We start from the raw sequence: 115,343 nt of genomic DNA on the forward strand, positions 1-115,343 counted from the left end.
TTCAACATGGCATACAGCGAAAAAGTTATCGATCATTACGAGAATCCACGTAACGTGGGCTCCTTCGACAACAGTGATGACAGCGTGGGCAGCGGCATGGTGGGTGCACCGGCCTGTGGCGACGTGATGAAGTTGCAGATTAAAGTCAACAATGAAGGTATCATTGAAGACGCGCGCTTCAAGACCTACGGTTGCGGTTCCGCAATCGCCTCCAGCTCCCTGGTCACCGAGTGGGTGAAGGGTAAATCTCTGGACGAAGCGCAGGCGATCAAAAATACCGATATCGCTGATGAACTTGAACTGCCGCCGGTGAAAATTCACTGCTCTATCCTGGCGGAAGATGCGATTAAAGCCGCAATTGCGGATTACAAAAGCAAACGTGAAGCAAAATAATTAGTTGAGGTTGTTATGTCGATTACCCTTAGCGACAGCGCTGCCGCGCGAGTAAGCTCTTTCCTGGCAAACCGTGGCAAAGGCTTTGGCCTGCGACTGGGTGTACGCACCTCCGGCTGTTCCGGTATGGCGTATGTACTGGAATTTGTTGACGAACCTGCGGCGGAAGATACCGTGTTCGAAGACAAAGGCGTGAAGGTGGTGGTCGATGGTAAAAGCCTGCAGTTCCTGAACGGCACTCAGCTGGACTTTGTAAAAGAAGGCCTCAACGAAGGGTTTAAGTTTACTAACCCGAACGTTAAAGACGAGTGCGGCTGCGGCGAAAGCTTCCACGTTTAATTGCGTATCACCTGCTAACCCCACCGCAGCCAGGCTGTGTGTGGGGTTTGTTTTAATCAGCTAACCCTGAGATTGTTATGGATTACTTCACCCTCTTTGGATTACCAGCCGGGTATGAAATTGATACTCAGGCGCTGGCAGCCCGTTTCCAGGATCTGCAACGTCAGTACCATCCGGATAAGTTCGCCAGCGGCACCCAGGCGGAACAGCTGGCGGCGGTGCAGCACTCTGCGACCATCAATCAGGCGTGGCAAACCCTGCGCAACCCGCTGAGCCGGGCAGAATATCTGCTTTCGCGCCACGGGTTTGATCTCTCCAGTGAGCAACACACCGTCCGCGACACCGCCTTCCTGATGGAACAGCTGGAGCTGCGTGAAGAGCTGGATGAGATCGAACAGGCCAAAGACGAAGCCCGTCTTGAGCGCTTTATTCAGCGCGTTAAAGGGATGTTCGATACCCGCCATCAGCAGATGGTTGACCAATTGAATAACGAGACGTGGGATGTAGCGGCGGACAGCGTTCGCAAGCTGCGTTTTCTCGATAAACTGCGAAGCAGTGCTGAACAACTCGAAGAAAAGCTGCTCGATTTTTAATTTCGGAAGCAATTATGGCCTTATTACAAATTAGTGAGCCGGGCTTAAGTGCCGCACCGCACCAGCGTCGTCTGGCGGTGGGCATCGACTTAGGCACCACCAACTCGCTGGTGGCGACCGTGCGCAGCGGCCAGGCTGAGACGCTGGCGGATGCGCAGGGTCAACACCTGCTGCCGTCTGTGGTCCACTATCAGCCCCAGGGCCACAGCGTGGGCTACGACGCCCGCGCCAACGCGGCCCAGGATCCGGCCAACACCATCAGCTCGGTAAAACGCATGATGGGCCGTTCGCTGGCCGACATCCAGAATCGTTACCCGCATCTGCCGTATCAGCTGCAGGCCAGTGAAAACGGTCTGCCAATGATCGCCACTGCCGCGGGGTTACTGAACCCGATCCGCGTCTCTGCCGATATCCTGAAGGCGCTGGCCGCCCGCGCAACCGCGACGCTGGAAGGCGAACTCGATGGCGTGGTGATCACCGTTCCGGCCTATTTCGATGACGCCCAGCGTCAGGGCACTAAAGACGCCGCGCGTCTGGCGGGCCTGCACGTGCTGCGTCTGCTCAACGAGCCGACCGCTGCCGCCATTGCCTACGGCCTCGACTCCGGTCAGGAAGGGGTGATTGCGGTCTTCGATCTCGGCGGCGGCACCTTTGATATCTCGATCCTGCGCTTAAGCCGCGGGGTGTTTGAAGTGCTGGCGACCGGCGGGGATTCCGCGCTGGGCGGCGATGACTTCGACCATCTGCTGGCGGATCACATCCGCGAGCAGGCGGGCCTCAGCGATCGTAGCGATGCCCGCGTTCAGCGTGAACTGCTGGATGCGGCCATCGACGCCAAAATTGCCCTGAGTGATGCGCAATCTGTCACCGTGAATGTGGCGGGCTGGCAGGGTGACATCACCCGCGACCAGTTCAACGATCTGATCGCACCGCTGGTTAAGCGTACCCTGCTGGCCTGCCGTCGCGCATTGAAAGATGCCGGCGTTGAGGCCAGCGAGGTGCTGGAAGTGGTCATGGTTGGCGGCTCTACCCGCGTGCCGCTGGTGCGCGAGCGCGTGGGCGAGTTCTTTGGCCGCACGCCGCTAACCGCTATCGACCCGGACAAAGTGGTTGCCGTGGGCGCCGCGATCCAGGCCGATGTTCTGGTTGGTAACAAGCCGGACAGCGAAATGCTGCTGCTGGACGTCATCCCGCTGTCCCTCGGTTTAGAGACCATGGGTGGCCTGGTTGAGAAGGTGATCCCGCGTAACACCACCATTCCGGTGGCGCGCGCGCAGGAGTTCACCACCTTCAAAGACGGCCAGACCGCGATGTCGATCCACGTCCTGCAGGGCGAGCGCGAGCTGGTGCAGGACTGCCGCTCGCTGGCGCGTTTCGCGCTGCGCGGCATCCCGGCGCTGCCTGCGGGCGGGGCGCATATTCGCGTCACCTTCCAGGTGGATGCTGACGGCCTGCTGAGCGTCACGGCGATGGAAAAATCGACCGGTGTCGAATCCTCCATTCAGGTGAAACCGTCCTACGGTCTGACCGATAATGAGATCGCCACCATGATTCAGGACTCAATGAGTTTTGCTGAGCAGGATGTGAAGGCGCGTATGCTGGCTGAACAGAAAGTCGAAGCCGCACGCGTGCTGGAAAGCCTGAACAGCGCACTCACTGCTGATGCCGCGCTGCTAAGCGCCGCTGAACGTCAGGCCATTGACGACGCCGTCGCGCAACTGAGCGCGGTAGCGGAAGGCAATGACGCTGACGCCATAGAACAAGCCATTAAAAACGTTGATAAACAAACCCAGGAGTTCGCCGCTCGCCGTATGGATCAGTCTGTCCGTACCGCGCTGAAAGGTCACTCCGTGGACGAGGTTTAATATGCCAAAGATTGTTATTTTGCCTCATGCGGACCTCTGTCCGGATGGCGCAGTTCTGGAAGCGAAGACCGGTGAGACCATTCTCGATGTTGCCCTGCGTGCAGGTATCGAAGTGGAACACGCCTGTGAAAAATCCTGTGCCTGTACCACCTGCCACTGCGTCGTGCGTGAAGGTTTTGACTCTCTCGCCGAGAGCACCGAAGACGAAGACGACATGCTGGATAAAGCATGGGGTCTGGAGCCCGACAGCCGCTTAAGCTGCCAGGCGCTGGTGACCGATGAAGATCTGGTCGTGGAGTTCCCACGCTACACCATCAACCACGCACGCGAGCATTGATATGGGACTGAAGTGGACAGACAGCCGTGAAATCGGCGAAGCGCTCTACGACGCCAACCCGGATCTCGATCCGAAGACCGTACGTTTCACCGATATGCATCAGTGGATCTGCGATCTGGAGGATTTCGACGACGATCCAAACGCATCCAACGAAAAAATTCTGGAGGCGATTCTGTTAGTCTGGTTAGATGAAGCAGAATAAATAACATAACGGGCTGCCTTCTGGCGGCCCGTTTGCTAGTTGCTAATAAGGAAAAATAAAATGACCGAAGCGATGAAGATTACGCTCTCGAACCAGCCTGCTGACGCGCGCTGGGGCGAGAAAGCCACCTGGAGCATTAACCACGACGGCATTACCCTGCACCTGAACGGCAGCGACGATTTAGGCCTGATCCAGCGCGCCGCGCGCAAAATTGACGGCCTCGGCATTAAACATGTGTCTCTGGAAGGCGAAGGCTGGGACACCGACCGCAGCTGGGCCTTCTGGGCAGGTTACAAAGGGCCGAAAGGCACCCGCAAGATTGAGTGGGCGAACCTGGATGAAGCGGGTCAGAAAGAGCTGGAAAGCCGCCTGAAGATTATCGACTGGGTGCGCGACACCATCAACGCTCCGGCGGAAGAGTTAGGGCCAGAGCAGCTGGCGCAGCGCGCGGTGGATCTGCTGTGCGGCGTGGCGGGCGAGAAGATGTCCTATCGCATTACCAAAGGCGAAGATCTGCGCGAGCAGAATTACATGGGCATCCACACCGTCGGCCGCGGCTCCGAGCGTCCTCCGGTCCTGCTGGCGCTGGATTACAACCCAACCGGCGATAAAGCCGCCCCGGTATTCGCCTGCCTGGTCGGGAAGGGCATTACCTTCGACACCGGCGGCTACAGCCTGAAGCAGAGCGCGTTCATGGACTCCATGAAGTCCGACATGGGCGGTGCGGCCACCATTACCGGCGCACTGGCCTTTGCCATCACCCGCGGCCTGAACAAGCGCGTGAAGCTGTACCTGTGCTGCGCGGACAACATGGTGAGCGGTAACGCCTTCAAGCTGGGCGACATCATTCGCTACCGCAACGGCAAGAACGTCGAAGTGATGAACACCGACGCTGAAGGCCGTCTGGTACTGGCCGATGGCCTGATCGACGCCTCTGCCCAGAAGCCAGAGCTGATCATCGACATGGCGACCCTGACCGGGGCGGCGAAAACCGCGCTGGGCAACGACTACCACGCGCTGTTCAGCTTCGACGACAAGCTGGCCGCCCGCCTGCTGGCAAGCGCTGCTGCCGAGAACGAGCCGTTCTGGCGTCTGCCGCTGGCCGAGTTCCACCGCAGCCAGCTGCCGTCTAACTTTGCCGAGCTGAACAACACCGCAAGTGCGGCGTACCCGGCGGGCGCAAGCACCGCAGCAGGCTTCCTGTCTCACTTTGTTGAGAACTACCACGAGGGCTGGCTGCACGTCGACTGCTCCGCAACCTACCGTAAAGCGGCGGTTGAGCAGTGGTCCGCGGGCGCGACCGGTCTGGGCGTGCGTACTATTGCGAACCTGTTGACCGCAGAGTAATTGACTTGCCCGGCGGCGCTACGCTTGCCGGGCCTACGGGTTTTGTAGGCCGGGTAAGCGCAGCGCCACCCGGCATTTTTGAAGTAGTGAGTCTATGCCAGAAACCAAAAACGAATTAGAAACCCTGCTGGAGAAAGCGGCCACCGAGCCCGCCCACCGTCCGGCATTTTTCCGCACCCTGCTGGAGTCCACCGTCTGGGTGCCCGGCACCGCTGCGGAAGGTGAGCAGGTTGTTGAGGACAGTGCGCTGGATCTGCTGCACTGGGAAAAGGATGACGGTACCTCGGTGATCCCGTTCTTCTCCTCGCTGGAAGCCTTACAGGAAGCGGTGGAAGATGAGCAGGCGTTCGTGGTGATGCCGGTGCGCACCCTGTTTGAGATGACGCTGGGCGAAACCCTGTTTCTGAACGCCAAACTGCCGACCGGAAAAGAGTTCACCCCGCGCGAAATCAGCCATCTGATTGGCGAGGAGGGGAACCCGCTCAGCACCCAGGAGGTGCTGGAGGGCGGTGAGTCGCTGCTGCTGTCGGAAGTGGCTGAGCCACCGGCGCAGATGATCGACTCCCTGACCACGCTTTTCCAGACCATCAAACCGGTGAAACGGGCGTTTCTCTGCTCGATCAAAGAGCAGGCTGACGAACAGCCGGTACTGCTGATTGGCATTGAGGCGGATGGTGAGATCGACGACATCATTCAGGCCGCGGGCAGCGTGGCGACCGACACCCTGCCGGGTGACGAGCCGATTGATATCTGCCGGGTTGTGAAAGGTGAGAAGGGCATCAGCCACTTTATCACCGAACACATCACGCCGTTCTATGAGCGTCGCTGGGGTGGCTTCCTGCGCGATTTCAAAAATAACCGTATTATCTGAGCCCTTGCGGGGTGAGCATTCACCCCGTTGCTTCCAGCAGCAGCAAATCCATCAGCAGCACCAGATTCGACTCAAACGACGTCACCCCTGCGGCCTCGGCAGCGAAATGCACCGCTTCGTCGTACAGGGCAAAATGCAGATCCGCCATCCCTGCCAGGCTATTCGCCGACGCCCGGGTAAAGGCCACCACCGTCATTCCCACATTTTGCGCGATCCGCGCCTTATCCAGCACCTGCTCCGTTTCCCCGCTGCGCGAGACCGCGATGAACACCTGATAGCGCGAGGCGTTGCTGAGAAAGATGTTGCGGCTGTCCCCGGGGCCGGAGATAAAGGCCGTCTTGCCCAGCACCTGTAGCTTCTTGGTGAGGTACTCGGCGAACAGATAGGAGAAGCCCGCGCCGTAGAGGAAGAAGCTCTCCTTGTCGCGCAGCAGTTCGGCAAACCGGCGGCGTTTCTCCGCCGTGGCCCACTGAAAAGTCTGCTGATAATTGGCAATAAACTGATTAAACAGCGCGGGTAATTCATCGGGCTGCCGGGTTTCGGCGGCGATATGCGGGGTATCGCTCAACAGCTGCTTGCAGTGCCAGATGAACTCGCTAAAGCCGCTGAACCCCAGCTTGCGGCACAGGCGCATAATGGTGGCGGTAGAGACAAAGGTCGCCTGCGCCAGCTCCCGCACCCGAATGTGGCCCACCAGCAGCGGATGCTCGGTGAGGTGGGCCAGCACGCGATACTCTGCGCGGGTCAGAGACTCCCCGCGCGTTAATAGCGTCGCCAGACGGTTATCCATTATGGGGTCGGTTCAACCGGCAGATCGTCCCGGGCACCCCATTCACTCCACGCCCCGTCGTACAGCGTGACGTCGGTTTTGCCGAGGGTCGCCAGCGCCAGAATGACGACGCAGGCGGTAACGCCGGAGCCGCAGCTGGCGACGATGGGCTGATGCAGATCCACCCCCTGACGAGAGAAAATCTCCCGCAGCTCATCGGTGGTTTTCAGTTCCCCCTCAAACACCAGATCGCCCCAGGGCACGTTACGCGCGCCGGGAATATGGCCGCGCTTAAGACCCGGGCGCGGCTCGTCGGCTTCGGCGTTAAAGCGCGGGGCAGGGCGGGCATCGACAATCTGCGCCGTCTGCTCGTGGCTTATCAGCAGCACGTCGGTGATGCGCTTGACCGCTCCGGCATCAAAGGTGGCGTCGAAATCGCCGTCCGGCAGGGAGACATCGCCCTGCTGGAGCGGCAATTCAGCCCGCTGCCATCCGGCAAGACCGCCTGCCAGAATCGACACCTTCTCCACGCCAAAGGTTTTCAACATCCACCACGCCCGCGGGGCGGAGAAGAGGTTCCCTTCATCGTAAATCACCAGATGCTTGTCACTGCTGATGCCCAGCTCGCGCATCGCCACGGCAAAGGCTTCCGGGCGCGGCATCATGTGCGGCAGGGGAGAGTTGTGATCGGAGAGGGCTTCGATATCAAAAAATACCGCCCCCGGCAGATGCCCGGCGCGGTATTCCGCGGGAACGTCACGATGCTCCTGGCCTGGCGGCGCCATGCGCGCATCGAGGATCTGGACTTCAGGGTCTTCACTGTGCTCAATCAGCCACTCGGCTGCGACAAAATATGAGGTGGACATGGGTGCCTCCATTAATGAATCCATTGATGGATTGTCGGTGTTTTTTCTGACACCGACAAGCGGACCACGTTCAACTCGCGAGCAAGCCCCTGTTATTTACTTCCATTCCACGTTGGGCCCATGGGGACTCTGGGGATAGGAACTTTGACTGGCATTCTTGAGGCGGCTCCCTGTAAGACTGTTTGTGTCGTTGCAGTTATCGCCCCTGCGGCCATACCAGGAAATCCCATAGGTAGACCCCACATCATGCCCCATCCAGCCCCTATCATAATTTGCCGAATTAATTGAGAATTTTGGTCTGTGAGCGGATCGCCTGCTCCACCAACTGACTTCAGTTCCTTTGAATTCAAATCTCTCATTTTAGTTTCCTGTATATAAAGTAAATAGTGAGGATTATCGCAATTGATATTGCAGTCGAAAGGAAGCAATAAAGAACAAAGTTGTCAAAGAAGTAGTACTCCATTCCAAGCCAGTAATTAACAAAAGGGTATGTAAAGCTAATTATCAGGCACGTAATGAGTACTGTTGCGATGTCATGCTTGGCTGTCCTTGCTCTTTTTCTAAAAAAAAAGGAGATGGCACAAGACATTAATGAATAAAAAATTGGCATATAAGAAAATTCATAAAAAGACATTGCAACATCTCCGGCAATATTGTTCATGCTTCCTGCTAACCATTTAATGTAATGGCAATTGATAATAAATAACATTTGCATTCAAATGTCTAGAGGCTGTGGATGGTTTTTTGATGCAAGAAGTTGATTGTTTAGGGCTAAATATTGAGATGGGTGGCTAATTAATTGATGTTTCAGGATGATTTTGATGCATAGATCCATTTCTGGACAGGTTAGGCAATCTTTTATTAAACAACTGACATTGAGGAGGTTTTTGAATCTATAAATATGATAAATATAAATATCATCTCAGTAAGTTGAATATATATAAATTCCATATGGAATTCATGCAATGATTAGCTATTTCTATTCCTAGGGGCATGAAAAAATTCTAAAGAGAAGAGCGCGCTTTAGGAACACCGCATATATTTTGTTAATATATGCGGTGTTCATTGTTAATGTAGAACGCTCTTTTAATTCACAAAAGAGCAATACTAATTCCGTTGCTTTATCTTATTTACAAACCGCTTCCCCATCCTTCCACGCCTGTTGCAGGGCAGGCCAGTATTCCCGGTTAGCCTCAATCATCTCATCCAGAATCGCCTTCGCGTGTTCCATGGTGGGCACGGTGCGGTTCAGGGTGAATGCCTGCAACGCTTTCTCGTAGCTGCCTTCAATGGTGGCCTCTACCAGCAGCTGCTCGGACGCCAGTTGCTGTTGCAGCAGGGTCTGGTGGAACAGCGGGACCTGACCGATGCGGATCGGCTCCGGGCCTTCGCTTGTGATATACGCCGGAACCTCGACCATCGCGTCGTATGGCAGGTTGACGATAGCGCCCCGGTTTTCCACCATCACCAGATGGCGCTGGCGCAGGTTAAACGCCAGCGAGCGGGCTACGTCCACGATAAACTCGCCGTGCACCCCCACGTGGAACGCATCCGGCAGGATCCCGGTCTGTTTATACTCTTCGGCAGCGGCAAACAGCTTTTTCTCGCGACCGTTCATCACTTCGTTGGCGCGGGTATAGTCCGGGTTCTGATGCGCCACGATCTGGTTCGGCATCAGGTAGTACTGCAGATACGGGTTCGGCAGATACTCCGGGAAGTTATCCATGATCGGCTTGATGTTGCGCCAGGTTTTTACCCACGACGGATCCGAGTGCTGCGGGTCGGTTTTGGCCGCATCTTCGGTCAGCAGACCAAATTTCGCGACATGGCGGCGCAGCTCCGGCAATTTATCCTCGCCGTCTACCAGCACGCGGGTAAACCAGCCGAAGTGGTTCAGACCGAAGTAGTCCACCTCCAGCTTGTGGCGATCCACGCCCAGAATGGCCCCCATATTACGCATCGCTGCCACCGGCATATCGCAAATGTTCAGCACCCGGGCGTCCGGACGCAGGCGGCGCACACCCTCGGCGACAATGGACGCCGGGTTGGAGTAGTTAACGATCCACGCCTTCTCGTGGGCGTAGCGATCGACTATGTCGATCAGCTCCACCATCGGCAGGATAGTGCGCAGGCCGTACGCCAGCCCGCCCGGACCGCAGGTCTCCTGGCCGACCACCCCGTGACGCAGGGGGATCTTCTCATCCTGCTCGCGCATTTTGTACTGGCCGACGCGCATCTGGGCGAAGACGAAATGGGCCCCGCTGAAGGCCACTTCCGGGTCGCTGGTGACGGTAAATTTAATGCTCTGGCTGTGATCGCGAATTACCTTCTCCACCACCGGGGCGATGGTATTCTGCCGCGCGGCATCAATATCGTAGAGACGAATTTCCGCCAGCGGGAATTTGTCCAGCTGCACCATCAGGCTTTTCACAATCCCGGGCGTATAGGTGCTGCCGCCACCGGCGATAGAGAGAATAAATGGGGGGGTAATCATGTTTTATCTCCTTCAGAGAACCGTCTCGACCGCTTCTCGCATTTTTTTGACATGCAGCCCGTAGACCACCTGAACGTTGTTACCTTGCTTGATAACGCCTTTCGCGCCCGTCGCCTTGAGCCGTGGCTCGTCGATGATGGCCACGTCTTTCACCGTGACGCGCAGGCGGGTGTAGCAGTTATCCACCACCTCGATGTTTTCACGTCCGCCGAGACCGACGACAATCGCCTCGCCCAGACCATCATTACTGCCTTTCGCCTGGTACTCCTGCTTGCTGTACAGGCGGGTCTCCTGATCCTCCTCTTCGCGCCCTGGGGTCTTCATGCGGAAATGCAGGATCAGGAAGCGGAAGATGACGAAGTAGAGGGCGAACATGATCACCCCGACCAGGATATACATCGGCCAGTTGGATTTTTCGGTGCCCAGCGGCAGGTTATAAAGAATGAAATCGATAATGCCGTTGGCCCCGATGGCGTGAACCCCCAGCAGATAAAAGAGCATCATGCCGATCCCGGTCAGCACCGCGTGCACCACAAACAGCAGCGGGGCGACGAACAGGAAGGAGAACTCAATGGGCTCGGTGACACCCACCAGCAGGGAGGTCAGCGCCGCCGGGATCAGAATCGCTTTCGCCGCGGCTTTACGCTCCGGTTTCGCGGTGACATACATCGCCAGCGCGGCGGCAGGCAGGCCAAACATCTTGCTGATGCCGCGGGCATCCCATACCGCGGTGCTGCTGAGCTGCTTCACCTCCGGGCAGGCCATCTCGGCAAAGTAGATATTGCGCGCGCCGTGGTAGGTTGCGCCGCAGACCTCCTGGGTACCGCCCAGCTCGGTATAGAGGAACGGGGTGTAGACCAGATGGTGCAGGCCGGTCGGCACCAGGATGCGCTCAAGGAAGCCGTAAATCGCCACCCCAAACGCCCCGGAACCTTTAATGGCTAAGGCCATGGTGCTGATCCCGTGCTGGGCAAACGGCCACAGCTCGCTCATCACCACCCCGAGCAGCATCGACACCGGCAGCATAATGATGGCGACGAAGCAGTGCCCCGAGTAGATCGCCATCGCGCCGTTAAACTGCACTCCGGAGTATTTGTTATACAGGTAGCCCGACAGCGCCCCGGTGAGGATCCCGGCAAACACACCCATCTCCAGCACCTGCACGCCCAGCACCATGCTTTGCCCGGCGGCTTTCATCTGATCCGCCGGGGCCAGCGCCCCCTGCAGATTCAGGGTCACGTTCATGGCGTTGATAAACACCACGAAGGTCACCAGGCCAATCAGCGCCGCGTACCCTTTGTCACGCGTCGCCAGACCAATGGGGATCCCCACGGCAAACACCAGTGCCAGGTTTACCAGCACCGAGACGGCAGATTTTGAAATCAGCTGGCCGATGCTCTGGATCAGCGGATTCCCGAGGAAGGGCAGGTAACCGGCAAGGGCACCGTTACCCAACACATTACCAAAGGCGATGAAAAGACCGACAATAGGCAGGATAAGTACCGGTCCGTACAGTGATTTACCGAAATTTTGTAGGGCGTTCACGGCTCGTTTCATGTCGTTCTCTCTTATTGAACCGCGCACTCAGGGTGCGTCATAGCATTAAAATTAGCAGGGTAAGCGGAAACTTATCCAGCTATCTTATTGTTTTAAAAACAAATGACGTTAAAGGTTACATGTAACCTTTAACGCTGTGATCGCGCCAGCAACGGAATCTGTATCGACGCAAAAAACTTTGCGAGACGTTGTCCAGAATTGGATTCAGTGCTTTTGTATTAATGAAACTTGCGGATAATACTTAACCCGACGACGACCAACAGGCCCGCAAGGCCAGGGATAAAGGATGAAACCGTTTCGCCTTGCCGCGCTGTCATTAGCGCTGCTTACCACCATCACGCTTGTCGGCTGTGATGACAGTGACGACAAGACCTCTTCAGCGGCACCCGCTACAGCCACCGCTTCCACCGCTACGCCAGCGCCTGCCCCTGCGTCGGCAAAGCCGGACAGCGCCACGCTGGAGAAACTGGCGGCGCAAAGCCAGGGCAAAACGCTGACCCTGCTGGATGCCTCTGAGATCCAGCTGGACGGTGCCGCCGCCCTGGTGCTGACCTTCTCGGTGCCGCTCGATCCGTCGCAGGATTTCGCCCGCGCGGTACACGTGGTCGATAAAAAAAGCGGCAAGGTCGATGGTGCCTGGGAACTGGCGCCGAACCTGAAAGAGCTACGCCTGCGCCATCTGGAGCCGAACCGCAACCTGGTGGTCACCGTCGAGGGCAATCTGCTGGCGCTGAATAAAAGCACCTTTGGCAGCGACGTCGAAAAAACAATCACCACCCGCGACATCGAACCGAGCGTGGGCTTCGCCAGCCGCGGCTCGCTGCTGCCGGGTAAGGTGGTGGAAGGGCTGCCGGTGATGGCCCTGAACGTCAATAACGTCGATGTGAATTTCTACCGGGTTAAACCCGAGTCCCTGGCCGCCTTTGTCAGCCAGTGGGAGTACCGCAACTCGCTCACCAACTGGGAGTCCGACAATCTGCTGAAGATGGCGGATCTGGTCTACACCGGCCGTTTCGACCTTAACCCGGCGCGCAATACGCGTGAAAAACTGCTCCTGCCGCTGGCGGATATCAAGCCGCTCCAGCAGGCGGGTGTTTACATCGCCGTGATGAATCAGGCCGGGCATTACAACTACAGCAACGCCGCTACCCTGTTTACCCTCAGCGATATTGGTCTCTCTGCGCACCGCTACCATAACCGGCTGGATATCTTTACCCAGAGCCTGGAGAACGGCGCGGCGCAATCGGCGATCGACGTGCAGCTGCTCAACGATAAAGGGCAGACCCTGGCGCAGGCTACCAGCGATGCCGACGGCCATGCGACCTTGCAGACCGACAAAGAGGCCGCGCTGCTCCTCGCCCGCAAGGACGGGCAGACCACGCTGCTCGATCTCACCCTCCCGGCGCTGGATCTGGCGGAGTTTGCCATCTCCGGCGCGCCTGGCTTCACTAAACAGTTCTTTATGTTTGGCCCACGGGATCTCTACCGCCCGGGCGAAACGGTGATCCTCAACGGCCTGCTGCGCGACAGCGACGGCAAACCACTCCCCGATCAGCCGGTGAAGCTGGAGGTGCTGCGGCCGGACGGACAGGTGGCGCGCACTGTGGTCAGCCAGCCTGCTAACGGGCTTTACCGTTTCGACTATCAGCTTGATAGCGGGGCGCAAACCGGGATGTGGCATGTCCGCGCCAGCACCGGTGATAACCAGCAGCGGATGTGGGATTTCCACGTCGAAGACTTTATGCCGGAGCGCATGGCGCTCAATATCGCCGGGCAAAAAGCCCCGATTTCGCCGCAGGATCCTGTCGCCTTCGATGTCACAGGCTATTACCTCTACGGCGCGCCCGCCAACGGCAACAGCCTGCAGGGCCAGCTCTTCTTACGCCCATTGCGGGAAGCCGTGGCTGCACTGCCGGGCTTCCAGTTCGGGGATATTGCCGAAGAGAACCTGAGCCGCAGTCTCGATGAGGTACAGTTGACCCTTGATGAGCAGGGGCGCGGACAGGTGAGCAGCGACAGCCAGTGGAAAGAGACCCACTCTCCGCTGCAGGTGGTTTTGCAGGCCAGCCTGCTGGAGTCCGGTGGCCGACCGGTCACCCGACGGGCGGAACAGGCCGTCTGGCCAGCGGCGACCCTGCCGGGCATCCGTCCGCAGTTCGCAAGCAAAGCGGTCTATGACTACCGCACCGACACCACCGTCAACCAGCCGATTGTCGAGGAGAACAGCCAGGCCGGGTTCGATATCGTTTATGCCGATGCCAGTGGGGCGAAAAAAGCGGTTTCGGGCTTGCAGGTTCGCCTGATCCGCGAGCGCCGCGACTACTCGTGGAACTGGTCGGAGAGCGAGGGCTGGCAGTCGCAGTTCGATCAAAAAGATCTGATCGAGGGGGAACAGGCGCTGGATCTGGCTGCCGACGAGACCGGGAAAGTGAGCTTCCCGGTGGAGTGGGGCTCCTATCGTCTGGAGGTGAAAGCCCCGGATGAGGCGATCAGCAGCGTGCGCTTCTGGGCAGGCTACAGTTGGCAGGACAACAGTGACGGCACCGGGGCGGCACGTCCGGACCGGGTGACGATGAAGCTGGATAAACCGGCCTATCAGCCCGGAGATACCATCAAGCTGCACATCGCTGCCCCGGCGGCAGGGAAGGGCTATGCGATGATCGAATCCAGCGAAGGGCCGCTGTGGTGGAAGGAGATCGACGTCCCGGCCGAGGGGCTGGATATGACCATCCCGGTGGATAAAGCCTGGAAACGCCACGATCTCTATCTCTCCACGCTGGTGGTGCGCCCTGGCGATAAATCAAAATCGGCCACGCCTAAACGGGCGGTGGGCTTGCTGCATCTGCCGATGGGCGATGAAAGCCGTCGCCTGAGCATTGCGCTGGATAACCCGCAAAAAATGCGACCAAACCAGAACCTGGCAGTCAAAGTGAAGGCCAGCGTGAAAGAGGGGGCGACCCCGCAGAAAATCAACGTGCTGGTCTCGGCGGTGGACAGTGGCGTACTCAACATTACCGATTACGTGACCCCCGATCCATGGCAGGCGTTCTTCGGACAGAAGCGCTATGGCGCAGATATCTACGACATCTATGGCCAGGTGATTGAAGGTCAGGGGCGTCTGGCATCGCTGCGCTTTGGCGGCGATGGGGATGAGCTCAAGCGTGGCGGCAAACCGCCGGTCAACCATGTCACCATCATCGCCCAGCAGGCGCAGCCGGTAGAGCTGGATGCCAACGGCGAGGGCACCGTTTCATTGCCGATTGGCGACTTTAACGGCGAGCTGCGTCTGATGGCTCAGGCCTGGACCGATGACGATTTCGGCAGCAGCGAGAGCAAAGTCATCGTGGCTGCGCCGGTGATTGCCGAGCTGAACACCCCGCGCTTCCTGGCCAGCGGCGATAACGCCCGGCTGACGCTGGATCTGACCAACCTGACCGATAAACCGCAGACTCTGAACGTGGCCCTGACCGCAGGTGGCAATCTGGCGCTGGAGGGGGCTCAGCCCCAGCCGGTGCAGCTTGCGGCCGGTGAACGCTCGACGCTGTTTATTCCGGTGCGGGCGCTGGACGGTTACGGTGAGGGCGAAATCGCCGCCCAGGTGAGCGGCCTGACCCTCCCCGGTGAAACCTTTGCACCACAGCAGAAGAGCTGGAAAATCGGCGTGCGTCCGGCATTCCCGGCGCAGACGGTAAATACCGGTACGATGCTCAAGCCGGGTGAAAGCTGGCACGCGCCGGAACAGCACCTCGCTAATTTCTCTCCGCTGACGTTACAGGGGCAGCTGCTGCTCAGCGGTAAGCCGCCGCTGAACCTGGCCCGCTATATTCGTGAGCTACAGGCCTATCCGTATGGCTGTCTGGAGCAGACCACCAGCGGCCTGTTCCCGTCGCTCTATACCAGTGCCGCTCAGTTGAAAGCGCTGGGCATTAAGGGCGACAGCGACGAGAAGCGCCGGGCGGCCATTGATGTCGGCATCTCCCGCCTGCTGCAGATGCAGCGTAACGACGGCGGCTTTGCCCTGTGGGATAAAGAGGGTCCGGAGGAGTACTGGCTTACCGCCTACGTTACCGATTTCCTGGTGCGCGCGGGCGAGCAGGGTTACAGCGTTCCGGCGGATGCCGTTAACAATGCCAACAACCGCCTGCTGCGCTATCTGCAGGATCCCGGCATGATGGCGGTGCGCTACAGCGAGGATACGCAGGCCAGCAAATTTGCAATCCAGGCCTATGCCGCGCTGGTGCTGGCGCGTCAGCAGAAAGCGCCTCTCGGGGCACTGCGCGAAATCTGGGAGCGTCGCGCCCAGGCAAAATCGGGCCTGCCGCTGATGCAGCTGGGGCTGGCGCTGAAGCTGATGGGTGATGCACCGCGCAGCCAGCAGGCGCTGGATCTGGCCATCAAAACGCCGCGCAGCGACACGCAGAGCTGGATGGCCGATTACGGGAGCCCGCTGCGTGATAACGCGATGATGCTCAGCCTGCTGGAAGAGTACAACCTGCTGCCGGATGCGCAGAATACGCTGCTGAACGTTCTGTCCCAGCAGGCCTTTAGCCAGCGCTGGCTCTCTACCCAGGAGAGCAATGCCCTGTTCCTGGCGGGTCGCTCCCTGCAAAACCTCTCTGGGGCGTGGCAGGCCACCACGTCGTTGGCGGAAGGCAACCTTAAGGGTGACAAACCGCAGGTGCAGAACCTCAACGCCGACCAGCTGGCTGCCCTGCAGGTCACCAATACCGGCACGGCGCTGCTGTGGGTACGTCTGGACAGCAGCGGCTATCCGCAATACGCGCCGCAGCCCGCTTCCAACGTGCTGAAAATCGAACGTCAGATTCTGGCAACCGATGGCAGCAGCAAATCCCTCTCTTCCCTGAAGAGCGGCGAGCTGGTGCTGGTCTGGCTGAATGTGACCGCCAGCCAGAGCGTGCCGGATGCCCTGGTGGTGGATCTGCTCCCTGCCGGGCTGGAGCTGGAAAACCAGAACCTCGCCAGCAGCAGTGCCAGCCTGCAGGAGAGTGGCAGCGAGGTGCAAAACCTGCTCAGCCAGATGCAGCAGGCCGATATCCAGCATATGGAGTTCCGCGACGATCGCTTTGTCGCCGCTGTGCCGGTCAACGAAGGCCAGCCGGTGACGCTGGTCTATCTGGCCCGCGCCGTCACTCCGGGAACTTATGCGGTACCGGTGCCGCTGGTGGAATCGATGTACGTGCCCCAGTGGCGGGCAACAGGTGCGGCCAGTGGCCCACTGATTGTCGTTCCGTAACGTGCAGGTTCGGAAAGGACTACGCTCCCGCTGGCTATGGCTGGTGGGGGCGATACTTCTGCTGTGGGGCGGCATCATTGCCGCTGACCGTCTGTGGCCGCTGCCGTTACACGAGGTCAACCCCGCCCGGGTGGTAGTGGATGAGAAGGGAACTCCACTGTGGCGATTTGCCGATCGCGATGGGATCTGGCGCTATCCGGTCACCATTGAAGAAGTTTCGCCGCGCTATCTCGAGGCCCTGATCCAGTATGAAGATCGCTGGTTCTGGGAGCATCCTGGCGTGAACCCGTTCTCGGTGCTGCGCGCCGCCTGGCAGGATCTCACTGCCGGGAAGGTGGTGTCTGGGGGAAGTACGCTGACCATGCAGGTAGCACGCCTGCTGGATCCCCACTCCCGTACCCTGGGCGGCAAAGTGCGTCAGCTCTGGCGCGCGCTCCAGCTGGAGTGGCACCTCTCCAAACGTGACATCCTGACACTCTATCTTAACCGCGCCCCCTTTGGCGGCACGCTGCAGGGGGTGGGGGCTGCCAGTTGGGCCTACCTCGGAAAAGCCCCTGCGCAGCTAAGCTACTCCGAAGCGGCACTCCTTGCCGTCCTGCCGCAGGCCCCGAGCCGTTTACGCCCGGATCGCTGGCCGGAACGTGCCGAGGCGGCGCGTAACAAAGTCCTCAAACGCATGGCCTCTCAGGGCGTCTGGCCCGCACGTCAGGTGAGCGAGTCGCAGGAGGAGCCGGTATGGCTGGCCCCCCGGCAGATGCCGCAGCTGGCAGCGCTGTTCTCACGCATGATGCTCAGTAAAAGCCGTGACACCAAAGTGGTGACGACCCTCGATGCCACGCTGCAGCGCCAGCTGGAGGAGCTGGCGCTGAACTGGAAATCCCGGCTGCCGCCACGCAGTTCGCTGGCGATGATCGTCGTCGATCACCGCGACATGAAGGTGCGCGGCTGGGTCGGTTCGGTGGACATTAATGACGACAGCCGGTTCAGCCATGTGGATATGATCTCGGCGATCCGATCCCCGGGATCGGTGCTTAAGCCCTTCGTTTACGGCCTGGCGATGGACGACGGACTGATCCATCCGGCTTCGCTGCTGCAGGATGTCCCGCGTCGCACCGGCGATTACCGTCCGGGGAATTTTGACAGCGGTTTCCATGGCCCGATCAGCATGAGCGAGGCGCTGGTGCGCTCCCTGAACCTGCCTGCCGTGCAGGTGCTGGAAGCCTACGGCCCGAAAAAGTTTGCCGGGATGCTGCGCAACGCCGGATTACCGCTGCTGCTGCCCGCAGGCGCGCAGCCGAACCTCTCCCTGATCCTCGGCGGTGCCGGGGCGCGGCTGGAAGATATTGCCGCGGCGTACAGCGCCTTCGCCCGTCAGGGGCGGGCGGGGAGACTCCGTCTGCAACCGGGCGACCCGCTGGTTGAACGCCCTCTGCTGTCGCCTGGCGCGGCGTGGATCATCCGCCGCATTCTGGCTAACGAGGCGCAGCCGCTGCCGGACAGCGCCCTTGCTCAGGTAGTGCCCCTGGCAGTAAAAACCGGCACCAGCTATGGCTACCGCGATGCCTGGGCGATAGGGCTGAATGCGCGCTACGTGATTGGCATCTGGACCGGCAGACCGGACGGCACGCCGGTGGCCGGGCAATTTGGTTTTGCCAGCGCGGTTCCGGTGTTAAATCAGGTCAACAACCTGCTGCAGTCGCGTTCCGCCCTGGATGAGGCGCGCTTGCCGCGCGACCCGCGACCCGCTTCCGTAAGCCGCGGCGTGATCTGCTGGCCGGGCGGGCAGTTCCTGCCGGAAGGTGACAGCAACTGTCGCCGTCGCCTGGCGACCTGGCTGCTTGAGGGAAGCCAGCCTCCAACGCTATTGCTGCCGGAGCAGGAGGGCATCCGCGGGATTCGTTTCCCGGTCTGGCTGGATAGCAGCGGCAAACGCGTGGCGGCGGACTGCCCGCAGGCCCGGGAACACAGCGTCGACGTCTGGCCGCTGCCGCTGGAGCCCTGGCTGCCGCAGGCGGAACGGCGGGCGGCGCGTATCCCGCCTGCATCAACAACCTGTCCGCCGCTCGGGCAGGCCTTCCCGGCACCGCTGATCCTCTCCGGTATTCGTCAGGGGGCGGTGATTAAGCGTCTGCCGGGGGAGGGGCGCGTGTCATTGCCGTTGCAGGCCAGCGGAAGCGACGGGGCCCGCTGGTGGTTCCTTAACGGTGAACTGCTGAACGTGCAGGGGCGAACTTATACGTTGCACCTTGAAAGCGCAGGGGAGTATCAACTGCTGGTGATGGACGAGGCAGGGCAGGTGGCAACCGTAGATTTTACGTTGCAATAGAAAAAGCAGGTTTTCGCCAGGATCTGTTGTTAAAACTCGTCTTATTTTAAAAAAATGTTACATGCATCCATAGGCAATGGCGTTAATGCTCATTATAATCCGCGCCATATCTTTCGCATGAATGCAAAACAACAGAACAAATCACAGAGGTAATCATGGCTATTGAACGTACTTTTTCCATCATCAAACCAAACGCGGTGGCAAAAAACGTTATTGGCAGCATCTTTGCTCGCTTTGAAGCGGCAGGGTTTAAAATTGTTGGCACCAAAATGCTGCATCTGACCGTTGAGCAGGCTCGCGGTTTCTATGCTGAGCACGAAGGTCGCCCATTCTTCGACGGCCTGGTTGAGTTCATGACCTCTGGCCCAATCGTGGTTTCCGTACTGGAAGGCGAAAATGCCGTTCAGCGTCACCGCGATCTGCTGGGTGCAACCAACCCGGATAACGCGCTGGCCGGTACTCTGCGCGCTGACTACGCTGACAGCTTCACCGAGAACGGTACCCACGGTTCCGACTCTGTAGAATCTGCTGCACGCGAAATCGCTTTCTTCTTCGCAGAAGGCGAAGTGTGTCCACGTACCCGTTAATTTAACGGTTTCGTTTACACATTATTTTCGTAAATGCCGCGTGCAGACGTGGCATCCCTGCGCCAGACTTTGTACAATGCAACGCCCCGGATGAGCAGACAGCTTGCCGGGGCGTTTCTTTTTAACCCTCCACGGGCCATAACGTGTAACAACGAGGCCGGAATATATTATGTCTGAACTAGTTAATACCTCCGAAGTCGCCATTGCTGCGGTTCCAAATAAAAATGGAAAAATCAACCTGCTGGACCTGAATCGTCAGCAGATGCGCGAGTTCTTCAAAGAGATGGGCGAGAAGCCGTTTCGTGCCGACCAGGTAATGAAATGGATGTATCACTATTGCAGCGACAACTTTGATGACATGACGGACATCAACAAAGTCCTGCGCAATAAACTCAAAGAAGTGGCCGAAATCCGCGCGCCGGAAGTGGTGGAAGAGCAGCGTTCAGCTGACGGCACCATCAAATGGGCGATTGCCGTTGGCGATCAGCGCGTTGAAACGGTCTATATCCCGGAAGATGACCGCGCCACGCTGTGCGTCTCTTCCCAGGTCGGTTGTGCGCTGGAGTGTAAGTTCTGCTCCACGGCGCAGCAGGGCTTTAACCGTAACCTGCGCGTGTCGGAAATTATCGGCCAGGTCTGGCGTGCGGCGAAGATCGTCGGCGCGGCAAAAGTGACCGGCACCCGTCCCATCACCAACGTGGTGATGATGGGGATGGGCGAACCGCTGCTGAACCTGACCAACGTGGTTCCGGCCATGGAAATCATGCTCGATGACTTCGGTTTTGGTCTTTCCAAACGTCGCGTGACGCTCTCCACCTCAGGTGTTGTGCCTGCGCTGGATAAGCTCGGCGATATGATTGACGTTGCGCTGGCAATTTCGCTGCACGCACCGAACGATGCCATCCGCGATGAGATCGTGCCAATCAACAAGAAGTACAATATCGAGACCTTCCTGAACTCGGTTAAGGGCTACATTTCGAAGTCCAATGCCAACCAGGGACGCGTCACCATTGAGTACGTCATGCTGGATCACGTCAACGACGGTACCGAGCATGCGCACGAACTGGCGGCCCTGCTGAAAGATACGCCGTGCAAGATCAACCTGATCCCCTGGAACCCGTTCCCGGGCGCGCCGTATGGCCGTAGCTCAAACAGCCGTATCGACCGTTTCTCCAAGGTTCTGATGGAGTACGGCTTCACCACTATCGTACGTAAAACCCGTGGTGATGATATCGATGCCGCCTGTGGTCAGCTGGCCGGTGATGTTATCGATCGCACCAAGCGTACGCTGCGTAAACGTATGCAGGGCGAGGCTATCGATATCAAGGCCGTGTAATTATTATGCAGCCAGGGCGCATTATCTGCGCCTTGGCTGCGTAAGATGCGAATAAACAGTCATTGCACCAGCGTATGGGTAATAATTACGGTGCGTTTTATATGACTTTAAGGCAGTATGTAACGACGCAACAACAGTTTAGCCTCACCGGCAAGCCGCTTCTGTCAACGAAAACCTGACAGTATTGTGCTGTCTTACTAAGGTTAACTGACCAGAAGTTTCGCGGTGCGGGTGGCATTGTGACTCACCGGCACCAGAATCCTCATTTTTCACGTACCAGTAGTTGTAGCGAATGAATACTGAAGCCACTCACGACCAAAATGCAGCACTTTCCACCGGCGTTCGTCTGCGCAACGCCCGTGAACAACTCGGACTAAGCCAGCAAGCCGTTGCGGAACGCTTATGCCTGAAGGTTTCCACGGTCCGCGATATTGAAGAAGATAAGGCTCCTGCCGAACTCGCTTCAACGTTTCTGCGTGGTTATATCCGCTCCTATGCGAAACTGGTGCATATCCCTGAAGACGAACTGCTGCCGATGATGGAAAAACAGGCACCGGTGAGAGCGGCGAAAGTCGCGCCGATGCAGAGTTTTTCGCTGGGCAAACGTCGTAAAAAACGTGATGGCTGGCTGATGAGCTTTACCTGGCTGGTCCTGTTTGTGGTTATCGGCCTGACGGGCGCCTGGTGGTGGCAAAACCACAAAGCGCAGCAGGAAGAGATCACCACCATGGCCGATCAGTCCTCCGCCGAGCTGAATGGCTCTGCGGGCGATGGCGCCCAGAGCATCCCACTGAATACCGACGCCTCCGCAACCGCCAGCGAAACGCAGGCACCCGCGACCGGCACCACGGATACAGCCACGGCGCAGACTGCTGCGCCAGCGGCTAATCAAACTGCCCAGGCTCCGGCTGACAACGCCGTCGTTTCGCCTTCCCAGGCGAACGTCGAGACGGCACCGGCTGCCACCGCGGACAACGCGGTTCAGCCTCTGCCATCCGACCCGGCTGGCGTTGCGGCGGCACCGGCCGACCCAAACGCGCTGGTCATGAACTTCAACGCCGACTGCTGGCTTGAAGTGACCGACGCCACCGGCAAAAAGCTGTTCAGCGGACTGCAGCGTAAGGACGGCACGTTAAATCTGGCAGGCCAGGCACCTTATAAACTTAAGATTGGTGCTCCGGCAGCGGTCCAGATCCAGTTCCAGGGTAAACCTGTCGATCTGAGCCGTTTTATCAGAACTAACCAGGTTGCGCGTCTGACCCTCAATGCCGAACAATCAGCAGCACAGTAAGTAACAGACAGGCAACGCGGGAGATTTTCCATGCATAACCAGGCTCCTATTCCACGTAGAAAATCGAAACGTATTTACGTCGGGAATGTGCCAATTGGCGATGGTGCTCCCATCGCCGTTCAGTCGATGACCAACACCCGTACCACCGATGTGGCGGCGACGGTCAATCAGATCAAAGCGTTAGAACGTGTAGGCGCAGACATTGTTCGCGTTTCCGTGCCGACAATGGATGCGGCAGAAGCGTTCAAACTCATCAAACAGCAGGTCTCCGTTCCGCTGGTTGCCGATATTCACTTCGATTACCGTATCGCGCTGAAAGTCGCGGAGTACGGCGTCGATTGCCTGCGTATCAACCCTGGCAACATTGGCAGCGAAGAGCGTATCCGTGCGGTCGTAGATTGCGCCCGTGACAAGAACATCCCCATCCGTATCGGCGTCAACGCCGGTTCGCTGGAAAAAGATCTGCAGGAAAAGTACGGCGAACCGACCCCACAGGCGCTGCTCGAATCGGCAATGCGTCATGTGGATCACCTCGATCGTCTGAACTTCGATCAGTTCAAAGTCAGCGTGAAAGCGTCGGACGTTTTCCTTGCCGTTGAATCCTATCGTCTGCTGGCGAAACAGATCGATCAGCCGCTGCACCTCGGGATCACCGAAGCCGGCGGCGCGCGTAGCGGGGCGGTGAAATCAGCGATTGGTCTTGGTCTGCTGCTGAACGAAGGCATCGGCGACACCCTGCGTGTCTCGCTGGCCGCCGATCCGGTGGAAGAGATCAAAGTCGGTTTCGATATCCTGAAGTCGCTGCGTATTCGTTCCCGGGGCATCAACTTTATCGCCTGTCCGACCTGTTCGCGTCAGGAGTTTGATGTTATCGGTACGGTGAATGCGCTCGAGCAGCGCCTGGAAGATATCATCACCCCGATGGACGTTTCGATTATCGGCTGCGTGGTAAACGGTCCGGGTGAGGCGCTGGTATCAACCCTGGGCGTCACCGGTGGTAACAAGAAAAGTGGTCTCTATGAAGATGGCGTCCGCAGAGATCGTCTGGATAATAACGACATGATCGATCAGCTTGAAGCCCGCATTCGCGCCAAAGCCACCATGCTGGATGAAGCGCAGCGCATCAGCGTGCACCAGGTCGAAAAATAACGTGATGGGAAGCGGTTCGCTTCCTGTGTATGATTGAACCCTTCGGTTATGAACCCCAGGGTTCATTTTTGTCTATAGAAAGAGAACAAACGTGGCAAAGAACATTCAAGCCATTCGCGGCATGAACGATTATCTGCCTGCCGAGACCGCCATCTGGCAGCGCATTGAAGGCACCCTCAAGCAGGTGCTCGGCAGCTACGGTTACAGCGAAATCCGTTTGCCGATTGTAGAGCAGACCCCGTTATTCAAACGCGCCATCGGTGAAGTTACCGACGTGGTTGAAAAAGAGATGTACACCTTTGAGGATCGTAACGGCGACAGCCTGACCTTACGTCCGGAAGGTACGGCGGGATGTGTACGCGCCGGCATCGAGCATGGTCTCCTGTACAATCAGGAGCAGCGCCTGTGGTATATCGGCCCAATGTTCCGTCACGAACGCCCACAGAAAGGCCGTTACCGCCAGTTTAACCAGCTGGGTGTCGAAGCCTTTGGTCTGCAGGGCCCGGATATCGACGCCGAGCTGATTATGCTCACCGCCCGCTGGTGGCGTGCGCTGGGTATCGCTGATCACGTGTCCCTGGAGCTGAACTCCATCGGTTCTCTTGACGCGCGGGCAAACTACCGCGATGCGCTGGTGGCCTTCCTCGAGCAGCATAAAGAGAAGCTGGACGAAGACTGCAAGCGTCGTATGTACAGCAACCCGCTGCGCGTGCTGGATTCCAAGAACCCGGACGTGCAGGCCCTGCTGAACGATGCGCCTGCCCTGGGCGATTATCTGGACGACGATTCCCGCGAGCACTTTGCCGGTCTGTGCAAACTGCTGGAAGCGGCGGGTATTGCTTACACCGTCAACCAGCGCCTGGTACGTGGTCTGGACTACTACAACCGCACCGTGTTTGAGTGGGTGACCACCAGCCTCGGTTCCCAGGGAACGGTCTGTGCGGGCGGTCGTTATGACGGTCTGGTAGAGCAGTTAGGCGGTCGTCCTGCCCCTGCGGTCGGTTTCGCCATGGGCCTTGAGCGACTTGTTTTGTTAGTTCAGGCAGTTAATCCGGAATTTAAAGCCGATCCTGTTGTCGATATATACCTGGTGGCCTCAGGCGCGGAAACGCAGTCTGCGGCAATGCAGCTTGCCGAACGCGTGCGCGATGCACTGCCAGCGGCTAAGCTGATGACCAACCACGGCGGCGGCAACTTCAAGAAACAGTTCGCCCGTGCCGACAAGTGGGGCGCGCGAATCGCACTGGTACTCGGCGAGTCAGAAGTGGCTAACGGCGACGTAGTAGTGAAAGATCTGCGCTCTGGTGAGCAAACAACGGTAACGCAGGAAGGCGTTGCGGCGCACTTGCGCACTCTACTGGGCTAAGGAGAAGGACTGCGTGGAAATGTACGAGAACGAAAACGACCAGGTTGATGCGATTAAACGCTTCTTTGCTGAAAACGGCAAAGCGCTGGCTGTTGGGGTCATTTTAGGTGTTGGCGCCCTGGTGGGCTGGCGTTACTGGAACAGCCATCAGGTCGATTCCGCGCGTGGCTCCTCCTTACAGTATGAATATACCGTGAGCGCCATTCAGGCCGATCGGCCTGAAACTCTGGCGGCGGCCGAGAAGTTTGCCGCCGACAACAAAAACACCTATGGCGCGCTGGCGTCGCTGGAAGTGGCTCAGCAGTTCGTTGATAAAGGCGAACTGGACAAAGCGGCAGCCCAGCTGCAGCAGGGTCTGGCAGCCGCTGGCAACGATAACCTGAAAGCGCTGATCAATCTGCGTCTTGCCCGTATCCAGGTGCAGCAGAAGAAGCCCGACGAAGCGCTGAAAACCCTCGACACCGTCAAGGGTGAAGGTTTCGCCTCAATTGTGGCCGACCTGCGTGGCGAAGCACTGCTGAGCAAGGGTGACAAACAAGGCGCGCGCAGCGCATGGGAAGCGGGTGTGAAAAGCAACGCCTCGCCAGCGCTGAGTGAAATGATGCAGATGAAAATAAATAATTTGTCCGTCTGAGAGGGACCCGATGCAATTGCGTAAATTACTTCTGCCAGGACTGCTTTCCGTTACGTTATTGAGCGGCTGTTCACTGTTCAGCGGCGAAGAAGATGTTGTCACCATGTCTCCACTGCCAACGGTTGAAAACCAGTTTGCGCCGTCTACCGCATGGAGTACCTCCGTCGGTGACGGTATTGGCGATTTCTACTCCAACCTGCATCCGGCCTATGCGGATGGCGTTGTCTATGCGGCTGACCGCAAAGGCGTCGTCAAAGCCGTTAACGCCGATGACGGCAAAGAGGTGTGGTCGATTAATCTGGCGGAAAAAAGCGGCTGGCTGTCACGTACGCCAGCCCTGCTGTCAGGTGGTGTGACCGTTGCCGGTGGCCACGTCTATATCGGCAGTGAGAAGGCCCAGGTCTATGCCCTTAACGCCAGCGACGGCTCTGTTGCCTGGCAAACCCGTGTGGCAGGCGAAACCCTCTCCCGTCCGGTTGTGAGCGACGGCATGGTGCTGGTACATACTGCCAACGGTCAGCTGCAGGCGTTGAATGAAACTGACGGTGCGGTGAAGTGGACCGTTAACCTGGATATGCCAGCGCTCTCCCTGCGCGGTGAATCGGCTCCAGCCACTGCGTTTGGTGCGGCCATTGTCGGCGGCGATAACGGTCGCGTTAGCGCCGTCCTGATGCAGCAGGGCCAGATGATCTGGCAGCAGCGTATCTCTCAGGCAACCGGTCCGACCGAAATCGACCGTCTGAGCGATGTGGATACGACCCCGGTTATCGTTAACGGCGTTGTCTACGCGCTGGCCTACAACGGCAACCTGACCGCGATGGATCTGCGCAGCGGCCAGGTGATGTGGAAACGCGAGCTGGGCTCGGTGAATGATTTCGTGGTAGATGGCAACCGCATCTATCTGGTCGATCAGAACGATCGCCTGCTGGCGCTGAGTACCGATGGCGGCGTGACGCTGTGGACGCAGAGCGATCTGCTGCACCGTCTGCTGACCGCACCGGCGCTGTATAACGGCAGCCTGGTAGTCGGTGATAGCGAAGGCTACATGCACTGGATTGACCCGAGCAACGGTCGTTTTGTCGCCCAGGAGAAAGTCGACGGTTCCGGTTTCCTCACCGAGCCGGTAGTGGCTGACGGCAAACTGCTGATCCAGGCAAAAGACGGTACGCTGTACGCGATCACGCGTTAATTACCGCGGTTGTAGTATACTCAACGGCTCCTGTTGCTTCAGGGGCCGTTTTGATTTTTTAAAAAACGCCGCAAACGCGACGTGATATTGAATTTTATGAGGCTTTAAACATGGTACCTGTGGTCGCGCTTGTCGGGCGCCCGAACGTTGGAAAATCCACTCTTTTTAACCGTTTAACACGCACCCGTGATGCGCTGGTTGCGGATTTCCCGGGGCTCACGCGTGACCGTAAGTACGGTCGTGCCGAAGTGGAAGGTCGTGAGTTTATCTGTATCGATACCGGTGGTATCGACGGGACAGAAGACGGCGTTGAAACCCGCATGGCGGAACAATCCCTGCTGGCGATTGAAGAGGCGGATATCGTGCTGTTTATGGTGGATGCGCGCGCGGGCCTGATGCCTGCCGACGTTGCCATCGCTAAGCATCTGCGCTCTCGTGAAAAATCCACCTTCCTGGTAGCAAACAAAACCGACGGTATCGATCCCGATCAGGCGATGGCCGATTTCTGGTCGTTAGGCCTGGGCGACATCTACCCGATCGCTGCCTCCCACGGTCGTGGCGTTACCAGCCTGCTGGAAACCGCGCTGCTGCCGTATGTTGACGAGATCAACCCGCCGGAAGAGGTGGATGAAGACGCCGAATACTGGGCGCAGTTCGAAGAAGGTGAAGAGGGCGAAGAGGAGCCGGAAGACGACTTCAACCCGCAGGATCTGCCGATCAAACTGGCCATCGTCGGTCGTCCAAACGTAGGTAAGTCAACGCTTACTAACCGTATCCTCGGTGAAGACCGCGTAGTCGTGTATGACATGCCGGGCACCACCCGCGACAGCATCTACATCCCGATGGAGCGTGACGAGCGTGAATACGTTCTGATCGACACCGCGGGCGTGCGTAAGCGCGGGAAAATCACCGATGTGGTGGAAAAATTCTCGGTAATCAAAACCCTGCAGGCAATTGAAGACGCCAACGTGGTGATGCTGGTTATCGATGCCCGTGAAGGCATCTCCGATCAGGATCTCTCTCTGCTGGGCTTTATCCTCAACAGCGGACGCTCGCTGGTTATCGTGGTCAACAAGTGGGACGGCCTGAGCAACGAAGTGCGTGAGCAGGTCAAAGAGATGCTGGACTTCCGTCTGGGCTTTATCGACTTTGCCCGCGTCCACTTTATCTCTGCCCTGCACGGCAGCGGCGTGGGTAACCTGTTTGAGTCCGTACGCGAAGCCTACGACTGTTCAACGCGTCGTGTCGGTACCGCGATGCTGACCCGTATCATGACCATGGCGGCAGAAGACCATCAGCCACCGTTGGTGCGTGGTCGTCGCGTGAAGCTGAAATATGCCCACGCCGGCGGTTATAACCCGCCTATCGTGGTGATCCACGGTAACCAGGTGAAGGATCTGCCGGATTCTTACAAACGCTATCTGATGAACTACTTCCGTAAATCGCTGGAAGTCATGGGCACACCGATCCGTATCCAGTTTAAGGAAGGGGATAACCCGTTTGCTAACAAACGTAACACCCTGACGCCGAACCAGATGCGTAAGCGTAAGCGTTTGATTAAACACATCAAGAAAAGCAAATAATCCTTGCTGCTCTGCTGAACAACCCGCGCCTGGCGCGGGTTTTTTATGCCTGACAGGCACGAATAATTATTGATGTGATGTCAATCACTATTCATGTTTATCCAACATAAAATCTAAGAAATAAGACGATTGTCGAACTTTCATCTTTTGATCGGGCAGTGGGGGCTGGACAAAAGTTGCCTTAGGTTATCAAATGGTTAAATAAAATTTCGCCGGATGTAAAAAAGCCACCTGAACGTTAACCGGGCGGCGGGCTTCCGGTGTTTACAAGTACGACGACACATCATCTCGGGAGAATTATGCAATCCTCTGTTAATAAAAACGAAAGCCGAACTTTCTTCGGCCATCCTTATCCGCTCGGCGCGCTGTTCTTCACGGAGATGTGGGAGCGCTTCTCGTTTTACGGTATTCGTCCACTGCTGATCCTGTTTATGGCGGCCACCGTCTATGACGGCGGTATGGGGCTGGCGCGTGAAAATGCTTCCGCTATCGTCGGGATCTTTGCCGGGACCATGTATCTGGCCGCGTTGCCGGGCGGCTGGCTGGCAGATAACTGGCTCGGCCAGCAGAAAGCGGTCTGGTACGGTTCGATTCTGATTGCGCTCGGCCACCTGTCGATTGCGCTTTCCGCCGTGATGGGCAACAACCTGTTCTTTATCGGCCTGATGTTTATCGTGCTCGGCTCGGGTCTGTTCAAAACCTGTATCTCGGTGATGGTGGGCACGCTGTACAAGAAAGGCGATGCGCGTCGTGACGGCGGTTTCTCGCTGTTCTATATGGGCATCAACATGGGGTCCTTTATCGCGCCGCTGATCTCCGGCTGGCTGATTAAATCCCACGGCTGGCACTGGGGCTTTGGTATCGGCGGTATCGGGATGCTGGTGGCGCTGGTCATCTTCCGCCTGTTTGCCGTGCCGTCCATGAAGCGCTACGACAGCGAAGTGGGGCTGGACTCCACCTGGAACAGCCCGGTGGTGAAGAAAAACGGCGTCGGCGGCTGGTTACTGGCGCTGGCAGCGGGTGTGGCGATTATTGTCACCCTGATTGCCCAGGGCGTGATTGTGATTAACCCCGTCGCGGTAGCCAGCGTGCTGGTGTACGTGATTGCCGCCTCGGTGGCGCTGTACTTCATCTGGCTGTTTATGTTTGCCGGTCTGAACCGCAAAGAGCGCGCCAGACTGCTGGTCTGCTTTATCCTGCTGGTCTCTGCGGCCTTCTTCTGGTCCGCGTTTGAACAAAAGCCGACCTCGTTCAACCTGTTTGCCAACGACTACACCAACCGCATGATCGGTGATTTTGAAATCCCGGCGGTATGGTTCCAGTCCATCAACGCCCTGTTTATTATCCTGCTGGCGCCGGTCTTTAGCTGGGCCTGGCCGAAGCTGGCGAGCAACAACATTCGTCCGAGCAGCATCACCAAGTTCGTGATCGGCATTCTGTGTGCGGCAGGGGGCTTTGGCCTGATGATGCTGGCGGCGCAGAACGTTCTCAATAACGGTGGAGCGGGCGTATCGCCGTTCTGGCTGGTGGGCAGTATCCTGATGCTGACCCTGGGTGAACTGTGCCTGAGCCCGATTGGTCTGGCGACCATGACTCTGCTGGCCCCGGAAAGAATGCGCGGCCAGATGATGGGCCTGTGGTTCTGCGCCAGTGCGCTGGGCAACCTGGCGGCGGGGCTGATTGGCGGCCATGTTAAAGCCGATCAGCTGGATATGCTGCCGAACCTGTTTGCTCGCTGCTCCATCGCGCTGCTGATTTGTGCCGCTGTTCTGATGGTGCTCATTGTTCCGGTGCGTCGTATGCTGGAAAATGCGCAAACGAAAAACGAGCCGAAGCCGGTAACCAACGCCTGATATCAGCCTGAGCTGGCCGGGGCGTGCGTTACGCTCCGGCCATGCCAAAACAGAGGTGATACATGCAGATTGGGTTTGTGGGGCTTGGCGCGGTGGTGGAAACCGCCTACTTACCCGCACTACAAAATACCTTTGGCACTTCTCTCCGCTGTCTGGGGTTTGATATCCAGGCTACCAGAACGCTTGATGGCATCACTTGTTGTCCTTCGCTTGCCGATCTTCTTGCCCGTCCTCTTGATACGCTGTTTATCACCACCGCATCGCTGCAGCACCTTGAGGTGCTTGAGCAGGCGCTGTCATCCTCCATTCCGCGCATTGTGGTTGAAAAACCGATTGTCGCTACGCTCACCCAAATCGCCCGGCTGAAAACGCTGCTGGCAGGGCCAGAGGCGGCCGCGCGGGTGCTGGCGCTCGATCACTGGATGGCGCGCCTTAATCTGGTGCAACTGGGGTTGGTCGACGCCTTTTCGGATATCCTCCGCATCGAGGGCTTTTTGCAGGAGCCGAGCGGGTTCAACGCGGCGGGAGAGCCCATTGCGCTCAACTTTGCCACCGGGGAGCCCGACACCCGAACGCTGCGTCATCCTGACGGGGTGATCCTGGATATCGGCACGCACGTGCTGGCGATGATGCGCGAAACCGTGCGCTATCTGGGAGGAAGTGGCAATATTGCCCTGCAGGTAGTGACGGCCAGAGACCGTCTGGGACGCGATATTGCGAAAGGCGATCTGACCACCGCGGAAGGCGAGGCGCATCTGCAGGGGCAGATCGGCGGCGTGCCGGTGGATATCTGGCTAAACAAATATGCCGGGCCCGCCGGAGGGCAAAAAGGGCTGCGGCTGCATCTGCGGGACGGGCGGGTGATCAGCCACGACCGGCGCGGGGCGGAGGATGTGCTCGAGCTGATCGAGGACGATAAGGTTCAGGCCTGGCGTTTTGGCGGCACGATCTACGCGCGCTGTCTGGCGGAGCATATCCTGGGGCAGCAGAGCCTGTTTGTACGCGATCCGCACGAGGTGAGCCGCACAACGCAGCGCAGGCTGGAAGAGGTGGAAATCCTGCTGACATTACAGCAACAGCTGCGTGGCCCCCACTGAACGCCTCGTGTTAAGATCGGCGCAGAACTCAATGTCCTTCAAAGGAGTCAACATGTCGATTACCTGCCCGGATTGCCATGCGGAGATTGAACCGCAAAACGGCGTGGCGCACTGCGAGAATTGCAATAAAGATATCGCCCTGGAGGCGCGCTGCCCCGACTGCCATCAGCCACTGCAGGTGTTAAAAGCCTGTGGGGCAGTGGATTACTTCTGCCAGAACGGCCACGGTTTGATCTCGAAAAAGCGCGTGGAGTTCGTCAGGGCTGACGCTTAATCGCAGACGCAGCCTTCGCCTTTTTGCCAGAGCTCGACCAGCGACTCTGGCGCTTCCTGCTCGGGAACCAGCACAATGATGTCGGTGTATTGCGCCTGATTGTGCCGGGTCCAGATTATCTGGATACGAAAATAGCGCTGGTCGCCGCTGCCGGGCGATGATGGCTGGCCGGGCGGCTCTCCCCGGGGAATAGCCTGCTCCAGTATATTCACCACGCGCTGGCGCTGGGCGCTGTTAAGCGTCGAGAGCGCGATACGGCGTAACCCGCTGAGGTGGGGAATATAGGCCACCCCGCCTTCGCGCGCCAGCTCGACCACGGCGTCATCCGTCAGTTCCGGAACCTGCATTTACAACACTCCTACCTGTTTCCAGGCTTGCTCAATGGCTGCCGCGACCTCACCACCCGATCGCTTTTCACCGTGTGCCACCGTCAATTTCGCAAAGGCGTCAAAATCGGCATCCTGAGCCAGCTGCCGATCGCAAACCGTGTCATACCAGGCATAGCCGGCTTTCTCCCAGGCATAGCCGCCAATGGCGGTCGCGGCAAGATAAAACGCTCGATTAGGAATGCCCGAATTAAGATGCACGCCGCCGTTATCTTCGCGCGTTTTGATAAAGTCTTGCATATGCGCGGGCTGGGGATCTTTGCCGAGCAGGGGATCGTCATAGGCGGTGCCAGGTTCTGACATCGATCGCAGCGCCTTACCATTAATTCCGTCAGCCAACAGCCCTTCACCAATCAGCCAGTCGGCATTGTCGGCCGTTTGCTTCAGGTGATACTGTTTCACCAGCGAGCCGAAAACGTCCGATAACGACTCATTCAGCGCACCCGATTGTTCAAAGTAGATAAGCCCGGCTTCGGTTTCGGTCACCCCATGGCTTAGTTCATGTGCCACAACGTCAATGGCAATCGTGAAACGGTTAAATATCTCGCCGTCACCATCGCCAAATACCATCTGCTGACCATTCCAGAAAGCATTCTGATATTCCCGCCCATAATGAACGGTACCCGTCAGTATCAGCCCTTTATTATCCAGCGAGTCGCGATGATAATTTTTCCAGAAAAAATCGTGGGTGATACCTAAATAATCATAGGCTTCATCGACAGCAATATCCTGGTTTGGCGGCTGCCCCTCATAACGCACCTGAGTGCCCGGCAGTTCCTGGGTCTGTTTTGCATCATAAATATCACGCTCCAGCTGCCCGGCTTTATTGACGTGCGGCGCAGCGGGTTTACCTGGCATATGTGCCATCAGCGTCTGGACATGCGTCAGCGTCTGGCGGGCGCAACGCTGCTGCGGCTCAGAGCCGCTTTCGATAATACGACGAAGAATATAGGGCGGGATCACGCTGTGAATTCGGGCCATGCTTCTCTCCTGTTTCTGGCAATGCCGAAAAAAAGAAACACGTTAAGTGTAAGTGATGAAGCCAGGCGCGGGGAGAAGTCAGAGTATTCGTAGCGGCAAACAGCGATTACGCCTTTTTGCGCGCGCGCGTTTTCTTCACCGGCGTCACGCCTTTCACTTCGCTTTCAACCCAGCCGTCTGACAGGCGGGTGGTGAGCATATCGCCCGCCTTGACCTGTTTAGTCTGCTTCAGCACTTTGCCGTCGGTTGCGGTGGTTACGCTGTAGCCGCGCGCCAGCGTCGAGAGCGGGCTGACCGCTTCCAGATGGGTCACCGCATTGCCAAAACGTTCACGGGTGGTACTTAAACGGGCGCGGACCGTCTCCGCCAGGCGGTACTCCAGCTGCTGAATACGCGTTTGCGCGCGATAAATTTTCGGCTGCGGGTTCTGCTGGTTAAGACGCTGCGTCACCCGCTGCTGGCGCGAGACCGCACGCTTGAGCTGATTATCCACCGCCAGGTTCATGCGCTGGCGCAGACGTTCCAGTACGGTCTGCTGACGCGCCAGACGCAGCTGAGGATGCTGCTGTTGCAGACGATGGTGAAGCTGGGTAAACCGACGGGTGCGGTTGGCGAGGAAATAGTCCATCGCCATCTCCAGGCGCTGCTGGCCGTTTTGCATCTGGCGCAGCAGCTCAAGCTGGTTCCGGCTCACCATTTCTGCGGCAGCAGAGGGAGTGGGGGCCCGCAGGTCGGCGACAAAATCGGCGATAGTGACGTCAGTTTCGTGGCCGACGGCGCTGACCACCGGGATCTGGCTGGCAAAAATCGCCCGCGCCACGCGTTCGTCGTTAAAGCTCCAGAGATCCTCCAGCGAACCACCTCCACGCCCGACGATCAGCACATCACACTCCTGACGAGCGTTAGCAAGCTGAATGGCGCGGACAATCTGACCGGGCGCATCGTCGCCCTGTACCGCGGTCGGGTAGATGATGACCGGCAGGGAAGGGTCGCGGCGTTTCAGCACGTGCAGGATGTCATGCAGTGCGGCGCCAGTTTTTGAGGTGATCACCCCCACGCAGTGGGCAGGGGAGGGGAGCGGCTGTTTATACTGCTGATCGAACAGCCCTTCCGCCGAAAGCGCGGCTTTCAGCTGCTCATATTTCTGCTGAAGAAGTCCTTCACCCGCGGGCTGCATGCTCTCGACGATAATCTGATAATCACCGCGCGGCTCGTACAGGGTAATACTGGCGCGAACCAGCACCTGCTGCCCGTGCTGCGGCCGGAAGGTGACCCGACGGTTGCTGTTGCGGAACATCGCGCAGCGCACCTGAGCGGTATTGTCCTTCAGGGTGAAGTACCAGTGACCGGATGCCGGTTGGGTGAAATTGGAGATCTCTCCGCTAATCCACACCTGGCCTATTTCCTGCTCAAGCAGCAAACGGACCGTCTGATTAAGGCGGCTGACGGTATAAATTGAGGGGGATTGAGAGGATAACATGTGAGCGGGATCAAATTCTAAATCAGCAAGTTATTCAGTCGATAGTAACCTGATAAGAGGCAATCGCAAGCATTTTTTATAAAAAAGTGTAGATGCAATCGGTTACGCTCTGTATAATGCCACGGCAATATTTAACCACCCAGGTCAGAGATATTGCCCATGCTACGTATCGCTAAAGAAGCACTGACGTTTGACGACGTCCTCCTCGTTCCCGCTCATTCCACCGTTCTGCCGAATACTGCCGACCTCAGCACGCAGTTGACCAAAACCATTCGCCTGAACATTCCTATGCTCTCCGCGGCAATGGACACCGTGACTGAAGCGCGCCTGGCTATCGCCCTGGCTCAGGAAGGCGGCATTGGCTTTATTCATAAAAACATGTCTATCGAGCGCCAGGCAGAAGAAGTTCGCCGCGTGAAGAAACATGAATCTGGCATCGTGACCGATCCACAGACCGTTCTGCCAACCACCACTCTGCACGAAGTGAAAGCCCTGACCGAGCGTAACGGTTTTGCAGGCTATCCGGTTGTGACCGAAGACAACGAGCTGGTCGGTATCATTACCGGTCGTGACGTGCGTTTCGTCACCGACCTGAACCAGCCGGTCAGCGTCTACATGACCCCGAAAGAGCGTCTGGTGACCGTGCGTGATGGCGAATCCCGCGACGTGGTTCTGGCAAAAATGCACGAAAAACGTGTTGAAAAAGCGCTGGTTGTGGACGACAGCTTCCACCTGCGCGGCATGATCACCGTTAAAGACTTCCAGAAAGCAGAACGTAAACCAAACGCCTGTAAAGACGAGCATGGCCGTCTGCGCGTGGGTGCGGCGGTTGGCGCGGGTGCAGGCAACGAAGAGCGCGTTGATGCGCTGGTTGCTGCAGGCGTTGACGTCCTGCTGATCGACTCCTCTCACGGCCACTCCGAAGGCGTGCTGCAGCGTATTCGTGAAACCCGTGCTAAATATCCTGACCTGCAGATCATCGGCGGTAACGTGGCAACCGGCGCAGGCGCTCGCGCGCTGGCGGAAGCCGGTTGCAGCGCGGTGAAAGTGGGTATCGGCCCAGGCTCCATCTGTACCACCCGTATCGTGACCGGCGTGGGCGTTCCGCAGATCACCGCGGTATCTGACGCGGTTGAAGCCCTTGAAGGCACCGGTATTCCGGTTATTGCTGACGGCGGGATCCGCTTCTCTGGCGACATCGCCAAAGCGATCGCGGCCGGTGCGGCTGCGGTGATGGTGGGCTCGATGCTGGCCGGTACCGAAGAGTCCCCGGGCGAAATCGAACTGTTCCAGGGCCGTTCTTACAAATCTTACCGCGGTATGGGTTCTCTGGGCGCGATGTCTAAAGGCTCCTCCGATCGTTACTTCCAGACCGATAACGCTGCCGACAAACTGGTGCCGGAAGGTATCGAAGGCCGCGTGGCCTATAAAGGCTACCTGAAAGAGATCATTCACCAGCAGATGGGCGGCCTGCGCTCCTGTATGGGCCTGACCGGCTGTGGTACCATTGACCTGCTGCGTACTAAAGCGGAATTCGTGCGTATCAGCGGTGCGGGTATTCAGGAAAGTCACGTTCACGACGTGACCATCACCAAAGAGTCCCCGAACTACCGCATGGGCTCCTGATAAGTTTCCACGCCCGGCTATATGCCGGGCGATTTTGTTTCACTTGCCTCGGAATTAGCGTCAATGACGGAAAATATTCATAAACATCGCATTCTCATTCTGGATTTCGGTTCGCAATATACTCAGCTGGTGGCACGTCGCGTGCGTGAGCTGGGCGTTTACTGTGAACTGTGGGCGTGGGATGTCACGGAAGCACAGATTCGCGAATTCAACCCAAGCGGTATCATCCTCTCCGGTGGCCCGGAAAGCACCACCGAAGCCAACAGCCCGCGTGCGCCGCAGTACGTGTTCGAAGCGGGCGTGCCGGTATTCGGCGTCTGCTACGGCATGCAGACCATGGCGATGCAGTTGGGTGGTCACGTTGAAGGTTCTAACGAGCGTGAGTTCGGCTACGCGCAGGTTGAAGTTCAGACCGACAGCGCCCTGATCCGCGGTATCGAAGACTCCCTGACTGCCGACGGCAAAGCGCTGCTCGACGTGTGGATGAGCCACGGCGACAAAGTCACCGCTATCCCATCTGACTTCGTGACCGTTGCCAGCACCGAGAGCTGCCCGTTCGCCATCATGGCTAACGAAGAGAAACGCTTCTACGGCGTGCAGTTCCACCCGGAAGTGACCCACACCCGTCAGGGCCTGCGCATGCTGGAGCGTTTTGTCATCGACATCTGCCAGTGTGAAGCCCTGTGGACACCAGCAAAAATCATCGACGACGCCGTGGAGCGTATTCGCCAGCAGGTCGGCGATGACAAAGTTATCCTCGGCCTCTCCGGCGGCGTGGACTCCTCCGTGACCGCGATGCTGCTGCACCGCGCTATCGGTAAAAACCTGACCTGCGTGTTCGTGGACAACGGCCTGCTGCGTCTGAACGAAGCCCAGCAGGTAATGGACATGTTCGGTGACCACTTCGGTCTGAACATCGTTCACGTGGAAGGCGAGAAGCGCTTCCTCGACGCGCTGAAAGGCGAGAACGATCCGGAAGCGAAACGTAAGATCATCGGCCGCGTGTTCGTAGAAGTGTTTGACGAAGAAGCGCTGAAGCTGGAAGACGTGAAGTGGCTGGCGCAGGGCACCATCTACCCTGACGTGATCGAATCCGCGGCATCTGCCACCGGTAAAGCGCACGTCATCAAATCTCACCACAACGTGGGCGGCCTGCCGAAAGAGATGAAGATGGGTCTGGTTGAACCGCTGCGTGAGCTGTTCAAAGACGAAGTGCGTAAGATCGGCCTGGAGCTGGGTCTGCCGTACGACATGCTCTACCGTCACCCGTTCCCGGGCCCGGGTCTGGGCGTGCGCGTGCTGGGTGAAGTGAAGAAAGAGTACTGCGACCTGCTGCGTCGTGCCGATGCGATCTTCATCGAAGAGCTGCACAAAGCTGACCTGTACAACAAAGTGAGCCAGGCGTTCACCGTGTTCCTGCCGGTTCGCTCCGTCGGCGTTATGGGCGATGGCCGTAAGTACGACTGGGTTGTCTCCCTGCGTGCGGTGGAGACCATCGACTTCATGACCGCGCACTGGGCGCACCTGCCGTATGACTTCTTAGGCCGCGTGTCTAACCGCATCATCAACGAAGTGAACGGTATTTCCCGCGTGGTGTATGACATCAGCGGTAAGCCACCAGCGACGATTGAGTGGGAATAAATCCCGTCCGTTAATCGTTTTCTATTTAAGCCCGCATCCTGCGGGCTTTTTTTCGCCTGTGTCATTTCACCGCTTGCTCAATCACCCGGGCAATCTCCTCCGGCTGGCTCACCATCGACACATGGCTTGCCGCCACTTCGGTGGTTTTGGCATGAATCGTCTTCGCCATCGCCCGCTCCAGGTCCGGGTTGATCATCCGGTCATTCTTGCTGATTACATACCAGCTCGGCTTATCGTGCCAGGCCGCGTGGGCGACCTTTTGCGCAAAAGCATCTGCGCGGATCGGGCCCTGGGTGGCGGTCAGTCTGTTCTGCTCAGCAGCCTTAATGTCCGGCGCAAAGTCCTGACGTACCGATTTGCCCGGCAAATAGAGAAAACCGTCTGCGGTTTTGGCGATGCCCGCGCTGCCCGGTGGGGCAGGGTAGCGCCCCGCCAGATCCGCCGTCGACTGGCCTGAATCCGGGGCAAACGCCGCCACATAGACCAGCGATTTGACCCGCGTATCGTTACCCGCCTCGCTGATCACCGTCCCGCCCCAGGAGTGGCCCACCAGCACCACATCCCCGTGAGCCCGGGCGATAGCGCGCCGGGTGGCATCGACATCATCTTTTAACGAGGTGAGCGGCAGCTGAACGGCAATGACTTCGGTATGCTGGCTTTGCAGTTTGTCGATCACCGGGTTCCAGCTGCTGCCGTCGGCGAAGGCACCGTGCACCAGCACCACGGTTTTATCGCTGCCCGCCAGTGCCGAACCGCTGGCGGCGGCCAGCATCAGGCCCACCGCAACGGTATGTATTGAGAGTTTATTCATGGTCACGCCTCAACGATAAATATCCGCGGTGCCTGACAGGGTGTTATTTCCCCCGGCGGAGGTAATGTGGAATGCGCTGGCACCCGCTTCGGCGGCTTTGGCCTGCAGTTTCGCCTCCAGATCTGCCAGTGACGATGCGCCGCTGCTGTCGGAAATAGTGCCTATTTTTTGCAGCCCCTGCGGCTGGTTAATTTCCTCGGCAGCGAAAGCGGAGGAAGTCATGGCGGCGGTGAAGGTCAGAACGGCGATCAGTAATGTTTTCATGGTGTAAATCCTCAAAAATAAGTGATGGGTTGCGTTCAGTGCATAACCGCAGCATGGGGCGGTACGGTGAATTCGATGGTTTTACGATCAACAGGTTTATGGGTTGGGTCGGCGAGAATAAGGGTCACCTGGTGATGCCCTGCGGGCAGTCCCACCAGAATGACCGGCTCGCCGCTGGCGTCAGCCCAGTGCCACGGGTTGTCATCCACGATGACGTGGATATGACCGATGCGCGGCGTCACCTTGAGCGCTTCGGGCCCGAACACGGGTTCAATGCGCATGTTCTCGGTGCGGTACTGAATAAAGACCGCGCCTTTACTCAGCGGGCCCGCCAGCGGCGGATCAACAATCAGCTTTGCCGGAGGCTGGGGCTGTTCGAGCGGGGCAACGGCGGCGGGGCCGTTAACATCCGCCGCACTGAGCCCGCTTAACGTTGCGGCCCAGGTGCAGCTTGATGCCAACGTGAACAGCGTGAGCAGTACATTTCGATGCAACATTCGGGTATCTCCTCTTCAGGTCATCAATGGCGACAGATACAGGAAAACATTTTTATGTATCGGATCTGTTTGCTGCGGGCGGCTTTTTTGTATGGCTGCGTAAGCAGGGCGGGGTGGATACAGTGCGATACATTCCGGGCAAGCGCGGGGGGCTTTCTGCTGGCATCGTGTCTGCAGAGGCACCCGGGTGGGTGCTAAAGCAAAGAGGAGAATTACCCTCATGAATCACGAAAAAGTAGCGTTGATTTTCGGCGGCGCGCGCGGTATCGGGGCGGCTATTGCGGCGCGACTGGCGCACGACGGTTATCGGGTTGCCGTCACCTGGGTGTCACGTCCGGACCGGGCGCAGGCACTGGTGTCAACGATTGAGCAACAGGGCGGGGAGGCGATAACCATTGAAGCTGACAGCGCAGACGCAACGGCTATCCAGGCGGCGGTGGATAAGACATTACAGCGGTATGGCAGGCTGGATGTCGCGGTGGTGAATGCGGGTGTGTTGCGCCTCGGAACTATTGAGGATTATTCGCTGGAGGATCTGGATACCACCCTGGCCGTCAACGTGCGCGGCGTTTTCCTCGCCATTCAGGCGGCAGTTAAGCAGATGGCAGAAGGGGGACGCGTGATCACCATCGGCAGTAATACCGCGGTGCGCACCGGACATGCGGGCAGCAGCGTTTATGCCATGAGTAAAGCGGCCGTGGCGTCGATGGTGCAAAATCTGGCGCTGGATCTGGCGCCACGGCACATCACCATCAACAACATTCAGCCCGGACCCATCGCCACCGATATGACTGCCGGAATGGCGGAGCAGATCGTCAGCAGCATTCCGCTGCAGCGAATGGGGGAGCCGGATGAAATCGCCTCGCTGGCCGCCTGGCTTGCCGGTGAGTCGTCCGGTTATATGACCGGGGCAAGCCTGACCATTGATGGCGGCTTTGTACTTTAGTCGCTAAGGGCAGGGAAGCCCGTCCGACTCTGGGATGTCTGCCCCTTCACGATAGCCACCGCCAGCCCGGCAATCACCAGCGTCAGCCCCAACGACAGCCACATCGCACCGAGGGTCCCGAACGCCCGGTTCAACCACGCGTAGGCCAGCGGGGAGGCCGCCGCCATCAGCTGGGCCGGGATCAGCAGTACCCCGGTGCGCCTGGCGTACTCTTCCGGGGCAAACAGCTGCAAGGGTAAGGTGGCTTTCACGATAGTCACCAGCCCGTTAATCGCGCCGTAACCCAGCACAAAACCGGCCGCGGACCAGAGGAACAGCGTACTGCTCAGCCCGAGCAGAAAGCACACCGGCATGGCAAGAGCGGTCAGCAGCGTCAGGCGCAGCGGGGTGAGTCCCGCCCCGGCGATCACCTCCAGGAATCGCGCCCCGGTCTGTCCAATCCCCCATAACATGCCGATGGTAACCGGCAGGCCGACGCTGGCGATAAATTCCGGCAGGTGGGTGGACGTGCCGTTAGAGACAAAGGTAATCAGCGCAATAAAGGCGGCATACAGCCAGCCGTTGCGGCGATCCTGTTTAACGGCTGGCAGGGTGGATGGTTTGACGGTCGGGCGTGTTTGATTGGATAAAGCCAGGGTTAACGCGGCGCTCAATAAGCCGAACAGGGCATAGACCAGCAGCGCGTCCCGCCAGCTCATGATTGTCAGCAACGCCTCGCCCAGCGGCCAGAACACCACCGACGCCAGCCCACCCGCCAGGGTGATGCGAGAGATGGTACGCCGCGCCTGCTGGCCGTAGAGATTCACCAGCGCCGCAAACAGCGCGTCATACAGTGACAGGCGCATGCCGATGCCGGTTAGCATCCAGGCGGCGTACCAGGCGACAAGGGAGTGGGCGTTTGCCATCATCATACAGCTGGCGGAGATCAGCAGCGATCCGAGCATCACCACCCGCTGTCCTCCCATCCGCGCCAGAAGATAAGCAACAAAAGGCGAGAGGGCGGCCATCACCAGCATGGCGAGTGTCAGGCCCGAATAGATTGCCGGGGACGACCAGCCGCTATCCGCTGCGATGGCCCGGGCAAACGTGCCCGGCATGTAAAAGGAGATCCCCCAGTTGATGAGCTGGTTACAGCCGGTGGTCAGGGGAAGCGTGCGGGGCATGGCCAGGTTTTTCATTATCTTTCATTCCTTCAGGCAGTTATCCTGAGCATATCCCGCGCATCAGGCTGCTGGCAGGCCGGTGCGTTTATGGCTCCTATAAGAGAAACTTTGTGATGACGACGCTGAATCTGGGACAGCTGGCGACCTTTCGACTGGTCGTTCAGCGGGGCAGTTTTTCTGCGGCTGCGGACGTGCTGGGGCTTTCGCAACCGGCGGTGAGTTTGCAAATCCGCCAGCTGGAGCAATTCCTGCAGGCGCGGTTAATCGAGCGTACCGGACGGGGCGTTAAAGCTACGGCGGCCGGGCTGGCGCTGTTGACTCACGGCGAGCGGATCGAGCAGGCGGTGGAGGAGACCATCCGGGCGGTGGCGGCGTTCAGCCATGCAGTGAGCGGAACGATCACCATCGGGATGGGGGCGACGGCCTGCATCCATCTTTTGCCGCCGCTGTTGCAGCAGCTGCGTCAGGATCATCCCCTGCTGCGGGTCGGCGTCACTACCGGTAATACCCTGGAGATAGTACGCACCATCGAGGAGAACCGTCTCGATCTGGGGCTGGTGACCTTACCCGCAGCGGGTTCGTCACTGGCTATCGCCCCGGTGCTGGATGAAGAGTTCGTGTTTATTGCAGCAGAAGATTGGCAGGGGCTGTTTACCACGCTGACCGCAGCCGAGCTAGAGGCGCACCCCTTTATCGCCTTTGAAACCGGGAGCAGCACACGGGCAGTGATCGACGCCTGGTTCCAGGCCAGCGGTATGGCGGTGCAGCCGATCATGCAGTCCGGCAGCATCGAAGCCATCAAACGTATGGTTCGCGTTGGGCTGGGATACAGCATTATTCCCCGTATGGCGGTGAATTGTGAGCAGGACAGGCAGGGGTTATGCGTGCGCTCGCTTACACCGGTTTTACGGCGCCAGCTGGCCATCGCTATGCGTCAGGATAAAGTGCTGAGTAAAGGGATCAGCGAAATTATTCGATTATTACAAACGGCGAAATAATTTAATTATCCAGCAAATACAGGCGGGTTAATTAAGGGTGTTAGTGGAGCGCTCGACGTATTCGCCAGAAAGGCTGGATTGTTGCGCCTGTTTTTTTTCCTGATGGTGATACCAGGCACCAATGGAGGAGTAAATGAAGCGGCCTACAAAAAAGAATAAGCTGATTAGCAGTATGATACGCGTCATCCGAGTGTTAAACCGATGTCGTTTTCGCATACGTGTGGCCTGACTCACTGTAGTGTTCCTGAAAATACCCTGCGGGCGATGTGCCATTAAGGCATACGGGAGCCACAGGGGTCAATTCCGGGGAATGTAAAATTCTGTCAACGATTAATCTACTGATTGTTATGTTTGATAATAACTTTATTTACGCTACTGATAATTAGCACAAAAGTAGGGTTAAAAAAGGTGAATATTTCTTTCCGGCATTAATCTCTTTGATTTAAGTCAAATCTCCCTCGCCATGGCTTACTAAAATCTTTCCTCCTTCGTGTAAGCGTTATATCGCCAGCACGACAACATCGTCAGGTTGGATGCCTGTCTAAACTGCCCCTGGATGAGCGGGTTAACTATGGCATCTATGACTATTTTCGCATTATATAAAAAATATCGAGACCGCTGGTGGGCGCTGCCGTTGATTCTGCCGGTTGTTCTGCTACCCGTTGCGCGCCTGGCCACCACCTATACCCAGGTGCAGGAAAGCATCGTGGTGCTCTATTACATGCCGCTGGCGTTTTTGCTGTCGATGATGCTGTTTTACGGCATGGCGGCGGTTCCTGGTATTATCCTTGCACTCTTTCTGCGCTATTACCCCACGTTTGGCGGGTATGAAACCGCCGTTGCCATTACGCATTTTTTGATCCCCATCACCCTCAGCTGGGGCGGATACCGGGTCTTCGCGCCTCGTCGCAATAAGGTCGCCTATGGTGAGCCCCGGCTGATGGCGCAACGGCTGTTCTGGCAGATGTTCTGTCCCGCCACGATTTTCCTGATGCTGTTTCAGTTCGCCGTCTACCTTGGCGTCTATAAAATACGGTTTAATGTGGCCGGTATCAGCCCCCCCGGGATCCGCTCGCTGATTAACTATCAGGGCTTACTGGTCGGCTGCCTGACGGGCGTTCCGTTCTGCTATCTGATCATTCGTACCCTTCGCCATCCCCGCTATCTGCGAAGCCTGCTGTCGCAGATTGTGTGCCAGATTGACCGCAAAGTAACGGTAATGGAAGTGGCTATCTGGCTGGTGGCAAGCTGCGCCCTGTTGGCCTTGCTCCTGTGGCCTATCACCGAAAACAGCACCATCTTCAGCACCAACTATACGCTGTCGCTGCTGATGCCGGTGATGCTATGGGGATCCATGCGCTTCGGCTATAAGCTGATGTCCCTGATCTGGACGCCGGTGCTGATTGTCTCTATTCACTTTTTTGACAGCTACATCCCCCGGGGGCAGGGTTACGATATTCAGCTCACTATCACTTCATCCAGCTATCTGGTCTTTACCTTCGTGGTGGTGTACATGGCGATGCTGGCATCGCGTCAGCGGGCGGTGAGTATGCGTGCCAGACGGCTGGCGTTTCTCGACCCGGTGGTGCACATGCCAAACCTGCGGGCGCTGAACCGCGCGCTGGGGAAAAAGCCCTGGTCGGTGCTCTGCTTCATGCGTATTCCGGAACTGGAAGTGCTGGGGCGCAACTACGGCCTCATGCTGCGTATCCAGTACAAACAGAAACTGGCCGCGTGGATCACCGACTATCTGCAGCCGGATGAGTGCGTTTATCAGCTGTCCGGGCACGATCTGGTGATGCGACTCAATACCGAATCCCATCAGTCCCGAATTGATGAGCTGGATGAGCACATTAAGCGTTTCCGCTTCCTCTGGGACGGCATGCCGCTCCAGCCGCAGGTGGGGGTCAGCTACTGCTACGTGCGATCACCGGTGATACACATTTATCTGCTGCTGGGCGAGCTGAGCACCATTGCGGATCTCTCCCTCGCGACCAATCACCCGGAAAACCTGCAGCAGCGGGGGGCTATCAATCTGCAACGCGGCCTGAAAGACAAAGTGGCGATGATGAATCGCCTGCAGCGCGCGCTGGAGAAAGATGAATTTACCCTGGTGGCGCAGCCGGTGAAGGGGATCCGCGGCGATGACTATCACGAGATACTGCTGCGGCTGCAAAACGAGGGTGCAGAGCTGATTTCCCCCGATGAGTTTCTGCCGGTTGCGCAGGAGTTTGGCCTCTCTTCGCGTATTGATCTGCTAGTGCTGGAGAAGACGCTGCAGTTTATGGCCGATAACCGGGAGAGTCTGCCGGGGCAGCGGTTTGCCATCAATCTGTCGCCATCCTCCGTTTGCCGGGCGCAGCTGCCGCTGGAGGTAAACCGGATGCTGCAAACCTATGGCATTGAGAGCTGGCAGCTCATCTTCGAGATCACCGAGAGCAGCAGCTTTGGCAACGCCGGGTTGGCGATGCAGACGATGAACCATTTGCAGGAGATGGGATGCCGGGTGGCCATTGATGATTTTGGCACCGGCTACGCCAGTTACGCCCGCTTAAAAAGCGTCGATGCCGATATTCTGAAGATCGACGGCAGCTTTATTCGTAACATCGTCAGCAACAGCCTGGATTATCAGATTGTGGCGTCGATTTGCCATCTGGCGCGGATGAAAAGAATGCTGGTGGTGGCAGAATACGTCGAGAGCGAAGAGATCCGCTGCGCCGCCGAGGCACTGGGGATTGATTATTTCCAGGGTTATCTCATTGGCAAACCCGTACCGCTTGAGTCTTTACTGCCGTATCAGGCGCTCACAAAGAGCGCCTGATACGGCGTTTACGCGGCGACGTTCGGAGAGTGCTCTTCTTCAATTTTCAGGCACCAGCCGGTGACGGCGCTCCAGTACTGCTGCTCTCTTTCCAGATCCAGCAGTACCAGCGCGTTCTGGCTAAACCAGTCGTGCGGGAAGCTCAGCGTCCAGTGGTTATCGTCCGTGGTGAGCGTCAGGGTTGGCGGCGTGGTCGTCGCCTGACGCTGGTTGTTGAGCAGTACGCCCAGACGTAGCAGCTGGATCAGCGGCAGGAACTGTTTTTTCTTGAACAGCGTAAAGCGCGGCAACTCGTCCAGCTTAACGGCTTTGCGATGATAACGCACCAGCGAGGCCATCATGGTCTGCTGTTCCTGGTTGAAGCCAGGCAAATCGCTGTTTTGCAGAATGTAGGCTGAGTGGCGGTGCATTCCGCTGTGGTTGATGTTCAGCCCGACCTCGTGCAGCATCGCCGCCCACTTCAGCAGGGCTGCCAGCTGCGGATGCGCCAGTTTCGGGTTCTGGGTTTCCCACTGCTCATACATATGGGTCGTGGTTTCCAGCACCCGCTTCGCCTGCTCGCGGTCGATATTGTACTGGTTCGCCAGGCTCTGCGCGGTACGGCTGCGAATATCCTGATGGCGGAAACGGCCCTCCATCTCGTACAGCACGCCTTCGCGCAGCGCGCCGTCAGAGAGGCGTAGCTCACGAATGGCCAGCGCATCGAACACGCCGCACAGGATCGCCAGACCAGGGACAAACACCGCTTTACGCTCTTCTGACAGGCCAGGCAGGCTCAGCGCATCAAAGCTCTTGTGCTTGATCACCTCTTCCATCAGCATCGACAGACGTTCCGGGGTGATAAATCCGTCTTTTTCGCCCATCTCTACCAGCACTTCATGTGCGGCTTTGATTGTACCCGAAGCACCAAGCGCCACGTTCCAGCCCTGTAGCCGGTACTGCCAGGCGAGCGACTCCAGCTTCTGCACCGCGGCCATGCGCGCGCGCTGGAAGTTCTCCCGGCTGATTGCTCCGCCCGGGAAGTACAGCTGTGCGAAACTGACGCAGCCCATCCGACGGCTTTCGACCAGATGCGGCTCAAAGTTTTCGCCGATGACCAGCTCGGTTGAGCCGCCGCCGATGTCGATCACCAGCTTGCGGCCTTTTTCTGGCTGAGTATGTTCCACACCCATGAAGATCAGACGGGCCTCTTCATTGCCCGAAATGATCTCGATAGGGTAGGGGATCACCTGCTCCGCGCGCTTTAAAAATTCCGTGGCGTTCGAGGCCTGACGCAGGGTATGGGTCCCGACAATGCAGACGCTCGACGGAGTAAAGCCCTGCAGGCGTTCGGCAAACAGCGACAGGCAGTTCAGCCCGCGCTCCATCGCCTCTTCGCTGAGCATATTGTCTGCGCCCAGGCCGTCAGCCAGATGGACGCGCTGCTTCAGTCGACCGATGATCTGCATTGCGCCATCCACCTCACGGGCAATGACCATGTGGAAGCTGTTAGAACCAAGGTCGACCGCAGCAAACTCCTGCGGTCGTGGGGTCTTATCGTTTATCGGCATAGGTTAATCGGGTTGCTCGAGTGATTTGATATAGTCGTAAATCGCCAGCTGTGCCCGCACCTTACGGCGGTTGCCGCGCGGCACATAGCGGTTACTCAGTTCTTTATCGATATAACGTGCTTTTACAGTATCGCTTAATAATAAGTCAATGATATCAAGAATTTGTTGTTTCAATCGCGGGTCGAGCAGTGGCGCTGCCACTTCGATTCGGTAATCGATGTTGCGCGTCATCCAGTCGGCGGAAGAGAGGTAGACGCGTTTATCGCCACCGTTCTCAAAAATATAGATGCGATCGTGTTCAAGATAACGGTCCACGATGCTGATGACGCGAATATTTTCGCTGATCCCCTCAAGATCGGGGATCAGGGAGCACATGCCGCGGATCAGCAGGTTGACCTGAACGCCGGAGCTGGATGCCGCATACAGGCGATCCACCAGCCCTTTGTCGACCAGGTTGTTGAGCTTCAGCGTAATGCCAGCCTGCAGGCCGTTCTGGGCATTGGCGATCTCTTTGTCGATCATGTCATACAGCAGGCGACGGGAGTTCTGCGGCGACACCAGCAGATAGTCGAAGCTGACCGGACGATACGGGTTCTCAATGAAGTTAAAGACCCGGCGCACCTCGTTAGTGATGCGCGCATCGGCGGTGAGCAGCGAGTAGTCGGTATAAATACGCGCCGTTTTCTCGTTGAAATTGCCGGTGCCGATGTGGGCATAACGCACCACGTCATCACCCTCTTTACGGGAGATGAGGAACAGCTTGGCGTGGATCTTCAGCCCCGGGGCCGAGAAGATCACGTGTACGCCCGCTTCGGTCAGACGGCGGGCCCAGTGGATGTTGGCCTCTTCGTCGAAACGCGCCTGCAGCTCTACCACCACGGTCACTTTTTTCCCGTTGTGGGCGGCATGGATCATCGCATCGATAATGCGCGAATCTTTTGCCACGCGGTAGATGTTGATTTTGATCGCCAGCACGTTAGGGTCGAACGACGCCTGGCGCATCAGCTCCAGCACGTGCTCAAAGGTATGGTACGGATAGTAAAGCAGGACGTCGCGCTCGCGAATGGCGTCGAAGCCGTTGCGGAATTTATCGAACCAGATATGGCGCAGACGCGGCAGCGGCTTGTTCACCAGGTTGGCTTTGCCGACGTTCGGGAAGCCGATAAAGTCTTTGAAGTTGTGATAGCGACCGCCGGGCACGATGGAGTCGTAGCGGGAGATGGTCAGCTTTTCACGCAACATCTCGACCATCGCATCCGGCATATCGCGCTGATAGACAAAGCGCACCGGCTCGGCGGTCAGGCGCTGCTTGAGGCTGGAGGACATCAGCTCCATCAGGCTGGCTTCCATCTCGTGCACCAGGTCGTACTCGGCGTCACGGGTCATCTTCATCGAATAGGCGTTCAGGGCGTCATAATCGAAGAAGCCCTTGAAGATGTCGTCCAGACAGTAGCGCAGGATATTATCCAGCAGGATCATCGGCTTGCGGCGACGCGGGGTTTCCGGCGGCAGGTTGACGAAGCGCGGCACTTTATCGGACGGGATCTCCAGCAGCGCATAGCGAATGCTGTCGCCGCGGATAATCTCTACCGCCAGATAGGTGTAGTCATCCTTCAGGAACTGCACCAGATCGGTTTCGCGGTTAATCAGAATGGGGGTGATGTGCTGGCGCAGATAATGTTTGAAATAGTGGCGCAGCCAGCTCTGCTGGTTGACCGAGAGCTGTCGCTCGTTGATCAGGAAGATCTGATTGCGTGCCATCTCCAGCAGCAATTCGTTATACAGACTGTCAAATTCCTGATCGGCTTTCAGCACCCGGGACTGGATCTTGCCAAGCAGATGACGCGAATTCGAGTTTAAACCCTGCTCTTCGCTAATAATGATGCGACGCTTCAGTTCAGCAAAGCGAACTTTATAGAACTCGTCCAGGTTATTGGAGTAAATCCCCAGAAAACGCATGCGCTCAATCAGCGGGTTACTTTTATCCGCCGCTTCCTGAAGCACGCGCTCGTTGAATGCTAACCAGCTTAGCTCTTTCTCGATGTATAACTTTTCCTGACCCATTACTACTCACACTCCAGTTCAATCACAGGACGTGGCAAATCCGTCTCGCCTTTATTATGGCGAGCATTTCCACTATATGTCCAACTGTGTCAGAAAAGTATGACAGTTAAATTTATTCTTGAGGGATAATAGAGAGTTGCGCAGGCCTGCGCCAGGTAGGCCGGGTAAGCGATAGCGCCACCCGGCAAAGAATTACTCTTCCGCCGCATGTCCTTGCGGAGGTAACGGCGTGCCGTCCAGCCAGGCGGCACCGTCGCGCATTTCAAGGCGGCCATCAACAAACCAGCTCACCACCAGCGGGTAGATGGCATGCTCCTGGGCCTGAACCCGGGCGGTGACATCCTCTTCGCTGTCGCCTTCAAACACCGGCACTTTCGCCTGCAGGATCACCGGGCCACCGTCCAGTTCGTCAGTGACAAAATGGACCGAGGTGCCGTGCTCCTCGTCGCCATTGTCCAGCACCTGACGGTGGGTATTCAGGCCGGGATATTTTGGCAGCAGGGAAGGGTGGATATTCAGCAGACGTCCGGCATAGTGCGCCACGAATGCCGGGCTGAGGATCCGCATATAGCCCGCCAGCACCACCACGTCCGGGGCGTAGGCGTCGATCTCCTGCACCAGCTCGCGGTCAAAGGCCTCGCGGCTGGCAAACTGAGAAGCGCTAAGCGCATGCGCCGCAATGCCTGCCTCGCGGGCACGTTCAAGGCCGAACGCGTCGGCCTTGTTACTGAATACTGCGCGGAGGGTGCCGTTGATTTTCTTCTGTTTACAGGCATCGATGATAGCCTGCAAATTACTTCCGTTGCCGGAAATGAGCACCACTATGTTTTTCATTCAATGACCACACGCTGTTCGGAATCAGATGCTTTGATGATACCGATTTTCCACGCGTTTTCACCTTTGGCCTGCAGCAGCGCCAGAGCATTGTCCACTTCGCTGGCCGGCAGGGCAATCAGCATCCCCACGCCGCAGTTGAAGGTGCGATACATTTCGTGATCGCTGACGTTACCGGCATCCTGCAGCCAGTTGAACACCGCCGGCCACTGCCAGGAGGATTCGTCGATTACGGCCTGGGTGTTGTCCGGCAGCACGCGCGGAATGTTTTCCCAGAAGCCGCCGCCGGTCAGGTGGGCGATAGCGTGAACGTCCACCTTCTCGATCAGTTCCAGAATGGATTTCACGTAGATGCGGGTTGGTTCCAGCAGGTGATCGGCCAGCGGTTTGCCTTCCAGCTCGGTGGTCAGCGGGTCGCAGCCGCTCACTTCGACAATTTTGCGCACCAGGGAGTAGCCGTTGGAGTGCGGGCCGCTGGAGCCCAGCGCAATCAGCACGTCGCCGTCGGTTACTTTGCTGCCGTCAATGATTTCGGATTTCTCGACCACGCCCACGCAGAAGCCGGCGACGTCGTAATCTTCGCCGTGATACATCCCCGGCATTTCAGCGGTTTCACCGCCGACCAGCGCACAGCCAGACTGCAGACAACCTTCCGCGATACCGCTGATGACGCTGGCTGCGGTGTCCACGTCCAGTTTGCCGGTCGCGTAGTAGTCGAGGAAGAACAGCGGCTCAGCGCCCTGAACCACCAGGTCGTTAACGCACATGGCCACCAGGTCAACACCAATGGTGTCATGGCGTTTCAGATCCATCGCCAGACGCAGCTTGGTGCCCACGCCGTCAGTGCCCGAGACCAGAACCGGTTCACGGTATTTTTGCGGCAGCGCGCACAGGGCGCCGAATCCTCCCAGTCCACCCATCACTTCCGGGCGGCGGGTTTTTTTAACTACCCCTTTGATACGGTCAACCAGCGCATTACCTGCGTCAATATCTACACCGGCATCTTTGTAGCTGAGAGAAGTTTTGTTGGTCACGGCTCAAGTCCCCACGCGATTGCATTGCGATAGTAAGAAAAATCGGCGCAATTCTAACAGTCTAGGCAAACGTTTGCGAGCCCATTCTGCAACAGAAAAGAGTGGCCCTGAAAATCCAGCAAAAATCACCCCCCGGCGCACAAACATGAACCCGTTCACGAAAATGAAACCGGGTACATTCTTATTCTTGCAACCCCTTCGCTGAATGCACATCATTTCACTGAAACCGGTTTCTGTACTCTTTTTTGCCGATAATTAACGCTGAATGAGGGATATCGCATGTCAGGATTCAAAGAGGGTTTTCTGTGGGGCGGCGCGGTGGCGGCGCATCAACTTGAAGGCGGCTGGCAGGAGGGCGGGAAGGGCCCGAGCGTCGCAGACGTAATGACCGCAGGCGCGCACGGCGTCCCGCGCGAAATCACCGACGGCGTGCTGCCGGGCAAAAACTACCCCAACCATGAAGCCATCGATTTCTATCACCGGTATAAAGAAGATATCCAGCTGTTCGCGGAAATGGGCTTTAAATGCTTCCGCACCTCGATTGCCTGGACGCGTATTTTCCCTAAAGGCGATGAACAGCAGCCCAACGAAGCAGGCTTGCAGTTTTACGACGATCTGTTTGATGAGTGCCTGAAGCACGGCATCGAGCCGGTCATCACCCTCTCGCACTTCGAAATGCCCTACCACCTGGTGAGCGAATACGGCGGCTGGCGTAACCGCAAACTGATCGACTTCTTTGTGCGTTTTGCCAGCGTGGTGTTTAAGCGTTATCAGCACAAAGTGAAGTACTGGATGACCTTCAACGAGATCAACAACCAGGCCAACTTCCACGAAGATTTCGCCCCGTTCACCAACTCCGGCCTGCACTATCAGCCGGGCGAGGATCGCGAGCCGGTGATGTTCCAGGCGGCGCATTACGAGCTGGTGGCCAGCGCCCTGGCGGTAAAAGCTGGCCGTGAGATCAATCCGTCCCTGCGCATTGGCTGCATGATCGCCATGTGTCCTATCTACCCGCTGACCTGCGCCCCGGACGACATGATGATGGCGATGAACGCCATGCACCGCCGCTACTGGTTCACCGATGTGCATGTGCGCGGCGCTTATCCGCAGCATCTGCTCAACTACTTTGCCCGCCGTGGTTTTGAGCTGGATATCATCGAAGAGGATAAAGCGGCGCTGAAGCAGGGCTGCGTGGATTACATCGGCTTCAGCTACTACATGTCTTTTGCCACCAAGTCGACGGCGGATAACCCGCAGCTGGATTACGACGAGAGCAAAAGCCTGGTCTCCAACCCCTACGTGCAGAAATCGGACTGGGGCTGGCAGATTGACCCGGTGGGGCTGCGCTACTCCCTGAACTGGTTCTGGGATCACTATCAGCTGCCGCTGTTTATCGTCGAGAACGGGTTTGGCGCTATCGACGTGCTGGAGAGCGACGGCACGGTAAACGACCAGTACCGCATCGACTATCTCAGCGCCCACATCCGCGAGATGAAGAAAGCGGTGGTGGAAGATGGCGTGGATCTGATGGGCTACACCCCGTGGGGCTGTATCGATCTGGTTTCAGCCGGCACCGGCGAAATGAAAAAACGCTACGGCTTTATCTACGTTGATAAAGATAACGAAGGTAACGGCACGCTGAATCGCAGTAAGAAGAAGTCGTTCGCCTGGTATCAGCAAGTGATCGCCAGCAACGGCGAGTCGCTTTAACCTCTGTGAAATTGCCGGGTGGCGCTGCGCTTACCCGGCCTACAACACCCGTAGGCCCGTGCAAGCGCAGCGCCGCCGGGCACAAAATCCGCCGCTTCCCCTCCAGTTTTATTTGTCTGTTTTATAATCTGTAACGGCCTGTTATTCACTTTGGTTGATCCCGGTCAAGCAAGATGGGTATGGCGCTATCCGAAAAAAGCGGTATAATCCGGCGATTTTTTTTGTGGCTGCCACCCGAAGGAGAAAGAGAATGAAGATTGTCGAAGTGAAACACCCACTCGTTAAACACAAGCTGGGCCTGATGCGTGAGCATGACATCAGCACTAAGCGCTTTCGTGAACTGGCTTCTGAAGTTGGCAGCTTACTGACCTATGAAGCGACCTCCGATCTTGAAACTGAAACTGTCACCATTGAAGGCTGGAACGGCCCGGTACAGGTTGAGCAGATCAAAGGCAAAAAAATTACCGTGGTGCCAATCCTGCGTGCCGGTCTGGGCATGATGGAAGGCGTGCTGGAGCACGTCCCGAGCGCGCGTATCAGCGTGGTTGGTATCTACCGTAACGAAGAAACGCTGGAGCCAGTACCCTACTTCCAGAAGCTGGTTTCCAACATCGACGAGCGTATGGCGCTGGTTGTTGACCCAATGCTGGCTACCGGTGGTTCGATGATCGCCACTATCGATCTGCTGAAAAACGCGGGTTGCAGCAGCATCAAGGTGCTGGTCCTGGTTGCTGCGCCGGAAGGCCTTGCCGCGCTGGAAAAAGCGCACCCGGACGTTGAGGTGTACACCGCCTCTGTCGATCAGGGCCTGAACGAGCACGGGTACATTATCCCGGGCCTCGGCGATGCCGGCGATAAGATTTTTGGTACTAAGTAATCGCATAACGATAAAGAAGCCGACTTTGATAGTCGGCTTTTTTTTGAATAAAACACACACAACCAATAATACTCAGAGGAAAAGACTATGACGCGCCGTGCTATCGGGGTGAGTGAAAGACCGCCGCTTTTACAGACAATCCCGCTTAGTTTGCAGCACCTGTTTGCGATGTTTGGCGCAACCGTGCTGGTGCCAATCCTGTTCCACATTAACCCGGCCACCGTGCTGCTGTTTAATGGAATCGGGACGCTGCTGTACCTCTTTATCTGTAAAGGAAAAATCCCGGCCTATCTGGGCTCCAGCTTTGCCTTTATCTCCCCGGTACTGCTGCTGCTGCCGTTAGGTTACGAAGTGGCGCTGGGCGGTTTTATCATGTGCGGCGTGCTGTTCTGCCTGGTGGCCTTCATTGTCAAGAAAGCGGGAACCGGCTGGCTGGATGTGATGTTCCCGCCTGCGGCAATGGGCGCAATCGTTGCCGTCATCGGTCTTGAGTTAGCCGGTGTGGCGGCGAACATGGCGGGCCTGCTGCCAGCCGACGGTCAGTCACCGGATACCAAAACCATTATCATCTCGCTGGTGACCCTGGGCGTGACGGTCTTTGGCTCCGTGCTGTTCCGCGGCTTTATGGCGATTATCCCGATCCTGATTGGCGTGCTGGCGGGCTATGCGCTCTCCTTCGCGATGGGCGTGGTCGATACCACCCCAATCGCCCAGGCCCACTGGTTTGCGCTGCCAACCTTTTATACCCCGCGCTTTGAGTGGTTTGCCATCTTTACCATCCTGCCTGCCGCGCTGGTGGTGATTGCCGAGCACGTCGGTCACCTGGTGGTCACGGCAAATATCGTTAAGCGCGATCTGATCCGCGACCCGGGCCTGCACCGCTCGATGTTTGCTAACGGCTTCTCGACCATCATCTCCGGTTTCTTCGGCTCCACGCCCAACACCACCTACGGTGAAAACATCGGCGTGATGGCCATTACCCGCGTGTACAGCACCTGGGTTATTGGCGGTGCGGCGATCATTGCCATTCTGCTCTCCTGCGTCGGCAAGCTGGCGGCGGCGATCCAGATCATTCCGGTACCGGTGATGGGCGGCGTTTCGCTGCTGCTGTACGGGGTAATCGGCGCATCCGGTATCCGCGTGCTGATCGAATCCAAAGTGGATTACAGCAAAGCGCAGAACCTGATCCTGACCTCCGTTATCCTGATCATCGGCGTCAGCGGAGCCAAAGTTCACATTGGTGCGGCCGAGCTGAAAGGCATGGCGCTGGCGACCATCGTTGGCATCGGCCTGGCCCTGATCTTCAAACTGATCTCCGTTCTGCGCCCGGAAGAGGTGGTCCTGGACGCTGAAGAGACAGAAAAAGTCTCCCATTGATCCTGCAACCGGGCGGCCGATCCGCCCGGTTCTCTCCCCGCGTGTTCCGTGTTAAACTCTGGGCCGATTCCGAGTTAGACCTGGTTGAGGTATTTCTGAACGCACCGGCACAGCTCTCTTTGCCACTTTATCTTCCCGACGACGAAACTTTCGCGAGTTTCTGGCCGGGCGATAACCCCTCTTTACTGGCTGCACTGCAAAACGTGTTGCGCCAGGAGCACAGCGGTTACATCTATATCTGGTCACGCGAAGGCGCGGGGCGCAGCCATCTGCTGCATGCGGCCTGTGCCGAACTCTCGCAGCGCGGGGATGCGGTCGGCTATGTGCCGCTGGATAAGCGCACCTGGTTTGTGCCGGAAGTGCTCGACGGAATGGAACAGCTGTCGCTGGTTTGCATCGACAATATCGAATGCGTGGCGGGGGATGAGCTGTGGGAAATGGCGATTTTTGATCTCTACAACCGCATTCTGGAGTCCGGGAAAACCCGGCTGCTGATCACCGGCGATCGCCCACCGCGTCAGCTGAATCTTGGTCTGGCCGATCTGGCTTCGCGTCTCGACTGGGGGCAGATCTACAAATTACAGCCGCTCTCCGATGAAGATAAACTCCAGGCTTTGCAGCTGCGGGCGCGGTTGCGGGGGTTTGAACTGCCGGAAGACGTGGGGCGTTTTCTGTTGAAGCGGCTGGATCGCGAGATGCGCACGCTGTTTATGACTCTCGATCAGCTGGATCGCGCGTCCATCACCGCCCAGCGCAAGCTCACCATTCCCTTTGTGAAAGATATTCTCAATCTGTAGGCCCGGCGCGTGCAGGCTACCGGGCCATCATCTGCTTACTTCACAATCTCCAGCACCTGTTCAGGCGGACGGCCAATACGCGCTTTGCCGTTTGCCACCACAATCGGGCGCTCGATCAGCTTCGGATTATCCACCATCGCCTGAATTAACGCCTCTTCACTGAGCGCGCTGTCAGCCAGCCCTAACGCTTTGTAAAGCTCCTCTTTCTGACGCATTAACGCTCTGGCGCTGGTCATTCCCAGCTGGCTTAACAGCGTGCGAAGGGTGTCGGCATCCGGCGGGGTATCCAGATAGAGCACCACCTGCGGCTCAATGCCGTGGGTTTTCAGCAGGGTCAGGGTTTCCCGGCTCTTTGAGCAGCGAGGGTTGTGGTAGATCGTAACCGCGTCAGACATCTCTTCTCCTTTACATCTTTTCATACGGACGGTAGCGCTGCTGCAGCTGGCGCAGCTGATCGATGCGGGCATCGTAACGGGCCTGTTGCAGGCTGCCGAGTTTCACCTGCGAGCTGGCGCTGCTCAGCAGGGAGATGGCCTGGTCCAGGCGTCCGGCCAGAGCATAGCCTTCGGCGCGAGCCGCCAGCTCCTGATCGCGATGACCAAGCGCGGATTCCACCTGGGCCAGCAGATCCCAGCCGTTAGGGTCATCTTTATTATTGAAGGTGTAGCGGTTAAGAATGGGAGCGGCTTCCTGCGGCTGTCCACTCTGTAAGTAAGCATTCGCCAGGTTAAGTTGCAGAACCGGATTGGTGCGCAATTCCCGGGCACCTTTCAGACGGTTGATCGCATCCTGGCCTTTTTTCTGGCCTAAATCGATGTCGGTAGCCAGATCGAGATACCAGGCGTTGCCAGACTCTGCGGTCAGCAGCGGCTGAAGATTTTTGCGGGCCTCGTCATAGTTGCTGGCCTCCATCGCCTGTAACGCCCGACCATACTGGGCCGCGCGCTGTTCACGCACGTTACCTTTCGCCAGCGCGTCCAGCAGATCGTTGGTCAACTGGTTGCGCCCGGAATTGTACATGCCGAGGGTTCTGACCTTCGCCATGTAGAAATCTTCCGAGGACTGTACCACCACCGGACGCATCTGGTTGGCGCGGTTGCGGGCATCGGAAAGACGGCTTTCCGGCAGCGGGTGGGTTAGCAGAATTTCCGGCGGTCGCGAGGAGTAACGCGCCTGGTCGAGCAGTTTTTCGAGGAAGCCTGGCATAGCCTGCGGGTCGAACCCGGAGCGTTGCAGGACCTGAATCCCGATGCGGTCGGCTTCCTGTTCGTTCTGCTGGGTAAAGCTGATCATCCCCTGACGCGTACCTGCCAGCGTACCGGTCAGCGCTGCCATCCCCGCCTGCGGGCTGGCCATCGCCAGCAGAATGGAGCCCAGAGCCCCTACCCAGGTCAGCGGGGCGCTGCGCTTTTGATCTTCCATTGCCCGCGCCAGATGGCGCTGGGTAACGTGGGAAATTTCGTGCGCCATGACCGAGGCCAGCTGGCTTTCGTTATCGGCATAGCGGAATAACGCCGAGTGCAACACCACGTTGCCGCCGAAGAAGGCGAAGGCGTTGATCTCATCGTTGTTGATTAAAAAGAAGTGAAAAGGGGTCTTCACCGAATCCGCATGGGAGACCAGACGCATCCCCAGAGAATTGATGTACTGCACCAGCAGCGGATCGTTAATCAGCGGCGCACTACCGCGCAGCTGGCGCACATAATAGTCGCCCATTTGCATCTCCTGACCAATGGAGAGCGTGCTGCCTGCCGAGGTGCCCATGTCAGGCAATGATTCTGCAGAGTCAGCGAAGGCTGGCATCATCTGGCCGACGGTCAGCGCAGCGATGAGCGTCGCAACCAACGTTTTTTTCAACTGCCTGAACATAACTTCTGTCCTGTCTGGTGGGTGTGCTAATTTGACCGAATAACCCGCATAACGTTCATCTGCGGCTGCTCTGGGAGTGTAGCCGCGTCAGGGCGATAAGAAAATCCCTCTTTTCAGGCTTTTGCGTTTTGTGACTGAGCCAGAAAAAGCGAAAGTCTTTTGATTGACTCTCCGATACAATTCACCCTTTACGTCCAGCCATCATCTTCAGGGAAGGGTTGCATGCTTGAGTTATTAATGCAGTGGTACCGCCGACGCTTTAGCGATCCGGAGGCCATTGCTTTACTGGTTATTCTGGTTGCCGGATTTGGCATCCTCTTCTTCTTTAGCGGGCTGCTGGCCCCGCTGCTGGTGGCGATTGTGCTCGCCTATCTGCTGGAGTGGCCGACGGTCCGGCTGGAAAATATCGGCTGTTCCCGCCGCTGGGCCAGCATCATCGTGTTGGTCTTTTTTGTCGGTATCCTGCTGGTCATGTCCTTTGTGGTGCTGCCCATCGCCTGGCAGCAGGGGATCTACCTGATCCGCGATATGCCCGGCATGCTCACCAAACTCTCGGATTTTGCCGCCACGCTGCCGCGCCGTTACCCGGCCCTGATGGATGCAGGCATCATTGATGCGATGGCTGAAAACATGCGTACCCGCATCATGACGATGGGGGATACGGTGGTGAAATTCTCCCTCGCGTCGCTGGTGGGCCTGCTGACGCTGGCGGTCTATCTGGTGCTGGTACCGCTGATGGTCTTCTTCCTGGTGAAAGACAAGGAGCAGATGCTGAACGCGGTGCGCCGCGTGCTGCCGCGTAACCGTGGGCTGGCAGGGCAGGTATGGAAGGAGATGAATCAGCAGATCACCAACTATATCCGCGGCAAAGTGCTGGAGATGATCGTCGTTGGCATTGCCACCTGGATTGGCTTCTTTATCTTTGGTCTTAACTATTCGCTGCTGCTGGCGGTGCTGGTGGGCTTCTCGGTGCTGATCCCCTATATCGGGGCCTTTGTGGTTACCATTCCGGTAGTCTGCGTGGCGCTGTTCCAGTTTGGTCTGGGCACCGAGTTCTGGAGCTGCTTCGTTGTGTATCTGATTATTCAGGGGCTGGACGGTAACCTGCTGGTGCCGGTACTGTTCTCAGAAGCGGTGAACCTGCATCCGATCGTCATTATTCTGTCGGTGGTGATCTTTGGCGGGTTATGGGGATTCTGGGGCGTGTTCTTTGCCATCCCGCTGGCAACGCTGATTAAAGCGGTGGTGCATGCATGGCCGGATGTGCCGGCGGTTGAGGAGTAGTTTTTTTGCCGGGTGGCGCTTCGCTTACCCGGCCTACAAATCCTGTAGGCCCGTGCAAGCGTAGCGCCGCCGGGCGACAAGCCGAATCAGGCGTTCTCTTTCACCCAGTTCAATACCACGTCGTGGTGATTGCTGGTTTTGAAGTCATCAAACACATGTTCAACCTTACCCTCGGCATCGATCAGGAAGCTGATGCGGTGGATACCGTCGTAGGTTTTGCCCATAAAGGTTTTCTCGCCCCAGATGCCGAAATCGTTACAGACCTGATGGTCTTCGTCGGAGAGCAGCGTGAAGTTCAGAAGCTCTTTTTCGGCAAAGCGAGACAGCTTTTCAGGCTTATCGGTACTGATACCCAGCACTTCTACGCCCGCATTTTTCAACTCATCCATGTTGTCACGTAGACCGCACGCTTGCACGGTACAGCCTGGCGTCATGGCTTTCGGGTAGAAATAGACCAGAACACGCTGTCCCTGGAAGTCGGTTAAATTTACTTGCTCACCGTCTTGATCGGGCAAGCTAAATTTCGGTGCTATGTCACCGGCTTTCAGTGGATTCATTACTCAACTCCGTCTTGTTCATGCTGGGAATAATTGACGACGTTTATACTGCCTTGCGCATTTAATTCTGTACAGAGGGCTTTGAACGCTTGCTCGATATTTGACGCATCCTGAGAGGCCGGGCAGTGCGCGGTGATCTGGATAAACAGTTTTGGAATAGTGTCGCTTTCACCCGGCTGGGTACGGGAGACCAGCTCGGCAATGTTCATCTGATGGCTATCAAACAGGGCGGTAAAGCGTTCGATTAAGTGCGGAGAGTCAGTCACTTCCACCTGGACCCAGACGGTGGCCGGCAGGGCCGGTTGCGGGCGCGCGGTGGTGCGCTTCATCACGATCAGCAGATCCAGCTCAGCCCCTTTTAACGGCAGGGTCGATTCAATTAAGGTGATCGCATTCCACGACCCGGAAAGCAGCATGATGAAGGTGAACTCTTCGCCCAGCATCGCCAGGCGGCTGTCTTCAATGTTGCAGCCGCAGCTACTGACGTGGCGAGTGATGGTGTTCACGATCCCCGGCCTGTCGGCACCCAGCGCAGTGATAACCAGGTAATGTTGTGATGAGGTTGTCAAACCTGTTCTTCCTTTGCGTGGTTTAGTCTTTCTAAGGAAAGCATAAAAAAAACCGGCATACAATAACCTGGAGGCCTCATGTCCCTTGCTTTTATTACAGCACCAAACGTACCATTGAGAATCTTGTACGCACAGAGGATGGCCCATGTTCACGGGAAGTATTGTTGCGCTTGTTACACCGATGGATGAGAAAGGTAATGTCTGCCGGTCAAGCCTGAAGAAACTGATTGATTATCATGTCGCCAGCGGAACCTCGGCGATTGTTTCGGTAGGGACTACCGGTGAATCTGCTACGCTGAGCCATGAAGAGCATGGCGAAGTGGTCATGATGACCCTCGAACTGGCTGACGGGCGTATCCCGGTCATCGCCGGTACGGGTGCCAATGCGACCGCGGAAGCCATCAGCCTGACCCAGCGTTTTAACGATAGCGGCGTTGTGGGTTGCCTGACGGTAACGCCATACTACAACCGCCCGACCCAGGAAGGTCTGTTCCAGCATTTCAAAGCCATCGCTGAACATACTGACTTGCCGCAAATCCTGTATAATGTGCCGTCGCGCACTGGCTGCGATATGCTGCCAGAAACGGTTGGCCGTCTCGCGAAAGTAAAAAATATTATCGGTATTAAAGAGGCGACCGGGAACTTAAGCCGTGTTCACCAGATCAAAGAGCTGGTTTCAGACGACTTTATTCTGCTGAGCGGTGATGATGCGACCTCGCTGGACTTTATGCAGCTCGGTGGCCACGGCGTAATTTCCGTGACCTCCAACGTTGCAGCCCGCGATATGGCTGAAATGTGTAAACTGGCCGCTGCCGGTCATTACCAGGAAGCGCGCGTGATTAACCAGCGTCTGATGCCGCTGCACAACAAATTATTTGTCGAACCCAATCCGATCCCAGTGAAATGGGCATGTAAGGAGTTGGGACTTGTAGCGACCGATACGCTGCGTCTGCCGATGACCCCGATTACCGACCACGGTCGCGAAACGGTCACCAGCGCGCTGAAGCATGCCGGTCTGCTGTAAAGTTTAGGGAGATTTGATGGCTTACTCAGTACAGAAGTCGCGCCTGGTGAAGGTTGCGGGTGTTTCGCTTGTTATGCTGCTCGCGGCCTGTAGCTCAGATTCACGCTACAAGCGCCAGGTGAGCGGTGACGAATCCTATCTGGATGCTGCGCCGCTTGCTGAACTTCATGCGCCCGCTGGCATGATCCTGCCGATTCAGAATGGCGACTACAACATTCCGGTCACCAACGGGAGCGGCGCGGTAGGCAAAGCGCTTGATATCCGTCCACCGGCACAGCCACTGGCGCTGGTGAGCGGGGCGCGTACTCAGTTCACCGGCGATACCGCGACGCTGCAGGTTGAAAGCGCGCGTAATGCCACGCTGTGGCCGCAGGTGGTCAGCGTGATCCAGTCGAAGAACTACACAATCACGCAACGCGACGACGCCAGCCAGACGCTGTCGACAGACTGGATCGAATGGACCCGTCTGGACGAAGATCAACAGTACCGTGGACGTTATCAAGTCTCTGTTAAACCTCAGGGTTATCAGCAGGCGGTCGTGGTTAAGCTGCTGAACCTGGAGCAGGCGGGCAAGCCTGTGTCAGATGCGGCTTCCATGCAGCGCTACAGCACCGAGATGCTTAACACCATCGCGGCGGGCCTCGACAAAAACGCAACTGACGCAGCCAATGCTGCTCAGAGCCGCAATGGCGCAACCTTCGACGTGCAGAGCGCTGCCGACGATACCGGTCTGCCAATGCTGGTGGTGCGTGGTCCGTTTAACCAGGTCTGGCAACGTCTGCCTGCCACCCTTGAGCGCGTAGGCATGAAAGTGACCGACAGCACCCGTTCAACCGGCAGCATGGCGGTGACCTACAAACCGCTGTCTGACAGCAACTGGGAAGAGCTGGGCGCACGCGATCCGGGTCTGGCTTCCGGCGACTACAAGCTTCAGGTCGGCGATCTGGACAACCGTAGCAGCCTGCAGTTTATCGATCCGAAAGGTCATACGTTGACCCAGTCGCAGAACGATGCGCTGGTCGCTGTCTTCCAGGCGGCATTCAGCAAATAAATTTGAGGGCTGGTTAATCCAGCCCTTTTTATTTTCGTGCTACGCAAACGTGTGCGTGGCATAATATCGCCAGTTTTGAACACAAATCATCACACCAGGAGTAATGAAGATGCAGAAGCAAGCTGAGTTGTATCGAGGCAAAGCGAAAACCGTATACAGCACGGAAAACCCGGATCTGTTGGTGCTCGAGTTCCGCAATGATACGTCAGCAGGAGATGGCGCGCGCATTGAACAGTTCGATCGTAAAGGGATGGTGAACAACAAGTTCAACCACTTCATTATGAGCAAGCTGGAAGAAGCGGGTATCCCGACGCAGATGGAAGCGTTGTTGTCCGACACCGAATGTCTGGTGAAAAAGCTGGATATGGTACCGGTGGAATGTGTCGTCCGTAACCGCGCCGCAGGCTCTCTGGTGAAGCGTCTGGGCATTGAAGAGGGCATCGAGCTTAACCCGCCGCTGTTCGACCTGTTCCTGAAAAACGACGCCATGCACGATCCGATGGTCAACGAATCTTACTGTGAAACCTTTGGCTGGGTGAGCAAAGAGAACCTGGCGCGTATGCAGGAGCTGACTTTTAAAGCTAACGACGTGCTGAAAAAACTGTTTGATGACGCGGGCCTGATCCTGGTCGACTTCAAACTGGAATTCGGACTGTATAAAGGCGAAGTGGTGCTGGGTGATGAATTCTCCCCGGACGGCAGCCGCCTGTGGGACAAAGAGACGCTGGATAAAATGGACAAAGACCGCTTCCGCCAAAGCCTGGGCGGCGTGATTGAAGCGTACGAAGCCGTTGCCCACCGTCTGGGTGTCAAACTCGACTAATCCTGCCTTATCGCCAGGGGAACGCCTGTTCCTCTGGCATCTCACCCTTGTTTGCAGTGGTAATCTTGCCCCGAACCGCCTACGATCATATTTATTATTATGATGATATTTTCGAGGTGGTTATGCGCTGGCAAGGGCGTCGTGAAAGTGACAATGTGGATGACAGACGTAGCAGCGGGGGCCCGTCGATGGGTGGCCCCGGTTTTCGGCTACCGGGCGGTAAGGGCGGCATCATTATTCTGCTGGTGGTGGTGGTAGCGGGCTATTACGGCGTCGACCTGAGCGGGTTGCTGACCGGGCAGCCGGTGCAGCAGCAGCAGTATCAATCGCCGCGCTCCATCAGCCCGAGTGAAGATGAGGCCGCGAAGTTTACCTCGGTGATCCTCGCCACCACGGAGGATACCTGGGGCCAGCTGTTCGACAAAATGGGCCGTACCTACCAGCAGCCGAAGCTGGTGATGTACCGCGGTGCCACGCGGACCGGCTGCGGAACCGGGCAATCGGTGATGGGGCCGTTCTACTGTCCAGCCGATTCTACCGTCTATATCGATCTCTCCTTCTACGATGACATGAAACGCAAGCTGGGTGCCGATGGCGACTTTGCCCAGGGCTACGTCATCGCCCATGAAGTGGGCCATCACGTCCAGAAACTGCTCGGTATCGAGCCTAAAGTCCGTCAGCTTCAGCAGAACGCCAGCGAGAAAGAGGTCAATGCGCTGTCGGTACGTATGGAGCTGCAGGCTGACTGCTTCGCCGGCGTCTGGGGCCACAATATGCAGCAGGAAGGCGTCCTGGAAGCGGGGGATCTGGAAGAGGCGCTCAACGCGGCCAACGCCATTGGCGATGACCGTTTGCAGCAGCAAAGCCAGGGCCACGTGGTACCGGACAGCTTTACTCACGGAACCTCCGAGCAGCGCTACAGCTGGTTCAAAAAAGGTTTTGACGGTGGCGATCCGGCCCAGTGCAATACCTTCGGTAAGGCCATGTAATTCTCAATGTCAGGGATGAATTTATCAGGTCTGTCTGAACGCCTGGCGCGGGAAGGGCACCGGCGATTGCTGGTGCTGAGTGGTGATGAAGCCTGGACGCAGCAGCAGGCGCTGCGGCTGAAAGAGGCATGTCCCGGCGACTGGCTGTGGATTGGCGACAATGATCCACAGCCCCCGTCCTCTTCCCCTCAGGCGTTGAATCAGCTCCTGGGCCGCGAATTTCTCCACGCTATCTTCGACGCCCGTCACGGCTTTGACATCTCGGCCTTCGCGGCCACAGGTGGCACCTTGCGGGCCGGGAGCGTGCTGGTGTTGCTCACCCCCGCTCTGGCGCATTGGCCGGCACAAGCCGATGGGGATTCGCTGCGCTGGAGCGACCGATCGGAGCCGATCCCCACGCCACGCTTTATCGAACATTTCTGCCGCCATATCGCGTGCGATCCTCAGGTCATACAGTGGCAGCAGGGCGCGCCTTTTCCCCTGTTGCAAAATGTACCTGCCCCCGACTGGCACCCTGCCAGCGGAGAGCCGCAGCGCGAGCAGGCTGCAATCCTTGACCAACTGACGACCATGCCCGAAGGGATAGCCGCCGTGACCGCAGCCCGCGGGCGCGGAAAGTCGGCGCTGGCGGGCATGCTGCTGCAACGCATTGCTGGCCGCGCCATTGTGACGGCCCCCGCCAGAGCGGCGACAGAGGTCATCGCCCGCTTCGGTGGCGATCGCTATCACTTTATGGCCCCGGATGCGCTGCTGGCTTCGGACGAACGCGCCGACTGGCTGATCGTCGATGAGGCCGCGGCGATCCCCGGCCCGCTGCTGGCGCGGCTGGTGACGCGCTTCCCCCGGGTGCTGTTGACCACCACGGTGCAGGGATATGAAGGCACCGGCAGGGGATTCCTGCTGAAATTCTGCGCCCGTTTTGCCGGGCTGCGTTACTTCACTCTCAGCGAACCGGTGCGCTGGGCGGCGGGCTGCCCGCTGGAGCGCATCATTGCCGATGTGCTGCTGTTTGATGACGAACCCGACGAAAGCGTGCCGCAGGGGGAGATCCTCTGTACCCCGCTGGAGCAGGAGGCCTGGAGCCGCAACCCTGAACTGTCGGCTGCGGTCTATAAACTGCTCTGCGCCGCCCACTACCGGACCTCGCCCCTCGACCTGCGGCGCATGATGGACGCCCCCGGGCAGCATTTTGCCGTAGCCCGGGCCGGAGGGCACGTCTGTGGCGCGCTGTGGCTGGTGGAGGAGGGCGGTCTGAGCCCGGCGCTTAGCCAGGCGGTGTGGGCGGGCTACCGCCGTCCGCGCGGTAATCTGGTGGCGCAGTCGCTGGCGGCGCACGGCGGCTCGCCGCTCGCCGCCACCCTTACCGCCCGACGGGTGACGCGCGTTGCCGTCCATCCCGCTCGTCAGCGGGAAGGCATTGGTCGGGCGCTGGTTGCCAGTGCCCGCCAGCAGGTCAATATCGACTACCTCTCCGTCAGCTTCGGTTACACCGACGAACTCTGGCGCTTCTGGCAGCGCTGTGGCTTTGTGCTGGTGCGCGTGGGCAGCCACCGGGAGGCTAGCAGCGGCTGCTTCACGGCGATGGCGATGCTGCCGCTCAGCGCGGCGGGGCAGGCGCTTTGCCAGCGTGAGCACCAGCGGCTCTGCCGCGATGCGCGGATCATTGAACGCTGGAACGGTGAAAAGATCCCGGTAGCCCCCACAGGTGAGGCTACCTTTAATGATGATGACTGGCTGGATCTGGCCGGGTTTGCCTTTGCCCACCGGCCCTTAACGGCGGCGATGGCCAGCCTGACGCGACTGCTACAGGCGACGGCGCTGCCGCTGGCAGGAGTGCGGGGCAAAGTGGAGCAGGGGCTGGACGATAGCGCCCTGAGCCGGGTGTTGGGTCTCAGCGGACGCAAAGCCTTGCTGAGCCATTTGCGCACCGAGACGGGCCAGGCGCTGGCGCAGCTGGACCGCGAACGCTGTCAGGGCGTGAAGGATACCGTTTTGCAATGGCAATTTTTTCAATGACTTCATCAGTAAACTGGCATGTTCATTCTGCCTGTCAGGCGTAGAATCCCGCTTATCAATCAAGGAGACAGCCATGAAACATGACCATTTTGTTGTCCAGAGCCCCGCTCAACCGGCTAAACAGCTGCTGTTGCTGTTTCATGGCGTCGGCGATAACCCGGTCAATATGGGGCAGATTGGCAGCTGGTTTGCGCCGCTGTTTCCCGATGCCCTGGTGGTGAGCGTGGGCGGCGTTGAGCCCTGCGGTCCGAATGGCCGCCAGTGGTTTTCAGTGCAGGGCGTGACCGAAGAGAATCGTCAGGCGCGGGTGGATGCGATCATGCCGACCTTTGTCGACACGGTGCGCTACTGGCAGCAGCAGAGCGGCGTCGGAGCGAATGCCACCGCGCTGATCGGCTTCTCTCAGGGGGCGATCATGGCGCTGGAGAGCGTGAAGGCCGAGCCGGGCTTAGCCTCGCGGGTGATAGCGTTTAACGGCCGCTATGCGACCCTGCCTGAGCGGGCGACGACCGAGACCACTGTCCACCTGATCCACGGCGGGGAAGACCATGTGATCGAGCTGTCCCATGCGGTGGCCGGTCAGGAAGCGCTGATCCGCGCGGGCGGTGACGTGACGCTGGATATTGTTGACGATCTGGGCCACGCCATTGACGATCGCAGTATGCAGTTCGCGCTGGATCACCTGCGTTTTACCGTGCCGAAACACTACTTCGATGAAGCACTGAGCGGCGGCAAGCCGAACGACGACAATATCGTTGAGTTTTTCTGAGGGATAACCCTCTCCCCACCGGGAGAGGGTAAAGACACTACTTCTTCTGGTCTTTCTTCGGCCAGTCGTCTTCATCGTCCCACTTGTCGTTAAAATCACGATGTGGGGGGAGTTCAGGTTTGTTGGCGAGGAATTTCTTGTGGTCAACGCGCTTGAGATCCTTGATCACGTTCAGCAGCACGCCTACCAGAAAAACCAGTACCAAGATCCACCAATATTTAGCCAGCCAGTCCATTCGCTTATCCTTCTTTGGGCAACCGTCAGGCGACGAGCTGCTCCATGATACGTTGATACATACGGGCCAGCAGCTGCAAATCAGCGGCATTCACGCATTCATTGATTTTATGAATCGTGGCATTCACCGGCCCAAGTTCGACCACCTGCGCACCCATACGGGCAATAAAGCGTCCGTCGGATGTACCGCCCGTGGTCAGCAGTTGCGGTTTAATTTCATTATAGTGCGCGATAGCGTTAACTACCGCATCTACCAGTTTACCGCGCCCGGTCAGGAACGGCTGGCCGGAAATCCACCAGTCAACGCTGTAGCGCAGCTGGTGTTTCTCCAGCAGCGCCGCGACGCGCGCTTTGATCATCTCGTCGGTCAGCTCGGTACTGAAGCGGAAGTTAAACTGCACAAACAGATCGCCAGGGATGACGTTATTGCTGCCGGTGCCGGCCTGGATATTGGCTATTTGCATGCTGGTCGGCGGGAAATAGTCGTTGCCCTTGTCCCACTCAATACCCACCAGCTCGTTGAGCATCGGCGCGGCGCGGTGCACGGGGTTATCCGCCAGATGCGGATAGGCGACGTGACCCTGGACGCCGTGAATGGTCAGGTTACAGGTCATGGAGCCGCGACGGCCATTTTTGACCACGTCACCCACCACCTCGGTGCTGGACGGTTCGCCCACCAGGCAGTAATCCAGGCGTTCGTTACGCGCCATCAGCGTTTCCACCACCTTCACGGTGCCGTTTTTGGCGCTGGCCTCTTCGTCGGAGGTGATCAGAAACGCCAGGCGGCCTTTATGGTTCGGGTATTGCGCCACGAAGCGTTCAGCAGCAACCACCATCGCTGCCAGAGAACCTTTCATGTCTGCCGCGCCGCGACCAAACAGCATGCCGTCGCGGATCGTCGGTTCGAAAGGGGGATTGATCCAGCGGTCAGCGTCACCGGCTGGCACCACATCAGTATGTCCGGCAAACGCCAGCGTTTCACCCTGACCACGCCAGGCCCAGAAATTTTGCGTATCGCCAAAATCCATAGGTTCGACGGTAAAACCAATCGCCCGCAGGCGTTCGATCATCAGCGCCTGACAACCCGCATCGTCCGGGCTCAGGGAGGGGCGGCGAATAAGCTGCTGAGTCAGCTCAATGACCGGGCATGACATAGACTACACCTCAATAAAATAGGTTTGGTATTGGTTTTCGTTGAAACCCAGCAGCATAGGCTTACCGGGCGCCCAGAGCAATGGGCGTTTGATGATTGCTGGCATCTCAATCATTAAGGCGGCAGCGCTGTCGGCATTGTCGATACTGGCGCGCAGCGTCTCATCCAGTTTTCGCCAGGTGGTACCGCGGGTGTTGAGTAGTGCTTCCCAGCCCAGTTCAGCGATGAATTTTTGCATTAAATCTGCATCAAGACCGTCGGCGCGATAGTCGTGAAAACGGTAATCGACGTTGTTTTGCTCCAGCCAGCGGCGGGCTTTTTTGATGGTGTCGCAATTCTTGATGCCGTACAGGGTGATCATAGTGAATCCTTTTGTCTTTAAAGAGAGCAATTGCTCAGTATTTTCGATGTTTAAGCCTTTGCTAAAATATAACACATTTGTTTTATTACTATATTTGATATTCAGGTATGGCATAAATAATGTACTGCGCGTGAATATTATTTCATCTTTTTCGCATAGACGCCCAGCTGCTAAAAAATCGTGTAAGAACAGCCGCTAATTAAATTTTCCCCTCTTATCCAGGGTTATTTCAAAATATTGCAGTTGGTCACATAAAATTTACCTGACCGGGCCCATATTATCTACAAGCCAGTCGTACCAACGGGGGTAGAGCAGTATCACTGATTAAAAAGTCTTCACAATGATGATATATTCTCGTAGAATGGCCATAATAATAAGAGAGGTAGTTATGATTGAACGTGAACTGGGGAACTGGAAAGATTTTATCGAAGGCATGCTTCGTAAATGACATTCAGGAAGAACTGCAAGAGCACTTAATTAGCAAAATAACAATAGTGTGAAAATAAACACACAAAAAAGGCGTCCGGAGAGGACGCCTTTTTTATTTTCAACAGCTTATTTCTGTCGTTCCTTTAACGGGAAACGTCGGCGGACCAGTACAAAGAACAGCGGAACAAAGTAGATGGCCAGGACCGTCGCGGAGATCATCCCGCCCATCACCCCGGTTCCCACCGCGTGCTGGCTGCTCGACCCCGCGCCAGAGCTGGTAGCCATCGGCAGCACGCCGAAGACAAACGCCAGCGAGGTCATCAGAATCGGACGCAGGCGCTGGCGGCAGGCGTCAAGGGTCGCTGCCATCAGCTCCTGGCCTTTCTCGTTCATCTCGTTAGCAAACTCGACAATCAGAATGGCGTTCTTCGCGGACAGGCCAATGACCGTTAACAGCCCGACCTGGAAGTAGACGTCGTTTTCCAGCCCGCGCATCCAGGTGGCGAGCAGGGCGCCAATCACCCCCAGCGGCACCACCAGCATCACCGAGAACGGCACCGACCAGCTCTCGTACAGGGCGGCCAGACAGAGGAACACCACCAGCAGCGACAGGGCATAGAGCGCAGGTGCCTGAGCACCGGAGAGGCGCTCCTGATAGGACATGGCGGTCCACTCGAGGCCAAACCCGGCGGGCAGCTGCTGCACCAGATTTTCCATCACATCCATCGCGGTACCGGTACTGACCCCCGGTGCGGCCTCGCCGACAATCTCCACCGCGGAATAGCCGTTGTAGCGCTCCATACGCGGGGAACCGGTCTCCCAGCGGGAGGTGGCAAAGGCCGAGAAGGGCACCATACCGCCGTCTTTGTTACGCACGTACCACATGTTGATATCGTCCGGCAGCATGCGGTATTTCGCCGCTGCCTGCACGTAGACCTTTTTCACGCGGCCCCGGTCCATAAAGTCGTTCACGTAGCTCGATCCCCATGCGGTTTGCAGGGTGTCGTTGATATCATCGATGGAGACGCCCAGCGCCTGCGCCTTACGCTGGTCGATATCAATCTGCAGCTGCGGGCTGTCATCCAGACCGTTGTGGCGCACGCGGGTGAGGGAAGGGTCTTCCCCGGCCAGCTCCAGCAGGCGGTCGCGCGCGGCCATCAGGGCATCATGTCCGGCCCCGGCGTGATCCTGCAGCTCCATATCAAAACCTGCTGAACTGCCGAGCCCGCTGATCGCCGGCGGGCTGCTGGCGAAAACCCGCGCCTCTTTGATGTGGCTGAAGGCTTTGGTGGCGCGCTCGATAATCGCGAACGAGCTGCCGGTTTTGGCATCGCGCTCATCCCAGTCTTTCAGGCGCACAAACATACGCGCCACGTTCTGCCCGTTACCCCCCGGGCCAGAGCCCACGGTGGCAAACACCGACAGCACCGTATCTTTCTCTTTGGTGAAGAAGTACTGCTCGACCTGCTGGACCACCTTCAGAGTCTGCTGCTGGGTGGAGCCGCTGGGCAACTGCACCGAGGTGATAAACATGCCCCGATCTTCCAGCGGCAGGAACGAGGTCGGCAGACGCAGGAACAGGAACACCATGCCGCCCAGCAGAAGAGCGTAGATCAGCACCCAGCGCAGGCTGCGCTGCAGGATCCGCCCAACGCCCGCCTCATAGCGCGCGGCGTTGCGGTCAAACATGCGGTTGAACCAGCCAAAGAAGCCTTTCTGGCCGTGCTGTTCCCCCTTGTGCAGCGGTTTAAGCAGGGTAGCGCACAGCGCCGGAGTGAGGATCATCGCCACCAGCACCGACAGCACCATCGCCGCAACGATAGTGATCGAGAACTGGCGGTAGATCGCCCCGGTAGTGCCGCCAAAGAAGGCCATCGGCACGAACACCGCTGACAGCACCATGGCGATCCCCACCAGCGCCCCCTGGATCTGCTTCATCGATTTTCGCGTCGCTTCGCGCGGGGAGAGCCCCTCTTCGCTCATGATACGTTCGACGTTCTCCACCACCACGATGGCGTCATCCACCAGCAGGCCTATCGCCAGCACCATCGCAAACATGGTGAGGGTGTTGATGCTATAGCCAAAGGCGTAGAGCACCGTGAAGGTGCCCATCAGCACCACCGGCACAGCAATGGTCGGGATCAGCGTGGCGCGGAAATTTTGCAGGAACAGGTACATCACCAGGAATACCAGGGCGATGGCTTCCAGCAGGGTTTTCACCACATCCTCAATCGAGGCCTTCACGAAGGAGGTGGTTTCGTAGGCAATTTTGTACTCCAGCCCGTGGGGGAAGTACTGGGACAGCTCATCGAGGCGGTTGATCACCTGTTCAGCCGTGGCCATCTCGTTGGCGCCGGAGGCCAGCTTGACCCCCAGCCCGGAGGCCGGCTTGCCGTTAAAGCGGCTCAGGTAGTCGTATTTCTCCGCGCCCATCTCGACGGTGGCGACATCCCCGAGCCGCACTTCCGAGCCGTCCTGATTCACGCGCAGGGTGATATCGCGGAACTGCTGCGGGGTCTGCAACAGCGACTGGGAGTTGATGGTGGCGTTCAGCGCCTGATTATCGATGGACGGCGTGCCGCCCAGCTGACCCACCGCAATTTGCGCGTTTTGTGATTCGATGGCGTCGGTAACGTCTTTCGCCGTCATCTGGAAACTGTTCAGCTTCGCCGGATCGAGCCAGATACGCATCGAATATTGCGAGCCGTAGGCGTCGATATCCCCCACGCCGTTGATGCGGCTGAGCGGATCCTGAATATTACTGGCAACATAGTCGGCGATGTCCTGCTTATCCATCGAGCCGTCGTTTGAGACAAAGGCGATGGTCAGGATGTTGGTATCGCCGGTTTTACGCACCGTCACGCCCTGATTTTGCACCGCCTGCGGCAGCTTGCGCATCGCGGACTGCAGCTGGTTCTGCACCTGCTGCACTGCTTCATCCGGATCAACCCCTGCGGTAAAGCTCAGCGTGACCGTCGCCTGGCCGGTGGCGCTGCTCTGGGAGGACATGTACATCAGGTTGTCGAGGCCGGTCATGTTCTGCTCGATTACCTGGGTGACGGTGTTCTCCAGGGTTTGTGCAGAGGCCCCCGGATAGTTAGCCGTGATCCGCACGTTAGGCGGGGCCAGATCCGGGTACTGCTCAACAGGAAGGGAAAAAATGGCCAGCGTGCCGGTGAGACACAACAGAATTGCCAGCACCCAGGCAAAAATGGGGCGATCGATGAAAAAATTCGCCATTAAAATAAGACCTCGTTTTGCTGCGCGTCGTCATTGTACATTGCCCGCATAACTCTAGCGGCAAGGCGGATGTCAAACGTGGAGAAATAAAGGAGATAATGTAAATTATCATGCGCTTTATTCGCGTCGTTGCCCGGCTGAAGCGGTGAGTATTGCCCATCCCCAGGGCTGAGCGATGACATCCCCCCTGATTTTACCGTTATTTACCCTCGGTACTGGCTGACGAGCGGAAACAGACGCTGACCTGCGTCCCGCCGCCGGGCGGCTGCGAGAAGTGCAGGGTGCCCCCCAGCCGGTCGGCGCGCTCGCGCATGATGTTCAGCCCGTAGTGACCCGGCGGCTCGCTGGCGTCGCCAATCCCGATCCCGTCGTCGCAAATGCTCACCCTGTGGCTACCGTCCGGGGCGGTAACACAGCTGACACTGATGTCGGTGGCCTGCGCGTGCTTGATGGCGTTCAGCACCGCCTCGCGCACAATCTGTAGCAGGTGAACCTGCATCTGGGCGTCCAGCGCCAGGGAGGAGAGCTGGCAGTCGAGGCTCAGCTTAGCGCCGGTCTGCTTCTGGAGATCGTCCAGCGTCTCCTGCAGCGCGGCGGGCAGGTTTGCCTGGTTCAGCGTCAGGCGGAAGGTGGTGAGCAGCTCGCGCAGCTGACGGTACGCGGCATTCAGCGCCCGGGAAAAATCGGTAATGATCGCCTGCGCCGCTTCGTTTTCCTCCGGCACCGTATGTTTGAGCAGCGTCAGCTGGATGCGCAGATACGACAGCACCTGCGCCAGCGAGTCGTGCAGTTCCCTGGCGATAGTGGCGCGCTCCTCCATCAGCAGCAGCTGGTGGTAGTGCTTTTGCGCCTGATTGGAGAACAGGCCGCGCCCGAGCATGGTGGCCACGTTTTGCATCAGCGGGATCGGCACGGCGCGCTGCCCGCTTTGCCAGCGCAGCTCACCGAAGCGGGTCTCCAGCATAATGACCGGCAGCACCTGCGTCTCGAGGTGGTCGGCGGCCTCGCCCTCCTGCATTTTCCAGCCGTCGCTGGTGTGCAGGGCCAGCCAGCCGATCCCGGTGTATTCACGCACGGTTTGCAGGATATGACGGAAACAGTGGCTGTCGATCTTGCTGGTGTTCATCGCCTGGGAGCAGGTAAACAGCATCTCCAGCTGCTGGTGGGCCTCATGCAGGTGGCGCGTCTTCTCTTCAACCGAAATTTCCAGCGAGCGGTAGAGGGTGTGCAGCTCGGTGGCCATATGGTTGTAGGTGCGCGAAAGCAGGCCAAGTTCATTGGGCAGATCGGTATCCGGCACCGCAATATCAAACCGGCCCTGCTCGATATGCTGGCTGGAGGCGACCAGACGATTGAGCGGGGCGACCACCTGCTGGCGGATCCGCCGCAGCGTGCTGAGCGCCAGCAGAATAATGCCGATCCCACCGACAAAGGAGATGGCGAACACCAGCTGGATTTTATGTTCGGCGTAATGCTGGAGGGAGAGCACAAAGGCGTCGATACGCGCCACATACTCATCCATATGGTTCTGATACCAGGCGTAGTCGCCCTGATCGAGCTTCTCGTTTACCCCCTGCCACGCCAGCTGCAGCAGGTGATAGCGCTGTTGCACTTCATCCGGCACGTACCAGCTTTTCAGGGTGCGCAGCGCGGGGGCATTCAGCGTTTGCTGCCAGGCCTGGCGGTGGGGCTGCAGATCGGCGCTACCCCGCTGCATATCGTAACCCAGGCGATAGCTCTGCATCCGCAAAGACCCCGCCAGGTTGATCGCTTCGGCGTCGCGCTGGCTGCTGGCGAGGGTAAAGAGGGCGATGGCGCTGGTCAGCAGCGAGAGGGCAATAATGGCGAAAAAGGCCCGGGCAAGACTGTGTGAAACCGGTCGTTGAACTATCACAAATCGCTTCCTGAGCTAAGACGAAACAAACCTGAACAACGTTTCCGCAGGGGGATTGAAACGCAATTTCATCAGGAATGAAATTAATTGATCTGACACAGGTTCAGGCGAAATAGTTCGTGTTCCTGGGCAATTGAACATTGCCTGAAGCCGTGGCGGTGGGTAAATACACTACTCATATAAAGAATAAGGTTATTCAGCCCAGCAAGGGACCCGTGATGAATCATTTTATTATGGCTAATAGCCAACAGTGTATTGGATGCCGAGCCTGCGAAGTGGCGTGCGTCATGGCGCATCATAATGAACAACATCCCCTCAGCGCGCGCCATTTTACTCCGCGTATCAGCGTGGTGAAAGAGGGGAACAAACACAGCGCCGTGACCTGTCACCACTGTGAAAACGCCCCCTGCCTGCAAAGCTGCCCGAACGGGGCCATCAGTCGCATGCGCGACAGCGTACAGGTTGATGAGCAGAAGTGCATCGGCTGTAAAGCCTGCGTGGTGGCCTGCCCGTTTGGCACCATGGAGATCGTAACCACCACCGCGCAGAAGTGCGATCTCTGTCTGGATCGCACCGGGGGCCCGGCCTGCGTGGCGAACTGTCCGGCGGATGCCCTGACGCTCGTCAAGCCCGCTACCCTGAACCAGCTGGCCCGCGCGCGGCAGCAGCGTACGGCGCGTCACGAGGCGCAGCCGTGGCAGACCGGGGCAACGGCCACCCCCCGGGAGATCGGCAAGCGCGAGCGAATGTTTGCCCTGGCCGCGCGCGGCGAGCCGGATAAACTCACTCCTGAGGCGCGGGCGGGAAATTTCGATGAGATCTATCTCCCGTTCCGCCCGGCGCAGGCCCAGCGTGAGGCCGACCGCTGCCTGACCTGCGGGGAGCATTCGGTATGCGAATGGACCTGCCCGCTGCACAACCATATTCCTCAGTGGATCGAACGGGTGAAGGCGGGAGATATCGACGCTGCGGTGGAACTCTCCCATCAGACCAACTGTCTGCCGGAGATCACCGGCCGGGTCTGTCCGCAGGACAAACTGTGTGAAGGGGCCTGCACGGTGCGTGACGTTGCCGGGTCGGTGACCATCGGCAATATCGAACGCTATATCTCCGACCAGGCGCTGGCCCGAGGCTGGCGACCCGATCTGAGCCAGGTTATCCCCGTCAATAAGCAGGTTGCCATCATCGGGGCCGGTCCCGCCGGGCTGGCGTGCGCCGATGCGTTAATCCGCCGCGGCGTCAGCGTCACGGTCTTCGATCGTCATCCGGAGATTGGCGGCCTGCTCACCTTCGGCATTCCGGCCTTTAAGCTGGAGAAATCCCTGCTGGCCCGCCGTCGGGAGATCTTCACGGCGATGGGCATCCGCTTCGAACTCAACTGTGAAATCGGAAAAGATATCCCCCTGGCGCAGCTGCTCGGCGAGTACGATGCTCTGTTTGTTGGTGTGGGCACCTACCGTTCGATGAAGGCGGGTATTCCCCATGAGGATGCGCCAGGGGTCTACGATGCCCTGCCGTTCCTGGTGGGTAACACCCGGCAACTGATGGGGCTGGCACCGTCGGCGGAAGAGCCCTTTGTCGATACCGCCGGGCTGAACGTGGTGGTGCTCGGCGGCGGCGATACGGCGATGGACTGCGTGCGCACCGCGCTGCGTCACGGTGCTGCCAGCGTCACCTGCGCCTACCGCCGGGATGAAGCCAACATGCCGGGCTCGAAAAAAGAGGTCAAAAACGCCCGGGAAGAGGGGGCCGCCTTTGAGTTTAACGTTCAGCCGGTGGAGCTGACCCTCGACGAGACCGGACGGGTGAACGGCATCCGCCTGCTACGTACCCGGCTGGGCGAGCCGGATGCCCAGGGCCGTCGCCGCCCCGTGCCCATCGAGGGCAGCGAGTTTGTGATGCCTGCCGATGCGGTGATCATGGCCTTTGGCTTCAACCCGCATGCCATGCCCTGGCTGCAGGCCCAGGGGGTTGAGGTGGATGACTGGGGGCGGATTGCCGCCAGCGTCGAGACGCGCTACCGCTATCAGACCAGCAACCCGCAGATTTTTGCCGGTGGCGACGCAGTGCGCGGTGCCGATCTGGTGGTCACGGCAATGGCGGAAGGGCGGCATGCTGCCCAGGGCATCCTGGACTGGCTTGGGGTCGAGGCGCACGCCGCCCATTAACCTGACGGACGACAACGCGGGCTTCTCAGCGTAGTATGACCCACATGTTTTGCGCTACGGAGCCCGTATCAACTTGAAAATTGACCTGATTAAAGACAAGTGCCTCTCGGATAACTATTTCATTCTGCGTAACCTGACCTACGATTTAACGCGGCGTAACGGCGAGGTGGTGCGCCACAAGCGTGAAGTCTACGATCGGGGTAACGGCGCGACGGTGCTGCTTTATAACCCTGAGAAGCAGACCGTGGTGCTGATCCGCCAGTTCCGCATCGCCACCTGGGTGAACGGCAATCCCGACGGGCGGCTGATTGAAACCTGCGCCGGGCTGCTGGATAACGACGAGCCGGAAGTCTGCATTCGCAAAGAGGCGATTGAAGAGACCGGTTTTGTGGTCGGTGACGCCCGTAAGGTGTTTGAGCTGTACATGTCCCCCGGCGGCGTGACGGAAATCGTCCATTTCTTCGTGGCGGAATACAGCGACGCCCAGCGCGCGGGCAAGGGCGGCGGCATAGAGGACGAGGAGATTGAGGTCCTGGAGCTGCCCTTTAGCGAGGCACTCGCGATGGTACAATCGGGTGAAATACGGGACGGCAAAACGGTGATACTCTTACAGTATTTGCGCAGCTCCGGGTTAATGGATTGATCTTATTACCCTTAATAAGATGCATTTTATATAAATCTATCCGATAAATCCGATTGAGCAACCCCGGTCTGAGCAGGAAGATACGGTCTGTTTGTCTGTCTTTGCTTCCGGGATCCTGCTATTCATGCGTCACAGCCTTTTTCTTATCTTTATGCTCAGCGTGCTGCCCGCGGCTCTGGTTCAGGCGGCACCTGCACAGCAGTCGTTTACCGACTGGCAGGTGACCTGCAACAACCAGAACTTTTGCATTGCGCGCAATACCGGTGAGCATAATGGGCTGGTGATGACTCTCAGCCGCAGCGCCGGGGCGAAAACCGATGCGGTGCTGCGCATCGATCTCGGCGGGCTGGCGACGCCCGACCCTAAACAACCAGCTATCGCGCCCCGCCTGCTGCTTGACGGCGAGCCGCTGCGACTCGAACCTCCGCACTGGCAGGTTACCCCCTGGCGTCTGACCACCGATCACCCGGCGACGATTACCGCGCTGTTGACCACCCTTCAGCAGAAAAAGGCCATCACCCTTGCGAATGGCAAACAGGTTATCTCCCTGGAGGGGCTGAAAGAGGCGCTGCAGTTTATCGACGCTCAGCAAAAGCGTGGCGGAAGTGAAACCGCATGGATCAACAAAGGCGCGCAGCCGCCCCTGAGCGTACCGCCAGCACCGGCCCTGAAAGAGGTCGCAGTGATCAACCCAACCCCCACACCGTTAACCCGCGAGGAGCGCAGCGATCTGACTGACTACGGCTCCTGGCGCATCAACAGCAGTCAGTGTTCGCTCGACCCGGCGCGTCGTGAAGTGCGGGTCACCGCCTTGACCGATGACAAGGCCCTGCTGATGATCAGCTGCGAGGCCGGTGCCTATAACACCGTCGATCTGGCCTGGGTGGTGTCGCGCAAAAAGCCGTTTGCTTCCCATGCGGTGCGCCTGCGCCTGCCGTTTGTGCCCTCGAGCGACAGCAGCGAGATGGAGCTGATGAATGCCAGTTTCGATGAGAAGAGCCGCGAACTGACCACCCTCGCCCTGGGGCGTGGCATTGCCGATTGCGGGATCCAGACGCGCTGGCGTTTTACCGGCCAGCGTTTCCGTCTGGTGCGCTATGCGGAAGAGCCGAGCTGCGATAACTGGCATGGACCGGATTCCTGGCCCACGTTATGGATCACGAGGTAAAAGCAATCTTCCCTCTCGCTGTAGGAGAGGGCCTGGGTAAGCGCAGCGCCACCCGGCCTACAAAACCAAAAAACGGCAACCATTCGGTTGCCGTTTTGTTTTGACATGGTAGGCCCGTGCAAGCGTAGCGCCGCCGGGCAAGGCACTTACAGTAACGACTGCGCCTTCTCCACCACGTTCTCAACCGTAAAGCCAAAGAACGGGAACAGCTTCTCGGCAGGGGCAGACTCACCATAGCCGGTCATCCCGACAATCTTGCCTTTCAGCCCGACATACTTATACCAGTAGTCCGCGATACCCGCTTCGACCGCCACGCGTGCCGTGACGTCAGACGGCAGCACCGACTCGCGGTAGGCTTCATCCTGCGCATCAAAGATATCCGTTGAAGGCAGGGAGACCACCCGCACCGCATGGCCTTCCGCGGTCAGCTTCTCTGCCGCCTTGACGGTGATCTCCATCTCCGACCCGGTAGAAATCAGAATAATATCCGGCTTGCCGCCGCTGTCTTTCAGGATATACCCCCCGCGGGCGATATCTTTCACCTGATCCGGGGTACGCTCGATCTGCGCCAGATTCTGACGGGAGAGGATCAGCGCCGTCGGGCCATTATGGCGCTCTACCGCCAGCTTCCAGCCCACCGCAGCTTCGACCTGATCGCACGGTCGCCAGGTGCTGAAGTTTGGCGTCAGACGCAGGCTGGCGAGCTGTTCCACCGCCTGGTGGGTTGGGCCATCTTCCCCCAGCCCGATGGAGTCGTGGGTATAGACCATGATCTGCCGGGCCTTCATCAGCGCCGCCATACGCGCGGCGTTACGCGCATATTCCACGAACATCAGGAAGGTGGCGGTATAGGGCACAAAGCCGCCGTGGTGGGCGATACCGTTGGCAATGGCGGTCATGCCGAACTCACGCACCCCGTAGTGGATATAGTTCCCGGCGATATCTTCCTTGAGCGAGGTCGAGCCCGACCAGATGGTCAGGTTGCTCGGGGCCAGATCCGCTGAACCGCCCAGCAGCTCCGGCAGGATCGGACCAATGGCGTTCAGGGTATTTTGCGAGGCCTTACGGGTGGCAATCTTCGCCGGGTTGGCCTGCAGGTTCTCAATCAGCGCCTGGGTGGTCTCTTCCCAGTTTTCGGGCAGTTCACCGCTCATGCGACGGTTGAACTCCGCCGCCAGCTCCGGGTGTGCTTTCTGGTAGGCGGCAAACTTGTCGTTCCAGGCCGCCTGCGCTTTTTCACCCTCTTCGCGGGCATCCCAGGCTTTGTAGATCTCTTTCGGGATCTCAAAGGCTGGGTATTTCCAGCCCAGCTTCTGCCGGGTCAGAGCCACTTCCTCTTCGCCCAGCGCCGCGCCGTGCGACTCCTCTTTGCCGGCTTTGTTCGGAGAACCAAATCCGATGACCGTGCGACAGATTATCAGCGACGGTTTATCGGTCACGCTTTGCGCTTCCTGGATGGCCGCCTTCAGCGCTTCAGGATCGTGGCCGTCAATCTCATGCACCACGTGCCAGTGGTAGGCTTCAAAGCGTTTGGCGGTGTCGTCAGTGAACCAGCCCTCGGTCTCGCCGTCGATGGAGATACCGTTGTGATCGTAGAAACCAATCAGTTTGCCCAGCCCCAGCGTACCCGCCAGAGAGCAGACCTCGTGAGAGATCCCCTCCATCAGACAGCCATCGCCCATAAAGACGTACGTGAAGTGATCGACAATCTCATGATCCGGCCGGTTAAACTGTGCCGCCAGCGTGCGCTCGGCAATCGCCAGCCCGACCGCATTCGCCAGCCCCTGACCCAGCGGGCCGGTGGTGGTCTCCACCCCAGGGGTATAACCCAGCTCCGGGTGACCCGGGGTTTTGGAGTGCAGCTGGCGGAAGTTTTTCAGCTCCTCGAGCGGCAGGTTGTAGCCGGAGAGGTGCAGCAGGCTGTAGAGCAGCATCGACGCGTGACCGTTGGAGAGAATAAAGCGGTCGCGGTCGTACCACGTCGGATCGTTAGGGTTATGCTTGAGGAAATCATTCCACAACACTTCAGCGATATCGGCCATACCCATAGGTGCGCCTGGATGACCGGAATTGGCTTTTTGCACGGCATCCATGCTGAGGGCGCGAATGGCATTGGCTAACTCTTTACGGGACATAGTTCACTCCATGGCAAGGTTACAGTTTGGCGGCGAGCAGATCTTCGAGTTTGCGTTGGTCGACCGCGAAAAGACGGATCCCTTCTGACAGCTTATCAACCGCCATGGCGTCCTGATTATGCTCCCAGCGGAATTCGGCTTCGGTCATCGGTCTTGGTTTTGGCAACACCGTTGAGGATGGCACCAGGCGACGGATCACCTCTGCCTCTTTCTCCTGCAACTCCTGCAGCAGGTTAGGGGAGATGGTCAGGCGGTCGCAGCCGGTGAGCGCGAGGATCTGCTCGGTGCGGCGGAAGCTGGCGCCCATCACGATGGTTTCGTAGCGGTGCTGCTTATAGTAATCGTAGATATTGCGAACGGATTTCACGCCGGGATCTTCCTCAACCACGTAAGGGTCCATCGGCTGGCGAGCCTGGTACCAGTCGTAAATACGCCCGACGAACGGTGAGACCAGATACACCCCGGCTTCGGCGCAGGCGCGTGCCTGAGCAAAGGAGAACAGCAGCGTCAGGTTGCAGTTAATCCCCTCTTTCTCCAGCACCTCAGCGGCGCGGATCCCCTCCCAGGTGGAGGCCAGCTTGATCAGAATGCGCGATTTCTCAACATCCTGCTCCTCGTAGAGCTTCACCAGATGGCGTGCTTTAGCGATGCTTTTCTCCTGGTCAAAGGAGAGGCGGGCGTCCACTTCGGTAGAGACCCGTCCTGGAATGCTTTTCAGAATTTCGCTACCAATATTGACCGCCAGCTTATCGCTGGCCTCGGCGACCTGCTGCTCTTTGGTTTTGCCGCGTCCTTTACCGTATGCAATGGCGTCGTCAATCAGGTGCGAGAAGTGCGACAGCCCGGCGGCTTTCAGCAGCAGCGACGGGTTGGTGGTCGCATCCTGTGGCTGGTAGTGGCGGATGGATTCGATATCACCGCTGTCAGCCACGACCGTAGTGAATTTTTTGATGCCGTCTAGTTGGTTCATAAATAAATACTCCTTGGAAATAAAAGAGTTGATGGAGTGTGTTAGATCACACTTCTGTGAAATTCGCGATGTACTTAACAAAAAAGCATAGCAGACGGACATGGTCTTGCTTTGAAGGGCGGGTAACATGATTGTTATAAATTGATAACAATTTTTGTTTTTTGATGGCCAGAGTTTGGCAGCCTTCAAAGTTTGAACGGCGGGCAGCAGCGATACTATCCGCCACCCAGGGTGAACTCAGACCATAACAACATCACCCATTTTGAACGCTACGTGAAAGGAACCTTACAATGGACGAGCAGTTAAGACAGAGTGCCCTCGATTTTCATGAATTCCCCGTACCCGGCAAAATTCAGGTCTCTCCGACCAAGCCTCTCGCCACCCAGCGCGATCTGGCGTTAGCGTATTCCCCGGGCGTCGCCGCACCGTGCCTCGAAATCGAAAAAGATCCGCTGGCGGCCTACAAATATACTGCGCGCGGCAACCTGGTGGCGGTGATCTCCAACGGTACCGCGGTGCTGGGGCTGGGCAATATCGGGGCGCTGGCCGGTAAACCGGTGATGGAAGGCAAGGGCGTGCTGTTCAAAAAATTCGCCGGTATCGACGTATTCGACATTGAAGTGGACGAGCTGGATCCGGATAAATTCATCAACGTGGTGGCCGCGCTGGAGCCGACCTTTGGCGGTATCAACCTCGAAGACATCAAAGCCCCGGAGTGTTTCTACATCGAGCAGAAACTCCGTGAACGGATGAACATTCCGGTGTTCCACGACGACCAGCACGGAACGGCGATCATCAGCACCGCCGCCATTCTGAACGGCCTGCGGGTGGTGGAGAAGAACCTCTCTGACGTGCGCATGGTGGTCTCCGGTGCGGGCGCGGCGGCCATCGCCTGTATGAACCTGCTGGTGGCGCTGGGGATGCAGAAGCACAACATCGTGGTCTGCGACTCGAAAGGCGTGATTTACAAAGGTCGCGAAGCTAACATGGCCGAGACCAAAGCCGCCTACGCCGTGGACGACGACGGCAAGCGCAGCCTGGCGGACGTGATGGACGGCGCGGACATCTTCCTCGGCTGTTCAGGCCCGAAAGTGCTGAACGAAGAGATGGTGATGAAGATGGCGCGCGCGCCGCTGATCCTCGCCCTGGCGAACCCGGAGCCGGAGATCCTGCCCCCGCTGGCGAAAGCGGTACGCCCGGATGCGATCATCTGTACTGGCCGTTCCGATTACCCGAACCAGGTCAACAACGTGCTGTGCTTCCCGTTCATCTTCCGCGGGGCGCTGGACGTCGGCGCGACCGCCATTAACGAAGAGATGAAGCTGGCGGCGGTGCACGCCATTGCCGAGCTGGCCCATGCGGAGCAGAGCGAAGTGGTGGCCTCGGCCTACGGCGACCAGGATCTGAGCTTCGGCCCGGACTACATCATTCCGAAACCGTTCGACCCGCGTCTGATTGTCAAAATCGCCCCGGCTGTCGCCAAGGCGGCGATGGACTCCGGCGTGGCGACGCGCCCGATCGCCGACTTCGATGCCTATGTCGATAAGCTGACCGAGTTTGTCTACAAAACCAACCTGTTCATGAAGCCGATCTTCTCCCAGGCGCGCACCGACGCTAAACGCGTGGTGATGGCGGAAGGGGAGGAGGCGCGCGTCCTGCACGCCACTCAGGAGCTGGTCAGCCTCGGGCTGGCGAAGCCGATCCTGATTGGTCGTCCGAGCGTGATCGAGATGCGTATTCAGAAGCTGGGGCTGCAGATCAAGCCGGGCGTCGACTTTGAGATCGTCAACAATGAATCCGATCCGCGCTTCAAGGAGTACTGGAGCGAGTACTACGCGATCATGAAACGCCGGGGGATCACCCAGGAGCAGGCCCAGCGGGCGGTGATCAGCAACACCACGGTGATCGGGGCGATCATGGTCCATCGTGGTGAAGCCGACGCGCTGATCTGCGGCACCATTGGTGACTATCACGAGCACTTTAGCGTGGTGCAGGAAATCTTCGGCTATCGCGACAACGTGCATACCGCCGGAGCGATGAACGCGCTGCTGCTGCCAAGCGGCAACACCTTTATTGCCGATACCTACGTCAACGACGATCCGACCCCGGAGCAGCTGGCGGAGATCACCGTGATGGCGGCGGAAACGGTGCGTCGCTTTGGTATTGAGCCGAAGGTGGCCCTGCTGTCGCACTCCAACTTTGGTTCGTCCAAATCGGCGGCGGCCTGCAAGATGCGTCAGACCCTGGAGCTGGTGCGCCAGCGCGCACCGGAGCTGATGATCGACGGGGAGATGCACGGCGACGCCGCGCTGGTGGAGAGCATCCGTAACGAGCGGATGCCGGACAGCCCGCTGAAAGGCTCAGCCAACGTGCTGATCATGCCGAACGTGGAAGCGGCGCGTATCAGCTACAACCTGCTGCGTGTCTCCAGTTCGGAAGGGGTGACCGTCGGGCCGGTACTGATGGGCGTGGCGAAACCGGTGCATGTGTTAACCCCGATTGCCTCGGTGCGTCGTATCGTGAACATGGTGGCGCTGGCGGTGGTGGAGGCGCAGACGCAGCCGCTGTAGTAGGGATTTGTCGGGTGGCGCATTCGCTTACCCGACCTACGAACTTCCAGGCCGGGCAAGCGCAGCGCCGCCCGGCAATCAAATCCAGTCCCGAACCTTAATAAACTCCTTCAGGGCAGCCTCGCGGCTGCCTTCTTTCGGATCAAAGTTGTACTCCCAGCGCACCAGCGGCGGCATCGACATTAAAATCGACTCCGTGCGCCCGCCGGTTTGCAGGCCGAACAGCGTGCCGCGATCCCACACCAGATTGAACTCCACGTAACGCCCGCGACGATAGAGCTGGAACTCGCGCTCGCGCACACCGTAATCGTGGTTTTTCCGCCGCTCGACGATCGGCAGATACGCGTCGGTGTAGCCGTTGCCCACCGCCTGCATAAAGCTGAACGCGGTATCAAAATCCGGGGTGTTCAGATCGTCGAAGAACAGGCCGCCAATGCCGCGCTGTTCGTCACGGTGCTTCAGGTAAAAGTACTCATCGCACCAGGTCTTATATTTCGGATAGACCTCTTCACCAAAAGGCTGACACATGTCGTGCGCGGTCTGGTGCCAGTGGACAGCGTCTTCCTCAAACCCGTAAAAAGGGGTTAAGTCGAAGCCGCCGCCAAACCACCACACCGGGTCAGCACCCGATTTTTCGGCGATAAAAAAGCGCACGTTGGCATGGCTGGTCGGCACGTAAGGGTTATGGGGATGCACCACCAGCGAGACGCCCATGGCTTCGAAGCTGCGGCCTGCGAGCTCCGGGCGGTGCGCGGTGGCCGAGGCGGGCATGGCATCGCCGTGGACGTGGGAAAAGTTGACCCCGGCCTGCTCGAACACGCCGCCGTTACGCAGCACGCGGCTGCGCCCGCCGCCCCCGGCTTCGCGCTGCCACTCATCCTGCTGAAACTCCCCGCCGTCGACGGCGCTCAGCTGCTGGCAAATCTCGTCCTGCAGCTGCAGAAGAAAGGTTTTGACCGTTTGCGCGTTAGGTTTCATCAGCGTTTCCTGGCATGAGCTTTTTGATTATCGAACCAGTTAAAGTAACTGATGATCCCCGAGGCAATCGCGTTAGCGATTTTCTGCCGGAACGCGGTGGTGCCCAGCAGGCGCTCTTCGTTCGGGTTGGTAATAAAGGAGGTTTCCACCAGCACTGATGGAATGGACGGCGATTTCAACACCACGAACGCCGCCTGTTCTGTCCCTTTGCTGTGCAGCTTATGCACCGGTTTAATCTTCTTCAGAATGTGCGACCCGAGGGTTAGGCTGTTCTTGATGGTGTCGGTCTGCACCAGATCAAACAGCACCTGCTGGAGCAGATGATCTTTGGCGGTGGCCTTCTTGCCGGCCACTTCATCGGCGCGGTTTTCGCGATCCGAGAGGTATTTTGCCATCGCGCTACTCGCGCCGCGGTTGGAGAGGGCAAAAACCGAGGCACCGGCGGCATCCGGGTTGGTAAAACCATCGGCGTGGATCGACATAAAGAGATCGGCACCGTGCTGATGGGCAATCTCCACCCGGTCATACAGCGGGATAAAGGTATCGCCGGAGCGGGTCAGACGGGCGTCAATGCCGTTGCTGCGTAAAATCGCCCGGACGTTTTTTGCAATCGCCAGCACGACATGCTTTTCTTTAGAGCCGTTGCGGCCAATGGCGCCGGTATCAATGCCGCCATGACCCGGGTCGAGCATCACGATCCGCCTGGCACCGCTCTTTTTCGCTTTCGGCTTGCTGTGGCCGTTGCTGGTTTTAAGCGTGCTCTCTTCTTTTGCCTGAGCCTGCTTTGCAATGCCCGTTAACGTTAAGGCCGCCAGCCCCGCTTTGAGAACCTGACGACGCGATGTGAGTGTTTTTAATGGTTTGAATGTGCTCATGCGGCCTGAAGTGTAAAAAATGAGTGTCCTGGTGTTATATCGTATCGTCTTTTCCGTTACGACAGTCCATGTGGCGAATTGTTTTACTTTTCATTTCAATACGTGACAAAGTGCCATTATGCCAAATTTTCAGGTCTTTTTCGCTGGATATTGGCGAAAGAGGGCGTTCGCGTCATAATCACTGTTTTTAAACCCAAAAAGGCGGTTAATACCATGGAGATACGCGTTTTTCGCCAGGCAGACTTCGAAGAGGTGATCACCCTTTGGGAGCGATGCGATCTACTGCGGCCGTGGAACGATCCGGAGATGGACATCGAGCGCAAGCTCAATCATGACGTCAGTCTGTTCCTGGTCGCGGAAGTGAACGGTGAAGTGGTGGGTACGGTGATGGGCGGCTATGACGGGCATCGCGGCTCGGCGTACTACCTGGGCGTCCACCCGGAGTTTCGCGGGCGTGGCATTGCCAACGCGCTGCTCAATCGTCTGGAAAAGAAACTCATCGCCCGCGGCTGCCCGAAGATTCAAATCATGGTGCGGGAAGATAATGACATGGTGCTGGGCATGTACGAGCGTCTCAACTATGAACATGCCGACGTGCTGACGCTGGGCAAACGCCTGATAGAAGATGAAGAGTATTGATTTTCACCCCGGCGACTATGACAGCCACGGCCGGGTTCGCCTGCCGTTTCTGTTCTGGTGCGTGCTGCTGCTCCAGGCGCGCACCTGGGTGTTGTTCGTGGTCGCCAGCGCTTCCCGCGATCAGGGCAACACCCTGCTGAACCTGTTTTACCCCGATCATGATAACTTCTGGCTCGGGCTGCTGCCGGGGATCCCGGCGGTGCTGGCCTTTTTACTGAGCGGGCGGCGACATCTCTTTCCGCGCCTGTGGCAGGGGCTGCGCTGGCCACTGATCCTCGCCCAGAGCGTACTGCTGTGCTGGCAGCCTCTGCTGTGGCTGAAGGGAGAAGCGCTGAGCGGCATCGGCATTGCGCTGCTGGTGGCCGATATCGTGGCGCTGCTGTGGCTGCTGTCCCATCCTCGCCTGCGCGCCTGTTTTACGCCCGAGAAAGATTAAACGGCACTTTTTAGCGATGCTGTACTCCAACAAGCGTTAAATTAACCAGAAAGGAATTCCCGATGAAATCGCTGCGTTTACTGTTATGCGCGCTCCCCGTTGTCCTGACGGGCTGTTCAACGCTCTCCGCCGTGAACTGGTCTGCGGCTTACCCCTGGAACTGGTTCGGCTCCTCCACCGAAGTGACCGAGGAGGGGGTGGGCAATCTTACCGCCGCCACGGCGCTGGAACAGAGCGCTATCGAATCGGCGCTGGGCGGTGATTACCGTCTGCGCAGCGGCATGAAAACGCAAAACGGCACCATCGTGCACTACTTTGAAGCGCTGAAAGATGATCAGTTGGCGCTGGTGATTAACGGCGATAAAGCCACCGTTAGCCGCATTGAGGTGCTGGACCCCGGGATCGAAACCGAAAATGGGGTGAAGGTCGGTACCCCGTTCAGCGACCTGTATCAGAAAGCCTACGGCAACTGCGTCAGCGTGCCGGGTGACGACAGCGTGACGGTAGAGTGTAAGGCCGACGGCAGCCAGCATATCCGCTACCAGTTCAGCGGAACCTGGAGCGGCCCGGACGGGTTGATGCCGTCTGACGACACGCTGAAGAACTGGAAAATCAGCAAAATTATCTGGCAGCAGTAAATTGCGCCTGGACAAGCCGCCTCGCTGAAAAAGCGGGTATAATCGCCGCCAACAATGCCACGACGTCGTGGCATCTTTTTTTTCAGGAGGAGCGATGTCTCAGGTTCAGAGTGGCATTTTGCCAGAACATTGCCGCGCGGCGATTTGGATCGAAGCCAATGTCAAAGGGGATGTTGATGCCCTGCGTGCGGCCAGCAAGGTGTTTATCGATAAACTGGCCACCTTCCAGGTCAAATTCCCGGATGCCCACTGCGGCGCGGTGGTGGCATTTGGTCACGACGTCTGGCGTCAACTGAGCGGCGGGGAAGGGGCCGAAGAGCTGAAGGACTTTGTCCCTTACGGCAAAGGTCTGGCACCGGCCACCCAGTACGACGTGCTGATCCATATTCTCTCCCTGCGTCATGATGTGAACTTCTCCATTGCCCAGGCCGCGATGGCCGCCTTTGGCGACTGCGTGGAAGTTAAAGAAGAGATCCACGGTTTCCGCTGGGTGGAAGAGCGCGATCTGAGCGGCTTCGTTGACGGCACCGAAAACCCGGCAGGGGATGAAGTTCGTCGTGACGTAGCGGTAATCAAAGAGGGCGTGGACGCGGGCGGCAGCTACGTGTTCGTCCAGCGCTGGGAGCACAACCTCAAGCAGCTCAACCGCATGAGCGTTCACGACCAGGAGATGATGATTGGCCGCACCAAAGAGGCCAACGAGGAGATCGACGGCGACGAGCGCCCGGCGACGTCGCACCTGAGCCGCGTGGATCTGAAAGAGGACGGCAAAGGGCTGAAGATTGTGCGCCAGAGCCTGCCGTACGGCACCGCCAGCGGTACGCACGGTCTCTACTTCTGCGCCTACTGCGCGCGTCTCTATAACATCGAACAGCAGCTGCTGAGCATGTTTGGTGACACCGATGGCAAGCGTGACGCCATGCTGCGCTTCACTAAGCCGGTGACCGGCGGCTACTATTTCGCGCCGTCAATTGAGCGTCTGCTGGCGCTGTAATTGCCTTTCTCCCTCTCCCTGTGGGAGAGGGTTGGGGTGAGGGCATCAGGCCGCACCCTTATTCCCTTTTCTGCTTGCAAATCACCAAACGGTATATAAAACCGTTACTCCTTTCGTACTCGTTATAAATATGATGGCCCTGACAAAATCATCACAACGTTTAGGGTGCGCAATGGCCGTTACTGTACTGAAAAAAGGATCACTGGTGCTGGCAGCTTCCGTGTTGCTGGTCGCGCAGGCGCAGGCAACCGAACTGCTGAACAGCTCTTACGACGTCTCCCGCGAGCTGTTTGCCGCCCTGAACCCACCGTTTGAACAGCAGTGGGCGAAAGACAATAACGGCGACAAGCTGACCATCAAACAGTCTCACGCCGGTTCGTCCAAACAGGCGCTGGCGATCCTGCAGGGGCTGAAAGCGGATGTGGTGACCTACAACCAGATTACCGACGTGCAGATCCTGCATGACAAAGGCAAGCTGATCCCGGCCGACTGGCAGAGCCGTCTGCCGAATAACAGCTCGCCGTTCTACTCCACCATGGGCTTCCTGGTGCGTAAGGGCAACCCGAAGAATATCCACGACTGGAACGATCTGGTGCGTTCTGACGTGAAGCTGATCTTCCCGAACCCGAAGACCTCCGGCAACGCCCGCTATACCTATCTGGCCGCCTGGGGCGCAGCGGATAAAGCGGACGGTGACGATAAAGCCAAAACCGAACAGTTTATGACCCAGTTCCTGAAAAACGTCGAAGTGTTTGATACCGGCGGTCGCGGGGCGACCACCACCTTCGCGGAACGCGGTCTGGGTGATGTGCTGATCAGCTTTGAATCGGAAGTGAACAACATCCGCAAACAGTATGAAGCCCAGGGCTTTGAAGTGGTGATCCCGAAAACCAACGTGCTGGCGGAGTTCCCGGTCGCCTGGGTAGATAAAAACGTTCAGGCCAACGGCACCGAGAAGGCGGCCAAAGCCTACCTCAACTATCTCTACAGTCCGCAGGCGCAGACGGTGATCACCGATTACTACTATCGCGTCAATAACCCGGACGTGATGAACAAGCTGAAAGACAAGTTCCCGCAGACCGAGCTGTTCCGCGTGGAGGACCATTTTGGCTCCTGGCCTGAAGTGATGAAAACGCACTTCGCCAGCGGCGGTGAGTTAGACAAATTGTTGGCGGCGGGGCGTAAGTAATGTTTGCAGTTTCCTCCAGACGTGTGCTGCCGGGCTTTACCTTAAGCCTCGGGACCAGCCTGCTGTTCGTCTGTCTGATTTTGTTGTTACCGCTCAGCGCGCTGGTGGTCCAGCTCTCTGAGATGAGCTGGTCCCAGTACTGGGAGGTGATCAGCAACCCGCAGGTGGTGGCGGCCTATAAGGTGACGCTGCTGTCGGCGTTTGTCGCCTCGATCTTCAACGGCGTGTTCGGCCTGCTGATGGCGTGGATCTTAACCCGCTACCGCTTCCCGGGCCGCACGCTGCTGGATGCGCTGATGGATCTGCCGTTTGCCCTGCCTACCGCGGTGGCCGGTTTAACCCTCGCCTCGCTGTTCTCGGTGAACGGCTTATACGGCGAGTGGCTGGCGAAGTTTGATATCAAAGTGACCTACACCTGGCTCGGTATTGCGGTGGCGATGGCCTTTACCAGCATCCCGTTTGTGGTGCGTACCGTGCAGCCGGTGCTGGAGGAGTTAGGTCCGGAATACGAAGAGGCGGCAGAAACGCTCGGCGCGACGCGCTGGCAGAGCTTCCGCAAAGTGGTCATGCCGGAACTCTCTCCGGCCCTGCTGGCGGGGGTGGCGCTGTCGTTTACCCGCAGCCTCGGTGAGTTCGGCGCGGTCATCTTTATCGCCGGCAACATCGCCTGGAAAACGGAAGTAACCTCGCTGATGATCTTTATCCGTTTGCAGGAGTTTGATTACCCGGCAGCGAGTGCTATTGCCTCGGTGATCCTCGCCGCCTCGCTGCTGCTGCTGTTCTCGATTAACACTCTGCAAAGTCGCTTTGGTCGACGCGTGGTAGGTCACTGATGGCGGAAATCACTCAATTGAAACGCTACGACGCGCCCCGCATTAACTGGGGAAAATGGCTGCTGATTGGCACCGGCGTGCTGGTATCGGCCTTCATTCTGGTCGTGCCGATGGTCTACATCTTCGTCCAGGCGTTCAGCAAAGGGATCATGCCCGCGCTGCAAAACCTGGCCGACCCGGACATGCTGCACGCCATCTGGCTGACGGTGATGATCGCGCTGATTACCGTGCCGGTGAACCTGGTGTTCGGCATTCTGCTGGCCTGGCTGGTGACGCGCTTTGACTTCCCGGGTCGCCAGCTGCTGCTGACCCTGCTGGATATTCCGTTTGCCGTGTCCCCGGTGGTGGCCGGTCTGGTCTATCTGCTGTTTTACGGCTCCAACGGTCCGCTGGGCGGCTGGCTGGATGAACATAACTTACAGATCATGTTCGCCTGGCCGGGCATGGTGCTGGTCACGGTCTTTGTGACCTGTCCCTTTGTGGTGCGCGAGCTGGTGCCGGTGATGCTCAGCCAGGGCAGCCATGAAGACGAAGCGGCGGTGCTGCTGGGTGCTTCCGGCTGGCAGATGTTTCGTCGCGTGACCCTGCCTAACATTCGCTGGGCGCTGCTGTATGGCGTGGTGCTGACCAACGCCCGTGCGATTGGTGAGTTTGGTGCGGTGTCGGTGGTTTCCGGATCGATCCGCGGCGAAACCCTGTCGCTGCCGTTACAAATTGAATTGCTGGAGCAGGACTATAACACCGTCGGTTCCTTTACCGCCGCAGCCCTGCTGACGCTGATGGCTATTTTGACCCTGTTTTTAAAGAGTATGGTGCAGTGGCGTTTAGAGAATCAGGCCAAACGCCAGCATCAGGAGGGAAATCATGAGCATTGAGATTGCCAATATTAAGAAGTCCTTTGGTCGCACCCAGGTGCTGAACGATATCTCGCTGGATATCCCTTCCGGACAAATGGTGGCGCTGCTGGGACCCTCTGGCTCCGGTAAAACCACGCTGCTGCGTATTATCGCCGGTCTGGAGCATCAGACCAGTGGGCATATCCGCTTCCACGGCACCGACGTCAGCCGCCTGCACGCGCGCGACCGTAAGGTGGGCTTCGTGTTCCAGCATTACGCCCTGTTCCGCCACATGACGGTGTTTGACAACATCGCCTTCGGCCTGACGGTGCTGCCGCGTCGTGAACGTCCAAACGCCGCCACTATCAAAGCGAAAGTGACCAAACTGCTGGAGATGGTGCAGCTTGCTCATCTGGCGGACCGTTTCCCGGCCCAGCTGTCCGGCGGGCAGAAACAGCGCGTGGCGCTGGCCCGTGCTCTGGCAGTTGAGCCGCAGATCCTGCTGCTGGATGAACCCTTCGGTGCGCTGGACGCCCAGGTACGTAAAGAGCTGCGTCGCTGGCTGCGTCAGCTGCACGAAGAGCTGAAATTCACCAGCGTCTTTGTTACCCACGATCAGGAAGAGGCGATGGAAGTGGCCGACCGGGTGGTGGTAATGAGCCAGGGGAATATCGAACAGGTGGATGAGCCAGAGCAGCTCTGGCGCGAACCGGCCACCCGTTTTGTGCTGGAGTTTATGGGCGAAGTGAACCGCCTGCACGGCACCGTTCGCGGCGGGCAGTTCCACGTCGGCGCTCATCGCTGGCCGCTGGGGTACACCCCTGGCTATCAGGGGCCGGTGGATCTTTTCCTGCGCCCGTGGGAAGTGGACGTCAGTCGTCGCACCAGCCTCGACTCGCCGCTGCCGGTCCAGGTACTCGAAGCCAGTCCGAAAGGTCACTACACCCAGCTGGTGGTGCAGCCGTTGGGCTGGTATGACGAACCGCTGACGGTAGTAATGCGCGACGACGCGCCGCCATACCGCGGCGAACGTCTGTTTGTCGGCCTCCAACATGCACGCATTTATCACGATAAGGATCGCATCGTAACGCGGGGAGATCTTGCTCTGGCAGAATCTGCCTGATAGGTTATTGACCATGTTTATCGCCCGGTGGCGCTACGCTTACCGGGCCTACAAAAGCACGGACGTAGGCCGGGTAAGCAAAGCGCCACCCGGCTTTTTTATTGAGTAAATATCGTGAACACACTCGAACAAACCATCGGCAACACCCCTCTGATCAAACTGCAGCGCATGGGGCCGGACAACGGCAGCGAAATCTGGATCAAACTGGAAGGCAATAACCCGGCGGGGTCGGTCAAAGATCGCGCGGCGCTGTCGATGATTGTCCAGGCGGAAAAGCGCGGCGAAATCAAACCAGGCGATGTGCTGATCGAAGCGACCAGCGGGAACACCGGCATTGCGCTGGCGATGATTGCCGCCCTCAAAGGCTATCGCATGAAGCTGCTGATGCCGGATAACATGAGCCAGGAGCGCCGTGCCGCGATGCTGGCCTATGGTGCCGAGCTTATTCTGGTCAGCAAAGAGCAGGGGATGGAGGGGGCCCGGGATCTGGCCCTCGAGATGGCGAACCGCGGCGAAGGCCGACTGCTGGATCAGTTCAACAATCCCGACAACCCGTACGCACATTACACCACCACCGGCCCGGAAATCTGGCAGCAGACCGCAGGTCGCATCACCCATTTCGTCTCCAGTATGGGCACCACCGGCACCATTACCGGCGTCTCCCGTTTTCTGCGCGAGCAGGAAAAGGCGGTCACTATTGTCGGCCTGCAGCCTGAAGAGGGCAGCAGCATTCCGGGTATTCGTCGCTGGCCTGCGGAGTACATGCCGGGGATCTTTAATGCCTCGCTGGTGGACCAGGTGCTGGATATTCATCAGCGCGAGGCGGAAAATACCATGCGTGAACTGGCCGTGCGTGAAGGGGTCTTCTGCGGCGTCAGTTCTGGCGGCGCGGTAGCCGGCGCTCTGCGGGTTGCCGCGGCAACGCCGGGGGCGGTGGTAGTGGCGATCATCTGCGATCGCGGGGATCGCTACCTCTCTACCGGCGTGTTTGGTGAGGAGAGCTATGCGCAGGGCGCAGGGATCTAAAGGCTATGGAAATGATTTTATTCCGGGACAAAACCCGGGCGCAGCAGACCGATATTGTGGCGGTTCAGTCCCAGGTGGTGTACGGCAGCGTCGGTAACAGCATTGCGGTACCCAACATTCGTCAGCATCACCTTAACGTGACGGCGATCCCGACGGTGCTGTTCAGCAATACCCCACACTACGACACCTTTTACGGCGGGGTGATCCCCGACGAGTGGTTCAGCGGCTACCTGAAAGCGCTGGGCGAGCGCGACGTGCTGCGTGAACTGAAGGCGGTCACCACCGGCTACATGGGCAGCGCCAGCCAGATTGCCCTGCTGGCGGAGTGGCTGCGCGCGGTCAAGGCGCAGCATCCCGATGTACTGATCCTGGTGGACCCGGTGATTGGTGACACCGACAGCGGAACCTACGTCAAACCGGAGATCCCGCAAGCTTACCGCCAGCACCTGCTGCCGCTGGCCCAGGGGATCACCCCGAACGTCTACGAGCTGGAAGTGCTGAGCGGCAAGCCGTGCCGGGACAATGCCAGCGCCATCGCTGCCGCCCGAGGGCTGCTGTCCGATACCCTGCAGTGGGTGGCGATCACCAGCGCGCCGGTTGCCGGTGATACCGACAGCATCCACGTGGTGCTGGTCTCCCACGACAACGTGACGGTCAGCGCCCATCCGCGCATCCAGGCCGATCTGAAAGGCACCGGGGATCTGTTCTGTTCCGAGCTGATAAGCGCCCTGGTACAGGGGGAGAGTGTGGCGGCTGCAATAAGCCGGGCAGGGGACAGGGTGACGCTGGTGATGCAGTACACCCAGGAGAAAGGTTACGACGAGCTGGTTCTGCCAGCCTGACAAATAAAAATGGCGCCCGAAGGCGCCATTTTTCTGTGCGGCAAGAAATTACTTCTTGATGCGGATAACCGGGGTTTCACCCACGGTAACGCTGCCGGACAGTTTGATCAGTTCTTTGATTTCGTCCATGTTGGAGATAACAACCGGAGTCAGGGTAGACTTGGCTTTCTCTTCCAGCAGTGGCAGATCGAATTCAATGACCGGGTCGCCAACTTTAACGCGCTGGCCTTCTTCAGCGATACGCTTGAAGCCTTCGCCTTTCAGCTCGACGGTGTCGATACCGAAGTGAACGAACAGCTCAATACCGCTATCAGATTCGATAGAAAATGCGTGGTTGGTTTCAAAAATCTTACCGATGGTACCATCAACCGGTGCAACCATTTTGTTACCGGTCGGTTTGATAGCAATGCCATCACCAACAATTTTCTCTGCAAACACGACATCCGGCACGTCTTCGATGTTGACGATTTCACCAGACAGCGGAGCAACAATCTCAATAGTTCCGGTGTCGCTGTTGCCTTTGTCACCGAACAGTTTACTAAATAACCCCATTAGCCATCTCTCCTAAGCAGTAAATTGGGCCGCATCTCGTGGATTAGCAGATTGTTTTTTCTTCAATGAACTTGTTAACCAGCGTCATTAACTCGTCCGTTGTCGGTTGAGCAAGAGCCTGCTCTGCTAATACCTTCGCATCTTCGAAGTTCGTGTTACGGATAATCTTCTTAATGCGCGGGATGGAAATGGCACTCATTGAGAACTCGTCCAGACCCATACCCAGCAACAGAAGTGTAGCACGTTCGTCGCCTGCAAGCTCACCACACATACCAGTCCATTTGCCTTCGGCATGAGAAGCATCAATAACTTGCTTGATAAGCGTCAGCACGGACGGGGACATTGGCTGGTAAAGATGTGAAATCATATCATTACCACGGTCAACTGCCAGGGTGTACTGGGTTAAATCGTTGGTACCAATACTAAAGAAATCGACTTCTTTCGCTAAATGACGAGCAATCGTGGCTGCGGCTGGGGTTTCCACCATAACGCCAACTTCGATAGCTTCGTCGAAGGCTTTACCTTCGTCGCGCAGTTCCTGTTTGTAGATTTCGATCTCTTTCTTCAGTGCACGCACTTCTTCAACAGAGATGATCATTGGGAACATGATACGCAGTTTACCGAAAGCGGAAGCACGCAGGATGGCACGGACCTGGTCGCGCAGGATCTCTTTACGATCCATGGCGATACGCACGGCACGCCAGCCCAGGAACGGGTTCTCTTCTTTCGGGAAGTTCATGTACGGCAGCTCTTTGTCGCCGCCAATGTCCATGGTACGGACGATAACCGCCTGCGAACCGCATGCTTCAGCAACGGCTTTATAAGCAGCAAACTGCTCTTCTTCGGTTGGCAGGGCGTCACGATCCATGAACAGGAATTCGGTACGGTACAGGCCTACACCTTCTGCGCCGTTGCGCTCAGCACCGTCAACGTCACGTACGGTACCGATGTTGGCACAAACTTCAACCTGATGGCCGTCCAGCGTGATCGCTGGCAGATCTTTCAGTTTAGCCAGTTCGGCTTTCTCGGTGGCAACCTGTTCCTGAACGGCACGCAGCTGTTCGATTTGGTCGTTCGTTGGGTTGACGTAAACCAGATTGTTTACGGCATCCAGAATCAGATAGTCGTCGTTTTTAACCTGCGCGGTCACGCTACCGGTACCCACGATGGCAGGCAGTTCCAGAGAACGCGCCATGATAGAGGTGTGGGAGGTACGGCCGCCGGCGTCAGTAATGAAACCCAGCACCTTGTTCAGGTTCAGCTGTGCGGTTTCTGACGGGGTCAGGTCAGCAGCAACCAGGATCACTTCGTCCTGAATCGCGCTCAGATCGATGATGGCCAGGCCGAGGATGTTACGCAGCAGGCGCTTACCGATATCACGCACGTCAGCCGCACGCTCTTTCAGGTATTCATCGTCCAGCTCTTCCAGGGCAGTCGCCTGACCTTCGATAACTTCATGGGCAGCCGCGTCGGCCGTCATGCCTTTATCTTTAATCAGGGCTATGATTTCCTGCTCCAGCTCCTCATCTTCGAGCAACATGATGTGCCCTTCGAAGATGGCTTCTTTTTCTTCACCGAAAGTTTCGCCAGCTTTAGTTTTAATCGTTTCCAGCTGCGCAGATGCTTTTGCACGGCCACTCAGAAAACGTTCAACTTCCTGATTTACCTTATCAGCAGAAATTTTTTTCCGGTCGATGACGATCTCGTCTTCTTTCAGCAGCAGTGCTTTGCCGAAAGCGATACCCGGGGATGCTAAAATGCCTGAAATCATAACCCTACCTTACTTGTGACTGATTTTTACAAAGAACCCGGATACTTACTCGAGCTCAGCCATCAGTTTTACCAGATGCTCAACTGCTTTCTGCTCGTCTTCGCCTTCTGCGGAGATGGTCACAACAGTGCCCTGAGTCAGGCCCAGAGTCTGCAGTTTGAACAGGCTTTTTGCGCTCGCGCTTTTGCCGTTGGAAGTCACAGTGATCTCAGAAGTGAAGCCTTTCGCTTCTTTAACAAACTGAGCAGCAGGGCGGGTGTGCAGACCGTTCGGAGCGGTAATGGTAACTTCTTGCTGGAACATTGTATTTCCCCAACTTATTGGTTTAGTGTTGTGGAACTAAAGTCTAGCCTGGCGGCAGGACTTTAGCCTGTATAGTTAGCACCGGCTTAACGGCACGAGGCACAGATGTGTCAAACGTATTCCGGTACTGGCATGTCAGGCTGCTGACGTCTCGTTCGACATTAAACATTATGCCGCGAAAGCAAGACTTGAACCAAATCATAAAATCGATTCAGCAGCGGGAATTCATGTATCGATTAATTTCGAGCTTCAAAATAATTGCCAGCTTAAATACCAGAGCTAACAGGGTGAAGCAATGCCAGACGAGATAAAACTTTGAAGCAGGCCACAAAAAAGCACCCGAATGGGTGCTTTTTTACGCGATATTTACATTCTGGTACTACTGTTGCAGCTCTTTCTCTGTGAAGAGATCGGCAAACAGTGCAGTACTCAAATAACGCTCACCCGAGGAGGGAAGAATAACCACGATATTCTTATTGGTAAAGGTTTCATCTTCAAGTAACTGCAGCGCTGCGGCAACGGCAGCACCGGAAGAGATCCCCGCCAGAATACCCTCTTCTTCCATCAGTCGACGGGCAGTAGAGATGGCTTCATCGTTGGTGATAGCCACCACTTTATCAATCAGTTTCAGATCCAGGTTGCCCGGAATAAAGCCTGCGCCGATACCCTGAATTTTATGCGGGCCAGGTTTCAGCTCTTCACCGGCCAGCGCCTGAGCAATGACCGGCGAGTCGGTAGGTTCAACCGCAACGGTAATCAGATCTTTTTTGCCTTTTGTGCCTTTAATATAGCGAGACACGCCGGTCAGCGTACCGCCGGTACCCACGCCGGAAATAAAGACATCAACCTGACCGTCGGTATCTTCCCAGATTTCCGGACCGGTAGTCTTCTCGTGGATCTCCGGGTTAGCCGGGTTGCTGAACTGCTGCAGCAGCAGGTATTTGGCCGGATCGCTGGCCACAATCTCTTCCGCTTTCTGAATCGCGCCCTTCATCCCTTTTGCGCCTTCGGTTAACACCAGGTTCGCACCCAGCGCTTTCAGCAGCTTGCGGCGTTCGATACTCATGGTTTCAGGCATGGTCAGCGTCAGCTTGTAACCGCGCGCGGCAGCGACGTAGGCCAGAGCAATACCGGTGTTACCGCTGGTTGGCTCAACCAGCTCAACGCCAGGTTTCAACACGCCACGCTTTTCCGCATCCCAAATCATATTGGCACCGATACGGCATTTTACGCTGAAGCTTGGGTTACGAGATTCTACCTTCGCCAGAATGCGTCCATTACCGATACGGTTCAGTCGAACCAGGGGCGTGTGACCGATAGTCAGCGAGTTGTCTTCAAAAATCTTACTCATGGCCTGTCCTTAACTGTTTGAAATTGGGATACCGACCCAGCATACCTGTTGCATAAGTATGGGGAAGTAAGGAATTCGCATATCTATATGCTGATGAGAAATAATGCTATCCAGTATGGAATAAGGGATGGCATAAGCCATCCCTTTATTTAACTTATTTCCACAAGGCGTGTTTATTACGGTAACAGTCGACCCACATCGCCGTCGCACCGCACACCGCCACCGGCATGATGAACAGATTGAGGAGCGGGATCATGGTAAACAGGCTGGTGAGCGCGCCAAATTGCATGTTGGTCATTTTGCGGGCACGCAGGGCGCTGCGCATCTCTTTGAACGGAACCTTATGGTTATCGAACGGGTAGTCGCAGTACTGGATCGCCAGCATCCAGGCGCTGAACAGGAACCAGAGCACCGGGGCCACCGTCTGTCCGATACCCGGAATAAAGTAGAGGATCAGCAGCACGATGGCGCGGGGCAGGTACCAGGCGAACTTCTGCCATTCGCGCTTCATAATGCGCGGCAGATCTTTCATGATCCCCAGCACGCCGGTGTCCGGCGGCGTGGCCCCCGTCAGTCGCGCTTCCAGTTGTTCAGCCAGCAGGCCGTTAAACGGCGCGGCTATCCAGTTAGCCAGGGTTGAGAAAAAGTAGCCAAACACCAGCAACACCGAGACGATCGCCACCGGCCACAGCAGATAGCTCAGCCACTGCAGCCAGTCGGGGACGTAGCTCATGAGCGCCGGGATCCAGGTGTCCAGCCGGGTGAACAGCCACCAGAAGGCACCGCCCATCAGCAGAATGTTAATCAGCAGCGGGAGGATCACAAAGCGCCGGATGCCCGGCAGCGAGACCAGTTTCCAGCCTTGAGAAAAGTACCAGACGCCGCTGCGGGGAGGGGAAGATGTTGATGAAACCATAACCAGGTTGAGCTCCTTTTATCACAACCAGTGAAATTGCCTGCCTATATTAGCCAGTTGCGGCCCGTTGACCAGTTCGGAAATGTTCGAAAAAACAGCAAAAAGCACGATTTAGTTCATCTTTATGCTGCGAATGCTCCGCATACACTTGCACTTGACGTAATCGGCAAATACTCTTAGTGAGTAAATGTTTGCCGTGGTGGCAAGGTGTTAGAACAACAGAGAATATAATGATGCAGGATTTGCGTCTGATATTAATCATTGTTGGCGCGATCGCCATAATCGCTTTACTGGTCCATGGGTTCTGGACCAGCCGTAAAGAGCGCTCTTCTATGTTTCGCGATCGCCCACTGAAGCGCATGAAGTCTACTCGTGACGACGATAGCGATGACGATATCGAAGAAACGGAAGACGAGGGTGTGGGTGAAGTACGCGTTCATCGGGCCAACACTGCGCCCGGCGCAGGCCATGGGGAGCAAGAAGCGCCTCGTCAGCCTCCGCAGCATCAGTACCAGCCGCCTTACGCATCTGCTCAGCCACGTCCCGCTGCACCGCAGCCAGTGGTCGAGCCGGTACACCAGCCGCAACCGCAACCGCAGCAGCATCAGCCTGTGCGTCAGCAACCGGTGCAACAGCCGGTGCAGCAGCCTCCGTATGCCGCTCAGCCTGAACCGCAGCCGGTCGTGCAGCAGGCCCCTCAGCCTGTCGCGCCAGCACCGCAGCCGCAACCTGCTCCCGCGCCTGCTGTTGAGCCGGAGCCGGTCGTCGAAGCGGCGCCAGTGGTTGAAAAACCGCAGCGCAAAGAGACGGTGATTGTCATGAGCGTGGCGGCCCATCAGGGCACCACCATCAATGGCGAAGTGCTGCTCAACAGCATCCATCAGGCGGGCTTTAAATATGGCGATATGAACATCTTCCATCGCCACCTGAGCCCGGACGGAAGCGGTCCTTCGCTGTTCAGCCTGGCGAACATGGTTAACCCGGGTACCTTTGATCCGGAGATGACCGGTGATTTCACCACCCCGGGCATTACCATCTTTATGCAGGTGCCGTCGTATGGCGATGAGCTGCAAAACTTTAAGCTGATGCTGCAGTCTGCTCAGCATATCGCAGACGAAGTTGGCGGTATGGTGCTCGACGATCAGCGTCGAATGATGACCCCGCAGAAACTGCGCGAGTATCAGGACCGTATCCGCGAAGTTAAAGAAGCTAACGCGTAAACTTCCGCGTTTTGTTTCACACCTCCTCAACCCCCGCATGTCGGGGGTTTTTCTCATTAATGGTGCGACACATGGACTCAATCGAACAACAACTTACCGAACTGCGAACCACGCTTCGCCACCATGAATATCTCTATCATGTGATGGATGCGCCCGAAGTGCCGGACGCGGAATATGACCGTCTGATGCGGGAGCTGCGGGAGCTGGAAGCCCAGCGTCCCGATTTAATTACGCCGGACTCACCGACCCAGCGTGTCGGTGCCACGCCGCTGGCCTTTTTCAGCCAGGTGCGTCATGAAGTGCCGATGCTGTCGCTGGATAACGTTTTCGACGAAGAGAGCTTCCTCGCCTTCAACAAGCGCGTCCAGGATCGCCTCAAGCAGACCGATGCCCTGAGCTGGTGCTGCGAGCTGAAGCTGGATGGCCTGGCCGTCAGCATTCTGTATGAAAACGGGGTGATGACCCGGGCGGCAACCCGCGGCGACGGCACCACCGGCGAGGACATTACCACCAACGTGCGCACCATCCGCGCCATCCCGCTTAAGCTGCATGGCGAGAATATTCCGGCCCGCCTGGAAGTGCGCGGGGAAGTGTTCCTGCCGCAGGCGGGCTTTGAAAAAATTAACGAAGAGGCGCGCCGCACCGGCGGGAAAATCTTCGCTAACCCGCGCAACGCCGCTGCAGGTTCGCTGCGCCAGCTGGACCCGCGCATCACCGCGAAGCGACCGCTGACCTTCTTCTGCTACGGCGTAGGCATTCTGGAGGGGGGCGAGCTGCCCGATACCCATCTGGGCCGCCTGCTGCAATTTAAGGCCTGGGGGCTGCCGGTCAGTAACCGCGTCCAGCTGTGCGACTCACCGGAGGCGGTACTGGCGTTTTATCGCCAGGTCGAAGCTGACCGCCCGACGCTGGGCTTCGATATCGACGGGGTGGTAATCAAAGTTAACTCCCTCGCACTGCAGGAGCAGCTGGGCTTTGTCGCCCGTGCGCCTCGCTGGGCGGTCGCCTTTAAGTTCCCGGCCCAGGAGCAGATGACCTTCGTGCGCGACGTCGAGTTCCAGGTCGGGCGTACCGGGGCGATCACGCCGGTGGCGCGTCTGGAGCCCGTCCAGGTCGCCGGGGTGCTGGTCAGCAACGCGACACTGCATAACGCCGATGAGATCGACCGTCTGGGGCTGCGTATTGGCGATAAAGTGGTTATCCGCCGGGCCGGGGATGTGATCCCGCAGGTGGTTAACGTGGTGGAGTCAGAACGTCCTGAGGACACGCGCGCGGTCGAATTCCCGACCCACTGCCCGGTGTGCGGCTCCGACGTTGAACGCGTCGAAGGTGAGGCCGTCGCCCGCTGTACCGGTGGTTTAGTCTGCGGAGCCCAGCGCAAAGAGTCCCTGAAGCACTTCGTCTCTCGCCGGGCGATGGACGTCGACGGCATGGGCGACAAAATCATCGACCAGCTGGTTGAGAAAGAGTATGTCCACACGCCGGCTGACCTGTTCCGCCTGACACCGGGTAAGCTGACCGGGCTGGATCGGATGGGGCCAAAATCCGCGCAGAACGTGGCCGACGCACTGGAAAAATCCAAAGACACCACCTTTGCCCGTTTCCTCTATGCGCTGGGTATCCGTGAAGTCGGAGAGGCGACCGCGGCGGGTCTGGCGGCGTACTTTGGAACCCTGGAGGCGCTTGAAAAGGCGACGATTGACGAGCTGCAAAAGGTGCCGGACGTGGGCATTGTGGTGGCGACGCATGTCTTCAACTTCTTCTCGGAAGAGAGCAACCGCGAGGTGATCGGCCAGCTGCTTAACGAAGGTATTCGCTGGCCCGCGCCGGTGGTTGTTAACGCCGAAGAGATCGACAGCCCCTTCGCCGGGAAAACCGTGGTGCTGACCGGCAGCCTGAGCCAGCTTTCACGCGATGATGCTAAAGCGCGGCTGGTGGCGCTGGGGGCTAAAGTGGCGGGCAGCGTGTCGAAGAAAACCGACCTGGTGATTGCCGGGGAAGCGGCGGGCTCAAAGCTGGCGAAGGCGCAGGAGCTGGGGATTGACGTGATTGATGAAGCAGAGATGCTGCGTCTGTTAGGAGAGTAACGTGGATAAAGCGCAGCTTATTGAGATAGCCAATACCGAGATGCCGTTCGGAAAGTATAAAGGCCGTCGGCTGATTGATGTGCCGGAAGAGTATCTGCTGTGGTTTGCCCGGAAGGATGAGTTTCCTGCCGGGCATCTTGGCGAGCTGATGGCGCTCACGTTACTGATTAAAACCGAAGGGCTGACCCAGCTGGTTCAGCCCCTGCGTCGTCCTTAAACCTTCGCCGTGCTGGCCTGTTCCCGGGCCTGCAACTCGTCGGTCTGGCGTTTGTAGCGACGCGCCATGACCGCGCAAATCATGAGCTGCAGCTGGTGGAAGATCATCAGCGGCAGCACCATCATCCCAATCACCGAGGTCGGAAACAGAATATTGGCCATCGGGATCCCGTTCGCCAGGCTCTTTTTCGACCCACAGAAGACGATGGTAATTTCATCGGCTTTGTTGAACCCGAAGCGGCGTGCGGCAAAAATGTTAATCGCAATCACAATCGCCAGCAGTACCAGGCTCACCACCACGATAAACAGCAGCGACCCGATCCCGACTTTATGCCAGATCCCATTGACCACGGCTTCGCTGAAGGCGGAATAAACCACCAGCAGAATCGATGACTGATCGGTTTTGGCAATCCACTTCTTATGCTTCGCCACAAAGCCCCCGATCCACGGGCGGGAAAGATGCCCCAGCACGAACGGCAGCAGCAGTTGCAGCATGATTTTGCCCACCTGCTCCAGACTGCCCTCCGCGCCGTGCATGTCCATCACCAGCCCAACCAGCAGCGGCGAGAGGAAAATCCCCAGCAGGCTGGAGGCGGACGCCGAACAGACGGCCGCCGCCACGTTGCCACCCGCCATGGAGGTAAAGGCAATCGCAGACTGCACCGTGGCCGGCAAAATACAGAGGTACAGGAAGCCGGTATAGAGAGTCGGATCGACGTTAACCGGTGCCCACCAGGCAAACAGCACGCCCAGCGCCGGGAAGACAACGAAGGTGCTACACATTACCCACAGATGCAGTCGCCAGTGGCTACCGCCTGAGATAATCGCTTCCCGGGAGAGTTTTGCCCCGTGCATAAAGAACAGCAGCGCGATGGCGGCAGTGGTGAGACCTTCAAAAAAGGGCACAAAGCCACCCTGGGCAGGGAAGAAGGAGGCGAGCAGGACAACCACGATAAGGGTGATAGTGAACGGATCGAGAATGCGGAAAAGTTTCATAAACACTCCTGAAAACAGATAGCGCTATTGTGCTTTCTTCCTTTTGAGAAATAAAATTGATTTATTGCATTAATTCATGAGCAAAACAGATGAATTACTCGTTACGACAGCTGCGTGTGTTTGTCACCGTCGCACAGGCGAAAAGTTTTAGCCGTGCCGGGGAGATTATCGGCCTGAGTCAGTCGGCGGTCAGCCACAGCGTGAAAGAGCTGGAGCAGCAGACCGGCGTGCGGCTGATCGACAGAACCACCCGGGAAGTGATGCTTACCGAGGCGGGTCATCAGCTGGCGGCCCGGCTGGAGAGGATCCTCGATGAGCTTTCCAGCACCCTGCGGGACGTGGGCAGAGTAGGGCAGCAGCTCTCCGGAACGGTGCGCGTCGCCGCCAGCCAGACCATTTCTGCGCATCTCATTCCACACTGCATCGCCCAGAGTAATCGTCAGTATCCGGATATCAATTTTGTGCTGCACGATCGACCCCAACAATGGGTGCTGGAGAGCATCCGCCAGGGGGAGGTGGATTTCGGGATTGTTATCGATCCGGGTCCGGTGACAGATTTAGAGTGCGAAACGGTGTTGTCCGAACCCTTCCTGCTGTTATGTCGTGACGACCATTCATTTGCCGGGCGGGAAGAGGTGAGCTGGCAGGAACTTCAGCATCAACGACTGGTGTTACAGGACTACGCCTCCGGTAGCCGACCGCTGATCGACGCTGCCCTGGCGCGATTCTCCGTCGTCGCGAACATCGTGCAGGAGATAGGGCATCCGGCCACTCTGTTTCCGATGGTGGAGGCCGGGATTGGCATCAGCGTATTACCGGCGCTGGCGTTACCCCTGCCTCAGGGAAGCCATTTGCGGGTGAAACGCCTCACTCCGGTGGTGGAACGACAGCTGATGCTGGTCCGGCGCAAAAATCGCTCGTTATCGACCGCAGCACAGGCCTTGTGGGATGTCGCAAGATTGCAGGCAGGCGCCTTAACCGCAGGCCGTGCAGAGGATCCGCTGTACCGGATCTGTTAACGCATTTTTGCTGTGGCATCAATACCAAAACGCTATCGATCAACACGAGAAAGTGTATTGGTCACGGGTTATCTACTCTCGCTATAACAGGAAGGTACTCAATTTCTGTTTCAATTACTTAGCCTGAAGGATCCCGCATGAGCCACTCTCCTCTTTCCCAAAATCCCTGGCATAGCGCTGACATTATTCGTGGTTACAAACCTGACTTTACGCCGCGCGTGGCGTTTATTCTTGGCTCAGGGTTGGGGGCCCTGGCAGAACAAATTGAAGACGCGGTGGCTATCTCTTACGAGAAGCTGCCGGGTTTCCCGGTCAGTACCGTTCATGGGCACGCCGGAGAACTGGTCCTCGGCCATCTGGCCGGTGTGCCCGTTGCTTGCATGAAGGGGCGTGGGCATTTTTACGAAGGCCGCGGCATGACCATCATGACTGATGCCATTCGCACGCTTAAGCTGCTGGGTTGCGAGCTGCTGTTTTGCACCAATGCAGCAGGTTCTCTGCGTCCGGAAGTGGGGCCGGGCAGCCTGGTCGCGCTCAGCGATCACATCAACACCATGCCGGGCACCCCGATGGTTGGCTTGAACGATGAACGCTTTGGCGAACGTTTCTTCTCGCTGGCGAATGCCTACGATGCGGATTATCGCGCCGTACTTCAGACTGTGGCGGCAGAAGAAGGATTCCCGCTGACCGAAGGGGTCTTCGTCTCCTATCCGGGACCGAACTTCGAAACGGCGGCAGAGATCCGCATGATGCAGATGTTTGGCGGTGACGTAGTGGGAATGTCAGTAGTACCCGAGGTGATCAGCGCGCGTCACTGCGGGCTTAAGGTGGTAGCCGTTTCGGCTATTACCAATCTGGCCGAAGGGCTGGGTGACATCAGGCTTTCCCATGCACAAACCCTGGCGGCGGCTGAACTTTCGCGGCAAAACTTTATTACTCTCATCTGCAGCTTCTTACGCAAGCTGGCCTGAATCCCATAATAATAAGGACCCCCAGCGCGGGGTCTTACCCTACGGCAAGGAACACGAAAATGGGTATTGCATCCCGATTAAAGGTCATGTCGTTTTTACAATATTTCATCTGGGGTAGCTGGCTGGTGACCCTGGGTTCTTACATGATTAACACCCTCAATTTTACGGGGGCGAATGTGGGCATGGTTTACAGCTCAAAAGGACTGGCGGCGATTATTATGCCCGGCATCATGGGGATTATCGCCGATAAATGGCTGCGGGCGGAGCGCGCCTATCTGCTTTGCCATCTGGTGTGCGCTGGCGTCCTGCTGTATGCGACGACCGTTACCGACCCGGATACGATGTTCTGGGTCATGCTGATTAACGCCATGGCCTATATGCCCACCATTGCGCTCTCCAACAGCGTCTCCTATGCGTGCCTTGCCCAGTCCGGACAGGATCCGGTCACCTCCTTTCCCCCCATTCGCGTATTCGGCACGGCAGGCTTCATTCTCGCTATGTGGACGGTCAGCCTGATGGGGCTGGAACTGAGCAGCGCTCAGCTGTATATCGCCTCCGGTGCGTCGTTACTGTTGGCGATCTATGCCCTGACGCTCCCGAAGATTCCGGTGGCCGAAAAGAACGTCACGACGAGCCTGGCCAGCAAGCTGGGACTGGACGCCTTTGTGCTGTTCAAAAATCCGCGTATGGCTATCTTCTTTCTGTTTGCGATGCTGCTGGGAGCGGTGCTGCAAATTACCAATGTGTTTGGTAATCCGTTCCTGCACGATTTTGCCCGTAACCCGGCCTTTGCCGACAGCTTTGTCGTCCGGTATCCCTCGATTTTGCTGTCGGTTTCGCAGATGGCTGAAGTGGGCTTTATCCTGACCATCCCGTTCTTCCTCAAACGTTATGGCATCAAAATGGTAATGCTGATGAGTATGCTGGCATGGACGTTGCGTTTCGGTTTCTTCGCGTTTGGCGATCCTTCTCCCACGGGCGTCGTTCTGCTGCTGATGTCGATGATTGTGTATGGCTGCGCGTTCGATTTCTTCAATATTTCGGGATCGGTCTTTGTCGAGCAGGAGGTGAACGCCAGCATCCGCGCCAGCGCGCAGGGGCTGTTTATGACGATGGTCAACGGGGTAGGGGCGTGGGTCGGCTCCATTCTGAGCGGGATGGCGGTGGATTACTTCTCCGTGGATGGCGTGAAACAGTGGCAAACCATCTGGTTGTTATTTGCCGCATATGCCCTGGTGCTGGCGGTGATCTTTGCGTTGTTCTTTAAATATAAGCATGAGCCGGACAAGCAGGCGCAGAAAGTCCTGACGCACTGATCCTCTCCAGCGGCGGGGTACGTTGCCTGTTTGGTAAGGCAATGTGGTAACGTTGCGCATTATCCTTCGCCACTGGAGCGCATTGCGGATGGAACACTTGCCCCGTATCGATCTGAAGCTACTGCGTTATTTTCTTGCTGTCGCGGAAGAACTCCATTTTGGACGGGCTGCGGCCCGTTTAAACATGTCTCAGCCACCCTTGAGCTTGCATATTAAAGAGCTGGAGCAACAGCTTGGCACGTTGCTGTTTATTCGCCACTCCCGCAGCGTGGCGTTAACGCATGCCGGTAAGATCCTGATGGAGGAGTCGCGTCGTTTGTTGAGCAGTGCCAACCAGGCGCTGTCGCGTGTTGCGCAGATTGGGCGCGGTGAGGCAGGGCGTATTGAACTTGGCGTGGTGGGAACCGCCATGTGGGGAAAGATGCGTCCGGCGATGCACCGTTTTCTGAAAGAGAACCCCAACGTTGACGTCATTTTCCGCGAAAAGATGCCTGCAATGCAGATTGCGCTGCTGGAGCGGCGTGAACTGGACGCCGGAATATGGCGGATGGCGACGGAACCGATGGATGGGTTTAGCTGCTTGCGTTTACATGAGTCCTCTTTTCTGGTGGCGATGCCGGAGGATCATCCGTTAACCGCTCGCGATGCGGTGCCCATTGCGGCGCTACGTAATGAATATTTCGTCACCATGCCCTCCCGGCATACCGACTGGGCATTTTTACAACGCGTCTGCCAGACGGCCGGCTTCTCACCGATGATCGTGCGTGAGGTGATGGAGCCGCAAACGGTGCTGGCGATGATCAGCATGGGGATGGGGATCACCCTTATTGCGGATAGCTATGCGCAAATGAACTGGCCTGGCGTGGTGTTCCGTCCGCTGGAAGAGCGTATTCCCGCAGATTTGTATATTGTCTATGAAGAGCAGCAGGCCACGGTAGCCTTACTGAAGCTGATTGAGGCGCTGACGGATCCGCACGTATGCAGGCGGCAGGCCTGCATACGTTAAGCCACCGATCAGACGTAAATATCAATCTGGTGATCGGCTGAAGGGGAGTTTACGCCTTCTGCTTTTGCTTGCTGTTTATCCTGCTTCTGCTGCGCTTCTTCTGCCTGGCGGCGCTGCAACTGCGCCAGTTGCGCCTGCAGCATTTTGATCTGCGTTTGCAGCAGCTCTTGCTGTTTCTTTTTGTCTTCTACTGAGCCGCTGCCGTTGGCAACATCCTTCAGCTGCTGGGTCAGTTTGGTAATTTGTGCGGTAAGACGGCTGATCTGTGAGGAGAGATCGTTCCCGCTGGAACTGCCGCCGCTGCTTTGAGTCTGTACGGACGGCGTGGATGCCTGAATGGTTGTCATGCTGATTTCCTCTGCCTAAAGAAGAGGTATCGGCAGGAAATAGAAGGACTTGAGTAAACCTACCTGTATTGGCAGGAATTGCAGAATGGGCGGGAAGCGCAGATAGCAAAAAAGCGCCTTTAGGGCGCTTTTTTACATTGGTGGGTCGTGCAGGATTCGAACCTGCGACCAATTGATTAAAAGTCAACTGCTCTACCAACTGAGCTAACGACCCGAAATGGTGGGCGATGACGGGCTCGAACCGCCGACCCCCTCCGTGTAAAGGAGATGCTCTACCAACTGAGCTAATCGCCCATTTCGGAACTGCTGTCGATAAGGTAAGAATGGTGGGCGATGACGGGCTCGAACCGCCGACCCCCTCCGTGTAAAGGAGATGCTCTACCAACTGAGCTAATCGCCCATTCTTAATGCTTATCTACACTGCGGCATCTATCGAAGTAGATGGTGGGTGATGACGGGCTCGAACCGCCGACCCCCTCCGTGTAAAGGAGATGCTCTACCAACTGAGCTAATCACCCCCGCTGTGTGGAGTCGCATTATAGGGAGAGTTGAAAATGAGTCAACGGCTTTTCTAAAGATTTTGTTTGTTCGTCGTAAAATTAAACAAAACGATCGCGAAAGCACCAGTGATGCATGATTTCTAAACAAAAACGGCTATCAACAAGGATCTGACAGCAACAAGATTGAGGAATCAGGCTGGAGTGATAGAATATTGCCCACTTTAGTTTCCAGGATATGCCGGTTGTCGGCATCTTTATCACTGTAAGGCCACTTCATGAAAATCAAAACTCGCTTCGCGCCAAGCCCGACCGGCTATCTGCACGTCGGCGGCGCGCGTACTGCTCTCTATTCCTGGCTGTTTGCTCGCAACCAGGGCGGTGAGTTTGTGCTGCGTATCGAAGATACCGATCTCGAACGCTCCACGCCGGAAGCAATCGAAGCCATTATGGATGGTATGAACTGGCTTAATCTGGAGTGGGACGAAGGCCCGTATTTCCAGACCAAACGTTTCGATCGCTACAACGCAGTTATTGATGAGATGCTTGAAGCGGGCACGGCGTATAAGTGCTACTGCTCGAAAGAGCGTCTGGAAGCCCTGCGCGAAGAGCAGATGGCAAATAATGAGAAGCCACGTTACGACGGCCGCTGCCGCCACGATCATCAACATCACGCCGCGGACGAGCCGTGCGTGGTGCGTTTCGCGAACCCGCAGGAAGGTTCGGTGATCTTTGACGATCAGATCCGTGGCCCGATCGAATTCAGCAACCAGGAGCTGGACGATCTGATCATCCGCCGTACCGACGGTTCTCCAACCTATAACTTCTGCGTTGTGGTTGATGACTGGGATATGGCGATCACCCACGTGGTGCGTGGCGAAGACCACATCAACAACACCCCGCGTCAGATCAACATTCTTAAAGCGCTGAATGCCCCGGTTCCGGTCTACGCGCACGTGTCGATGATCAACGGTGACGACGGTAAAAAGCTCTCCAAACGTCATGGCGCAGTCAGCGTGATGCAGTACCGTGATGACGGCTATCTGCCGGAAGCCCTGCTGAACTATCTGGTGCGTCTGGGCTGGTCCCATGGCGATCAGGAGATCTTCAGCCGTGAAGAGATGATTAAACTCTTCACCCTGAGCGCCGTAGGGAAGTCCGCCAGTGCGTTCAACACCGATAAGCTGCTGTGGCTGAACCATCACTACATTAATACCCTGCCGCCAGAGTACGTTGCGACCCAGCTGCAGTGGCACATTGAGCAGGCGAACATCGACACCCGCAATGGCCCGCAGCTGGCGGACCTGATTAAACTGCTGGGTGAACGTTGTAAGACTCTGAAAGAGATCGCGGAAAACTGCCGCTACTTCTATGAAGAGTACGACGAGTTCGATGCCGACGCGGCGAAGAAACACCTGCGTCCGGTGGCGCGTCAGCCGCTGGAAGTGGTTCGTGACAAGCTGGCCGCTGTTACCGACTGGAGCGCTGAGAATGTGCATCACGCTATTCAGGCGACAGCGGATGAGCTGGAAGTGGGTATGGGTAAAGTCGGTATGCCGCTGCGCGTAGCCGTTACCGGTGCGGGTCAGTCTCCTGCACTGGACGTGACGGTGCACGCGATTGGCAAAACCCGCAGCGTGGCGCGTATCAACAGAGCGCTGGAGTTTATTGCTGAACGCGAAAGCCAGCAGTAATCGGTACGCAAAAAAACAAAACGGCAGGTTTCCCTGCCGTTTTTTATTCCTCTGGCCGATGAATGTTCAGCCGCACCAGAAAACCTTGTATCCCTTCCCGCGTAAGCAGCGTTTCAAGGCGCTCTTGTTCCGCTAAGGTCATATTCTCCAGCGCGTTGATGATCCCAGGAAGCACAGCAACGGGCTTAGCGTCACCGTAGCTGGCCGTGGTCTCTGCCAGCTGGTAGAGCGCCTGGCGTTTACGAATGGCCGGAATATTCATAATGTGCCCACGCACCTGAGCATCAATATGGATGAGGCGCGCGCGTCCACCTTTTACGCCGTTAATCCCTTCCGTCTTCCAGCCGTTTTTACGCACCCAGCGGTTTACGGTCTGCCTGGCGACCCCAAGCGTCTCCGCAAGCTCCTCGGTGGTCATTTTGCTACGTAATTTTTTCATATCAGTTCTGATCGCGAATCCCTAAGCGTTGCAACAATCCGGTGATTCCTTCCCGGAGTAATAAAGAGGTCAGCTGTTTTTGCTCCGTCGGCGTCATTTCATTAGCCAGCGTTATCAGCAGAGCCTGCAGGGAATTATCCGCAGAGGCATCTGTTAATGCCGCGGCCTCGGGGGCGCGACGCGCATTGCGAATAAATTCCCGTACTTTCTCATTAACATGGACCAGACGCGCCTTACCGCCCTGAACACCGGGTTTTGGTGACGTGGACCATCCCTCTTTACGTACCCATTTATTGATGGTCTGTCGGCTATAACCAGTGAGCCGGGCCAACTCTTCTGGCGTCATTCGTTCCTTGATCATGCAATTTCCTGAGTAAGAGTGTGGGTAATTAATGATTCATTTTATAACACCGTTTTACTGGAAAACGTGACAAGATTAACTCATGGCTGCGAGCATCCTCGCAATGTGATTCATTTGCATGAATTTTCAGCGGTTGAACGCCAGAGTAAGAATTTGCCGTTGACACTCAGCTATGGAATTCATATTATGCCGCCCGTCAACACGACACGCTTTACGCGATGGGGCTATAGCTCAGCTGGGAGAGCGCTTGCATGGCATGCAAGAGGTCAGCGGTTCGATCCCGCTTAGCTCCACCAAACTCTGAACCCAACAGAGTCTGGTGCGTAAACAACATTGTGGGGCTATAGCTCAGCTGGGAGAGCGCTTGCATGGCATGCAAGAGGTCAGCGGTTCGATCCCGCTTAGCTCCACCAAAATTTAAACCCTCGCCGAATGGCGGGGGTTTTTTTATGCCTGCAATAAATCCTTTACTATCACCGCATTGACAAATAATTAGCGTTTATAGCTAAAAACTTTACTTTATGTAATGACTTTTCCTGGCCTGGAATGTTGTGTGATGGTTTTAAACTATCTATTATTCATATGAATTTAATATCGCCAGGTAAACAGTTAAATAATCTTAATGAAAAGCATAATTAATATTAACGGCAAGAGCTTCCTGCTTGCTCTGGCGTTATGCATGATCGTCGTGCCTTTTTCCCGCCTTATTTCACCCAAATCTGTTGTCGATGGCTTTGAGGTTTATCTTGCCTGGATGCCGCTGAGCGTCATGCTGGCGATCGTATTATTATTTGGCCGTCAGGCCATCCTGCCGATTATTATCAGTTTTGCCATACTTAACGAATGGAATTTAGAACTCTCGGCAAAGCAGGATGTTATCCTGCTTTTTTGTCAGGTATTTAGTACTTTAGCGGTATGCGCCATACTCCGTTGGCAGGTGGGGTCACGCTGGCGTTACCATGTCCCCAACCGGTTCATGGCGGCACGCATATCATGGCTGGGATTTGCCCTGCCGCTGGCAATAAAACTGTCGATGTACCTGGCAGGCTATTTCTGTGATTTCCCCGTTACCCTCGCTAATTTCACGGATCGGGGCTCGGTAATTTATCATATTGTCGATATTCAGAGCCTGGTTTGCGCCGTCATCATCTTTACGATGCTGTTCTATTATCCATTAAGAATGATTATTAATCCGAATTATGCGCGCGCCTTCTGGCGCAGGAATATGCATAATTCCTTCTCATCCCGAAACCTGTTATTTACATCTGCATTACTTTTCGTCCTTATTTCTGTGCTTTTTTTGCTCTGCATACCCTTTACCTCCGATATTATTGCCGGTTATCTGGTTCCTGTTATTTTCATTTTGTTTACAATTGGCATCAGTCGTTTTCGCTATCCCCTCATTGTTCTGGGCTGGGCGATAAGTGCATTGCTGCTGCTGACCTATAACAGCAACTTTCTCCAGGGGGTGCAGAACGGCTACTCGCTGGCGTTTGTACTGTCCGTCCTGATCTCCTTTGCCATCTGTCTGGCTTACATGTCGCGCATTTATCAGCGCAGTGAATGGCTGAAACGCGGCTGGCAGGAGAGGGCGCTGGTCGATCCGCTGACCGGTTTACGTAACCTGCGCGCCCTGGAATCCTTTCTGACGGACAATAAGGGCACCACCCTTTGCTGTTTGCGGATGGATAATCTTGAGTTCCTGAGCCGTCATTACGGTCTGATGATGCGCGTGCAGTGTAAACGCGCCATTATTCGCCAGCTGCAGCCTCTGCTGATGCGTAATGAACAGGTTTTCCAGATCCCTGGTAATGAACTGGTGATAGTGCTTAGCGGCCCGGAACCGGGGGCGCGGTTACAGCACATCGTGGATCATCTGAACAGCCGTAAAATCTACTGGAACAACACCGGGCTGGATATTGAGTTCGGTGCCGCCTGGGGTGGCGTGGAGTACAAGTGCGGTGAAAGTCTCTACCATATGCTCGGACAGCTCAGCTGGCTGGCGGAGAAGTCCTGCCCGACGCATCAGGTCCTGTCGCTGAACAACAGCCAGGAGACCGTCTCCGGGCAGACGACGGAGCGCGTCCTGATGCTCAGTCGGGTGAAACGGGCGCTGGAAGAGGGCGGCTTACGCCTGTACGCGCAGCCTATTCAGCGAGGCGATGGCGCGGGCTACCACGAAATCCTTTCCCGTCTGGAGAGCGACGGAGAGATCCTCACGCCCGATAAGTTTCTGCCGCTGGTGGCGCAATTTAACCTCAGCCGGCGCTTCGATATCAGCGTGGTGGAGGCGCTGCTGACATGGTTGCGGGATCACCCCTCAGACGCCCTCTGCGCGCGTTTCTCGGTGAACCTGATGCCCTTGACGCTGATGCAAAAAGAGGTGGCGGCGGAGATCATTGCTCTGTTTGAAGGCTACAAGGTAAAACCGCAGACGGTGATTATCGAAGTGACCGAAGAACAGGCATTCTCCAACTCGGAAGTCAGCATTGCCAACATTCAGCAGCTGCGTCACTACGGCTTCAAGCTGGCCATCGACGACTTCGGTACCGGCTATGCCAATTACGAACGTCTCAAGCGCCTGCAGGCGGATGTCATCAAGATTGATGGCTGCTTCGTGAAAGATATCTGCAGCGATACGATGGATGCGATGATTGTGAAGTCCATCTGCAATCTGGCGAAGACCCGGTCGCTGTGTGTGGTGGCGGAGTATGTCGAAACGGAAGAGCAGCGCGAGATGTTGCTCGCCTCTGGGGTGGACTATCTGCAAGGGTATTTAGTGGGTAAACCGCGCCCGCTCAGTGAATTACAGGCGTAAAAAAACCGGGGAGCACAGGTCCCCGGTTTTTTTTAGGCTGATTACAGAACCAGTGCAGCGATAGACGCAGACAGGACGCTGACCAGCGTAGAACCATAAACCAGTTTCAGACCGAAGCGGGAAACCACGTTACCCTGCTCTTCGTTCAGGCCTTTAATCGCGCCAGCGATGATACCGATTGAAGAGAAGTTAGCGAAGGAGACCAGGAAGACGGACAGAATGCCTTCAGCGCGCGGTGAGAGGGAACCGGCGATTTTCTGCAGATCCATCATGGCGACGAATTCGTTAGAAACCAGTTTGGTTGCCATAATACTGCCCACCTGCAGCGCTTCGCTTGCCGGCACACCCATCACCCAGGCGACCGGGTAGAAGATGTAACCCAGAATACCCTGGAAGGAGATACCCAGTACGGCAGCAAACAGGGCGTTCAGTGCAGAGATCAGGGCGATAAAGCCGATCAGCATGGCCGCAACGATAACCGCTACTTTGAAACCTGCCAGAATGTATTCACCCAGCATCTCGAAGAAGCTCTGACCTTCGTGCAGATTAGCCATCTGCAGGTTCTCTTCACTTTCATCCACGCGGTACGGGTTGATCAGCGACAGAACGATAAAGGTGCTGAACATGTTCAGAACCAGCGCAGCAACCACGTATTTTGGCTCCAGCATGGTCATATACGCGCCCACGATAGACATGGAAACGGTAGACATTGCGGTGGCCGCCATGGTGTACATGCGGTTGCGGGACATTTTGCCGAGGATATCTTTATAGGCGATAAAGTTCTCAGACTGACCGAGGATCAGGGAGCTTACGGCGTTGAAAGATTCCAGTTTGCCCATGCCATTCACTTTGGACAGCACGGTACCGATAGCGCGGATCACAATCGGCAGAATGCGAATGTGTTGCAGAATACCGATCAGAGCAGAAATAAAGACGATAGGGCACAGAACTTTCAGGAAGAAGAATGCCAGACCTTCATCGTTCATTTTACCGAACACGAAGTTGGTCCCTTCATTAGCAAATCCGAGCAGTTTTTCGAACATCTCAGAGAAGCCCTTCACAAAGCCCAGACCCACGTCTGAGTTCAGGAAGAACCAGGCAAGCAGCACTTCAATGACGAGCAACTGAATAACATAACGAATACGGATTTTTTTGCGATCGCTGCTGACCAGCAACGCAAGCACGGCAACGACAACAAGTGCCAGGACAAAATGTAGGACGCGGTCCATATTTGCTCCAAATATGAGGCAGGTTTAATTTCGCTGCACATTCTATGAAACAAGCGTAAAGAAAACGAGATCAAAGACACACTATAGTCACGTCCTGTGACGAGACTCAAAAATAGTGACACAACATACATTTTTGTTATGTTATGTAAATGCGTGAAAAGTTAAGTTTGTGTGCTACGCTTCACAAAGGTGTGTGCTTTTTGCCCGCCTGCCTGTACAACATCCAGCCTGCTGATTGTTCTTCGCTATCACTGTAATCACGATAATCCCTTTAAATGAACTTGATAATCATTCGCATTTTGATAGCATTAAACATAGCAAAGGCTATATTACTGAGGCAAAAATGAGCAACAGTCGCGTTGATGAGAGTAGCAGTGGCAGAGCAGCACGCAAAATGCGGTTTGCATTAATGGGACCTGCGTTTATTGCCGCCATTGGCTACATCGATCCCGGTAACTTTGCGACCAACATTCAGGCCGG

Annotated in this window: 102 protein-coding genes and 6 tRNA genes (1 of these 108 cut by a window edge); 64 read left to right on the forward strand and 44 right to left on the reverse strand. The window is 57.3% G+C overall.

Annotated elements, in window-relative coordinates:
- The first annotated feature begins 6 nt into the window (after positions 1-6).
- From iscU to sseB, 8 genes are all read left to right on the forward strand, one after another.
- On the forward strand, positions 7-393 hold the full coding sequence (gene iscU / locus WFO70_RS00275) for a Fe-S cluster assembly scaffold IscU (RefSeq protein WP_004866383.1): 387 nt from the start codon (positions 7-9) through the stop codon (positions 391-393).
- Between the two features lie 15 nt (positions 394-408).
- A complete protein-coding gene (gene iscA / locus WFO70_RS00280; RefSeq protein WP_039029731.1) occupies positions 409-732 on the forward strand; it encodes an iron-sulfur cluster assembly protein IscA in 324 nt (107 codons plus the stop codon).
- A gap of 77 nt (positions 733-809) precedes the next feature.
- On the forward strand, positions 810-1,325 hold the full coding sequence (gene hscB, locus WFO70_RS00285) for a co-chaperone HscB (protein WP_333854954.1): 516 nt from the start codon (positions 810-812) through the stop codon (positions 1,323-1,325).
- A 14-nt stretch (positions 1,326-1,339) separates the two neighbouring features.
- Positions 1,340-3,190, forward strand: coding sequence for a Fe-S protein assembly chaperone HscA (gene hscA / locus WFO70_RS00290; RefSeq protein ID WP_337013952.1), 1,851 nt, complete (start codon positions 1,340-1,342; stop codon positions 3,188-3,190).
- 1 nt (position 3,191) lies between these two features.
- Positions 3,192-3,527 carry an ISC system 2Fe-2S type ferredoxin gene (gene fdx / locus WFO70_RS00295; protein ID WP_119937458.1) on the forward strand — a complete coding sequence of 112 codons (336 nt, stop codon included), beginning with the start codon at positions 3,192-3,194 and terminating at the stop codon, positions 3,525-3,527.
- A gap of 1 nt (position 3,528) precedes the next feature.
- Positions 3,529-3,729 carry a Fe-S cluster assembly protein IscX gene (gene iscX / locus WFO70_RS00300; protein WP_003860650.1) on the forward strand — a complete coding sequence of 67 codons (201 nt, stop codon included), beginning with the start codon at positions 3,529-3,531 and terminating at the stop codon, positions 3,727-3,729.
- A gap of 60 nt (positions 3,730-3,789) precedes the next feature.
- The gene (gene pepB / locus WFO70_RS00305; protein WP_337013955.1) at positions 3,790-5,076 is read left to right on the forward strand and encodes an aminopeptidase PepB; all 1,287 of its coding nucleotides are present in this window, start codon (positions 3,790-3,792) and stop codon (positions 5,074-5,076) included.
- Positions 5,077-5,170: 94 nt separating this feature from the next.
- Positions 5,171-5,947 (forward strand): enhanced serine sensitivity protein SseB, encoded by a 777-nt coding sequence (sseB, locus tag WFO70_RS00310; protein WP_337013957.1) that lies wholly within the window; start codon positions 5,171-5,173, stop codon positions 5,945-5,947.
- 19 nt (positions 5,948-5,966) lie between these two features.
- On the opposite strand, the gene WFO70_RS00315 is transcribed toward sseB, so the two are convergent.
- The 5 genes from WFO70_RS00315 to WFO70_RS00330 all read right to left on the reverse strand — a co-directional run bounded on the left by WFO70_RS00315 (position 5,967) and on the right by WFO70_RS00330 (position 11,633).
- Complete coding sequence (locus WFO70_RS00315; RefSeq protein WP_337013958.1) at positions 5,967-6,737, reverse strand: MurR/RpiR family transcriptional regulator; 771 nt, start codon at positions 6,735-6,737, stop codon at positions 5,967-5,969.
- Positions 6,737-7,582: a 3-mercaptopyruvate sulfurtransferase gene (sseA, locus tag WFO70_RS00320; RefSeq protein ID WP_337013960.1), complete on the reverse strand. Its 846-nt coding sequence runs from the start codon at positions 7,580-7,582 to the stop codon at positions 6,737-6,739. The genes WFO70_RS00315 and sseA overlap by 1 nt, the downstream gene beginning before the upstream one ends.
- Positions 7,583-7,674: 92 nt before the next feature.
- Positions 7,675-7,941, reverse strand: a complete 267-nt coding sequence (locus WFO70_RS22440; RefSeq protein ID WP_442913338.1) for an E492 group microcin — start codon at positions 7,939-7,941, stop codon at positions 7,675-7,677.
- Between the two features lie 767 nt (positions 7,942-8,708).
- Positions 8,709-10,076: a 6-phospho-alpha-glucosidase gene (locus WFO70_RS00325; protein WP_337013961.1), complete on the reverse strand. Its 1,368-nt coding sequence runs from the start codon at positions 10,074-10,076 to the stop codon at positions 8,709-8,711.
- Positions 10,077-10,088: 12 nt separating this feature from the next.
- A complete protein-coding gene (locus tag WFO70_RS00330) occupies positions 10,089-11,633 on the reverse strand; it encodes a PTS transporter subunit EIIC (RefSeq protein ID WP_337013963.1) in 1,545 nt (514 codons plus the stop codon).
- A gap of 286 nt (positions 11,634-11,919) precedes the next feature.
- On the opposite strand from WFO70_RS00330, the gene WFO70_RS00335 reads away from it, so the two are divergent.
- The 13 genes from WFO70_RS00335 (at position 11,920) to WFO70_RS00395 (ending at position 31,572) form a co-directional block, all read left to right on the forward strand.
- Positions 11,920-16,887: an alpha-2-macroglobulin family protein gene (locus WFO70_RS00335; RefSeq protein WP_337013965.1), complete on the forward strand. Its 4,968-nt coding sequence runs from the start codon at positions 11,920-11,922 to the stop codon at positions 16,885-16,887.
- The gene (pbpC, locus tag WFO70_RS00340; protein WP_442913339.1) at positions 16,874-19,213 is read left to right on the forward strand and encodes a peptidoglycan glycosyltransferase PbpC; all 2,340 of its coding nucleotides are present in this window, start codon (positions 16,874-16,876) and stop codon (positions 19,211-19,213) included. Before WFO70_RS00335 ends, pbpC begins: the two co-directional genes overlap by 14 nt.
- A gap of 155 nt (positions 19,214-19,368) precedes the next feature.
- Positions 19,369-19,800: a nucleoside-diphosphate kinase gene (gene ndk, locus WFO70_RS00345; RefSeq protein ID WP_032613104.1), complete on the forward strand. Its 432-nt coding sequence runs from the start codon at positions 19,369-19,371 to the stop codon at positions 19,798-19,800.
- A 169-nt stretch (positions 19,801-19,969) separates the two neighbouring features.
- Positions 19,970-21,136, forward strand: coding sequence for a bifunctional tRNA (adenosine(37)-C2)-methyltransferase TrmG/ribosomal RNA large subunit methyltransferase RlmN (locus WFO70_RS00350; RefSeq protein WP_337013967.1), 1,167 nt, complete (start codon positions 19,970-19,972; stop codon positions 21,134-21,136).
- A 292-nt stretch (positions 21,137-21,428) separates the two neighbouring features.
- Complete coding sequence (gene rodZ / locus WFO70_RS00355) at positions 21,429-22,427, forward strand: cytoskeleton protein RodZ (protein WP_337013969.1); 999 nt, start codon at positions 21,429-21,431, stop codon at positions 22,425-22,427.
- Positions 22,428-22,457: 30 nt separating this feature from the next.
- The gene (ispG, locus tag WFO70_RS00360; protein ID WP_333855614.1) at positions 22,458-23,576 is read left to right on the forward strand and encodes a flavodoxin-dependent (E)-4-hydroxy-3-methylbut-2-enyl-diphosphate synthase; all 1,119 of its coding nucleotides are present in this window, start codon (positions 22,458-22,460) and stop codon (positions 23,574-23,576) included.
- Between the two features lie 91 nt (positions 23,577-23,667).
- The gene (hisS, locus tag WFO70_RS00365; protein ID WP_337013972.1) at positions 23,668-24,942 is read left to right on the forward strand and encodes a histidine--tRNA ligase; all 1,275 of its coding nucleotides are present in this window, start codon (positions 23,668-23,670) and stop codon (positions 24,940-24,942) included.
- A 13-nt stretch (positions 24,943-24,955) separates the two neighbouring features.
- On the forward strand, positions 24,956-25,576 hold the full coding sequence (locus WFO70_RS00370; RefSeq protein ID WP_337013974.1) for a YfgM family protein: 621 nt from the start codon (positions 24,956-24,958) through the stop codon (positions 25,574-25,576).
- Positions 25,577-25,586: 10 nt separating this feature from the next.
- A complete protein-coding gene (bamB, locus tag WFO70_RS00375) occupies positions 25,587-26,765 on the forward strand; it encodes an outer membrane protein assembly factor BamB (RefSeq protein WP_337013976.1) in 1,179 nt (392 codons plus the stop codon).
- 110 nt (positions 26,766-26,875) lie between these two features.
- Positions 26,876-28,348: a ribosome biogenesis GTPase Der gene (gene der, locus WFO70_RS00380; RefSeq protein ID WP_142486692.1), complete on the forward strand. Its 1,473-nt coding sequence runs from the start codon at positions 26,876-26,878 to the stop codon at positions 28,346-28,348.
- Between the two features lie 299 nt (positions 28,349-28,647).
- Positions 28,648-30,201: a peptide MFS transporter gene (locus WFO70_RS00385; RefSeq protein WP_337013977.1), complete on the forward strand. Its 1,554-nt coding sequence runs from the start codon at positions 28,648-28,650 to the stop codon at positions 30,199-30,201.
- A gap of 62 nt (positions 30,202-30,263) precedes the next feature.
- Entirely contained in the window at positions 30,264-31,298 is a 1,035-nt protein-coding gene (locus WFO70_RS00390) for a Gfo/Idh/MocA family oxidoreductase (RefSeq protein ID WP_337013979.1), read from the forward strand.
- A 52-nt stretch (positions 31,299-31,350) separates the two neighbouring features.
- Positions 31,351-31,572: a zinc ribbon domain-containing protein gene (locus WFO70_RS00395; protein ID WP_337013980.1), complete on the forward strand. Its 222-nt coding sequence runs from the start codon at positions 31,351-31,353 to the stop codon at positions 31,570-31,572.
- Here the strand turns inward: WFO70_RS00395 and WFO70_RS00400 are convergent.
- The 3 genes from WFO70_RS00400 to xseA form a co-directional block, all read right to left on the reverse strand.
- Entirely contained in the window at positions 31,569-31,919 is a 351-nt protein-coding gene (locus WFO70_RS00400; RefSeq protein ID WP_337013982.1) for a protealysin inhibitor emfourin, read from the reverse strand. The genes WFO70_RS00395 and WFO70_RS00400 overlap by 4 nt on opposite strands.
- Positions 31,920-32,939 (reverse strand): M4 family metallopeptidase, encoded by a 1,020-nt coding sequence (locus WFO70_RS00405; RefSeq protein WP_337013984.1) that lies wholly within the window; start codon positions 32,937-32,939, stop codon positions 31,920-31,922.
- Between the two features lie 106 nt (positions 32,940-33,045).
- Positions 33,046-34,419, reverse strand: a complete 1,374-nt coding sequence (gene xseA, locus WFO70_RS00410) for an exodeoxyribonuclease VII large subunit (RefSeq protein WP_337013986.1) — start codon at positions 34,417-34,419, stop codon at positions 33,046-33,048.
- Positions 34,420-34,578: 159 nt separating this feature from the next.
- Between xseA and guaB the strand changes: the two genes are divergently transcribed.
- On the forward strand, positions 34,579-36,045 hold the full coding sequence (guaB, locus tag WFO70_RS00415) for an IMP dehydrogenase (RefSeq protein ID WP_337013988.1): 1,467 nt from the start codon (positions 34,579-34,581) through the stop codon (positions 36,043-36,045).
- Between the two features lie 63 nt (positions 36,046-36,108).
- A complete protein-coding gene (gene guaA / locus WFO70_RS00420; protein WP_337013990.1) occupies positions 36,109-37,686 on the forward strand; it encodes a glutamine-hydrolyzing GMP synthase in 1,578 nt (525 codons plus the stop codon).
- A 61-nt stretch (positions 37,687-37,747) separates the two neighbouring features.
- Here the strand turns inward: guaA and WFO70_RS00425 are convergent, their stop codons facing one another.
- The 3 genes from WFO70_RS00425 to WFO70_RS00435 are packed head-to-tail and all read right to left on the reverse strand — an operon-like array spanning position 37,748 to position 39,258.
- Positions 37,748-38,497 (reverse strand): alpha/beta fold hydrolase, encoded by a 750-nt coding sequence (locus WFO70_RS00425; RefSeq protein WP_337013992.1) that lies wholly within the window; start codon positions 38,495-38,497, stop codon positions 37,748-37,750.
- 9 nt (positions 38,498-38,506) lie between these two features.
- Entirely contained in the window at positions 38,507-38,761 is a 255-nt protein-coding gene (locus WFO70_RS00430; protein WP_337013994.1) for a YdgH/BhsA/McbA-like domain containing protein, read from the reverse strand.
- Between the two features lie 35 nt (positions 38,762-38,796).
- Entirely contained in the window at positions 38,797-39,258 is a 462-nt protein-coding gene (locus tag WFO70_RS00435) for a DUF6130 family protein (RefSeq protein ID WP_337013996.1), read from the reverse strand.
- A gap of 220 nt (positions 39,259-39,478) precedes the next feature.
- On the opposite strand from WFO70_RS00435, the gene WFO70_RS00440 reads away from it, so the two are divergent.
- Positions 39,479-40,204 (forward strand): SDR family oxidoreductase, encoded by a 726-nt coding sequence (locus WFO70_RS00440; protein WP_337013998.1) that lies wholly within the window; start codon positions 39,479-39,481, stop codon positions 40,202-40,204.
- On the opposite strand, the gene WFO70_RS00445 is transcribed toward WFO70_RS00440, so the two are convergent.
- Entirely contained in the window at positions 40,201-41,382 is a 1,182-nt protein-coding gene (locus WFO70_RS00445; protein WP_337013999.1) for an MFS transporter, read from the reverse strand. The genes WFO70_RS00440 and WFO70_RS00445 overlap by 4 nt on opposite strands.
- Before the next feature lie 98 nt (positions 41,383-41,480).
- On the opposite strand from WFO70_RS00445, the gene WFO70_RS00450 reads away from it, so the two are divergent.
- Positions 41,481-42,365: a LysR family transcriptional regulator gene (locus tag WFO70_RS00450; RefSeq protein WP_337014000.1), complete on the forward strand. Its 885-nt coding sequence runs from the start codon at positions 41,481-41,483 to the stop codon at positions 42,363-42,365.
- A 27-nt stretch (positions 42,366-42,392) separates the two neighbouring features.
- Here WFO70_RS00450 and WFO70_RS00455 read toward each other — a convergent pair whose 3' ends face one another.
- Positions 42,393-42,599, reverse strand: a complete 207-nt coding sequence (locus tag WFO70_RS00455) for a YfgG family protein (RefSeq protein WP_337014001.1) — start codon at positions 42,597-42,599, stop codon at positions 42,393-42,395.
- Positions 42,600-42,945: 346 nt separating this feature from the next.
- Here WFO70_RS00455 and WFO70_RS00460 point away from each other — a divergent pair, with 346 nt between their 5' ends.
- Complete coding sequence (locus WFO70_RS00460; protein WP_337016543.1) at positions 42,946-45,186, forward strand: EAL domain-containing protein; 2,241 nt, start codon at positions 42,946-42,948, stop codon at positions 45,184-45,186.
- An 8-nt stretch (positions 45,187-45,194) separates the two neighbouring features.
- On the opposite strand, the gene ppx is transcribed toward WFO70_RS00460, so the two are convergent.
- From ppx to purM, 4 genes are all read right to left on the reverse strand, one after another.
- Complete coding sequence (ppx, locus tag WFO70_RS00465) at positions 45,195-46,736, reverse strand: exopolyphosphatase (RefSeq protein ID WP_337014003.1); 1,542 nt, start codon at positions 46,734-46,736, stop codon at positions 45,195-45,197.
- A 3-nt stretch (positions 46,737-46,739) separates the two neighbouring features.
- Complete coding sequence (gene ppk1, locus WFO70_RS00470) at positions 46,740-48,800, reverse strand: polyphosphate kinase 1 (protein WP_337014005.1); 2,061 nt, start codon at positions 48,798-48,800, stop codon at positions 46,740-46,742.
- A 192-nt stretch (positions 48,801-48,992) separates the two neighbouring features.
- Positions 48,993-49,634, reverse strand: a complete 642-nt coding sequence (purN, locus tag WFO70_RS00475) for a phosphoribosylglycinamide formyltransferase (RefSeq protein WP_337014007.1) — start codon at positions 49,632-49,634, stop codon at positions 48,993-48,995.
- On the reverse strand, positions 49,631-50,668 hold the full coding sequence (gene purM, locus WFO70_RS00480) for a phosphoribosylformylglycinamidine cyclo-ligase (protein ID WP_262672961.1): 1,038 nt from the start codon (positions 50,666-50,668) through the stop codon (positions 49,631-49,633). Before purM ends, purN begins: the two co-directional genes overlap by 4 nt.
- 279 nt (positions 50,669-50,947) lie before the next feature.
- On the opposite strand from purM, the gene WFO70_RS00485 reads away from it, so the two are divergent.
- The 4 genes from WFO70_RS00485 to WFO70_RS00500 all read left to right on the forward strand — a co-directional run bounded on the left by WFO70_RS00485 (position 50,948) and on the right by WFO70_RS00500 (position 55,429).
- On the forward strand, positions 50,948-52,378 hold the full coding sequence (locus WFO70_RS00485; protein WP_337014010.1) for a 6-phospho-beta-glucosidase: 1,431 nt from the start codon (positions 50,948-50,950) through the stop codon (positions 52,376-52,378).
- Between the two features lie 250 nt (positions 52,379-52,628).
- A complete protein-coding gene (upp, locus tag WFO70_RS00490) occupies positions 52,629-53,255 on the forward strand; it encodes a uracil phosphoribosyltransferase (RefSeq protein WP_337014012.1) in 627 nt (208 codons plus the stop codon).
- An 87-nt stretch (positions 53,256-53,342) separates the two neighbouring features.
- Complete coding sequence (gene uraA / locus WFO70_RS00495) at positions 53,343-54,632, forward strand: uracil permease (protein ID WP_337014013.1); 1,290 nt, start codon at positions 53,343-53,345, stop codon at positions 54,630-54,632.
- 95 nt (positions 54,633-54,727) lie between these two features.
- Positions 54,728-55,429, forward strand: a complete 702-nt coding sequence (locus WFO70_RS00500) for a DnaA inactivator Hda (RefSeq protein WP_337016545.1) — start codon at positions 54,728-54,730, stop codon at positions 55,427-55,429.
- A 35-nt stretch (positions 55,430-55,464) separates the two neighbouring features.
- On the opposite strand, the gene arsC is transcribed toward WFO70_RS00500, so the two are convergent.
- Both arsC and bepA read right to left on the reverse strand, forming a co-directional pair.
- The gene (arsC, locus tag WFO70_RS00505) at positions 55,465-55,824 is read right to left on the reverse strand and encodes an arsenate reductase (glutaredoxin) (protein WP_337014015.1); all 360 of its coding nucleotides are present in this window, start codon (positions 55,822-55,824) and stop codon (positions 55,465-55,467) included.
- Positions 55,825-55,834: 10 nt separating this feature from the next.
- Complete coding sequence (bepA, locus tag WFO70_RS00510; RefSeq protein WP_337014017.1) at positions 55,835-57,298, reverse strand: beta-barrel assembly-enhancing protease; 1,464 nt, start codon at positions 57,296-57,298, stop codon at positions 55,835-55,837.
- A 222-nt stretch (positions 57,299-57,520) separates the two neighbouring features.
- Here bepA and WFO70_RS00515 point away from each other — a divergent pair, with 222 nt between their 5' ends.
- Positions 57,521-58,582, forward strand: a complete 1,062-nt coding sequence (locus WFO70_RS00515) for an AI-2E family transporter (protein ID WP_333855573.1) — start codon at positions 57,521-57,523, stop codon at positions 58,580-58,582.
- Positions 58,583-58,668: 86 nt separating this feature from the next.
- On the opposite strand, the gene bcp is transcribed toward WFO70_RS00515, so the two are convergent.
- Positions 58,669-59,139, reverse strand: coding sequence for a thioredoxin-dependent thiol peroxidase (gene bcp / locus WFO70_RS00520; RefSeq protein WP_337014020.1), 471 nt, complete (start codon positions 59,137-59,139; stop codon positions 58,669-58,671).
- On the reverse strand, positions 59,139-59,708 hold the full coding sequence (locus WFO70_RS00525) for a glycine cleavage system transcriptional repressor (RefSeq protein WP_337014022.1): 570 nt from the start codon (positions 59,706-59,708) through the stop codon (positions 59,139-59,141). The genes bcp and WFO70_RS00525 overlap by 1 nt, the downstream gene beginning before the upstream one ends.
- Before the next feature lie 145 nt (positions 59,709-59,853).
- Between WFO70_RS00525 and dapA the strand changes: the two genes are divergently transcribed.
- The 6 genes from dapA to ypfH all read left to right on the forward strand — a co-directional run bounded on the left by dapA (position 59,854) and on the right by ypfH (position 66,380).
- Positions 59,854-60,732: a 4-hydroxy-tetrahydrodipicolinate synthase gene (gene dapA, locus WFO70_RS00530; RefSeq protein ID WP_142486664.1), complete on the forward strand. Its 879-nt coding sequence runs from the start codon at positions 59,854-59,856 to the stop codon at positions 60,730-60,732.
- 16 nt (positions 60,733-60,748) lie between these two features.
- Complete coding sequence (bamC, locus tag WFO70_RS00535; protein WP_337014025.1) at positions 60,749-61,783, forward strand: outer membrane protein assembly factor BamC; 1,035 nt, start codon at positions 60,749-60,751, stop codon at positions 61,781-61,783.
- Between the two features lie 109 nt (positions 61,784-61,892).
- Positions 61,893-62,606, forward strand: coding sequence for a phosphoribosylaminoimidazolesuccinocarboxamide synthase (gene purC / locus WFO70_RS00540; RefSeq protein ID WP_032613044.1), 714 nt, complete (start codon positions 61,893-61,895; stop codon positions 62,604-62,606).
- 122 nt (positions 62,607-62,728) lie between these two features.
- Positions 62,729-63,595: a KPN_02809 family neutral zinc metallopeptidase gene (ypfJ, locus tag WFO70_RS00545; RefSeq protein ID WP_337014027.1), complete on the forward strand. Its 867-nt coding sequence runs from the start codon at positions 62,729-62,731 to the stop codon at positions 63,593-63,595.
- Between the two features lie 15 nt (positions 63,596-63,610).
- Positions 63,611-65,611 carry a tRNA(Met) cytidine acetyltransferase TmcA gene (locus WFO70_RS00550; protein ID WP_442913363.1) on the forward strand — a complete coding sequence of 667 codons (2,001 nt, stop codon included), beginning with the start codon at positions 63,611-63,613 and terminating at the stop codon, positions 65,609-65,611.
- Positions 65,612-65,684: 73 nt separating this feature from the next.
- Entirely contained in the window at positions 65,685-66,380 is a 696-nt protein-coding gene (gene ypfH / locus WFO70_RS00555) for an esterase (RefSeq protein ID WP_337014031.1), read from the forward strand.
- A 37-nt stretch (positions 66,381-66,417) separates the two neighbouring features.
- Here the strand turns inward: ypfH and WFO70_RS00560 are convergent, their stop codons facing one another.
- From WFO70_RS00560 to WFO70_RS00570, 3 genes are read right to left on the reverse strand one after another with little or no spacing between them, the layout of a single operon-like run.
- A complete protein-coding gene (locus WFO70_RS00560; protein ID WP_039029679.1) occupies positions 66,418-66,615 on the reverse strand; it encodes a YpfN family protein in 198 nt (65 codons plus the stop codon).
- A gap of 25 nt (positions 66,616-66,640) precedes the next feature.
- Positions 66,641-67,768: a succinyl-diaminopimelate desuccinylase gene (dapE, locus tag WFO70_RS00565; protein ID WP_142486658.1), complete on the reverse strand. Its 1,128-nt coding sequence runs from the start codon at positions 67,766-67,768 to the stop codon at positions 66,641-66,643.
- Positions 67,769-67,771: 3 nt separating this feature from the next.
- The gene (locus tag WFO70_RS00570; protein WP_337014032.1) at positions 67,772-68,128 is read right to left on the reverse strand and encodes an ArsC family reductase; all 357 of its coding nucleotides are present in this window, start codon (positions 68,126-68,128) and stop codon (positions 67,772-67,774) included.
- A gap of 388 nt (positions 68,129-68,516) precedes the next feature.
- Between WFO70_RS00570 and ypfM the strand changes: the two genes are divergently transcribed.
- Positions 68,517-68,576, forward strand: coding sequence for a protein YpfM (ypfM, locus tag WFO70_RS00575; protein WP_015572204.1), 60 nt, complete (start codon positions 68,517-68,519; stop codon positions 68,574-68,576).
- 107 nt (positions 68,577-68,683) lie between these two features.
- Here the strand turns inward: ypfM and acrD are convergent, their stop codons facing one another.
- Together acrD and narQ are read right to left on the reverse strand one after the other, a co-directional pair.
- Positions 68,684-71,797, reverse strand: a complete 3,114-nt coding sequence (acrD, locus tag WFO70_RS00580) for a multidrug efflux RND transporter permease AcrD (protein ID WP_337014033.1) — start codon at positions 71,795-71,797, stop codon at positions 68,684-68,686.
- A 199-nt stretch (positions 71,798-71,996) separates the two neighbouring features.
- A complete protein-coding gene (narQ, locus tag WFO70_RS00585) occupies positions 71,997-73,691 on the reverse strand; it encodes a nitrate/nitrite two-component system sensor histidine kinase NarQ (protein WP_337014034.1) in 1,695 nt (564 codons plus the stop codon).
- 218 nt (positions 73,692-73,909) lie between these two features.
- Between narQ and aegA the strand changes: the two genes are divergently transcribed.
- The 3 genes from aegA to WFO70_RS00600 all read left to right on the forward strand — a co-directional run bounded on the left by aegA (position 73,910) and on the right by WFO70_RS00600 (position 77,670).
- Complete coding sequence (aegA, locus tag WFO70_RS00590) at positions 73,910-75,859, forward strand: formate-dependent uric acid utilization protein AegA (RefSeq protein ID WP_337014035.1); 1,950 nt, start codon at positions 73,910-73,912, stop codon at positions 75,857-75,859.
- Between the two features lie 67 nt (positions 75,860-75,926).
- Complete coding sequence (gene nudK / locus WFO70_RS00595) at positions 75,927-76,502, forward strand: GDP-mannose pyrophosphatase NudK (protein WP_337016547.1); 576 nt, start codon at positions 75,927-75,929, stop codon at positions 76,500-76,502.
- Positions 76,503-76,626: 124 nt separating this feature from the next.
- Entirely contained in the window at positions 76,627-77,670 is a 1,044-nt protein-coding gene (locus WFO70_RS00600) for a DUF1176 domain-containing protein (protein ID WP_337014037.1), read from the forward strand.
- A 146-nt stretch (positions 77,671-77,816) separates the two neighbouring features.
- On the opposite strand, the gene tkt is transcribed toward WFO70_RS00600, so the two are convergent.
- Positions 77,817-79,805 (reverse strand): transketolase, encoded by a 1,989-nt coding sequence (gene tkt, locus WFO70_RS00605; protein WP_337014039.1) that lies wholly within the window; start codon positions 79,803-79,805, stop codon positions 77,817-77,819.
- A 19-nt stretch (positions 79,806-79,824) separates the two neighbouring features.
- A complete protein-coding gene (gene tal, locus WFO70_RS00610) occupies positions 79,825-80,775 on the reverse strand; it encodes a transaldolase (protein ID WP_337014041.1) in 951 nt (316 codons plus the stop codon).
- Positions 80,776-81,065: 290 nt separating this feature from the next.
- Here tal and maeB point away from each other — a divergent pair, with 290 nt between their 5' ends.
- Positions 81,066-83,345, forward strand: coding sequence for an NADP-dependent oxaloacetate-decarboxylating malate dehydrogenase (gene maeB / locus WFO70_RS00615; protein ID WP_337014042.1), 2,280 nt, complete (start codon positions 81,066-81,068; stop codon positions 83,343-83,345).
- A gap of 78 nt (positions 83,346-83,423) precedes the next feature.
- Here maeB and hemF read toward each other — a convergent pair whose 3' ends face one another.
- Positions 83,424-84,323, reverse strand: a complete 900-nt coding sequence (gene hemF, locus WFO70_RS00620) for an oxygen-dependent coproporphyrinogen oxidase (protein ID WP_337014044.1) — start codon at positions 84,321-84,323, stop codon at positions 83,424-83,426.
- The gene (amiA, locus tag WFO70_RS00625; protein ID WP_337014046.1) at positions 84,323-85,198 is read right to left on the reverse strand and encodes an N-acetylmuramoyl-L-alanine amidase AmiA; all 876 of its coding nucleotides are present in this window, start codon (positions 85,196-85,198) and stop codon (positions 84,323-84,325) included. The genes hemF and amiA overlap by 1 nt, the downstream gene beginning before the upstream one ends.
- A 213-nt stretch (positions 85,199-85,411) precedes the next feature.
- Between amiA and WFO70_RS00630 the strand changes: the two genes are divergently transcribed.
- The 10 genes from WFO70_RS00630 (at position 85,412) to pdxK (ending at position 93,754) form a co-directional block, all read left to right on the forward strand.
- On the forward strand, positions 85,412-85,837 hold the full coding sequence (locus WFO70_RS00630; protein ID WP_106994657.1) for a GNAT family acetyltransferase: 426 nt from the start codon (positions 85,412-85,414) through the stop codon (positions 85,835-85,837).
- Complete coding sequence (locus tag WFO70_RS00635; protein WP_337014051.1) at positions 85,824-86,273, forward strand: DUF2919 domain-containing protein; 450 nt, start codon at positions 85,824-85,826, stop codon at positions 86,271-86,273. The genes WFO70_RS00630 and WFO70_RS00635 overlap by 14 nt, the downstream gene beginning before the upstream one ends.
- A gap of 62 nt (positions 86,274-86,335) precedes the next feature.
- Positions 86,336-86,911, forward strand: coding sequence for an RpoE-regulated lipoprotein (locus WFO70_RS00640; protein WP_337014052.1), 576 nt, complete (start codon positions 86,336-86,338; stop codon positions 86,909-86,911).
- A gap of 94 nt (positions 86,912-87,005) precedes the next feature.
- The gene (locus WFO70_RS00645; protein WP_337014054.1) at positions 87,006-87,905 is read left to right on the forward strand and encodes a Dyp-type peroxidase; all 900 of its coding nucleotides are present in this window, start codon (positions 87,006-87,008) and stop codon (positions 87,903-87,905) included.
- A gap of 172 nt (positions 87,906-88,077) precedes the next feature.
- Positions 88,078-89,094: a sulfate ABC transporter substrate-binding protein gene (locus WFO70_RS00650; protein ID WP_337014056.1), complete on the forward strand. Its 1,017-nt coding sequence runs from the start codon at positions 88,078-88,080 to the stop codon at positions 89,092-89,094.
- Positions 89,094-89,927, forward strand: a complete 834-nt coding sequence (gene cysT / locus WFO70_RS00655) for a sulfate/thiosulfate ABC transporter permease CysT (protein ID WP_337014058.1) — start codon at positions 89,094-89,096, stop codon at positions 89,925-89,927. Before WFO70_RS00650 ends, cysT begins: the two co-directional genes overlap by 1 nt.
- On the forward strand, positions 89,927-90,802 hold the full coding sequence (gene cysW / locus WFO70_RS00660; RefSeq protein WP_337014060.1) for a sulfate/thiosulfate ABC transporter permease CysW: 876 nt from the start codon (positions 89,927-89,929) through the stop codon (positions 90,800-90,802). The genes cysT and cysW overlap by 1 nt, the downstream gene beginning before the upstream one ends.
- Positions 90,792-91,886, forward strand: coding sequence for a sulfate/thiosulfate ABC transporter ATP-binding protein CysA (cysA, locus tag WFO70_RS00665; protein WP_337014061.1), 1,095 nt, complete (start codon positions 90,792-90,794; stop codon positions 91,884-91,886). Before cysW ends, cysA begins: the two co-directional genes overlap by 11 nt.
- Before the next feature lie 114 nt (positions 91,887-92,000).
- The gene (cysM, locus tag WFO70_RS00670) at positions 92,001-92,912 is read left to right on the forward strand and encodes a cysteine synthase CysM (protein WP_337014063.1); all 912 of its coding nucleotides are present in this window, start codon (positions 92,001-92,003) and stop codon (positions 92,910-92,912) included.
- 5 nt (positions 92,913-92,917) lie between these two features.
- A complete protein-coding gene (pdxK, locus tag WFO70_RS00675) occupies positions 92,918-93,754 on the forward strand; it encodes a pyridoxine/pyridoxal/pyridoxamine kinase (RefSeq protein WP_337014065.1) in 837 nt (278 codons plus the stop codon).
- Positions 93,755-93,802: 48 nt separating this feature from the next.
- Here the strand turns inward: pdxK and crr are convergent, their stop codons facing one another.
- The 5 genes from crr to cysZ all read right to left on the reverse strand — a co-directional run bounded on the left by crr (position 93,803) and on the right by cysZ (position 98,647).
- On the reverse strand, positions 93,803-94,306 hold the full coding sequence (crr, locus tag WFO70_RS00680; RefSeq protein ID WP_032612978.1) for a PTS glucose transporter subunit IIA: 504 nt from the start codon (positions 94,304-94,306) through the stop codon (positions 93,803-93,805).
- 43 nt (positions 94,307-94,349) lie between these two features.
- Entirely contained in the window at positions 94,350-96,077 is a 1,728-nt protein-coding gene (ptsI, locus tag WFO70_RS00685; RefSeq protein WP_142486637.1) for a phosphoenolpyruvate-protein phosphotransferase PtsI, read from the reverse strand.
- A gap of 45 nt (positions 96,078-96,122) precedes the next feature.
- The gene (gene ptsH, locus WFO70_RS00690; protein WP_000487600.1) at positions 96,123-96,380 is read right to left on the reverse strand and encodes a phosphocarrier protein Hpr; all 258 of its coding nucleotides are present in this window, start codon (positions 96,378-96,380) and stop codon (positions 96,123-96,125) included.
- A gap of 379 nt (positions 96,381-96,759) precedes the next feature.
- Entirely contained in the window at positions 96,760-97,731 is a 972-nt protein-coding gene (cysK, locus tag WFO70_RS00695; protein WP_106994669.1) for a cysteine synthase A, read from the reverse strand.
- A 154-nt stretch (positions 97,732-97,885) separates the two neighbouring features.
- Positions 97,886-98,647 carry a sulfate transporter CysZ gene (gene cysZ, locus WFO70_RS00700; RefSeq protein ID WP_337014068.1) on the reverse strand — a complete coding sequence of 254 codons (762 nt, stop codon included), beginning with the start codon at positions 98,645-98,647 and terminating at the stop codon, positions 97,886-97,888.
- A 230-nt stretch (positions 98,648-98,877) separates the two neighbouring features.
- On the opposite strand from cysZ, the gene zipA reads away from it, so the two are divergent.
- From zipA to WFO70_RS00715, 3 genes are all read left to right on the forward strand, one after another.
- Positions 98,878-99,867 (forward strand): cell division protein ZipA, encoded by a 990-nt coding sequence (gene zipA / locus WFO70_RS00705; protein ID WP_337014070.1) that lies wholly within the window; start codon positions 98,878-98,880, stop codon positions 99,865-99,867.
- 71 nt (positions 99,868-99,938) lie between these two features.
- The gene (gene ligA, locus WFO70_RS00710; protein WP_337014072.1) at positions 99,939-101,954 is read left to right on the forward strand and encodes an NAD-dependent DNA ligase LigA; all 2,016 of its coding nucleotides are present in this window, start codon (positions 99,939-99,941) and stop codon (positions 101,952-101,954) included.
- 1 nt (position 101,955) lies between these two features.
- A complete protein-coding gene (locus WFO70_RS00715; protein WP_032612964.1) occupies positions 101,956-102,171 on the forward strand; it encodes a DUF3820 family protein in 216 nt (71 codons plus the stop codon).
- On the opposite strand, the gene WFO70_RS00720 is transcribed toward WFO70_RS00715, so the two are convergent.
- On the reverse strand, positions 102,168-103,166 hold the full coding sequence (locus WFO70_RS00720) for a bile acid:sodium symporter family protein (protein WP_337014074.1): 999 nt from the start codon (positions 103,164-103,166) through the stop codon (positions 102,168-102,170). The two genes, WFO70_RS00715 and WFO70_RS00720, sit on opposite strands and share 4 nt — an antisense overlap.
- A gap of 89 nt (positions 103,167-103,255) precedes the next feature.
- Between WFO70_RS00720 and WFO70_RS00725 the strand changes: the two genes are divergently transcribed.
- From WFO70_RS00725 to WFO70_RS00740, 4 genes are all read left to right on the forward strand, one after another.
- Positions 103,256-104,185, forward strand: coding sequence for a LysR family transcriptional regulator (locus WFO70_RS00725; protein ID WP_337014076.1), 930 nt, complete (start codon positions 103,256-103,258; stop codon positions 104,183-104,185).
- A 137-nt stretch (positions 104,186-104,322) separates the two neighbouring features.
- Entirely contained in the window at positions 104,323-105,156 is an 834-nt protein-coding gene (xapA, locus tag WFO70_RS00730; protein WP_337014078.1) for a xanthosine phosphorylase, read from the forward strand.
- 59 nt (positions 105,157-105,215) lie between these two features.
- Complete coding sequence (locus WFO70_RS00735; protein ID WP_337014080.1) at positions 105,216-106,472, forward strand: nucleoside permease; 1,257 nt, start codon at positions 105,216-105,218, stop codon at positions 106,470-106,472.
- Between the two features lie 88 nt (positions 106,473-106,560).
- Positions 106,561-107,478: a LysR family transcriptional regulator gene (locus WFO70_RS00740; RefSeq protein WP_337014081.1), complete on the forward strand. Its 918-nt coding sequence runs from the start codon at positions 106,561-106,563 to the stop codon at positions 107,476-107,478.
- Positions 107,479-107,486: 8 nt separating this feature from the next.
- On the opposite strand, the gene WFO70_RS00745 is transcribed toward WFO70_RS00740, so the two are convergent.
- From WFO70_RS00745 to WFO70_RS00765, 5 genes are all read right to left on the reverse strand, one after another.
- Positions 107,487-107,825, reverse strand: a complete 339-nt coding sequence (locus WFO70_RS00745; protein ID WP_337014083.1) for a FlxA-like family protein — start codon at positions 107,823-107,825, stop codon at positions 107,487-107,489.
- Between the two features lie 138 nt (positions 107,826-107,963).
- Positions 107,964-108,039 (reverse strand) — tRNA-Lys (locus tag WFO70_RS00750).
- Between the two features lie 4 nt (positions 108,040-108,043).
- Positions 108,044-108,119, reverse strand: a tRNA-Val gene (locus WFO70_RS00755).
- A gap of 30 nt (positions 108,120-108,149) precedes the next feature.
- Positions 108,150-108,225, reverse strand: a tRNA-Val gene (locus WFO70_RS00760).
- 42 nt (positions 108,226-108,267) lie between these two features.
- Positions 108,268-108,343 (reverse strand) — tRNA-Val (locus tag WFO70_RS00765).
- A 257-nt stretch (positions 108,344-108,600) separates the two neighbouring features.
- Here WFO70_RS00765 and gltX point away from each other — a divergent pair.
- Positions 108,601-110,016 (forward strand): glutamate--tRNA ligase, encoded by a 1,416-nt coding sequence (gltX, locus tag WFO70_RS00770; RefSeq protein WP_337014084.1) that lies wholly within the window; start codon positions 108,601-108,603, stop codon positions 110,014-110,016.
- A gap of 43 nt (positions 110,017-110,059) precedes the next feature.
- Here the strand turns inward: gltX and WFO70_RS00775 are convergent, their stop codons facing one another.
- Together WFO70_RS00775 and WFO70_RS00780 are read right to left on the reverse strand one after the other, a co-directional pair.
- On the reverse strand, positions 110,060-110,455 hold the full coding sequence (locus WFO70_RS00775) for a YfeC-like transcriptional regulator (protein ID WP_337014085.1): 396 nt from the start codon (positions 110,453-110,455) through the stop codon (positions 110,060-110,062).
- Between the two features lies 1 nt (position 110,456).
- A complete protein-coding gene (locus tag WFO70_RS00780; RefSeq protein WP_337014087.1) occupies positions 110,457-110,816 on the reverse strand; it encodes a YfeC-like transcriptional regulator in 360 nt (119 codons plus the stop codon).
- A 220-nt stretch (positions 110,817-111,036) separates the two neighbouring features.
- On the opposite strand from WFO70_RS00780, the gene WFO70_RS00785 reads away from it, so the two are divergent.
- The 3 genes from WFO70_RS00785 (at position 111,037) to WFO70_RS00795 (ending at position 113,634) form a co-directional block, all read left to right on the forward strand.
- A tRNA-Ala gene (locus WFO70_RS00785) sits at positions 111,037-111,112 on the forward strand.
- Positions 111,113-111,153: 41 nt separating this feature from the next.
- Positions 111,154-111,229 (forward strand) — tRNA-Ala (locus WFO70_RS00790).
- Between the two features lie 209 nt (positions 111,230-111,438).
- The gene (locus WFO70_RS00795) at positions 111,439-113,634 is read left to right on the forward strand and encodes an EAL domain-containing protein (RefSeq protein ID WP_337014089.1); all 2,196 of its coding nucleotides are present in this window, start codon (positions 111,439-111,441) and stop codon (positions 113,632-113,634) included.
- A 41-nt stretch (positions 113,635-113,675) separates the two neighbouring features.
- On the opposite strand, the gene WFO70_RS00800 is transcribed toward WFO70_RS00795, so the two are convergent.
- The gene (locus tag WFO70_RS00800; protein WP_032612948.1) at positions 113,676-114,863 is read right to left on the reverse strand and encodes a NupC/NupG family nucleoside CNT transporter; all 1,188 of its coding nucleotides are present in this window, start codon (positions 114,861-114,863) and stop codon (positions 113,676-113,678) included.
- A 343-nt stretch (positions 114,864-115,206) separates the two neighbouring features.
- On the opposite strand from WFO70_RS00800, the gene WFO70_RS00805 reads away from it, so the two are divergent.
- Positions 115,207-115,343, forward strand: the beginning of a protein-coding gene (locus WFO70_RS00805) for an Nramp family divalent metal transporter (protein ID WP_337014091.1). Its footprint extends 1,105 nt past the window's final position; only the first 137 of its 1,242 coding nucleotides appear in the window; it begins with the start codon at positions 115,207-115,209; the stop codon falls past the right edge of the window.

Source organism: Leclercia sp. AS011 (assembly GCF_037152535.1).
Lineage (GTDB): Bacteria > Pseudomonadota > Gammaproteobacteria > Enterobacterales > Enterobacteriaceae > Enterobacter.

Excerpts from the sequence above, each read along its gene's own strand:
- iscU (WP_004866383.1), top strand. The coding sequence starts at position 7 with ATGGCATACAGCGAAAAAGTTATCGATCATTACGAGAATCCACGTAAC.
- iscA (WP_039029731.1), top strand. The coding sequence starts at position 409 with ATGTCGATTACCCTTAGCGACAGCGCTGCCGCGCGAGTAAGCTCTTTC.
- hscB (WP_333854954.1), top strand. The coding sequence starts at position 810 with ATGGATTACTTCACCCTCTTTGGATTACCAGCCGGGTATGAAATTGAT.
- hscA (WP_337013952.1), top strand. The coding sequence starts at position 1,340 with ATGGCCTTATTACAAATTAGTGAGCCGGGCTTAAGTGCCGCACCGCAC.
- fdx (WP_119937458.1), top strand. The coding sequence starts at position 3,192 with ATGCCAAAGATTGTTATTTTGCCTCATGCGGACCTCTGTCCGGATGGC.
- iscX (WP_003860650.1), top strand. The coding sequence starts at position 3,529 with ATGGGACTGAAGTGGACAGACAGCCGTGAAATCGGCGAAGCGCTCTAC.
- pepB (WP_337013955.1), top strand. The coding sequence starts at position 3,790 with ATGACCGAAGCGATGAAGATTACGCTCTCGAACCAGCCTGCTGACGCG.
- sseB (WP_337013957.1), top strand. The coding sequence starts at position 5,171 with ATGCCAGAAACCAAAAACGAATTAGAAACCCTGCTGGAGAAAGCGGCC.
- WFO70_RS00315 (WP_337013958.1), bottom strand. The coding sequence starts at position 6,737 with ATGGATAACCGTCTGGCGACGCTATTAACGCGCGGGGAGTCTCTGACC.
- sseA (WP_337013960.1), bottom strand. The coding sequence starts at position 7,582 with ATGTCCACCTCATATTTTGTCGCAGCCGAGTGGCTGATTGAGCACAGT.
- WFO70_RS22440 (WP_442913338.1), bottom strand. The coding sequence starts at position 7,941 with ATGAGAGATTTGAATTCAAAGGAACTGAAGTCAGTTGGTGGAGCAGGC.
- WFO70_RS00325 (WP_337013961.1), bottom strand. The coding sequence starts at position 10,076 with ATGATTACCCCCCCATTTATTCTCTCTATCGCCGGTGGCGGCAGCACC.
- WFO70_RS00330 (WP_337013963.1), bottom strand. The coding sequence starts at position 11,633 with ATGAAACGAGCCGTGAACGCCCTACAAAATTTCGGTAAATCACTGTAC.
- WFO70_RS00335 (WP_337013965.1), top strand. The coding sequence starts at position 11,920 with ATGAAACCGTTTCGCCTTGCCGCGCTGTCATTAGCGCTGCTTACCACC.
- ndk (WP_032613104.1), top strand. The coding sequence starts at position 19,369 with ATGGCTATTGAACGTACTTTTTCCATCATCAAACCAAACGCGGTGGCA.
- WFO70_RS00350 (WP_337013967.1), top strand. The coding sequence starts at position 19,970 with ATGTCTGAACTAGTTAATACCTCCGAAGTCGCCATTGCTGCGGTTCCA.
- rodZ (WP_337013969.1), top strand. The coding sequence starts at position 21,429 with ATGAATACTGAAGCCACTCACGACCAAAATGCAGCACTTTCCACCGGC.
- ispG (WP_333855614.1), top strand. The coding sequence starts at position 22,458 with ATGCATAACCAGGCTCCTATTCCACGTAGAAAATCGAAACGTATTTAC.
- bamB (WP_337013976.1), top strand. The coding sequence starts at position 25,587 with ATGCAATTGCGTAAATTACTTCTGCCAGGACTGCTTTCCGTTACGTTA.
- der (WP_142486692.1), top strand. The coding sequence starts at position 26,876 with ATGGTACCTGTGGTCGCGCTTGTCGGGCGCCCGAACGTTGGAAAATCC.
- WFO70_RS00385 (WP_337013977.1), top strand. The coding sequence starts at position 28,648 with ATGCAATCCTCTGTTAATAAAAACGAAAGCCGAACTTTCTTCGGCCAT.
- WFO70_RS00390 (WP_337013979.1), top strand. The coding sequence starts at position 30,264 with ATGCAGATTGGGTTTGTGGGGCTTGGCGCGGTGGTGGAAACCGCCTAC.
- WFO70_RS00395 (WP_337013980.1), top strand. The coding sequence starts at position 31,351 with ATGTCGATTACCTGCCCGGATTGCCATGCGGAGATTGAACCGCAAAAC.
- WFO70_RS00400 (WP_337013982.1), bottom strand. The coding sequence starts at position 31,919 with ATGCAGGTTCCGGAACTGACGGATGACGCCGTGGTCGAGCTGGCGCGC.
- WFO70_RS00405 (WP_337013984.1), bottom strand. The coding sequence starts at position 32,939 with ATGGCCCGAATTCACAGCGTGATCCCGCCCTATATTCTTCGTCGTATT.
- xseA (WP_337013986.1), bottom strand. The coding sequence starts at position 34,419 with ATGTTATCCTCTCAATCCCCCTCAATTTATACCGTCAGCCGCCTTAAT.
- guaB (WP_337013988.1), top strand. The coding sequence starts at position 34,579 with ATGCTACGTATCGCTAAAGAAGCACTGACGTTTGACGACGTCCTCCTC.
- guaA (WP_337013990.1), top strand. The coding sequence starts at position 36,109 with ATGACGGAAAATATTCATAAACATCGCATTCTCATTCTGGATTTCGGT.
- WFO70_RS00425 (WP_337013992.1), bottom strand. The coding sequence starts at position 38,497 with ATGAATAAACTCTCAATACATACCGTTGCGGTGGGCCTGATGCTGGCC.
- WFO70_RS00430 (WP_337013994.1), bottom strand. The coding sequence starts at position 38,761 with ATGAAAACATTACTGATCGCCGTTCTGACCTTCACCGCCGCCATGACT.
- WFO70_RS00435 (WP_337013996.1), bottom strand. The coding sequence starts at position 39,258 with ATGTTGCATCGAAATGTACTGCTCACGCTGTTCACGTTGGCATCAAGC.
- WFO70_RS00440 (WP_337013998.1), top strand. The coding sequence starts at position 39,479 with ATGAATCACGAAAAAGTAGCGTTGATTTTCGGCGGCGCGCGCGGTATC.
- WFO70_RS00445 (WP_337013999.1), bottom strand. The coding sequence starts at position 41,382 with ATGAAAAACCTGGCCATGCCCCGCACGCTTCCCCTGACCACCGGCTGT.
- WFO70_RS00450 (WP_337014000.1), top strand. The coding sequence starts at position 41,481 with ATGACGACGCTGAATCTGGGACAGCTGGCGACCTTTCGACTGGTCGTT.
- WFO70_RS00460 (WP_337016543.1), top strand. The coding sequence starts at position 42,946 with ATGACTATTTTCGCATTATATAAAAAATATCGAGACCGCTGGTGGGCG.
- ppx (WP_337014003.1), bottom strand. The coding sequence starts at position 46,736 with ATGCCGATAAACGATAAGACCCCACGACCGCAGGAGTTTGCTGCGGTC.
- ppk1 (WP_337014005.1), bottom strand. The coding sequence starts at position 48,800 with ATGGGTCAGGAAAAGTTATACATCGAGAAAGAGCTAAGCTGGTTAGCA.
- purN (WP_337014007.1), bottom strand. The coding sequence starts at position 49,634 with ATGAAAAACATAGTGGTGCTCATTTCCGGCAACGGAAGTAATTTGCAG.
- WFO70_RS00485 (WP_337014010.1), top strand. The coding sequence starts at position 50,948 with ATGTCAGGATTCAAAGAGGGTTTTCTGTGGGGCGGCGCGGTGGCGGCG.
- upp (WP_337014012.1), top strand. The coding sequence starts at position 52,629 with ATGAAGATTGTCGAAGTGAAACACCCACTCGTTAAACACAAGCTGGGC.
- uraA (WP_337014013.1), top strand. The coding sequence starts at position 53,343 with ATGACGCGCCGTGCTATCGGGGTGAGTGAAAGACCGCCGCTTTTACAG.
- arsC (WP_337014015.1), bottom strand. The coding sequence starts at position 55,824 with ATGTCTGACGCGGTTACGATCTACCACAACCCTCGCTGCTCAAAGAGC.
- bepA (WP_337014017.1), bottom strand. The coding sequence starts at position 57,298 with ATGTTCAGGCAGTTGAAAAAAACGTTGGTTGCGACGCTCATCGCTGCG.
- WFO70_RS00515 (WP_333855573.1), top strand. The coding sequence starts at position 57,521 with ATGCTTGAGTTATTAATGCAGTGGTACCGCCGACGCTTTAGCGATCCG.
- bcp (WP_337014020.1), bottom strand. The coding sequence starts at position 59,139 with ATGAATCCACTGAAAGCCGGTGACATAGCACCGAAATTTAGCTTGCCC.
- dapA (WP_142486664.1), top strand. The coding sequence starts at position 59,854 with ATGTTCACGGGAAGTATTGTTGCGCTTGTTACACCGATGGATGAGAAA.
- bamC (WP_337014025.1), top strand. The coding sequence starts at position 60,749 with ATGGCTTACTCAGTACAGAAGTCGCGCCTGGTGAAGGTTGCGGGTGTT.
- purC (WP_032613044.1), top strand. The coding sequence starts at position 61,893 with ATGCAGAAGCAAGCTGAGTTGTATCGAGGCAAAGCGAAAACCGTATAC.
- ypfJ (WP_337014027.1), top strand. The coding sequence starts at position 62,729 with ATGCGCTGGCAAGGGCGTCGTGAAAGTGACAATGTGGATGACAGACGT.
- WFO70_RS00550 (WP_442913363.1), top strand. The coding sequence starts at position 63,611 with ATGAATTTATCAGGTCTGTCTGAACGCCTGGCGCGGGAAGGGCACCGG.
- ypfH (WP_337014031.1), top strand. The coding sequence starts at position 65,685 with ATGAAACATGACCATTTTGTTGTCCAGAGCCCCGCTCAACCGGCTAAA.
- WFO70_RS00560 (WP_039029679.1), bottom strand. The coding sequence starts at position 66,615 with ATGGACTGGCTGGCTAAATATTGGTGGATCTTGGTACTGGTTTTTCTG.
- dapE (WP_142486658.1), bottom strand. The coding sequence starts at position 67,768 with ATGTCATGCCCGGTCATTGAGCTGACTCAGCAGCTTATTCGCCGCCCC.
- WFO70_RS00570 (WP_337014032.1), bottom strand. The coding sequence starts at position 68,128 with ATGATCACCCTGTACGGCATCAAGAATTGCGACACCATCAAAAAAGCC.
- acrD (WP_337014033.1), bottom strand. The coding sequence starts at position 71,797 with ATGGCGAATTTTTTCATCGATCGCCCCATTTTTGCCTGGGTGCTGGCA.
- aegA (WP_337014035.1), top strand. The coding sequence starts at position 73,910 with ATGAATCATTTTATTATGGCTAATAGCCAACAGTGTATTGGATGCCGA.
- WFO70_RS00600 (WP_337014037.1), top strand. The coding sequence starts at position 76,627 with ATGCGTCACAGCCTTTTTCTTATCTTTATGCTCAGCGTGCTGCCCGCG.
- tkt (WP_337014039.1), bottom strand. The coding sequence starts at position 79,805 with ATGTCCCGTAAAGAGTTAGCCAATGCCATTCGCGCCCTCAGCATGGAT.
- tal (WP_337014041.1), bottom strand. The coding sequence starts at position 80,775 with ATGAACCAACTAGACGGCATCAAAAAATTCACTACGGTCGTGGCTGAC.
- maeB (WP_337014042.1), top strand. The coding sequence starts at position 81,066 with ATGGACGAGCAGTTAAGACAGAGTGCCCTCGATTTTCATGAATTCCCC.
- hemF (WP_337014044.1), bottom strand. The coding sequence starts at position 84,323 with ATGAAACCTAACGCGCAAACGGTCAAAACCTTTCTTCTGCAGCTGCAG.
- amiA (WP_337014046.1), bottom strand. The coding sequence starts at position 85,198 with ATGAGCACATTCAAACCATTAAAAACACTCACATCGCGTCGTCAGGTT.
- WFO70_RS00630 (WP_106994657.1), top strand. The coding sequence starts at position 85,412 with ATGGAGATACGCGTTTTTCGCCAGGCAGACTTCGAAGAGGTGATCACC.
- WFO70_RS00635 (WP_337014051.1), top strand. The coding sequence starts at position 85,824 with ATGAAGAGTATTGATTTTCACCCCGGCGACTATGACAGCCACGGCCGG.
- WFO70_RS00640 (WP_337014052.1), top strand. The coding sequence starts at position 86,336 with ATGAAATCGCTGCGTTTACTGTTATGCGCGCTCCCCGTTGTCCTGACG.
- WFO70_RS00645 (WP_337014054.1), top strand. The coding sequence starts at position 87,006 with ATGTCTCAGGTTCAGAGTGGCATTTTGCCAGAACATTGCCGCGCGGCG.
- WFO70_RS00650 (WP_337014056.1), top strand. The coding sequence starts at position 88,078 with ATGGCCGTTACTGTACTGAAAAAAGGATCACTGGTGCTGGCAGCTTCC.
- cysT (WP_337014058.1), top strand. The coding sequence starts at position 89,094 with ATGTTTGCAGTTTCCTCCAGACGTGTGCTGCCGGGCTTTACCTTAAGC.
- cysW (WP_337014060.1), top strand. The coding sequence starts at position 89,927 with ATGGCGGAAATCACTCAATTGAAACGCTACGACGCGCCCCGCATTAAC.
- cysA (WP_337014061.1), top strand. The coding sequence starts at position 90,792 with ATGAGCATTGAGATTGCCAATATTAAGAAGTCCTTTGGTCGCACCCAG.
- pdxK (WP_337014065.1), top strand. The coding sequence starts at position 92,918 with ATGGAAATGATTTTATTCCGGGACAAAACCCGGGCGCAGCAGACCGAT.
- crr (WP_032612978.1), bottom strand. The coding sequence starts at position 94,306 with ATGGGGTTATTTAGTAAACTGTTCGGTGACAAAGGCAACAGCGACACC.
- ptsI (WP_142486637.1), bottom strand. The coding sequence starts at position 96,077 with ATGATTTCAGGCATTTTAGCATCCCCGGGTATCGCTTTCGGCAAAGCA.
- ptsH (WP_000487600.1), bottom strand. The coding sequence starts at position 96,380 with ATGTTCCAGCAAGAAGTTACCATTACCGCTCCGAACGGTCTGCACACC.
- cysK (WP_106994669.1), bottom strand. The coding sequence starts at position 97,731 with ATGAGTAAGATTTTTGAAGACAACTCGCTGACTATCGGTCACACGCCC.
- cysZ (WP_337014068.1), bottom strand. The coding sequence starts at position 98,647 with ATGGTTTCATCAACATCTTCCCCTCCCCGCAGCGGCGTCTGGTACTTT.
- zipA (WP_337014070.1), top strand. The coding sequence starts at position 98,878 with ATGATGCAGGATTTGCGTCTGATATTAATCATTGTTGGCGCGATCGCC.
- ligA (WP_337014072.1), top strand. The coding sequence starts at position 99,939 with ATGGACTCAATCGAACAACAACTTACCGAACTGCGAACCACGCTTCGC.
- WFO70_RS00720 (WP_337014074.1), bottom strand. The coding sequence starts at position 103,166 with ATGAAACTTTTCCGCATTCTCGATCCGTTCACTATCACCCTTATCGTG.
- WFO70_RS00725 (WP_337014076.1), top strand. The coding sequence starts at position 103,256 with ATGAATTACTCGTTACGACAGCTGCGTGTGTTTGTCACCGTCGCACAG.
- xapA (WP_337014078.1), top strand. The coding sequence starts at position 104,323 with ATGAGCCACTCTCCTCTTTCCCAAAATCCCTGGCATAGCGCTGACATT.
- WFO70_RS00735 (WP_337014080.1), top strand. The coding sequence starts at position 105,216 with ATGGGTATTGCATCCCGATTAAAGGTCATGTCGTTTTTACAATATTTC.
- WFO70_RS00740 (WP_337014081.1), top strand. The coding sequence starts at position 106,561 with ATGGAACACTTGCCCCGTATCGATCTGAAGCTACTGCGTTATTTTCTT.
- WFO70_RS00745 (WP_337014083.1), bottom strand. The coding sequence starts at position 107,825 with ATGACAACCATTCAGGCATCCACGCCGTCCGTACAGACTCAAAGCAGC.
- gltX (WP_337014084.1), top strand. The coding sequence starts at position 108,601 with ATGAAAATCAAAACTCGCTTCGCGCCAAGCCCGACCGGCTATCTGCAC.
- WFO70_RS00775 (WP_337014085.1), bottom strand. The coding sequence starts at position 110,455 with ATGAAAAAATTACGTAGCAAAATGACCACCGAGGAGCTTGCGGAGACG.
- WFO70_RS00780 (WP_337014087.1), bottom strand. The coding sequence starts at position 110,816 with ATGATCAAGGAACGAATGACGCCAGAAGAGTTGGCCCGGCTCACTGGT.
- WFO70_RS00795 (WP_337014089.1), top strand. The coding sequence starts at position 111,439 with ATGAAAAGCATAATTAATATTAACGGCAAGAGCTTCCTGCTTGCTCTG.
- WFO70_RS00800 (WP_032612948.1), bottom strand. The coding sequence starts at position 114,863 with ATGGACCGCGTCCTACATTTTGTCCTGGCACTTGTTGTCGTTGCCGTG.